The sequence below is a fragment of the Streptomyces desertarenae genome (assembly GCF_042681365.1).
Lineage (GTDB): Bacteria > Actinomycetota > Actinomycetes > Streptomycetales > Streptomycetaceae > Streptomyces > Streptomyces desertarenae.
Map to the genome: position 1 here is coordinate 169,183 of NZ_JBHUFU010000005.1, position 113,649 is coordinate 282,831.

The window sequence follows — 113,649 nt, forward strand, 5'->3', positions numbered from 1 at the left end:
GTTTCCCGACAGGCCGCCCTACCGGTGCGTAACCGGGCCGCCGTACGGTCCGCCCCAGCGGAGGCCGCGAGGCCGCCAGCACCCGCCTGCCGCACTCCTCGGCGCCGGCGGACCCGGCCGGCGAGGCCCGGACGGCGGAAGCGGCCCCGCACGCCGGGCAGGAGCGGTCCCGCCCCCGCCGGCCGAATCCTCCGCAAAGCCGGCGGAGGCCCCCCGCCCTCCGCCGGCTTTGCCCGGGGCGCCGCCCCCGCGGGCGGCGCCGCGCTCACCGCACGCGGCGGTGCCGGGCGGTCGTCCGGCCCCGGGTGCGGCCGCCGTCGCGGAGCCGCATGGCCACCCACACCGCTACGGCCACCACGGCCAGCGCCAGCACGACCTTCGACAGCACCCCGACGTACGCCTCGACCAGCTCCCACCGGTCCCCGAGCCAGTAACCGGCCAGTACCAGGACCGAGTTCCAGATCAGGCTGCCCAGCGTGGTCAGGGCGACGAAGACCGGCAGCCGCATGCGCTCCACACCCGCCGGGACGGAGATCAGGCTGCGGAAGACCGGCACCATGCGCCCCAGCAGGACCGCCTTGGTGCCGTGCCGGGCGAACCACTCCTCGGTGCGCACCAGGTCGGACGGCTTCACCAGCGGGAGTCTGGCCCAGATCGCGTGCATGCGCTCGCGGCCGAACAGGGCGCCGATCCAGTACAGCGCCACGGCGCCCACCACCGAACCGAGCGTCGTCCAGAACAGGGCCGAGGGCAGGGAGAGGACGCCCTGCCCGGCGGCGAAACCGGTGAGCGGCAGGATCAACTCGCTGGGCAGCGGCGGGAAGATGTTCTCCAGCGCGATGGCCAGCCCGGCGCCGGGGCCGCCCAGCGTCTCCACGAGACCGGTGGCCCAGCCCACCACACCGCCGGTGGACTCGTGGGGCAGGGCTGGGGCGTCGGTGAGCATGGGTGGCCTCCGGGAACGGCAGTCGGTCGGGATCCGGTCGGCCGGGGTGGGACGCCCCGGCTCCGGAACACCCTAGAAACAGCGCGCCGGCGGGGGCACGGGGGGGCACCGCACACCGCGGTGCGGTTTCCCCCAGGACGGCCCCTGCGGAGAGCCTCCGCTCCGCGCGGTCAGGGAGCGGGATCGGCGCCCCGCCGTGCGAGGTAGGCCCGCATGACCTCGGTGTGGGTGGGGAAGGCCAGTTCGACGGCCTCCTCCAGCACCAGCCACTCCGTCACCTCGGCCCTGGGCGCCGACGGCGGCAGGCCCGCCGCGTCCCGCTCGGGCAGCAGCCCGAAGACCAGGAGGCTGGTGCCGCCGCTGTGCACGTCGAGGAGCCGGACGTCCCCCGCGTCCGCCTCCAGCCCGGTCTCCTCCCACAACTCCCGTACGGCCGCCTGCCGCCAGTCCTCGCCCAGCTCCATGTAGCCGCCGGGCAGCGCCAGTTCGCCGCGGGCCGGCTCGATGTCCCGCCGCACCACCACCAGACCGCGCCCGCCGCCGGCGGTGACCACGGGCTGGAGCGCCACCGCGACGGGCAGGGGGTTCGCCCACAGCGTCTCGCCGCAGCCCGCGCAGTCCCGGGGCCAGCCGGCGCCCGCCGGATAGGCGGTGCCGCAGTACGGGCAGTGGGTGATGCGGCGGCCGTGGGTGTATCCCATGCGGGCGGTCCCTCCTTCGCGCTCCGGCCCGCGCGGGCCGGCTGTACCGGGCTTCCGGCGTGCTGCTTCCCGCGATCCTGTCACCGGCCACCGCCGCACGGGAGGGCGGGGCGGGGGACGCGGGAGGGCGGCGCGGCGGGCGTCCCCGTCCCGCCCGGAGCCGGGACCGCCGCGGCGTCGTGCCACCGGTCCACCGCCGCCGGCCCGCGACGGCCGCCGGGACGCCGCCGACGGCCGTCCTGGCCGGGCCGCCCGGCGAGGACGGCCGGGAGGAAGCGGAGGACCGGGGGCAACACCCGAAGGCCGCGTCCCGGCCCACCCGCTCGATGAAGCGGGTGGGTTTCCGGGGCCGCGGGGCCTACCCTCCCCAGGAGCGAGATGTGTCCCGCGTTCCCCGGAGGAAGCATGCACCTGCTCGCGGCGCTCGATGAGGCCGTGGCCGCCCTCAAAGCCCCTCTGAACCGGACGGACATCGAACAGGGCTGGTCCGACGACCTCCGCCGGGAGATCCAGGAGGAGATCTCGGTCAGCCGCTCGGTACTGCGGCGGCACGGATCGGGCATGGCCCGGCATCTGCGCCTCCGCCTGGACGAGTGGATGGCGCGCGAAGGCGTACGACCGGGACGCCTCCGCGATGTGGTGCTGGAAGTGCAGCGGTTGACCGCGGAGGCCCGGGAGACGGCCTGAGGGCTCCTCCGGTCGATCGGCGAAGGCGAGCAGTGGCGTACAACGTTCCCGAATGCGCCGTGGAACGGGAGGTGCTGCCCCCCAACCCGATGGGAAGGTGCGTCGCAAGCGGGGGCGGCAACCTGTTCAGCAGGTCGGCCGGCGGACCGTGGTCAACCCCCGGTAGGCGCGTGAACTGCTGAACGCGGTGACGTACGTGGGCGGCTGGGACCGGGCCGGTGGCCGGCGGCTGCGGGCCTTCTACGGCTGCCTGTACTACGCGGCCCTGCGGCCTGGTGGGGCGCTGGGGCTGCGGCGGTCGGACTGCACCCTTCCGGGAGAGGGCTGGAGCCGGATCGACTTGGAGGAGACGCGTCCGGTGGCGGGCAAGACGTGGACCGACTCGGGGGAGACCCACGACCGGCGCGGCCTGGAGCAGCGCGCGGAGGGAGAGGCCCGGCTGGTGCCGATCCCGCCGCCGCTGGTCCGGATGCTCCGGGAGCACCTGAAGGAGTTCGGCACGGCGGAGGACGGGCGGTTGTTCGCCAGCGAGCGGGGGAACGCCGTGGCGGCCCCCTCGTGCTCGTGCGTGTGGAAGCGGGCGCGGGAGCTGGCCCCTGTGCCCGCACGGGTCTCCTCGGTCCTGGCGGCCCGGCCGTACGGCCTGCGGCACGCGGGCGTCTCCCAGTGGCTCGACTCCGGCGTGCCCGCTCCGGAGGTCGCCGCGCGTGCGGGGCACTCGGTGGAGGTGCTGCTCAAGATCTACGCCGCGTGCATCGACGGCCAGGAACAGGAGATGAACCAGCGGATCATGCGCGGCCTGGGGGAGGAGGCGTGGAGTGAAGCCCGTTCTACGGGCGCCCCTGCCTGTACGGGCCTGCCGCCGTCGTCGAAGATGTACGCGTGGCCAACCTCATCAGCACGCTGATCTCAGCCTTCGGCGTCCTCGTCGGCGCGATGTTCCTCTTCATCGGTATAGGTGAGTACCAGGCAGGGGCGTCCGTGCTGTGGGCGGTAGGCGGGGTCTTCATCTTCCTGATCGCCGTCTACGCGCTCGTTCGTGACCTCCGCACTGTCAGGAAGCCGGCAGCGGGGCGAGACGGCGAGGGCCGTGCCCGCTGAGCCTGTGAGCCCGGAGAGATCCGGGGCTCTCGGCATGTCCGGGGGAGTGCTCCGCGAGCGGCCCGAAACCGGGGCCTGACCTGGGCGGAGGCCGCTCCCGGCCACTACAGCATTACTACGTGATCACTGACATCCGGCTGCCTTCGGCGGCATCCGCCTGCCTCCGGCTGCACACAGCGAAAAACCCCGCTCGCAGCGTTCTCGCTGGTGGCGGGGTCTTCTGGCACCTCATAAAGGGTGCCCCCGGCAGGATTCGAACCTGCGCACACGGCTCCGGAGGCCGTTGCTCTATCCCCTGAGCTACGGGGGCGCTTCGTCGGTGATCCGCTGATCGCGGCGACGGGGAAAACACTACCAGCTCCCGAGGGGTGGGTCGGACAGGGTGTGCGGACACGGGGAGGGGCGGAAACGGGGGAAAGCCGGACGCGGGGGGCGGGCCGGCCCTACTCTCGGTGTGTGCCTGGCGTGTCCGGCCGGGTCCTTGTGGTGGACGACAGCAAGGTCATCCGGCAGCTGATCAGGGTCAACCTCGAGCTGGAGGGCTTCGAGGTGGTGACCGCGGCCGACGGTGCCGAATGCCTGGAGGTCGTGGAGACGGTGCGTCCCGACGCGATCACCCTCGACGTCGCCATGCCCCGGCTCGACGGGCTGCGGACCGCCGAGCGGCTGCGTGCCGGCGAGCGGACGCGCCGCATCCCGCTGGCCATCGTCAGTGCCTGCTCGCGGACGGACCTGGGGGCCGGACCGGTGGCGGGGGTCGACGCGTTCCTGGCCAAGCCGTTCGAGCCGGCGGACCTGGTGCGGATGGTGCGGGAACTGGTCCGGGGGACGCAGGGGGCCGGAGAGGCGGCGGACGGCGGAGCCGGCCCGGCCGCGGACCGGCGGCACCGGCGCCGCCGTCCGGTGCCGCCGGTGTGAGGTGCGTGTCATCCTTCGAAACGCATTCGCCTCCCCCCACCCCTCCTCCCATACCCTTGTCGCGTGACTCCCGCCCAGCTCTTGCGCACCGTGCTGCGCGCCGTGCGCCGTGTCGCGGACGCCGGTGCGCCGGGCGGAGCGGCGTCGGGCGCCCCGGCGGCGCTGCCGGAGCGGATCACCGTGGGACGGCCGCCGCGTCCGGGGTGCGGGGACTACGCCACCAATGCCGCGCTGCGGCTCGCCGCCGCCACCGGGCGTCCCGCCCGGAGCGTCGCGGAGGAGTTGCGGGAGGCGCTGGTGCGCGAGGAGGGCATCGCGGGAGTGACGGTCGCCGGCCCGGGCTTCCTCAACATCACCGTGGCCGGCGCGGCACGCGCCTCCCTGGTGGCGGAGCTGGCCGGGCGGGACGACGAGGGCCTGGTGGCGGCGTCCACCGACCCCGCGTCCGACGCGCGGCGCTGGTTCGGCGCCACCGGCGGACGGGTCTCGTACGAGCAGCGGGAGAGCAACCCCCTCTTCCTCGTCCAGTACGCGCACGCCCGCGCCCGCGCACTGCTGCGCGGCGCCCGCGACCTGGGCTTCGGGCCCGAGGCCGGGGCGGGCGGGCACGCGTACGGCGATCCGCGGGAGCTGGCGCTGGTCGGTGCGCTCGCCGAGTGCGAGCGGATCGCGGGCCTGGACGACCCCGGGCGGCTCGCCCGGGCCCTGGAGGAGGCCGCCGACGCCCTCCTCTCCATACACGGGTGCGTCCTGCCCGTCGGTGAGCGGAAACCCGAGGCCGCCCACCGCGCCCGGCTCGCCCTCGCCCAGGCGGCCGGAGCGGTGCTGGCCGGCGGCCTGTCCCGGCTGGGCGTCACCGCACCCGCACACGTCTGATGGAGATCACGAAGCGACCATGAGCCGTTCCGCGCACCCCGCAGGTCCCCGCCACGCCGACGTCCTGCCCGAGGGGCACTACAGCCCGCCGCCCGCCGACCTCAACGCCCTGGACCCGAAGGTCTGGTCCCGTACCGTCGCCCGGGACGAGCGGGGCGTCACCACCGTCGGCGGGCTGGACGTCGTCACCCTGGCCGAGGAGTTCGGCACGCCCGCCTACGTGCTGGACGAGGACGACTTCCGGGCCCGCTGCCGGGCCTGGCGCGACGCCTTCGGCGAGACCGCCGACGTCTTCTACGCCGGCAAGGCGTTCCTGTGCCGGGCCGTCGTGCGATGGCTGGCCGAGGAGGGCCTCAACCTCGACGTCTGCTCCGGCGGCGAGCTGGCCACCGCCCTGGCGGGCGGGATGCCCGCCGAGCGCATCGCACTGCACGGCAACAACAAGTCCGCCGCCGAGATCGAGCGGGCCGTGGAGGCCGGGGTGGGGCGGATCGTCCTGGACTCCTTCCAGGAGATCGTCCGCGTCGCGCACATCGCCGAGCGGCTCGGCAGGCGCCAGCGGGTGCAGATCCGGGTGACGGTCGGTGTCGAGGCCCACACCCACGAGTTCATCGCCACCGCCCACGAGGACCAGAAGTTCGGTCTGGCACTCGCCGACGGGCAGGCGGCCGAGGCGGTGCGGCGGGTGCTGAAGCTGGACAGCCTGGAGCTGGTCGGCGTCCACTCCCACATCGGCTCGCAGATCTTCGACATGGCCGGTTTCGAGGTCGCGGCGCGGCGCGTGGTGCAGCTGCTGACGCAGGTCCGCGACGAGCACGGCGTCGAGCTGCCCGAGATCGACCTCGGCGGCGGCCTCGGGATCGCCTACACCCCCGACGACGACCCGCGCGAGCCCCACGAGATCGCCAGGGCGCTCCACGACATCGTCGTCCACGAGTGCGAGGCGGCCGGGCTGGCCGTACCGCGGCTGTCGGTCGAGCCGGGGCGGGCCATCGCCGGCCCGACGACCTTCACGCTCTACGAGGTGGGCACCGTCAAGGAGCTGCCGGGCCTGCGCACCTACGTCAGCGTGGACGGCGGGATGTCCGACAACATCCGCACCGCGCTGTACGACGCCGAGTACTCCGTCGCGCTCGCCTCCCGCACCTCCGGCGCCGAGCCGATGCTCTCGCGCGTGGTCGGCAAGCACTGCGAGAGCGGCGACATCGTCGTGCGGGACGCCTTCCTCCCCGCCGACCTGGCCCCCGGCGACCTGCTGGCCGTCCCGGCCACCGGCGCGTACTGCCGGTCCATGGCGAGCAACTACAACCACGCCCTGCGGCCGCCGGTGGTGGCGGTCTCGGACGGCAGGGCCCGGGTGATCGTGCGGCGCGAGACGGAGGAGGACCTGCTCGGCTTGGACGTCGGGTGACGTCGGACGCCGCCGGACGGCCCCCGCGCGGGGGCCGTGGGGAGAGGGGGCGGCCCGGGGACGGGCCGTCTCAAAAAGAGAGGATCACGTCTCGCATACTGGATGGAGCGGGGTGCCCGCCGACCGGTGCGTGAGACTTGGATCCACAGGACTGTGGAGAAGCGAGGTCTGATGATGCGTACGCGTCCGCTGAAGGTGGCGCTGCTGGGCTGTGGGGTCGTCGGCTCAGAGGTGGCACGCATCATGACGACGCACTCGGCGGACCTCGCCGCCCGGATCGGCGCACCGGTCGAGCTGGCCGGGGTGGCCGTCCGGCGCCCGGGGAGGGTCCGCGAGGGCATCGACCCCGAGCTGGTCACCACCGACGCGGCCGCCCTGGCCGCCCGGGGCGACATCGACGTGGCGATCGAGGTCATCGGCGGCATCGAGCCCGCCCGCACCCTGATCAACGCCGCCTTCGAGAACGGCGCCAGCGTCGTCACGGCCAACAAGGCGCTGCTTGCCGAGGACGGCCCCGCCCTCCACGAGGCCGCCGAGAAGCACGGCGTGGACCTCTACTACGAGGCCGCCGCCGCGGCCGCGATCCCGCTGGTGCGCCCGCTGCGCGAGTCCCTGGCCGGCGACAAGGTCAACCGCGTCCTGGGCATCGTCAACGGCACCACCAACTTCATTCTGGACCGGATGGAGTCCACCGGCGCCGGGTACGCCGAGGCCCTGGCGGAGGCCACCGCCCTGGGGTACGCCGAGGCCGACCCGACCGCCGACGTCGAGGGCTTCGACGCCGCCGCCAAGGCCGCGATCCTGGCCGGCATCGCCTTCCACACCCGCGTCCGCCTCGACGACGTGCACCGCGAGGGCCTCACCGATATCACGGCCGCGGACATCGCCTCCGCCCGCCGCATGGGCTGCACGGTCAAGCTGCTGGCCATCTGCGAGCGCGCCGCCGACGGGCGCTCGGTCACCGCCCGCGTCCACCCGGCGATGATCCCGCTGACCCACCCGCTCGCCTCCGTCCGCGAGGCGTACAACGCGGTCTTCGTCGAGGCCGAGGCCGCCGGCCGGCTGATGTTCTACGGCCCCGGCGCCGGCGGGGCGCCCACCGCCTCGGCGGTCCTGGGCGACCTGGTCGCCGCCTGCCGCAACAAGCTCACCGGCGCCCGTGGACCGGGGGAGTCCGCCTACGCCCAGCTCCCGGTGAGCCCGATGGGCGAGGTGGTCACCCGGTACCACATCAGCCTGGACGTCGCGGACAAACCGGGTGTCCTCGCCCAGTGCGCCACCGTCTTCGCCGAGCACGGGGTCTCCATCGACACCGTGCGCCAGCAGGGCAAGGAAGGCTCCGGCAACGGCGCGTCGCTGGTCGTCGTCACCCACCGGGCATCGGACGCCGCCCTGACGGCGACCGTCGAAGCGCTGCGCGGACTGGACACCGTGCGCGGCGTCGCGAGCATCATGCGGGTCGAAGGGGAATGAGAGAGATGACCGCCACCACCGCCAGCCCTGGCACCACCGCTCCTCGAATGTCCGGCGCCCCCCAGTGGCGGGGCATCATCGAGGAGTACCGCGACCGGCTCCCGGTCACCGGCGACACCCCCGTGGTCACCCTCCGGGAGGGGGGCACGCCGCTGGTGCCCGCCCAGGTGCTCTCCGAGCGCACCGGCTGCGAGGTCCACCTCAAGGTCGAGGGCGCCAACCCCACCGGCTCCTTCAAGGACCGCGGCATGACGATGGCCATCAGCCGCGCCAAGGAGGAGGGCGCGCGGGCCGTCATCTGCGCCTCCACCGGCAACACCTCCGCCTCCGCCGCCGCCTACGCGGTGCGCGCGGGCATGGTCTGCGCCGTCCTGGTGCCGCAGGGCAAGATCGCGCTGGGCAAGATGGGGCAGGCGCTGGTGCACGGCGCCCGCATCCTCCAGGTCGACGGCAACTTCGACGACTGCCTCACCCTGGCGCGCGGCCTGGCGGACAACTATCCGGTGGCGCTGGTCAACTCGGTGAACCCGGTGCGCATCGAGGGCCAGAAGACCGCGGCGTTCGAGATCGTGGACATGCTCGGCGACGCACCCGACATCCACGTCCTGCCGGTCGGCAACGCGGGCAACATCACCGCCTACTGGAAGGGCTACCGGGAGTACGCCGACGCCTCCGCCGGCGACGGCGCCCACGCCACCCGCACGCCGCGCATGTGGGGCTTCCAGGCCTCCGGGTCGGCGCCCATCGTCCGGGGCGAGCCCGTCAAGGACCCGCGCACCATCGCCACCGCCATCCGCATCGGCAACCCGGCCTCCTGGGAGTACGCCGAGGCGGCGCGCGACGAGTCCGGCGGCTTCATCGACGAGGTGACCGACCGGCAGATCCTGGCCGCCTACCGGCTGCTGGCCGCGCAGGAGGGCGTCTTCGTCGAGCCGGCCTCGGCCGCCTCCGTCGCCGGTCTGCTGAAGGCCGCGGAGGAGGGGAAGGTCGACCCGGGCCAGCGGATCGTCTGCACCGTCACCGGCAACGGCCTGAAGGACCCCGACTGGGCGGTGCAGGGCGCGCCGCAGCCGGTCGTCGTCCCGGTCGACGCCGCCGCGGCGGCCCAGCGCCTGGGCCTGGTCTGACGGGAGGTCGCCGGGAGGCCCGCCGGACCTCCCGGCGACCGGCGTCACCTCGGGAGGGGCGCACAGCGGCGCGCGACACGCACCGTGCGCCTCCTGTACGCCCTGTACCGCCACCCAACCGTCCTTCGATAGGGTTGGGTCTACACGTCCTGACCTGGCGTACGGCATGTGCCAGAGGCCAGTGGACCGGTCCGGCCCCCCGGCCGCGGTCCCCGGAGACGTCGCGTGGTGTGTCCCCGGCCCCGCGTCAGACCGGCGTCCGACAAGCCCCCGACCAGCGTCCCAGCAGCACAGTCAGACCAAGGAGAGTCATCGAGCGATGGCCGGTCCCGCGTTCCGCGCCGCCGCCGTCCGGGTGCGCACCCCCGCCACCAGCGCCAACCTCGGCCCCGGCTTCGACGCCCTCGGCCTGGCCCTGGGCCTGTACGACGACGTCGTGGTCCGCGTCGCCGACTCCGGACTGCACATCGACATCGCCGGCGAGGGCGCCGAGACCCTGCCCCGCGACGAGAGCCACCTGCTCGTCCGCTCCCTGCGGACGACCTTCGACCTGCTCGGCGGGCAGCCCCGCGGCCTGGAGGTCGTCTGCGCCAACCGCATCCCGCACGGCCGCGGCCTGGGCTCCTCCTCGGCCGCCATCTGCGCCGGCATCATCGCCGCCCGCGCGGTGACCACCGGGGGCGCCGAGAAGCTCGACGAGACGGCCATGCTGGAACTGGCCACCGAGATCGAGGGCCACCCCGACAACGTGGCGGCCTGCCTGCTCGGCGGCTTCACCCTCGCCTGGACGGAGGGCGGCGCGGCCCGTGCCGTCAGGATGGAGCCGGCCCCCACCGTCGTCCCGGTCGTCTTCGTGCCCGACCGGCCCGTCCTGACCGAGACGGCCCGCGGCCTGCTGCCCCGCACCGTCCCCCACGTGGACGCCGCCGCCAACGCCGGCCGGGCCGCCCTCCTGGTCGAGGCGCTGACCCGCCGCCCCGAGCTGCTGCTCCCCGCCACCGAGGACAGGCTCCACCAGGAGTACCGCGCCCCCGCGATGCGCGAGAGCACGGAGCTGGTGCACCGGCTGCGGGCCGACGGGGTGTCCGCGGTCATCTCCGGCGCCGGCCCCACGGTCCTGGCGCTGGTCGAGGACGGCGCGGCCGACAAGGTCGCGCGGCTCGCGGGCGACGGATGGGCGGCCAACCGGCTGGCCCTCGACACCGCGGGGGCCGGTGTCCTGCCCCTGGCCGACACCGGCCGGGGACACGAATGAGAGCCTTCGAGAGGGGGAATGTTTGTTGAGGCCGGTAGTGTTAACCTCAAGTCTGCACCCGCAACCTCATGGGAATGCCCAAGACGGTGCGGTGCTCTCCGTGATCCCGTGGGTACAGTCCCACATGGGGCCACTCCTTCTTCCGGGAGCCTCCTGAACTGCCTGAGCAGCCTGCCGAGCAGTGCCCAGCTCGCTCCGGAACGGCGTGATCGACGCACGTCACCCCCTCACGCCACACCTTGTATCGAATTCCTCCGCCGTACACAGAGGCGGAAACCACCGCCCCGGCCCGGTCGAGACAGATGACCGCAGCCGGACAGCACAACCGGTCGCCGAGCCAGACAGGCCGACGCCCGCTCCAGGGAAGGACCCTTCGTGAGCGATACCACCGATCTGATGGGCGTGGACACCGCCGATGCCGCCGCGCCCGCCACGGACGCTCCTGCCGCGCCCGCATCCGGTACCGCCCCCAGGCGTCGCCGCTCCGGCACGGGCCTTGAGGGCATGGTGCTCGCCGAGCTGCAGCAAATCGCCTCCGGCCTCGGCATCCGGGGCACGGCGCGCATGCGCAAGAGCCAGCTGATCGAGACCATCCGGGCCAAGCAGGCCGAGAACGCCGGGGGTTCCGGGACCACGGGCGCCGCCGAGGCGCAGTCCGCCCCCGCCGCGGCCGAGAGCAAGCCGCGCCGCCGCGCGACCTCCAAGGCCCGGACGGGTGAGGGCGCCGAGGGCCCCGGTGAGGCCGCTCAGCAGCAGATCGACATCCCCGGCCAGCCCGGCGGCGACGAGCAGCCGGCCGGCGAGCGCCGCCGCCGCAGCAAGGGAGCCGAGGCCCCCGCCGCAGCGGAGGGCGCGGACGAGCGGTCCGCCGCCGAGGCCAGGCCCGCCGAGGGCGGCCGGAGCGCCGACACCCGGCAGGACGCCAAGCAGGACAAGGGCGGCGACCGCCAGGACAAGCAGGACAAGGGCGGCGACCGCCAGGCCAAGGGCCGCCAGCGCGACCGCCGCGGCAAGAACGACGGCGGTCAGCAGCAGGGCCCCGACGGCGGCAACCGCCAGGGCCGCGGTGACAGCCGTGGCGACAGCCGCGGCGACAACCGTGGTGACAGCCGCGGTGACGGCCGCGGCGACAACCGTGGCGACAACCGCGACGACGACTTCGAGGGTGGCCGCCGGGGCCGCCGCGGCCGCTACCGCGACCGCCGGGGCCGCCGCGGCCGCGACGACTACGCCGCCGAGCCGCAGATCTCCGAGGACGACGTCCTGATCCCGGTCGCGGGCATCCTCGACATCCTCGACAACTACGCCTTCGTCCGCACCTCCGGCTACCTGCCGGGTCCGAACGACGTGTACGTCTCCCTCGCCCAGGTCCGCAAGAACGGCCTGCGCAAGGGCGACCACATCACCGGAGCGGTGCGCCAGCCGCGCGAGGGCGAGCGGCGCGAGAAGTTCAACGCGCTGGTCCGCCTCGACTCGGTCAACGGCATGTCGCCCGAGAGCGGCAGGGGCCGGCCCGAGTTCGGCAAGCTCACCCCGCTGTACCCGCAGGAGCGGCTGCGGCTGGAGAGCGAGCCGGGCCACCTCACCTCGCGGATCATCGACCTGGTCTCGCCCATCGGCAAGGGCCAGCGCGGTCTGATCGTGGCCCCGCCGAAGACCGGCAAGACCATGGTCCTGCAGTCGATCGCCAACTCCATCACCCGCAACAACCCCGAGTGCCACCTGATGGTCGTGCTCGTGGACGAGCGGCCGGAGGAGGTCACCGACATGCAGCGGTCGGTCAAGGGCGAGGTCATCTCCTCGACCTTCGACCGCCCCGCCGAGGACCACACCACCGTCGCCGAGCTGGCCATCGAGCGCGCCAAGCGGCTGGTGGAGCTCGGCCACGACGTGGTGGTCCTGCTGGACTCGATCACCCGTCTGGGCCGCGCCTACAACCTGGCCGCCCCGGCCTCGGGCCGCATCCTGTCCGGTGGTGTGGACTCCACCGCGCTCTACCCGCCGAAGAAGTTCTTCGGCGCCGCGCGGAACATCGAGGACGGCGGCTCCCTGACGATCCTGGCCACCGCGCTGGTCGAGACCGGCTCGCGGATGGACGAGGTGATCTTCGAGGAGTTCAAGGGCACCGGCAACATGGAGCTCAAGCTCGACCGGAAGCTCGCCGACAAGCGGATCTTCCCCGCGGTGGACGTGGACGCCTCCGGCACCCGCAAGGAGGAGATCCTGATGGGCGCCGAGGAGCTGGGCATCGTCTGGAAGCTGCGGCGCGTCCTGCACGCGCTGGACCAGCAGCAGGCCATCGAGCTCCTGCTGGACAAGATGAAGAAGACGAAGTCCAACGCCGAGTTCCTGCTCCAGATCCAGAAGACGACGCCGGCTCCCGGCAACGGCGACTGAGCCGGAGCCGGCGGACGCCGGCACGGTGCCGCAGCGAGGGCCGTCCCACCGCACCGGGTGGGACGGCCCTCGCCGTCTTCCCGCCCGCCCCGGCAGGCCCCACCGGGGGCGACGGGGGGAAACGCGGAGTGATCCGGCCCGATCCGGGTACGCCGAGGCAAATGGCGAGGGGAGGCCCTCCCCGGCTGTTGCCCGTCCGGCCGATCCGGTCCGGCGGCTCCCGCAGGGCGTCGGGCGGCCCTCCCGGGCCCCGCGCACGGCGGGGCGGCACAGGGCAGACGAGGAAGGCATGACGGACGACGAGACCACCAGGGGCGGCGGGGCCACCGGTACGGGCGAGCGGGACGGGCGGAGGCCCCGACCGGAGCGCCGCAGGGCGCTGCGCGCCGCGATCTGGGGGACGGTCGGCACCCTCGTGCTGGCCGCCGCCGGATTCGGGGTCCTCTACCTCAGGTTCGACGGCAACATCGCCGGCATCGACATCGACGCCGCCCTGGGCGGCGACCGGCCCGCCGACCTGCCCGGCGGCTCGCTGGACATCCTCGTCCTCGGCTCCGACACCCGGTCCGGCGACAACGCCCGCTACGGCCGCGACGACGGCACCGCGCGCGCCGACACCGCGATGATCGTGCACGTCGGCGCGGGGCGCGACCGGGTGAGCGTCGTCTCCGTGCCCCGCGACACCCTCGTGGAGCGGCCCGAGTGCGCCAGGACCGACGGCGGCACGGCGCCCCCCGCACGGCGGGCGATGTTCAACACCGCCTACGAGATCGGCGGGCCGGTGTGCACCGTGAAGACCGTCGAGGCGATGACCGGCATCCGCATGGACCACTACGTCGAGATCGACTTCGCCGGCTTCGAGAAGGTGATCGACGCCCTGGGCGGCGTGCCGGTCACGCTCACCGAACCGATCGACGACAAGGGCAGCCACCTCCGCCTGGACGCCGGGCGCCACGTCCTGGACGGGGAACAGGCCCTGGCCCTGGTGCGCACCCGCAAGAGCGTCGGCAACGGCAGCGACCTGGCGCGGATAAAGCTCCAGCACGCCTTCGTACGCTCCTTCGCCGACCGGGTCAGGGAGCTGGGGGTCTTCTCCGACACCGGACGGCTCTACCGGCTCGCCGAGACCGCCACCGACGCCCTGACCACCGACGCCTCCCTGGCCTCCACCGCCGACCTGGCCGGGCTGGCCCGGATCCTCCAGGACGTCGACTCCCGGGACATGCAACTGGTCACCCTGCCGGTGCGCTACTCGGCCGCCGACCCCAACCGCGTGGTGCCGATCGGGGCGCAGACCGAGCGGATCTGGGCGGCCCTGAGGGCCGACCGCCCCATCCCCGAGTCCGCGACCGAGGGATCGGCCGCCGAGGAGGCCCGGAAGGAGCGGGGACGCGGCGGGGACGCCCGGCGGGCGGAATAACGGCCGCCGCCCCCTGGTTTTGGGAGGTGCGCCCAGTAGTGGCAGACTGGTGCGTCGGTCCCGGTTCACGCGCAGGCAGTGACGTCCAGCGGACCCCCGCGCCCGCCATCGGGCACGGAGGAGCCGGCGCGACCCGGAACCCTCCCGCAACCTAGGAGACACCTTGAAGCGCGACATCCACCCGGAGTACGTGGAGACCCAGGTCAGCTGCACCTGCGGCAACTCCTTCACCACCCGCAGCACCGTCGCCAACGGCACCATCCGTGCCGACGTGTGCTCCGCGTGCCACCCGTTCTACACGGGCAAGCAGAAGATCCTCGACACCGGTGGCCGCGTGGCCCGCTTCGAGGCCCGCTTCGGCAAGAACGCCGGGTCGAGGAAGAAGTAGCGACCCCGAACGCCGGTCCTCGGCCGCCCACCCGCGGGCGGCCGGACCGGCGTTTTGCCGTCCCGGCAGGGACCTCCCGCCGCACCCCGTCCGCACGCCCCGTCCCACACGAAGGACCCCCACGATGTTCGAGGCGGTCGAGGAACTGATCGGTGAGCACGCCGACCTCGAGAAGCAGCTCGCTGATCCCGCCGTCCACGCCGACCAGGCCAACGCGCGCCGCCTGAGCAAGCGTTACGCGGAGCTGACCCCCATCGTCGGCACCTACCACGCCTGGAAGAGCACCGGCGAGGACATCGCGGCGGCCCGTGAGCTGGCCGTCGACGACCCGGACTTCGCCGCCGAGGTCAGGGAGCTGGAGGCGCGGCGCGAGGAGCTGACCGAGAGGCTGCGGCTGCTGCTCGTCCCGCGCGACCCCAGCGACGACAAGGACGTCATCCTGGAGATCAAGGCGGGCGAGGGCGGCGAGGAGTCCGCGCTGTTCGCCGGCGACCTGCTGCGCATGTACCTGCGCTACGCCGAGCGGCGGAACTGGAAGACCGAGATCATCGAGGCCAACGCCTCCGACCTCGGCGGCTACAAGGACGTCCAGGTGGCGGTGAAGACCAAGGGCGGCGCCCCGGCCGAGCCCGGCCAGGGCGTGTGGGCCCGGCTGAAGTACGAGGGCGGCGTCCACCGCGTCCAGCGGGTGCCCGCCACCGAGTCCCAGGGCCGCATCCACACCTCCGCCGCCGGCGTCCTCGTCCTGCCCGAGGCCGAGGAGGTCGACGTGGAGATCAACCCGAACGACCTGCGGGTCGACGTCTACCGCTCCTCCGGGCCCGGCGGCCAGTCCGTGAACACCACCGACTCCGCCGTCCGCATCACCCACCTGCCCACCGGGATCGTCGTCTCCTGCCAGAACGAGAAGAGCCAGCTGCAGAACAAGGAGCAGGCGCTGCGCATCCTGCGCGCCCGGCTGCTGGCGGCGGCCCAGGAGGAGGCGGAGAGGGAGGCGTCGGACGCGCGCCGCAGCCAGGTGCGTACGGTGGACCGGTCGGAGCGCATCCGCACCTACAACTTTCCGGAGAACCGGATCTCCGACCACCGGGTCGGCTTCAAGGCGTACAACTTGGACCAGGTGCTGGACGGCGACCTGGACGCGGTGATCCAGGCGTGCGTGGACGCCGACTCCGCGGCCAAGCTCGCCGCCGCACAGTGACCGCGGCGGCCGCCGCGCGGAACCAGCGGGCGGCCGCGGACACGGATGGACGGCCGGGCCGCCGACGAGGCCCGTACGGGACGGGTGGAGGACGAGGGACGTGAACGTACTGCTCGCCGAGGTGGCCCAGGCCACCCAGCGGCTCGCCGACGCCGGAGTGCCCTCCCCGCGCTTCGACGCGGAGGAGCTGGCGGCGTACGTGCACGGTGTCAAGCGGGGGGAGCTGCACCGGGTGGCGGACTCCGACTTCGACGCCCGCTACTGGGAGGTCGTGGCCCGCCGCGAGGCCCGCGAGCCGCTCCAGCACATCACCGGCCGGGCCTTCTTCCGCTACCTGGAGCTCCAGGTGGGCCCCGGGGTGTTCGTGCCCCGCCCCGAGACGGAGTCCGTGGTGGGCTGGGCGATAGACGCCGTACGCGCCATGGACGTCGCCGAGCCGCTCATCGTCGACCTGTGCACCGGCTCCGGGGCCATCGCCCTGGCCATGGCCCAGGAGGTGCCGCGCTCGCGCGTGCACGCCGTCGAACTGGACGAGGGCGCCCTGGCGTGGGCCCGCAGGAACACCGAGGGATCCCGTGTCACGCTGCACCACGGCGACGCGCTGACCGCCCTGCCCGAGCTGGACGGCCAGGTCGACCTCGTCATCTCCAACCCGCCCTACATCCCGCTCACCGAGTGGGAGTACGTCGCCCCCGAGGCCCGCGACCACGACCCGCAGATGGCGCTCTTCTCCGGCGAGGACGGACTGGACGTCATCCGCGGCCTGGAGCGCACCGCGCACCGGCTGCTGCGCCCCGGCGGCCTCGTGGTGATCGAGCACGCCGACACCCAGGGCGGCCAGGTGCCCTGGATCTTCACCGAGGACCGCGGCTGGGCGGACGCCGCGGACCACCCCGACCTCAACAACCGACCCCGTTTTGCCACAGCCCGCAGGGAGGTGCCGTAAATGGCACGGCGTTACGACTGCTCCGACGCGACCGACCGCGCCACCGGTCTGCGCGAGGCCGCTTCCGCGGTCCGCCGCGGCGAACTCGTCGTCCTGCCCACGGACACGGTCTACGGGATCGGCGCCGACGCCTTCTCGCCGGAGGCCGTGGGCGACCTGCTGGAGGCCAAGGGACGCGGACGCAGCATGCCCTCGCCCGTCCTGATCGGCTCCCCCAACACCCTCCACGGCCTGGTCACGGACTTCTCCGAGCAGGCGTGGGAGCTGGTGGACGCCTTCTGGCCCGGCGCCCTCACCCTGGTCGCCCGGCACCAGCCCTCGCTCACCTGGGACCTGGGGGAGACCCACGGCACGGTCGCCGTCCGCATGCCGCTGCACCCGGTGGCCATCGAGCTGCTGACCGAGGTCGGTCCGATGGCGGTGTCGTCGGCGAACCTCACCGGCCACCCGGCCCCGCAGGACTGCGACGCCGCCCAGGGGATGCTGGGCGACTCCGTCGCCGTCTACCTCGACGGCGGCCCCACCCCCGACTCGGTGCCCTCCTCGATCGTCGACGTCACCCGGCCGGTGCCCCGGCTGCTGCGGGCGGGCGCGATCAGCGCCGAGGAGCTGCGCAAGGTGGTACCCGACCTCGAGGCCGCCAGTTGACTCCGTCCGACGGGGCGCCCGCGGAACATGGCATACCGGTCTTCCGCATCCTCCACGTCTCCACCGGCAACGTCTGCCGCTCGCCCATCACCGAGCGGCTGACCCGGCACGCCCTGGTGGACCGGCTCGGCGACGAGCGGGCCGGGGGGCTGGTGGTGGAGAGCGCGGGGACGTGGGGGCACGAGGGCGCCCCGATGGAGGAGCACGCCGCGGAGGTCCTGCTGGAGCACGGCGCGGACCCGTCCGGCTTCCTCGGCCGCGAACTGCTGGACGAGCACGTCGTCCGCGCCGACCTGGTGCTGACCGCGACCCGCGACCACCGGGCGCAGGTGATCTCCATGGGGCACTCCGCGGGGCTGCGCACGTTCACCCTCAAGGAGTTCACCCGGCTGGTGCGGGCCATCGACCCGGCCACCCTGCCCGAGCCCGACGGCGACGGCTGCGTGGTCGAGCGGGCCCGTGCGCTGGTGCGGGCCGCCGCGGCGCTGCGCGGCTGGCTCCTGGCGCCCAGCGCGGAGGCCGACGAGGTGTACGACCCCTACGGCGCGCCCATCACGTACTTCCGCAGCGTCGGCGAGGAGATCAGCGCGGCGCTCGACCCGGTGGTCACGGCCCTCACGGGGGTGCCCGCGCGCACATGAACGGCCCCGGGAGAGGACGGGGAGGCGGTCGGCGCGGGCGGCGCGCAACCGTCCGCGGCGGTCCGGTTGTCTAAGGTGTGGTGTCCCGGGTGTGTGTCCGGGGAGCCTGCGAGAGTTCTGGGGAATCCGTGCGTGAATACCTGCTGACGCTGTGCGTCACGGCCGCGGTCACCTACCTCCTCACCGGGCCGGTGCGGAAGTTCGCCATCGCGGCGGGCGCGATGCCCGAGATCCGGGCGCGCGACGTGCACCGCGAGCCGACGCCGCGGCTCGGGGGCATCGCCATGTTCGGCGGGCTGTGCGCGGGCCTGCTGGTGGCCTCCCAGCTCACCAACACCAGCAGCGTCTTCACGCTCTCCGACGAGCCCCGCGCGCTGCTGGCCGGGGCCGGCCTCATCTGGCTGCTGGGCGTCCTGGACGACAAGTGGGGCGTGGACGCGCTGATCAAGCTCGGCGGGCAGATGATCGCCGCCGGCGTGATGGTCTGGCAGGGCCTGACGGTGCTGTGGCTCCCGGTGCCCGGCGTCGGCAGCGTCGCCCTGACCCCGCTGCAGGGCACCCTGCTGACGGTCGCGCTGGTGGTCGTCACCATCAACGCGGTCAACTTCGTCGACGGCCTGGACGGGCTGGCCTCCGGCATGGTCTGCATCGCCGCCGTGGCGTTCTTCATGTACGCCTACCGGATCTGGTACGGCCACGGCATCGAGGCCGCGGCGCCCGCGACGCTCTTCGCGGCCGTCCTGATGGGCATGTGCCTGGGCTTCCTGCCGCACAACATGCACCCCGCGCGGATCTTCATGGGCGACTCGGGGTCGATGCTGATCGGCCTGGTGCTGGCCGCCGGGGCGGTCTCCATCACCGGCCAGGTCGACCCGGACGTCCTGACCGGCGCCACCGGTTCGGTCCGGAGCACGGTCCAGGAGATGGTGCCCGTCTACGTGCCGGTGGTGCTGCTGCCGCTGTCGGTCATCGCGGTCCCCATCGCCGACCTGGTGCTGGCCGTGGTGCGGCGCACCTGGCGCGGCCAGTCGCCGTTCGCGGCCGACCGGGGCCACCTCCACCACCGGCTGCTGGAGATCGGGCACTCGCACAGCCGGGCCGTGCTGATCATGTACTTCTGGTCGGCGCTGATCGCCTTCGGCACCGTCGCCTTCTCGGTGCGGTCCTCCAGCCTGGTGATCGTGCTCGCCATCGTGCTGCTGAGCGCGGTGGGGCTGGTCATCCTGCTGATGCCGCGCTTCACCCCGCGGGTGCCGCGGTGGGCGCAGCGGTTGGTGCCGCCGCGCTACCGCATCCGGCGGACGGCCGCGGGGCAGGACCCGGAAGGGGCCGCCGAGCCGGGGGAGGACGGCGCCGCGGACGGAGCCGGGCAGCGGGCCCGCGGAGCCGCCGGAGAGCCCGCAGGGGCGACCGCGCTCAGCGAGCGCGAGCGGCTGGCGCGCGAGGGGCGCCGCACGGTCGACAGCCGTTCATAGCAGCTTCCCCGGCCGCCGTCAGCACGAAGTACCGTGGGCTACCCCGTACGTGTGACAGTCCGCACACGATGTAGGTAAAGACCTCATCAAATAGTTTGTGATACCGTTCACGAGAACCCGGTGCCCAGCCCGGAAGACCGTAGTGCGGCGGTCCTCCGGGGCGAGGCCATGGCCCTCATCCGCCGGGGATACGCTCGTCTGTGACGACAATGACGCCCCCCGAACTCGGAGCCTTCTCCATGCAGTCGAATGACGCTCGCATGCTGCTGCGCTGCGCCGTGCCGACCGCCGCCGCCGGCGCGGTCGCCTCGGGCGTCGGCGCCGTGCTCGCAGGCGGCGAGGGCGCGCTCGGCGCGGTGCTCGGAGCAGCCACCGTGATCCTCTTCATGGGGAGCGGCCTCGCCGTGCTCCAGTGGATCGCCAAGTCCTACCCGGCCCTGTTCCAGGCCATGGGGCTGATGCTCTACCTGGTGCAGATCCTGCTGCTCGCGGTCGTGCTCGCGGTCTTCCAGGACACCACGCTGTTCGACACCCGGGCCTTCGGGCTCTCCCTGCTCGCGGCCACCCTGGTGTGGATCGCCTCCCAGGCGCGCGCCCACATGAAGGCCAAGATCCTCTACGTGGAGCCCGAGTCGTCCTCGGAGGGGAAGCCCGCGGCGCAGGGATCCACGTCGTGACGGGTAGGGCCGGGATAAAGGCGCGTTCGAACTCCTGCTATCGTCCGGTGCCAACTGCGGTACCGCAGGCATGGGCGGTTGAGTTCGCCTGCTCGTCCACAGGTTCCCAGGGACGGAAGCGGCAGCCGGCGCCGTCCACCAGCCGCCCCCACATTCGCAAGTCCAGTCCAGTGCCGTTCCGTGGCCGCGTGCCGCGCCGACACATCGAGGTTGCCGTACCCATGCGCCATGTTGAAGGAGCTCGCGGTGAGTGCTGACCAGATGCTCGCCTTCGAGACCGACTGCCACATCTTCGACGGGTGCGGCTTTCCCGCTCCGGGCCTGCACTCGTTCTTGTTCAAGCCGATGTTCACCGTCGGCGGGTTCGAGTTCAACAAGCCGATCCTGCTGGCCCTCGTCGGAACCGTGCTGATCGTCGGGTTCTTCTGGGCGGCCTTCAACAAGGCCAAGGTGGTACCGGGCAAGCTGCAGATGGTCGGCGAGGCCGGTTACGACTTCGTGCGCCGCGGCGTCGTCTACGAGACGCTCGGCAAGCGGGACGGCGAGAAGTACGTCCCCTTCGTCGTCGCCCTGTTCTTCTTCGTCTGGGTGATGAACCTGTGGTCGGTGATCCCGCTGGCCCAGTTCCCGGTGACCTCGATCTTCGCCTTCCCCCTCGGCCTGGCACTGGTCGTCTACGTCACCTGGGTCGGCCTCACCTTCAAGAAGCACGGCTTCGTCGGCGCCTTCAAGAACTTCACCGGCTACGACAAGTCGCTCGGTGCGGTGCTGCCGCTGGTGATGGTGATCGAGCTCTTCTCGAACCTCCTGGTGCGCCCCTTCACCCACGCGGTCCGGCTCTTCGCCAACATGTTCGCGGGCCACATGCTGCTGGTGATGTTCAGCATCGCCAGCTGGTACCTGCTGAACGGCATCGGCATCGCCTACGCCGCGGTCTCCTTCACCATGACCGTGGTGATGATCGCGTTCGAGCTTTTCATCCAGGCGGTTCAGGCGTACGTGTTCGTCCTCCTGACCTGCACATACCTCCAGGGCGCGCTCGCCGAGCACCACTGAGCAAGCCCGCCTCCACCACCTGAGTCGTCAGGCGGCCAACCCCCGCCTGTCCTGTGTAAAGAGAAGGAAGAAGCATCATGTCCGACCTTGTGACCCTCGCCGCCGTCACCGGCAACCTCGGCTCCATCGGCTACGGTCTCGCCGCGATCGGCCCCGGCATCGGCGTCGGCATCGTCTTCGGTAACGGCACCCAGGCCCTGGCCCGCCAGCCCGAGGCCGCCGGCCTGATCCGGCAGAACCAGATCCTCGGCTTCGCCTTCTGTGAGGCGCTGGCCCTCATCGGCATCGTCATGGGCTTCGTCTTCCGCAGCTGAGCCCTGACGCAGCAATCATTTTCCGACGGAAGGCACTGATGTGATCGCCCTGGTACAGGTGGCGGCCGAGGAGGAGCAGAACCCCCTCGTCCCGCCCATCCCGGAGCTCGTCGTCGGCCTGCTCGCCTTCGCCATCGTCTTCTTCTTCCTGTGGAAGAAGCTCCTCCCGAACATCAACAGGGTCCTGGAGGAACGGCGCGAGGCGATCGAGGGCGGCATCGAGAAGGCCGAGGCGGCCCAGCTCGAGGCGCAGCAGACCCTCGAGCAGTACAAGGCCCAGCTCGCCGAGGCCCGTCACGAGGCCGCGCGCCTGCGCCAGGAGGCACAGGAGCAGGGCGCCGCGCTCATCGCCGAGATGCGCGCGGAAGGCCAGCGGCAGCGTGAGGAGATCATCGCCGCCGGTCACGCCCAGATCGAGGCCGACCGCCGGCAGGCCGCGCAGGCGCTGCGCCAGGACGTGGGCAAGCTCGCCACCGACCTGGCCGGCAAGCTGGTCGGCGAGTCCCTGGAGGACGTCGCCCGGCAGAGCCGCACGATCGACCGCTTCCTCGACGAACTCGAGGCGAAGGCGGAGTCCTCGGGCACGTCCCTCGGAGCCGCCCGATGAACGGAGCGAGCCGCGAGGCGCTGGCCGCCGCTCGGGAGCGACTGGACGCGCTGACGGACTCCACCTCCGTCGACGCGGCCAGGCTCGCCGACGAGCTGGCCGCGGTCACCGCGCTGCTCGACCGAGAGGTGTCGCTGCGTCGGGTCCTGACCGACCCGGCGCAGCCCGGCGAGGCCAAGGCCGAGCTGGTCGGACGCCTGCTGGGCGGCCAGGTGGGCGGCGAGGCCGTCGACCTGGTCTCCGGAATGGTCCGCTCCCGCTGGTCGCGCTCGCGCGACCTGGTGGACGCGGTCGAGCAGCTGGCGGACGTGGCCGACCTCACGGCGGCCGAGCGCGACGGCACCCTGGACGACGTCGAGGACGAGCTGTTCCGGTTCGCCCGGACGGTCTCCTCCTCGCCCGACCTCAGGGCGGTCCTCGGCGGCAAGGTCTCCGACGACACCCTCAAGGCGGCCAAGACCGAGCTGCTGCACCGGCTGCTGGGCGGGCGGGCCAGGCCCGCCACCGAGCGGCTGGTCGTCCGCCTGGTCCGCCAGCCGCGAGGCCGTACTCTTGAAGGAGGGCTCGAAGCCCTCTCCAGGCTGGCCGCTGAACGCAGGAACCGTTCGGTCGCGGTGGTCACCACCGCGGTACCGCTCAGTGACGGCCAGAAGCAGCGCCTGGGTGCCGCTCTGGCGAAGCTGTACGGCCGCGAGGTGCACCTCAACCTGGACGTGGACCCCGGGGTCCTCGGCGGGGTCCGGGTGCGGATCGGCGACGAGGTCATCGACGGCACCGTCTCGGAGCGCCTCGAAGCGGCGACCCGGAGGATGGCGGGCTGACCTGCGGCCGACGGGGACGTCGCGCCGCAGGCACACACCAACTCAAGAAGCAGTACTGGCGGCCCGAGTTGGGCCGTAGCAGACACATACGGGCCCAACAAGGAGAGCAGGGAACCCAGATGGCGGAGCTCACGATCCGGCCGGATGAGATCCGGGACGCGCTGGAGAACTTCGTCCAGTCGTACCAGCCGGACGCGGCCTCGCGCGAAGAGGTCGGGACGGTCAGCGTTGCCGGCGACGGCATCGCGAAGGTCGAGGGCCTTCCCTCGACCATGGCGAACGAGCTGCTGAAGTTCGAGGACGGCACCCTCGGCCTCGCCCTCAACCTCGAGGAGCGCGAGATCGGTGCGGTCGTCCTCGGCGAGTTCAGCGGCATCGAGGAGGGCCAGACGGTGCGCCGCACCGGCGAGGTCCTCTCCGTCGCGGTCGGCGACGGTTACCTCGGCCGCGTCGTCGACCCGCTGGGCAACCCGGTCGACGGCCTCGGCGAGATCGAGACCGAGGGCCGCCGCGCCCTCGAGCTGCAGGCCCCCACGGTCATGCAGCGCAAGTCGGTGCACGAGCCGATGGAGACGGGCTACAAGGCCGTCGACGCGATGACCCCGATCGGCCGCGGCCAGCGCCAGCTGATCATCGGCGACCGCCAGACCGGCAAGACCGCCCTGGCGATCGACACGATCATCAACCAGCGCGACAACTGGCGTTCCGGCGACCCGAACAAGCAGGTCCGCTGCATCTACGTCGCCATCGGCCAGAAGGGCTCCACCATCGCCTCCGTGCGCGCGGCGCTGGAGGAGAACGGTGCGCTGGAGTACACCACCATCGTCGCCGCCCCGGCGTCCGACCCGGCGGGCTTCAAGTACCTGGCCCCCTACACCGGTTCGGCCATCGGCCAGCACTGGATGTACCAGGGCAAGCACGTCCTGATCATCTTCGACGACCTCTCCAAGCAGGCCGACGCCTACCGCGCCGTGTCCCTGCTGCTGCGCCGTCCGCCGGGCCGTGAGGCCTACCCGGGCGACGTCTTCTACCTGCACTCCCGGCTGCTGGAGCGCTGCGCCAAGCTGTCGGACGACATGGGTGCCGGCTCGATGACCGGTCTGCCGATCATCGAGACCAAGGCGAACGACGTCTCGGCGTTCATCCCGACCAACGTCATCTCCATCACCGACGGCCAGTGCTTCCTGGAGTCCGACCTGTTCAACGCGGGCCAGCGCCCGGCGCTGAACGTCGGCATCTCGGTCTCCCGCGTCGGTGGCTCGGCCCAGCACAAGGCCATGAAGCAGGTCTCCGGCCGGCTTCGCGTGGACCTCGCCCAGTTCCGCGAGCTGGAGGCGTTCGCCGCCTTCGGCTCCGACCTGGACGAGGCGTCCAAGGCGTCGCTGGAGCGGGGCAAGCGCATGGTCGAGCTGCTGAAGCAGCCGCAGTACGCGCCGTACCCGACCGAGGACCAGGTCGTCTCCATCTGGGCCGGCACCACCGGCCGCATGGACGACGTGCCCGTGGAGGACATCCGCCGCTTCGAGCGCGAGCTGCTGGACCACCTGCACCGCGAGCGCAAGGACCTGATGACCGGCATCCGCGAGGGGGGCAAGATGTCCGACGACACCCTCGAGTCCCTCTCGGACGCCGTCGCCGCCTTCAAGAAGCAGTTCGAGACCTCGGACGGCAAGCTGCTGGGCGAGGGCTGATCATGGGCGCGCAGGTCAGGATCTACAAGCGGCGGATTCGCTCCGTCAGCGCGACCAAGAAGATCACCAAGGCGATGGAGATGATCTCCGCCTCGCGCATCGTCAAGGCACAGCGCCAGGTGGCCGCGTCGACTCCGTACGCCGACGAGCTGACCCGGGCCGTCACCGCCGTCGCCACCGGCTCCAACACCCAGCACCCGCTGACCACCGAGGCCGAGAAGCCGGCCCGGGCCGCGGTCCTGCTCATCACGAGCGACCGCGGCCTGGCCGGCGGCTACTCCTCCAACGCCATCAAGGCCGCGGACCGGCTGACCGCGCGGCTGCGGGAGCAGGGCAAGGAGGTCGACTCCTACATCGTCGGCCGCAAGGGCGTGTCCTACTACAGCTTCCGCGACCGGAAGATCGCCCAGTCGTGGACGGGCTTCACCGACCGGCCGACCTACGCCGACGCCAAGGCCGTCGCCGGACCGCTGATCGAGGCGGTCCAGAAGGAGACGGCCGAGGGCGGCGTGGACGAGCTGCACATCGTCTTCACGGAGTTCGTGTCGATGATGACGCAGAATCCGGTCGGAAAGCGGCTGCTGCCCCTCTCCCTCGACGAGGAGGGGAACAACCAGGCCGCCGAAGGGGCTGAGAAGAAGGAGCGGATCCTGCCGCTGTTCGACTTCGAGCCGTCGGCCGAGGACGTCCTGGACGCCCTGCTGCCGCGGTACGTCGAGAGCCGGATCTACAACGCCCTCCTCCAGTCCGCCGCCTCCGAGCACGCCGCCCGCCGGCGCGCGATGAAGTCGGCGACGGACAACGCCGAGGACCTCATCAAGTCGCTCACGCGGCTTGCCAACCAGGCCCGCCAGGCCGACATCACCCAGGAAATCAGCGAGATCGTCGGTGGTGCCAGCGCGCTGGCCGACGCTTCTGCGGGGAGTGACTGACAACTATGACCACCACTGTTGAGCCGACCGCCCCTGCCGGCGTGGCCACTGGCCGCGTCGCGCGGGTCATCGGCCCGGTCGTCGACGTGGAGTTCCCCGTCGACGCGATGCCGGAGATCTACAACGCGCTGACCGTCGAGGTCGCCGACCCGGCCGAGGAGGGTGCGACGAAGACCCTCACGCTCGAGGTCGCGCAGCACCTGGGCGAGGGCCTGGTCCGCGCCATCTCCATGCAGCCCACCGACGGCCTGGTCCGCCAGGCCCCGGTGACCGACACCGGCCGCGGCATCTCCGTCCCGGTCGGCGACGTCACCAAGGGCAAGGTCTTCAACACCCTGGGCCAGGTCCTGAACGACGACCCGGCCTCGGTGGCGGGCGCGGAGCGCTGGGACATCCACCGCCAGGCCCCGGCGTTCGACCAGCTCGAGTCCAAGACCGAGATGTTCGAGACCGGTCTGAAGGTCATCGACCTGCTGACCCCGTACGTCAAGGGCGGCAAGATCGGTCTGTTCGGCGGCGCGGGCGTCGGCAAGACCGTCCTCATCCAGGAAATGATCATGCGTGTGGCCAAGCTGCACGAGGGCGTTTCCGTGTTCGCCGGCGTCGGCGAGCGCACCCGTGAGGGCAACGACCTCATGGTGGAGATGGAGGAGGCCGGCGTTCTGGACAAGACCGCGCTGGTCTTCGGCCAGATGGACGAGCCCCCGGGCACCCGTCTGCGCGTGGCGCTGGCCGGTCTGACGATGGCGGAGTACTTCCGCGACGTCCAGAAGCAGGACGTGCTGTTCTTCATCGACAACATCTTCCGCTTCACCCAGGCCGGCTCCGAGGTCTCCACCCTGCTGGGCCGCATGCCCTCCGCGGTGGGCTACCAGCCGAACCTGGCGGACGAGATGGGCCTCCTCCAGGAGCGCATCACCTCGACCCGCGGTCACTCCATCACCTCGATGCAGGCGATCTACGTGCCCGCGGACGACCTGACGGACCCGGCCCCGGCGACGACCTTCGCCCACCTGGACGCGACCACCGTTCTGTCGCGTCCGATCTCGGAGAAGGGCATCTACCCGGCGGTGGACCCGCTGGACTCCACCTCCCGGATCCTGGACCCGCGCTACATCTCGCAGGACCACTACGAGTGCGCCACCCGCGTCAAGGGGATCCTGCAGAAGTACAAGGACCTCCAGGACATCATCGCCATCCTCGGCATCGACGAGCTCGGCGAGGAGGACAAGCTGGTCGTCCACCGCGCCCGCCGCATCGAGCGCTTCCTGTCGCAGAACACCCACGCGGCGAAGCAGTTCACCGGCCTGGACGGATCGGACGTCCCGCTGGACGAGTCGATCGCCGCGTTCAACGCGATCGCGGACGGCGAGTTCGACCACTTCCCGGAGCAGGCGTTCTTCATGTGCGGTGGCCTGGACGACCTCAAGGCCAAGGCCAAGGAGCTGGGCGTCTCCTGACGTCCGGCCCGGTGGCAGGGGGCGGGTCCTTCCGCCTCCTGCCACCGCACCCCGTTATCCTGTGAAAACCCCAGTTTCGAGGAGCCACTGTGGCTGAGCTGCACGTCGAGTTGGTCGCCGCGGACCGCAAGGTTTGGTCGGGCAAGGCCAGCCTGGTCGTCGCGCGGACCTCGTCGGGTGATATCGGCGTCATGCCCGGCCACCAGCCGCTGCTCGGTGTGCTGGAGTCGGGTCCGGTGACGATCCGTACGACCGGCGAGAGCGGGAACGGCACCGTCGTCGCCGCGGTGCACGGCGGCTTCATCTCCTTCGCGGACGACAAGCTGTCGCTGCTCGCGGAGATCGCCGAGCTCTCCGAGGAGATCGACGTCCAGCGTGCCGAGCGCGCGCTGGAGCGGGCGAAGGCGGAAGCGGACGCCGCCGCCGAGCGGCGTGCCGAGATCCGGCTTCGGGCTGTGGCGGGCGCACGCTGAGGCCCGCACACGTGTACGTACCTCAGCCGCGGATCGCGTCGGAGCATCGCTCCGGGTGCGGTCCGCGGCTGAGGTGATACTGGCTGCCGTACGGGCGTACGGACGGACGAGGCGAGGAGGTCGGTGAAGATGGTCCTCGCTCTCGTGCTGGTCGGAGCGGTGCTGGCGCTGGTGGTCCTGGGGCTGCTGGCGCTGGGGACACGGCGGCGCCTGATCCAGCGGTCGGGGGGCACCTTCGACTGCAGCATGCGGTGGGACGCCCCCGAGCCCGGCGAGGGCGCCGATTCCGGAGGCAAGGGCTGGGTCTACGGCATCTCCCGCTACAGCGGGGACCGCATCGAGTGGTTCCGGGTCTTCTCCTACGCGCCCAGGCCGCGCCGGCTGCTGGAGCGCGAGGCGATCGAGGTGCTGGAGCGCCGCAGGCCCGAGGGCGACGAGGAGCTGGCGCTCCTGTCCGACTCGGTGGTCCTGGCCTGCTCGCACCGGGGGACCCGGGTCGAGCTGGCGATGAGCGAGGACGCGCTGACCGGGTTCCTCGCCTGGCTGGAGGCGGCGCCCCCCGGGCAGCGGGTGAACGTCGCCTGAACGGCGCCCCCGGACAGGAGGTGTCCGGGGAGGGCGCACGCGGTGCGGTGCCACCCGGGGCGGGCCGGGGGACAAAGGACGGGGAAGGACGGAACCGGGGAGACGGCGCGTGCGCCGTCTCCCCGGTCCTTTTTCCGTGGGGGGTGGTCCGATGGCCCGTGGGCTCATGGCCCGCGGGCCGCTTTGTCAGCCCTTCAGGCCGTTGTGCATGGCGGTGACCAGCTCACCGTTGGCGGTGTCGCCGCTGATCTCCCAGGAGAAGGCGCCGCCCAGGCCCTGCTGCTTGGCGTAGGCCATCTTCCCGGCGATGGTGGCGGGGGTGTCGTAGCTCCACCACTCGTTGCCGCAGTGGGCGTAGGCGGTGCCGGCCACGGTGCCGTTGGCGGGGCAGCGGGTCTTGAGGATCTTGTAGTCCTCGATGCCCGCCTCGTAGGCCCCGGGCGCGGCGCCGGTGGCGGTGCCGCCCGGCTCCTTCTGGGTCACGCCGGTCCAGCCGCGGCCGTAGAAGCCGATGCCCAGCAGCAGCTTCTCGGCGGGGACGCCCTTGGCCTTGAGCTTCTGGATGGCCGCGTCGGAGGTGAAGCCCTGGTTGGGGATGCCGGGGTAGGCCGTCAGCGGCGAGTGGGGGGCGGTCGGGCCGGTCTTGTCCCAGGCGCCGAAGTAGTCGTAGGTCATCACGTTGTACCAGTCGAGGTACTGGGACGCGCCCCCGTAGTCGGCGGAGTCGATCTTGCCGCCGTTGGAGCCGTCAGCGGTGATGGCCGCGGTGACGAGCTGGTCGCCGAACCGGTTGCGGAAGGCCTGCGCCATGGTCTTCATCACGGCCGGGCCGCTGGTGTCACAGGTCAGGCCGCAGGCGTTGGGGTACTCCCAGTCCAGGTCGATGCCGTCGAACAGGCCCTTCCACCGCGGGTCGTTCACCAGCTGGTAGCAGGAGTCGGCGAACGCGGCCGGGTTCTTCATGGCGTCGGGGAAGCCGCCGGACCAGGTCCAGCCGCCGAAGGACCACAGGACCTTGATGTGCGGGTACATCTTCTTCAGCTTCAGCAGCTGGTTGAAGTTGCCGCGCAGCGGCTGGTCCCAGGTGTCGGCCTTGCCGTCCACGCTCTGGTCGGCGGTGTAGGCCTTGTCGGTCGCGGCGAAGGCGTCACCGATGGTGCACTTGCCGCCCTGGACGTTGCCGAAGGAGTAGTTGATGTGGGTCAGCTTCTCGGCCGAGCCGGAGGTGACCATGTTCTTCACGTGGTAGTTGCGGCCGTAGACGCCCCACTCGGTGAAGTAGGTCAGGTTGATGTGCTTCCCGCCGGGGTTGCCGCCGCCGTCGCCGCCGGTGGTCTTCACGGTGACGGCGGCGCTGGCCGGGCCGGTCTGGCCGGCGGTGTCGCGCGCCACGACCGAGTAGGTGTAGCTGGTGCCCGCGGTCAGGCCGGTGTCGGTGTGGGAGGTGCCGGTGACGGTGGCGACCGTGGAGCCGTTGCGCAGGACGTCGTAGTTCTTGACGCCCTTGTCGTCGGTCGCCGCACCCCAGCTCAGCTTGACCGAGGTGTCGGTGACGCTGCCGGCGGTGGGGGCACCGGGGGCCGAGGGCGGGGCGTCGCCGGGGACCTCGCCGCCGGAGCCGTCGCAGGGGCGCCCGTTGAGGGTGCAGTTCGCGGGGGAGCCGCTGCCGGTGCCGTTGAAGCCGAAGCTGACGCTGGAGCCGGGGGCCAGGGTGCCGTTCCAGCTCAGGTTCTTGGCGGTGTAGGTGTTGCCGGAGCTGCTGAGGGAGGCGTCCCAGGCGGATCCGGCCTTGGTGCCGGTGGGGAAGTCCCACTTCAGCGTCCAGCCGCTGATGGTGGTGTCACCGGTGTTCCTGATCGTCCACTTGCCTTCGAAGCCGGAGCCCCAGTCCGATGCCCTGACGAAGGTGGCGGTCGCCTCTTCGGCCGCCTGGGCCGGGGAGGCGAGGGCGACCATGGCGCCGAGGGGCATCAGCAGGGCGGCCGTGGCCGCGAGTGCTTTGCGTCTGATCCGTTGTGCGGTGGTGTTCGACCTCAAGAGCGCTCCTCGCACGGGGCCCGGCACCGGCCGGACCGTCGGGGGGTGACCTGCGTCGCCCGTGGGAACTGCCATGGGCATGGCATGGGCGTGCAGTTGACGGGAGCGTAGAGAGGTCTGGACCACCGGTCAATAGGTCTGTACCAAAGTCGGGTCAGCCCCCGCAGACGCCCAACTCCTGGGCCAGCACCGCCGCCTGGACCCTGCTGCGCAGCTCCAGCTTCGCCAGCACCCGGCTGACGTGCGTCTTCACCGTGGCCTCCGCCATCGCCAGCCGTCCGGCGATCTCGGCGTTGGACAGTCCCGCGCCCAGGCACGCCAGCACCTCGCGTTCGCGCCGGGTGAGGGCGTCCAGCACCGAGGGGTCGGCGCCCCCCGGACCTCCCCGGCCGCCGCGGGAGGAGCGGCCGAACTCCCGGATCAGCCGCCGCGTCACCGCCGGGGCGATCACCCCCTCCCCGCGTGCCACCGTCCGCACCGCCTCCACCAGCTGCGCCGCCTCGCTGTCCTTGAGCAGGAAGCCGGCCGCGCCCGCGCGCAGCGCCCCGAAGACGTACGAGTCGAGGTCGAAGGTGGTCAGCACCAGGACGTCCGCCAGGCCCTCGGCCACCACCCGCTCGGTGGCCGACACCCCGTCCAGCCGCGGCATGCGCACGTCCATCAGCACCAGGTCCGGACGCAGCTCGCGGGCGAGCCGCACCGCCTCCTCGCCGTCGGCCGCCTCCGCGACGACCTCGATGTCCGCCGCGCCGCGGAGGATGAGGACGAGCCCCGCGCGTACGGCCGACTGGTCCTCGGCGACGAGCACCCGGATGGTCATCCCCTGGTCCTTCCCCTCGCTCCGCTCCGGTCCGCCCCGGTCCCCTCCGCCACGGGCAGCACCGCCCGCACCTCCCACACCGTCCGGCCGGCGCGCCCGGCGACCGGGCCCGCCGAGAAGGATCCTCCCAGCAGCTCCACCCGCTCCCGCATCCCGACCAGCCCGGCCCCCGAGCCCGGCGCGCGCGAGCCGGACCGCTCCTGGTGCGGGCTGGTGACGGTGACGGCCAGGGAGCCCTCCCCGGAGCCGTCCAGACGCACGGTCACCTCACCGGGAGCGGCGTGCTTGAGCGCGTTGGTCAGGGACTCCTGGACGATGCGGTAGGCCGCCAGCTCCACGGGCGCGGGCGGCGGCGGTCCGCCGGAGCGCTCGTCGCGCAGCGAGAAGGACAGGCCCCCGGCCGCGCCGTGCGCCCGGGCGTGCGCCAGCAGCGCGTCCAGGCCGTCCAGCGTCGGTGCGGCGGACGGCGGCTCCTCCTCGCCGCCGGTCTCCCGCAGCAACCCGATGAGGCGGCGCATTTCGGCCAGTCCCTGCACGCTGTTCTCGCGGATCACCGCCAGTGCCTCCCGGGACGCCTCCCGGTCGTCCAGCGACTGCGCCGCGGTGGCGTGGATGGCGATGGCGGAGAGGTGGTTGGCCACCACGTCGTGCAGCTCGCGCGCCATCCGGGCGCGCTCGGCCGTGACCGCCTGGACCCGGTCCATCTCCGCCAGCAGCGCGGTCTGCTCGGCCCGCAGCCGCTCGGCGAGGGCCTGGTCGCGGTGGTTGCGGACGACTGACCCGGTGAAGGCCGGCCCCACCGAGACCAGCGCGCCGACGACGCCGACGGTGAGCGCACCGGGCAGGCGCCAGGCGAAGAAGGCGGCGAGGGCGAGGGCCGTGGTGGCCAGGACGCTGGCCGGGGGCACCCGGCGGGCCACCCGCGGCGGGCCGTACAGCACCGCCGCGTAGACGACGTCGGTGAACATCAGCACCGTGGCCAGCAGGGAGCCCGTCACGGTGTCGGCGACGAGAGCCGCCGCCGCGGCCGGCAGCACCCAGGGCTGCGCGGTCCGCCGCAGCAGTTCGGCGCCGCACATCACCGCCAGCGGCACCAGGGAGGGGGCCTGCGGCACGCCACCGACCGGGAAGGAGGTGAACATGCCCAGACGCCACTGCACCAGTCCGCCGACGGCCCCGGCGACGGCGATCAGCACGTCGTCGCGGTGCGGGCGGGGCAGGGGGAGGAGGCTCACCCCGCCATCCAACACGGTCCGGCCCGCCGTCCGCCTCGCCGCCGCGGGCGGGCGGGGCCGCCGGGAGTACATCGAAGGATGCAGTCCGGGATCGTCGTGGCGGGCGACGACACCGGGCCGTGCGGCGGCGACGCTGGCGGGGAGAGTCGGGGAAGGGAGCCGTCCACCGTGGTCGTCACACTGATCATCGCCTGCGAGGTGGGCTTCTGGGTGCTGCTGGCCGCCGGGCTGGCCCTGCGCTACCTGGCGCGCCGGCCGCGGCTGGGCGCCGCCGTGCTGCTGTGCGAGCCGGTGCTGGAACTGGTGCTGCTGTGCGCCACCGCCGTCGACCTGCGGAACGGCGCCGAGGGCGACTGGACGCACGGCGTGGCGGCCGTCTACATCGGCTTCACCGTGGCCTACGGCCGCTCCATGGTCAAGTGGGCCGACGGGCACTTCGCCCACCGCTTCGCGGGCGGCCCGCCACCGGCGCGGCCTCCCCGCTACGGCAGGGCGCGGGCCGTCCACGAGTGGAAGACGTGCGGCCGCTCGGTGCTCGGCGCGGTGATCGCCGCGGCCCTGCTCCAGGGCGCGGTGTGGTACGTCGGGGACGCCGGGCGGAGCGAGTCGCTGGAGCAGTGGCAGGCGAAGATGGCCCTCGTCGCCGGCGTCAGTGTGGTCATCGCGCTCAGCTACACGATCTGGCCGAAGAAGGACCCCGGAGCACCCTCCCCGGAGGCCCGGGAGTCCTCCGGGGAGGAGAGCCGGGCGGCGGCCGGGACGAAGCCGGCGCCGTGAGGGGCCGCCGCCCCGCCCGGGGGAGGGGCGGCGGTACGGACCCCGCCGGCGCCGCGCGGCGTCAGCGGTTCTCGCCGGGGACCCACAGGACGTCCCCGACCTCCTTGTTGGCCGTCCTCGCCAGGATGAACAGCAGGTCCGACAGGCGGTTGAGGTAGGTGGCCGTCAGCCGGTTCATGGTCGCGCCGTGCTCCCCGAGGGCCGCCCACGTCGAGCGCTCGGCGCGGCGGACGACCGTGCACGCCTGGTGGAGCAGGGCCGCGCCGGGGGTGCCGCCGGGGAGGATGAAGCTGCGCAGCTTCTCCAGGCCGGCCAGGAAGCGGTCGCAGTCCGCCTCCAGCCTGTCGACGTAGCCCTGCTCCACCCGCAGCGGCGGGTGCTCGGGATCCTCGGCCACCGGGGTGGCCAGGTCCGCGCCGACGTCGAACAGGTCGTTCTGCACGCGGACCAGGACCGTGACGACCTCCTCGGGCAGGTCGCCCAGCGCGATGGCGACCCCGATCGCGGCGTTGGCCTCGTTGACGTCGGCGTAGGCAGAGATGCGGGAGTCGGTCTTGGCGGTCCGGCTCATGTCGCCCAGGGCGGTGGTGCCGTCGTCACCGGTGCGCGTGTAGATGCGTGTCAGGTTGACCATGGGCCGAGCCTAGCCACGCCGCGGCCCCGCGGAGGAGAGGTGTGCCCACCGTCACGGGGGCGGCCGCCCCGCCGGGGAGGGGCTGCGCGGGCGGGCGCGGCCGGGCCCCCGCCGGGCGGGCCGGCGCCCAACTGCGCGCGCCGGCCGACCGGATGACCCGCGCGGGTGTGATGTCCGCCATGTGAGACGTGACGCGCATCTCTTCCCGTCCCGCCGGGCCCCCGCGGGCGCTAGGGTCCGCCTGAGAGCCGTATCGTCAAGCCGCAGAGGGGATCTCACGTGGCCAGGAAGCTTGCCGTCATCGGAGCCGGACTCATGGGATCGGGCATCGCCCAGGTCTCCGCCCAGGCGGGGTGGGACGTGGTGCTGCGCGACCTCACCGACCAGGCCCTGACGCGCGGCACGGACGGCATCAAGGCCTCGTACGACAAGTTCGTCTCCAAGGGGAGGATGACGGCCGAGGAGGCCGAGGCCGCCCTGGGCCGCATCACCACGACCACCGACCTGGAGGCCGCCGCCGACGCGGACATCGTGGTCGAGGCCGTCTTCGAGCGGATCGACGTCAAGCAGGAGATCTTCCGCACGCTCGACGGCCTGGTGAAGGACGGGGCCGTCCTGGCCTCCAACACCTCCGCGATCCCGATCACCAAGATCGCGGCCGCGACGCAGCGCCCCGAGCGGGTCGTCGGCACGCACTTCTTCTCGCCCGTGCCGATGATGCGGCTGTGCGAGCTGGTGCGCGGCCACAAGACCAGCGACGAGACCCTCGCCGCGGCGCGGGAGTTCGCCGAGGGCGTGGGGAAGACCTGTATCGTCGTCAACCGTGACGTCGCCGGCTTCGTCACCACCCGGCTGATCTCGGCGCTGGTCGTCGAGGCGGCCAAGCTGTACGAGTCCGGCGTCGCGACCGCCGAGGACATCGACGTCGCCTGCAAGCTGGGCTTCGGGCACGCCATGGGCCCGCTGGCCACCGCGGACCTCACCGGTGTGGACATCCTGCTGCACGCCGCCGAGAACATCTACACCGAGTCGCAGGACGAGAAGTTCGCCCCGCCGGAGCTGATGCGGCGCATGGTGGACGCCGGCGACATCGGGCGCAAGAGCGGCCAGGGCTTCTACCGGTACTGAACCCGTACGGCATACAACAGGTCGCTCCTGCGGGTGAATTCGGTACCGGTTCGGGTACGTACGGCAACTTCGCTGCCCGAGCGGCAGTCAGTTGTGGTGAGACATAGAGACAAGAACAGTCACACACGGACCTCTCCCGGGGGGAGCGGATATGCACATCAGGGGCGACCACGCTGAACTGGTCGTCGGAGGTCGCCTCGACGTCCGCAGCGCGGCCGACGCCCGTTCTGCCCTGCACTCGGCGGTCGACTCCGGGGAGGGCGACCTCGTCCTGGTCCTGGCCGAGCTGGACTCGTGGGACGCGACCGGACTCGGTGTGATCATGGGGGCGCACCGGCGGGCCGGCCGGTGCGGCCGCCGTCTCGTCCTGCGGGACGTGCCGCCCCAGATGCAGCGGCTGCTGGTGGCGACCCGGCTGCACCGCATCCTCGCCATCGAGGGCGGGCTCACCGAGGGCGGATCCCTCAGCAAGCAGTGATCTTCGCTGCAGGGCCGCGCCCGGGCTTGCCGGGAGGCCAGGTGCAGGGTCTAGGGTTCGGATTCCCGCCGCCTACACTGCGCTGCGGACGGCCACCGGGGCACGAGCGACGGCGAGCGTACGGTCGGTCCGGGAGAGCCGAGCCACGAGTACGCCGCATCTGGGAGCACCCACCATGGACCCGAAGCACCGGGGATCCGAGGAACAGGACAGCGGGGGCATCACCCGCGCGATCCCGCTCATAGCGGGCGACCACCTGCTGACGGTCAACCCCGTCGACGGCAGCGAGGTCGAGCCCTGCCCGCCCGGGCGGCACCCCGGAGCCCCCCGGCGGCGTGCCCCGGAGTCCCGCGTCGAGCGCGAACGCGCCGCCGCGGCACCGATCCCCACGGGCGTGACCGCCCCCGACCTGCCGCTGCTGGAGCGCACGGCGGAGCGCGAGCGCCTGGTGAAGCTGCTCAGGCGCGGCCGTTCGGTCCGGCTCACCGGTCCGCGCGGCTCCGGGCGCAGCGCGCTGCTCGACGCCGTCGCCGCCGAGTGCGCCGGTCTCGCCCCCGACGGCGTCGTACGGCTCAGCGGCTGCCAGCGCACCCCCTCCGACCTGATGCAGGAGCTGTTCGCGGCCGTCTACGACGCACCCGGCCACCGCCCCGGCCAGACGGAGCTGGAGGAGGCACTGCGCGGCATCGGCGCGGTCGTCCTGCTGGACGACCTCGAGTTCGGCGGCCGGGGCCTGGACTCCCTGCTGGACGCCACGCCCGAGTGCGCCTTCCTGATCACGGCCGCGCCCGGCACCCCCGCACCGTCCGCCGACGCCCCCCTGGAGGAGGTCGAGCTCACCGGCATCGGCCGGTCCGCCTGCCGGGAGCTGATGGAGCACGTCGTGCGGCGCCCGCTGACCGAGGACGAGGCGCAGTGGGCGGCGGACCTGTGGTTCGAGTCCGAGGGCCTGCCGCTGCGCTTCGTCCAGGCCGGCGCCCTGCTGCGGCAGCGCACCGGCCCGGACGGGGGCGCGGAGGGCGCGGCCGCCGGGGCCGGGGAGCCGCCGACCCTCGCCGAGGGTGCGGCCCCCGCCGCCCTGCTGGCCGCCGGACTCTCCGCCACCGGCCGGGAGGTGCTGCGCTTCGCCGTCGCGCTCGGCGGCGTGCTGCCGCACCCGGCGCACCTGCCCGCCCTGTTGGACGACGCCCGCGCCGACACCTGCCTGGGTGAACTCCTGGGCTGCGGACTGGTCACCGCCGCCGGGACGCACCACCGGCTCGCCCCCGGAGTGACCGAGCAACTGGCCGAGGCCGGGTACGACGAGGGCGCCGGCGACCGTGCCCGCACCGCCGCCCGGCACTACGCCTGGTGGACCGGCCACCCCTCGGTCACCCCCGAGCGGGTGGCGCAGGAGGCCGAGGCGGTGATCGCGGCGGTCCAGGGCGCCCGGCGCGGCGGCCACGCCAGCGCCGCGGTGCTGCTGGCCCGCACGGCCGCGCCCATGCTCGCCGCGTCGCTGTACTGGAGCGCCTGGGAGCGGGTGCTGCGCGGCGGCCAGGAGGCGGCCCGCACAGCCGGGGAGGTCGCCGAGGAGGCCTACTTCCACCACGACCTGGGCGTGCTGGCCCTGTGCACCGGCAACCTCGACCGGGCCCGCGCCGAACTGGAGGCCTCCATCGGGCTGCGCGGCGTGCTCGCCGACCGCCGGGGCACGGTCGCCGGACGGCGCGCCCTGGCCCTGGTCGAGGACCGCGCGACCGCGTCGCCGGGTGGCGCCGCCCCCGCCGGGCGGGCCGAGGCGGACGGCGGCGCCCCGGGCGGGCCGTCCCCGTTCCCCGCCGTGCCGCCGGCCTCCCCCTCGGCGCCCACCGAGCCCCTGCCGCCGGTCCCGCCCGGACCGCGCACCGCCGGCACCGGCGACACGCAGGTGCTCGACAAGCTGTCGCCCGCGCCGGCCGTGCCGCCGCCGACCGTGGGCAGCGCGTACGAGGAGGAGCCGCCCGGCGGCGAGGCGCCGACCCGGCCCACGCCCTTCGTCCGGTCCCCGGGCGGCTGGGACGGCACGGGCGGACCGGACGGCGCGGACAGTGCGGGCGGCGGCGGACGCGTCCGCCGCCTCGCCCTCCCGGTCCTGCGGCGCAACGTCCTCGCGGCCGGCGGAGGAGCGCTGCTGGCGGCCCTGGTCGGCACGGTGGTCGCGCTCGGCATGGCCTCGGGCGGCGAGGACCCCGCGGGCGGCGTCAACCCCTCGGTCACCTCCCGCGAGGACGACGGCATCACCGTCGACCGGCCCGCGCCGAGCGACGGTGCGGAGGAGGAGCGGCAAAGGCCCGGACGGAGCGGCGCCCCGGCGCAGCAGGGGCCGGGAACGCCGTCGGCCGGCGGGACGCGGTCGGCGGCCCCGGGGGCGTCCGGCACTCCCGGCGGAACGCAGGACGCGCCCGTGGGCCGGACACCGGACGGCGGCCCGCAGGAGACCGAGGGCGAGGCACCGTCCCGGCCGGACAGCCCGGCTGACACGGAGAGGCCGCCGCAGGACCCGACGGGCCCCGCCGATGAACCGGAGAGCCCGCCGGTCACCGAGCCGACGGACCCTCCGCAGGAGCCGACGCAGCCCACGGACCCGGAGCCGTCGGGCGGCGGGGAGTCGCCGACCGGCGGCGACGAGGGCACCGTGACCGGCAGCGCCACGCCCGGCGGCAGCCGTTCGCTGGCGGGGAGCGGCGCGGCCGCCGAGCCGCCGCGGGAGTCCGCGGGGAGCACGTCCGCCGTCTGACGGCCCGTCCGCCGACCGCGGCCGGGGCCCCGCGCCGATTCGCGCGGGGCCCCGGCCGCGTCGTCGTGCCGGGAGCGGCCCGGGGCTTCCGGGCGGGGGTCAGAACAGCCGCAGCTTGTCGTCCTCGATGCCGCGCAGCGCGTCGTAGTCCAGGACGACGCAGTCGATGCCGCGGTCCGCCGCCAGCACGCGCGCCTGCGGCTTGATCTCCTGGGCCGCGAACACGCCCCTGACCGGCGCCAGACGGGGATCGCGGTTGAGGAGCTCCAGGTAGCGGGTGAGCTGCTCCACGCCGTCGATCTCGCCGCGCCGCTTGATCTCGACCGCGACCGTGGTGCCCTCCGCGTCCCGGCCGAGGATGTCCACCGGCCCGATGGCCGTGGGGTACTCACGCCGTATCAGCGTCCACCCCTCGCCCAGGGTCTCCATTCGGTCAGCAAGCAGCTCCTGGAGGTGGGCCTCCACGCCGTCCTTGATCAGCCCGGGGTCGACGCCGAGTTCGTGCGAGGAGTCGTGCAGGATCTCCTCCATCGTGATGATGAGCTTCTCGCCCGATTTGTTGACCACCGTCCACACGGTGATCCCGTCCTCTTCGCCCTCTTTGAGGGTGCACGGCGGAGACATCCAGTTGAGGGGCTTGTATGCCCGGTCGTCCGCGTGGACCGAGACCGAACCGTCGGCCTTCACCAGGATCAGGCGGGGGGCCGACGGGAGATGGGCGGTGAGCCTGCCGGCGTAGTCCACGGAGCAGCGGGCGATGACGAGACGCATGGTCGGTCACGCTACTGGACACCGGACCGCCGACGCGATTCGCCCCTGCTTCTCCCTGTTCGAGGGCCGTTCGAGCGTGGCTGGTTGTGTGCCCACAAACCTGGTGCAGGCGTACGCACGGGCATAACGTTGCAGCCCGGGCGTCGCCGTACGGGATCACCCGGTTACACGGCGGTGCCCTGCCCCCGTTCACGAGACCCCGGTGCCCCGGGGTCGCGAGAGGAGAACCCATGTCGCTCGACGTCCCACCGGCCCTCCTGGAGCAGGCCGAGCGAGGCGAGGTCGACGAGGCCGCCTTCGTCGACTGCGTGCGCACCTCCCTGCCCTACGCCTGGGACATGATCAGCTCGCTGGCGGTCAGGCTCAAGGTGGACGGCGGGGACTTCGCCGACAACCAGACGCCGCCGCCGGACGAGCAGGCCCGCGGCCAGCTGCTGCGCGCGCTGGCCAGCGACGCGATACGCGGCGCGCTGGAGCGGCACTTCGGCGTGAGACTGGCGTTCCAGAACTGCCACCGCGTGGCGGTGTTCCAGCCGGACCCCTCGGCGGACGACAGACTCGCCAGATTCACCTCCGTCCGCGGCCAGCTCCTCAACCAGTCGCCGGAGCTGCGCGACTGCTGAACCCGGACCCGGCACGGCCGGCAGGCCGGGTCACAGCGCCGTGCCCGCCGCCGTCCCCGTGCCGGCCGGCGCCGGTCGGTGCGCTGCCGCTGCTCGGGGGAGGAGCGGCAGTACCTCGCCGCCCAGCCGGTGGACGTTCAGCTCGGTGCCGGTCAGGTCGCCCGAGCCCTCCACCAGGAGGGCGAAGCGGTCGATCCCGGTCCGCTCCGTGGTGGCCGCGAGCCGGTCCGCGCACAGCCGGGGCGGACCCACCGGGTGCAGCCCGCACAGCAGCTCGGTGTAGGCGAGCGGGTCGCGCATCCTGCGCGCCCTGCCGTCGACGGTGGTGTGGGCCTCCAGCCCGTGCCGCAGCCACCCCGGCATCGCCTTGGCGAGGGTCTCCACGGCCTCGGCGCGCGTGTCGGCCACCTGCACCACCCCGGCGGAGACGTGGCCGGCCGACGCGACCGCCTCCGGGGCCAGACCGGCGGCCTGTGCCTCGCGCCGCCACAGGGCGACCATCTCCGCCTTCTCCTCGTCCCCGCAGTGCATGCCCAGCAGCATCGGAAGCCCCCGCGCCGCGGCCAGCCGCACGGAGGCGGCGGAGGTGCAGGCGACCAGCACCGGCGGCACGGGACGGCCGGCGATCGCCTGGTCCGGGCGCGGCACGACGGGGACCTCGCGGAACCGGTAGCGGGTGCCGTCCGCGCCGACCTCCGGCTCCCGCAGCCAGCGCAGCAGCAGGTCCAGCGACTCGGGGAAGTCCCGCTCGTACGCCTCGATCCCCGCGCCGAAGACCTCCAGGTCGACCCAGGGCCCCCCGCGCCCGACGCCGAGGGTGAAGCGGCCTCCGGAGACCAGGTGCAGCAGCGCCGTCTGCTCCCCGAGGGCGACCGGGTGCGCGGTCGGCAGCACGCTCACGGCCGTGCCCACCGCGATGCGCCGGGTGCGCCCCAGCACCACCGCGGCCAGGGTGACGGCCGACGGGCAGACGCCGTAGGGCACGAAGTGGTGCTCGGCCAGCCACACGGAGTCCAGCCCGGCCCGCTCGGCGGCCTCGGCCGAGCGCAGCGCGCGGTGCAGCACCTCCCCGTGCCCCTGCCCGGGGAACTGGGCCGCCAGAACGAAAGCCCCTACTCGCATCGCCACTGCCTCCTCGCCGGAACCGGACCGAACCGCCCTCGACACCGCCTCCCGCGACGGGCTCCCCCGGGTGGTCCCCTCGGTGGCAACAACGCCCCACCCGTGCCGAAGGCACGGGTGGGGGGAAACTTTCGCGGAATCTGTCAAGGAGGCACGGCGGCCCGAACGGGGGACGCCGGTCCCTGGGCCGCCTTGCGCGTGCGTAGGCTGGACGGAGCAGTCCGCCGGCCGGGGGCCACCGCCCCGAGCCCCGAAAGACCCGCGAGGTGCCCCTTTGTCCCCGCGTCGAAACCGCCCGCGCGGCGGCGGCAGGCCCACCCGTCGCGACGGCGGCCCGGCGGAGGCCCGCCACGGCCTGGAGCACACCGAGGACTGGCGCGGGGAGGAGTGGGTCGTCCGGCAGATCACCGGGCAGGCCGCGGCCAAGCACTACCGCTGCCCGGGCTGCGACCAGGAGATCCCGCCCGGCACGCCCCATGTGGTGGCCTGGCCGCGCGACGGCCGGGTGGAGGACCGCAGGCACTGGCACCGGGCGTGCTGGAACGCCAGGGACCGCCGGAGCGCACGGCTCCAGCGGTCCCGCAACGCGCCGAGGTACTGATCGGGGCCGTCAGACGTCCCGGGTGGTGAAGCGGGCGTACGCGCCGATCAGCGCGGCCAGGGTGACGGCCGCCAGCAGGCCGAGCAGCGACCAGCCGTCGCTGCCGCCGTCCCAGGAACTGCGGAACAGCGACAGCAGCCCGTTGAGCACCGAGTACTCGCGCAGCTTCTCACCGATCGCCTCCGCTCCGCTGCCGAAGCCGAGCAGGAACAGCGAGACGATGAAGGGCAGCAGCACCACCCCGAGCATGGTGGTGATCGCGCCCGGCGTGCTCCGCAGGAGCGTGCCGACGGCCATCGACAGCAGCCCCAGCAGCGCCACGAACAGCGCGGCACCGACCGTGGCGCCCAGCCACTCCCCGGCGGAGGCGACGGTCTCGCCGGCGGCGAGGGTCTCCTCGTTGAGCATCTCGGGGTCGATGTGGACCGGGATCGGCTTGCCGCCGACGAACACCGCGTTGAACAGGGCGGTCAGCGTGCAGGCCGCCAGCGTGGTGGTGAAGGAGAGCAGGAAGAAGACGAGGGCCTTGGCGGTGAGCACCCGGGCCCGCTGCGGACAGGCGGTGAGGGTGGTGCGGATCATGCCCGTGCTGTACTCGGAGGTGATCACCAGCACGCCCAGGGCGATCACGCACAACTGCCCGAAGAGCAGCCCGATGGTGCCGCCCCCGAGGACGGGCACCATCGCCTCGTCCACACTGCCCAGGGCGAGCGCGACCGCGAAGCCGATGCCGACGACCAGGACGAACATGACGGCCAGCGTCCACACCGTCGACCGCACGGTGCGGATCTTGGTCCACTCCGAGGCGATGGCGTGCCCGAGGTGGGTGTTCCGCACGGGGACGGGGGAGACGTAGCCGGGGCCCCCGGCCGGCTGCGCGGCCGGTGCCGGAGCCTGCGCGAAGGCGCCCTGGGGCGGCGCCGGCGGTACGGGGGGCGCGGCCGGGTGCTGCTGCGGGGTGGTCATCGGGCGTCCTCGCTGTCGCGCTGGGTCGGGTCGGCGGGGGAGGGGGCTGCGGCGTCCCCCGGCGCGGCGGGGGGTGCGGAGGGCTGCTGCGGCGGCACCGCGTACGGGTTCGCCTGCCCGGGGACCACCGGCCGCCCCGGCCCCGGGGCGTACCCCGGCTGCGGCGCGCCCTGCGGCGGCGCCCAGGTGCCGGGGGCGCCGGGGACTCCGGGGGCGCCGGGAAGCGCGCCCTGCGGCGGCACCGCGTACCCGGCGGGCGCTCCGGCCGGGAACCCGGAGCGCGGGTCCTCGGTGGAGCGGTAGTCCACCGCGCCCTGCGTCAGGCGCATGTACGCCTCCTCCAGGGAGGCCGAGTGGGGCGAGAGCTCCCACAGCCGCACGCCCGCCTCGTGCGCCAGGTCGCTGATGCGCGGCAGCGGCAGCCCGGCCACCCGCAGCGCGCCGTCCGGCTCCGGCCGGACGGCGCCGCCCGCCCCGGTGAGGACGGCGGTCAGCTTCTCGCGCTGTCCGGGCTCGGTGTCGGGCGTGCGGACCAGGGCGAAGTCCGCGGAGTTGTGCGCGATGAAGTCCTTCACGGACATGTCCGCCATCAACTGGCCGCGTCCGATGACGATCAGGTGGTCGGCCGTCAGGGCCATCTCGCTCATCAGGTGGCTGGAGACGAAGACGGTGCGCCCCTCGGAGGCCAGCCTCCGCATCAGGTTGCGGATCCAGAGGATGCCCTCCGGGTCCAGGCCGTTGACCGGTTCGTCGAACAGCAGCACCTGGGGATCGCCCAGCAGCGCCGCGGCGATGCCCAGCCGCTGGCCCATGCCGAGCGAGAAGCCCTGGGAGCGCTTCCTCGCCACGTCCTGCAGCCCGACGACCCCCAGCACCTCGTGCACGCGCCGGGCGGGGATACCGGAGAGCTGGGCCAGGCAGAGCAGGTGGTGGTACGCGCTGCGCCCGCCGTGGATCGCCTTGGCGTCCAGCAGGGCCCCCACCTGGCGCGGGGCGTTGTCCAGCCGGCGGTAGGGGAGGCCGTTGACGGTGACGATCCCCTCGGTGGGGGAGTCGAGGCCCAGGATCATCCGCATGGTGGTGGACTTGCCCGAACCGTTCGGCCCGAGGAAACCGGTGACCATGCCCGGTTTCACCTGGAAGGTGAGGTTGTACACGGCCGTCTTGGCGCCGTAGCGCTTCGTCAGGCCGAACGCTTCGATCATGGCTTCCGCCCCTGCTCGCCTCGTGCGGTCGGGGCGTGCCGCCCCCGATGGAACCAGGAGCGTACCGAGGGGGACGAGGCGCCCCGCAACCGCGGAGGGCGGCGGGAGGGCGCGGAGCGGTCGGGAGACGACGGGGCCCCGCCCCACCTCGCAGGTGGCACGGGGCTCCGTCGTTTCCCGCGTCCCGCCGGTGCCGTGGCCCGGCGCCGCGGTGTGCGCGTCAGCGCGACTGCTGGGCGGGGACGCCGCGGCCCAGCGACTCGTCACCGCTCTCCGAGGCGGTCTGCCCGCTCGCCGCGACGGCCGCGCCGGTGAGGGTGGCCAGCATCTCGCGGACGTTGGTGAGCTGGGCGTTGATGCTGTCGCGGCGGTTGGTGAGCGCCGCCAGCTCGCGCTCGGACTCGCTGCGGATGCGGTCGGCCTTGGCGTTGGCGTCGGCCACGATGTCCTCGGCCTGGCGCTGGGCGGTCTCCACCGTCTGGCGGGCGCGGCGCTCGGCGTCGGTACGCAGCTTCTCGGCCTCCAGGCGGAGCTGCTCGGCGCGGTGCTCGATCTCCGCCAGCCGCTTCTCGGCCTTGGCCTGGCGGGAGGCCAGGTCGCGCTCGGACTGCTCGCGGCGCTTGGCCAGGTTGGTCTCGAAGTCGGCGGCGGCCTGCGCGGCCTTGGCCCGGGTGTCCTCGAAGAGGGCGTCGGCCTCCTCGCGCTTGGCCTGGGCGTCCTTCTGCGCCTCGGCGCGCAGCGTGGCGGCCTCGCCCTTGGCCTTCTCGACGATCCGGACGCCTTCCTCCTCCGCCTTGGTCTTGCGGTCGGCGGCGTACGCCTCGGCGTCGTTGCGCACCTGCTGGGCGGCAGACTCGGCCAGTTCCCGGTGCTGCTCGGCGGCCCGGCGGGCCTCCTCGCGCAGGTCCTTGGCCTCCTCCTCGGCGAGCCGGAGGATCTTCTCGACCCGGGCGCCCAGACCGGCGTACGACGGCTCGGAGTCGTTGATCTGCGCCTGGGCGTTCTGCGTCTCGAGGTGCAGCTCCTCGATCCGCTTCTCCAGCGATGCGATCCGGGCCAGCGCGTTGTCACGGTCGGCGACGAGCTTCGCGATGCGGTCGTCCACCTGCCCGCGGTCGTAACCACGCCGCACGAGCTCGAAGCCGAAGGGAGAGGTGTTGTCGCTCATGGGGTTCCTGTCGGTCAGACGGGGTCGGACGGGAGAGTGATAGAGGGAATCCTAGGGGGGAAAACGGCGTGTCTTCGAGAAGATGCCGGTTCGATATGCAGAATGTACGCCCGTTCGAGTGGCTTAACTCTTGCTCTGCTTGCTATTCGCATGTGCGGTTCCTGCCCCGACTCCGGTTTTCACGGCCTCACTTGATCCCCCGTCAGCTCCCTTTCCCCCCTTGCCGTCCCTGTCGCCGCGGCCGCCCCGGCCACCGGCGGCGGGCGCCTCGAACGACTCCAGGGCCTCCAACACGTCCTGGACGCGCGAGATCTCGGCGTTGATGTCCTCACGACGGCGCGTCAGCACCTCGAGTTCGCGGCGGCCCTTCTCCAGAATCCGCTCGGCCTCCGCCTCGGCCTCGGCGCGTACCCGTTCGGCGTCGCGGATAATCGCGTTCTTCTTCTGCTCGGCCTCCTTCAGGAGGCCCTCGGCCTTCTTCACCGCCGCGATGCGGACCCTGCTCGCCTCGGAATCCGCGTCCGACATCGTCTGACGGGCCTTCTCCTCGGCCTCGGCGAGCTGGTCGCTCGCCGCCTTGACCAGCTTGTCCACCCGCTCGCCCGCCGTCCGCATCGCCTCGGCCGACTCCCGGCGGGCCCGCTCGTGCAGCTCCTCGACCTCGGTCTCGGTGCGGGTCCGCAGCTCCTCGGCGCGCTCCCGGATGGCGTTGGCGTCCCGGCGGGCCTCCTCCAGCATGGTGTCGGAGTCCTTGCGGGACTTCTCCACCAGCCGGGTGCTCTCCGCCCGCGCCTCGGCGACCAGCCGCTCGGCCTCCTTGCGGGCGGCGCCGACCATGGTGTCCGCCTGCTCCTCGGCCGCCGCCGCGGTGCGCAGCGCCTCCTCGCGCGCCTCGGCGACCAGCCGGTCGGCCTGCTCGGCCGCGTCGCCCAGCTTCCGCGCCGCCGCCTCGCGGGCCTCGTCCCGGACGCGGTCGGCCTCGGCGCGCGTCCGCTCGGCCTCCTCGCCGGCCGTGGTGCGGACCCGCTCGGCCTCGGCGATCGCCTCCGAAACCGTGCGCTCGGCCAGCGACCTGGCGGCGTCCGTCTCCTCCTGGGCCTCCCGGCGCAGGGTCGCCGCCGCGTGCTCGGCGGCGGACCGCAGGCCCGCGATCTCCTCCTCGGCCTGCTCGTGCATCCCGGCCACCGAGTCGCGCACCTGCTGCGCCTGCTGCTCGGCGGCCGCGACCAGCTCGGCCGCCCGCTGCTCGGCCTCGGCGACCAGCCGCTCGGCCTCGGCCTGGGCCTCCTCGACCCGCTTGCGGGCCGAGGCGAGCAACTCCTCGCTCTGCTCGTGCGCCTGGGCGCGTTCCCGGCCGGCCTCCGCACGGGCGTCGGCCAGCAGCTCCTCGGCCTCCCGCCGCCGCCGCGACGCCTCCTCCTGGGCGGCGGCCAGCGCCTCGGCCGCCTCCGCCCCCGTGCGCTCGGCGGCCGCGTTCGCCTCCGCCCGCACCCGGTCGGCCGTCTCCTGCGCCTCGGTGCGCAGCCGCTCGGCCTCGGCGGCCGCCTCCGAGCGCAGCCGCACCGCGATGGCCTCGCCCTCGGCGCGCGCCCGGGAGGCGTCCGAGACCGCCTCGGTGCGCAGCCGCTCGGCCTCCTCCTCGGCCTGCTCCCGCAGGGCCCGCAGCCGCTCGGCCGACTCCGCGCGCAGCCGCTCGGTCTCGGAGCGGGTCTCCTCGCGCAGCCGCTCGGCCTCCTCGCGGGCGCCGCGCAGCTCCTCCTCGGCCGCCGCCAGCCGCTGCTCGGCCTCGGCGCGCAGCCGCCCCAGCTCCTCCTCGGCCTCGGCCCGGCGGACCCGGACGGCCTCCTCGGCCTCCTCGCGCAGCCGCCGGCCGGTCCGCTCGGCCTCCTCGCGGACCTCCTCGGCCTGCCGCTCGGTCGCCCCCCGCAACTCCTCGGCCTCGGCGCGGGCCTTCTCCAGCGCCTCCTCGGCCTGCCGGCGCAGGGCTGCGGCCCGCTCGATGGCCTCGGTACGCACCCGCTCGCTCTCGGCGGTCGCGGCGCTGCGGGTCTCCTCCGCGTCCGCCGCGGCCTGGCTCAGCAGCTCCTCGGCGCGGCCGGCCGCCTCCTCGATCTGCTGGACGGCCTCGCGGCGCGCCTCGGCGCGGATCCGCTCACCCTCCTCGACGGCCTCGGCGCGCAGCTGCTCGGCCTCACCGCGCAGCCGCCGGGCCTCCTCCTGGAGCTCGACGGTCTTGGCGCGGTACTCCTTGGTGTCGTCCTTGGCCGCACCCTTGAGCTGCTCGGCGACGTCGTGCGCCTCCGCCCGCAGCCGGTCGGCCTCCGCCTCGGCCTCGGCGCGCAGCCGCTCGGCCTCCTCGGTGGCGGCCCGGGTGGTGGCCTTGGCCTCCTCCGACGCCTTGCCCAGGACCTCCTCGGCCGTCCGGGCGGCCTCGGCGATCTGGGCGGCCGACTCCTCGGCCGCCTTCGCCCGGGCCGTCTCCCTCGCCTCGGCGACCAGCCGCTCGGCCTCGGCCCGGGCGTCGGCGCGCAGCTGCTCGGCCTCGGCCTTGGCCGCCTCCGCCTCCTTGGTGGCCTCGGCGACCATGCGGGCGATCTCGGCCTTGGCCACCCGGGTGCGCTGCTCGTTCTCCGTCTCGGTGTCCGCCAGCCGGCGGGCGGCGCCCTCCCGGGCGTCGGTCAGCACCTTCTCGGCCTCGGCGCGCGCCTCGCGCAGCGCCGCCTCGGCCTCCTGCATCCGCTCCTCGGCCTGGCGGGCCAGGGCGGTGGCCTCGCGGCGGGCGGCCTCGGTCTCGGCAGCGGTGGAGCTGCGCAGCCGCTCGGCGTGGTCGGTGGCCTCCTGCGCCTGGGTGGAGGCGGCGCTCAGCAGCCGCTCGGCGTCCGTGCGGGCCCGGCGCAGCAGGGCCTCGGCCTCGGCCTTGGCGGCCTCCGCCTCGGAGTTCAGCCGCTGCCGGGCCTGCTCGGCCAGCCGCTGCGCCTCGGCGCGGGCGGCGGCCAGGGTCTGCTCGGCCTCCGCGCGGGCCTCGTCCATCAGCCGGCGGGCCTGCGACTCGCTGCGGGCGCGCAACTGCTCGGCCCAGGCGACGTTCTCGTTGACGTGGGACTCGACGGTCGCGCGGCGCTCGTTGAGCTCCTGGTCGAGCTGCTGGCGGCGGGCGACGGCCTCGGCGTGCAGCTCGGACTCCATCCGGGCCTGCCGCTCGGCGTGCTCCTGGAGGAGTCTCTGCGTCTTGGCCCGGGCCTCGCGCAGCTCGCGCTCGGCGTCGGCGCGCAGTTGCTCGGCCTGGAGCTGGGCGTTGCGCAGCAACTGCTCGGCCTGGTGCGACAGGTTGTCGTAACCCGCCGGACGCGCGGCGAGGGCGCGGCGCGCCTCGTGCAGCTTGGCACGCAGCACTTCGACCTGGTAGCCGAGGTCGCCGGCGTGGTCGACCGCCTTGTCCCGCTCGTCCTTCAGCCGCTTCATCTCGGCTTCGAGCTGAGAGAGGTGGTCGAGGTGGTCGTCAGCCTCGTAGCGGTCGTAGCCCCGCACTGCGCGGTCCCATCCGTCCCCTGGTCGTGGTGAAGGTGAACTGACCCTTCGAGGAAATGGTGTCAGATCATCGGCGGAACATGGGACGGGACCCTGCCGGCCCGTAGCCCCGGCCGAACGGCCACTCTACCGGCCGGGGGAGCCGGCGTCAGTGTCGCGAGGGGGCGGAGGTGACCAGTTCGGTGAGGACTCCGTGACAGTCCTTGGGGTGGAGGAAGGTGATCCGCGATCCCATCGAACCGGTGCGCGGTTCGTCGTACAGCACCCGCACGCCCTTGCCCCGGATCGCCTCGGCCTCGCCGTCCACGTCGGCGGTGCCGAAGGCGATGTGGTGCACGCCCTCGCCGTTCTTCGCCAGCCACTTGGCGACGGTGGAGTCCTCCCGGACCGGCTCCAGGAGCTGGAGGTAGGAGGCGCCGCCGTCGTCCGTGCCGTTGATCCGGAGCATGGCCTCGCGCACCCCCTGCTCCTCGTTCACCTCGGTGTGGAACACCTCGAAGCCGTACGTGGCACGGTAGAACTCCACCGTCTTGTCCAGGTCGAAGCAGGCGATCCCGATGTGGTCGATGCGCGTCAGCATGGAAGACAGTGCACCGCCTGGCGCGTGGTTACGCAACGTGCGCACGGTCACACCGACCGACCGGTGACCCGGGCTGGTACCGCTCAGTACATTGACGATAAACCCTCGTTAACTCCCTGCTCCGAAGGGGCCGCACCGTGACCGACAAGACGAACGCAGCGTCCGCCACCACCTCCGTGATCGTCGCGGGCGCCCGCACCCCCATGGGCCGTCTGCTGGGCTCGCTGAAGACCTTCTCCGGTGCCGACCTCGGCGGCATCGCGATCAAGGCGGCCCTGGACCGCGCGGGCATCGGCGGCGACCAGGTCCAGTACGTGATCATGGGGCAGGTGCTCCAGGCGGGGGCCGGGCAGATCCCGGCGCGCCAGGCCGCCGTCAAGGCGGGCATCCCCATGAACGTCCCCGCGCTGACGATCAACAAGGTCTGCCTCTCCGGCCTCGACGCCATCGCCCTGGCCGACCAGCTCATCCGCGCCGGCGAGTTCGACGTGGTCGTCGCCGGCGGCCAGGAGTCCATGACCAACGCGCCGCACCTGCTGCCCAAGTCCCGCGAGGGCTTCAAGTACGGCGCCGTGCAGATGCTGGACGCCATGGCCCACGACGGCCTCACCGACTCCTTCGAGGGCGTCGCCATGGGCGAGTCCACCGAGAAGCACAACACCCGCCTGGGCATCGGCCGCGCCGAGCAGGACGAGGTCGCGGCCCTCTCCCACCAGCGTGCCGCCGCCGCCCAGAAGAACGGCGTGTTCGACGCCGAGATCACCCCCGTGGAGATCCCGCAGCGCAAGGGCGACCCGGTGCTGTTCACCCAGGACGAGGGGATCCGCCCCGAGACCACCGTCGAGTCCCTGGGCAGGCTGCGCCCGGCCTTCGCGGGGGACGGCACCATCACCGCCGGCTCCTCCTCGCAGATCTCCGACGGCGCCGCCGCGGTGGTCGTGATGAGCCGGGCCAAGGCCGAGGAGCTGGGCCTGGAGTGGATCGCCGAGATCGGCGCCCACGGCAACGTGGCGGGCCCGGACAACTCCCTGCAGTCGCAGCCCTCCAACGCCATCCGGCACGCGCTGGAGAAGGAGGGCCTGGGCGTCGACGACCTCGACCTGATCGAGATCAACGAGGCGTTCGCGGCCGTCGCGGTGCAGTCGGTGAAGGAACTCGGCGTTGACCACGAAAAGGTGAACGTCAACGGCGGCGCCATCGCGCTGGGTCACCCGATCGGGATGTCCGGCGCGCGGATCGTGCTCCACCTCGCCCTGGAGCTCAAGCGCCGGGGCGGCGGCGTGGGCGCGGCGGCGCTGTGCGGCGGCGGCGGCCAGGGCGACGCCCTGATCGTCCGGGTACCGAAGAAGTGACGGGGCGGGCACGGGCCCCCGAGCCGCCGGGCGCGGGGGCCCGTGCCCGGCACCACGGCCGGCACGGCGACGGGGCACGGCCGGCACGACGAGGACCGGCCGACGGACGGCCGGAGGATGGCGAGGAGCGCAGCACGCATGGCGGTGGACGTCCCCGGACTGGTGGAGCAGGCACGGCAGGGCAAACCCCGGGCCGTGGCCCGGCTGATCTCCCTGGTGGAGGGAGCGTCGCCGCAGCTCAGAGAGGTGATGGCGGCGCTGGCGCCGCTGACCGGAAACGCCTACGTGGTCGGACTGACCGGCTCGCCCGGGGTGGGCAAGTCCACCTCCACCTCGGCGCTGGTCACCGCCTACCGCAGGGCCGGGCGGCGGGTCGGCGTGCTGGCCGTGGACCCGTCCTCGCCGTTCTCCGGCGGCGCGCTCCTGGGTGACCGGGTGCGGATGTCCGAACACGCCTCCGACCCCGGCGTCTACATCCGCTCCATGGCCACCCGCGGCCACCTGGGCGGACTGGCGTGGGCCGCCCCGCAGGCCATCCGCGTGCTGGACGCGGCCGGCTGCGACGTGGTCCTGGTGGAGACGGTCGGCGTCGGCCAGTCCGAGGTCGAGATCGCCTCCCAGGCCGACACCTCCGTCGTCCTGCTGGCTCCCGGCATGGGCGACGGCATCCAGGCGGCCAAGGCCGGGATCCTGGAGATCGGCGACGTCTACGTGGTCAACAAGGCCGACCGGGACGGCGCCGACGCCACCGCCCGGGAGCTCAACCACATGCTGGGCCTGGGCGAGGCGCGCAGGCCCGGCGACTGGCGCCCGCCGATCGTCAAGACCGTCGCCGCGCGCGGCGAGGGCGTGGACGAGGTGGTCGAGGCGCTGGAGAAGCACCGCGCCTGGATGGAGGAGCGCGGGGTGCTCGGCGAGCGCCGCCGGGCGCGCGCGGCCCGCGAGGTGGAGACCATCGCGGTGACCGCGCTGCGCGAGCGGATCGGCGACCTGCGCGGCGACCGGCGGCTGGACGCCCTGGCCGAACGGATCGCCGAGGGGGCCCTCGACCCGTACGCGGCGGCCGACGAGCTGGTCGCGGGGCTGACCGGGGAGTGACGCCCGGCGGGGCGGCCGGGCGCCGGCGTCAGCGGTCGTCGCGGTCGTCGTCCCGGTCGTCCCGGGCGTCGTCGTCGCGGTCGTCGCGGGTGTCGCGGGTGTCGGCCTCGCGGTCGTCCCGGTCATCCCGGGTGTCGTCGTCCCGGTCATCCCGGGTGTCGGCCTCGCGGTCGTCCTGGTCATCCCGGGTGTCGTCGTCGCGGTCGTCGCGGTCGTCGTCCCGGTCGGTGTGCCGGTCGACGACCTCGCCGCCGGCCGCGTCCACCGAGACCTCGTACCACTTCCCGTCCTCGCCCAGGACGTCGACGTCCCACACGGCGCGGCCGCCGTCGCGGTCGTCGTCCAGCTCGGCGGACCCGGCCGTGCCCGGCACGGTCTTCAGGGCGGCCCCCACGGCCTCCCGGAGCGTCACCTCCGCGCCGCGCAGCTCCCGCGCGTCGTCGTCCCCGCCGCGGTCCTCCGCACCGTTCCCGCCGCGGTCGTCGTCCCCGCCGTCCGTCCGCAGGTCGGCGGCCCGGGAGCCGGGGGAGGAGGTGTCGTCGTCCGCGAAGGCCAGTGTCCCGCCCCCGGCGGCGAGGGCGACGGTGGCGACTGCGGCGACGACGAGCCTGTGCTTCATGGTCGGTGTCCTTCCGGAAGGGGTTGCCGTGTGCTGACGGGAAACACCGTCGCAGGACGTTCCTGAAGCGGTCCTGAAGCCACCTGAAGATCCCTTCAGGTCGTCTTTGGCAGGCTGTCCCCATGCGCCTGCTGATCGTGGAGGACGAGAGACGGCTGGCCCTGTCGCTGGCGAAGGGGCTCACCGCCGAGGGCTTCGCCGTCGACGTGGTCCACGACGGCGCGGAGGGCCTCCACAGGGCCCAGGAGGGGCCGTACGACCTGATCGTCCTGGACATCATGCTGCCGGGCATGAACGGCTACCGGGTCTGCTCCGCGCTGCGCGCCGCCGGCGACGAGACGCCGATCCTCATGCTGACCGCCAAGGACGGCGAGTACGACGAGGCCGAGGGCCTGGACACCGGCGCCGACGACTACCTGACCAAACCGTTCTCCTACGTGGTCCTCCTCGCCCGGATCCGCGCGCTGCTGCGCCGCCGCACCCGGGGCGGGGCGGCCGTGGTGCGCGTCGGAGAACTGGCCGTGGACCCCGGCGCGCGGCGGGTGACGCTGGGCGGCCGGGAGGTCGCGCTGACCGCCAAGGAGTTCTCCGTGCTGGAGCACCTGGCGGTACGGGCCGGGGAGGTGGTCTCCAAGGCGGAGATCCTGGAGCACGTCTGGGACTTCGCCTACGAGGGGGACGTCAACATCGTGGAGGTCTACGTCAGCGCGCTGCGCCGCAAACTGGGCGCCGGCGTGATCGCCACGGTGCGCGGCGCCGGATACCGGCTGGCGGGGCCCGGTGCCTAGCTCGCCCCTCGCCCGGCTCACGGTCCGCGCCCGCGCCGCGCTCGGCGCCACGCTGGTGGTGGCGGCCGCCCTGGTGGGCGTCGGAGTGGTGGTGGTGGAGATGCTGCGCGGCGGGCTCGCCGAGAACGCCCGGCTGCACGCCGAGACCACCGCCCGGGAGGTCGCCGCCGACGTCACCGACGTGACGGCCGGCGAGGTGGGCGGTATGGCCGTCCTGGAGGACGACGACCCGGTGCAGGTGGTGGACGGCTCGGGGACGGTCCTCGGCGCGAGCCGCCCGCTGCGCGGACGCGGCCCCGTGGCCGACTTCAACCTGCCCGAGGCGTCCGGACCCCGGCCGACCGCCACGCCCGCACCCGTGCCGCGCCCCACCGGGGGCGCCGATGACGACGACACCGCCGATGACGCCGATGACGCCGACGATGCCGACGACGACGCCGACGACGGGCCCGGGGACGCGGACGGCGACACCGACGGCGGCGGTACGCCCTCCCCGGCGGAGACCCCCGTCGAGGTGGACCGCAACAGCGCCGCCGAGATCGTCCCCCTCCCCGTCGACGACGACGGCGAGGTGACCCGTGTCCGCGGCCGGGGGGACCGGACGCAGGACTTCAGCCTGGTCGCCGTGCAGAGCGTCACCCGCGACCGGGTCCCCGTCACCGTCTACGCCGGCGCCTCGCTCGCCGAACAGGAGGAGGCGGTCTCCTCCGTCACCCGCGCCATGCTCGTCGGGCTGCCGGTGCTGCTGCTGGTGGTCGGCGGCGTGACCTGGCTGGTCACCCGCGGCGCGCTGCGGCCGGTCGAGGGCATCCGGCGGGAGATGGCGGCCATCACCGCCAGCGCGGACCTGTCCCGGCGGGTGCCCGAGCCGCCCTCGCACGACGAGGTCGCCCGGCTGGCGCGGACCACCAACGAGACACTGGCGGCCCTGGAGGACTCCGTCGAGCGGCAGCGCCGCTTCGTCGCCGACGCCTCCCACGAGCTGCGCAGCCCCATCGCCTCGCTCCGCACCCAGCTGGAGGTGGCCGCCGCCCACCCCGAACTGCTCGACCTCGACGGCGCGGTCCACGACACCGTGCGGCTCCAGGCACTCGCGGCCGACCTGCTCCTGCTGGCCCGCCTGGACGCCGGGGAGCGTCCGGGAGAGGCACGGGTGGACCTGGACGCCCTGGTGCGCGAGGAGCTGGCGCAGCGTGTCGGCGACCGGATCGCCGTCACGCTGGAGGCGGGCGGCCGGGAGGAGAGCCCGGTGGAGGTGACCGGCTCGCGCGGCCAACTCGCCCGGGTGCTGGGCAACCTCCTGGACAACGCCGAGCGCCACGCGGCCTCCCGGGTCCGGGTGAGCGTGGCGCGCACCGGTGGACGGGCCGTGCTGGAGGTCGCCGACGACGGGTCGGGAGTGCCGGAGGAGGAGCGGGAGCGGATCTTCGAGCGGTTCGTGCGGCTGGACGACGCGCGCAGCCGGGACGACGGCGGGGCCGGGCTGGGACTGGCCATCGCCCGCGACGTGGCCGCCCGGCACGGCGGCACCCTCACCGCGGGGCGGGCCCCCGAGGGCGGCGCCCTGTTCACGCTGCGGCTGCCGGCCGCGTAACCGCGGGGGGCGGGCGTACGGGGCGGGGGCGCCCGCCTGCCCTGGTGCGCCCGCGCCCCCGCCCGGTGCCCGCCGCCTCAGCCGTTCCAGTCCAGGACGTCCGTGCCGCCCTCGTCCCAGGCGATGCTGACGCTCTCGCCGCCCGAGGTCTTCGTGCCGGTGGCTCCGAGGTACTTCTCGTCCCCGCTGCTGCCGCACTTCACGGCCAGCCGGAAGCCGCGGCTCTGGTTCTCGCCGAAGCCGATGCACAGGCCGTCGCCCTCGGGGTCGATCCAGATGACCGTGTTCTTCCCCTTCATCTCGCCGCTCCCGGCCGCCGCGCCGACGGTCAGCGTCTGCTCGGTGTCGGACTTCCACTGCCCCCGGAAGTCGTCCTCGTCGGCCGGCGGCGGACCGGCGGGCCCCCCGGCCTCCCCGGGTTCCCCGGCCTCCTCGGTCCCCGGGGTGTTCCCGGGCTCGCCGGACGGCTCGTCCGAGGGGGCCGGTTCCGCCGAGGGGCCGCCGGTCTCCGAGGCGCCCGGCCCGGGGCTCGCGCCGGCTCCGGCGGCCGGCTCCTTCTCCCCGCCGCCGGAGACCGCGAGGTGGATCCCGCCGCCGATGAGCGCCAGCAGGACCACGGCGCCGCCGACGACGGCCGCCACCTTGGCCCGGGAGCCCGTGCCGCCCGGGGGCGGGGGCGGGGGGTAGGCGCCGTACGCCTGCTGCCCGTACGGCTGCTGCCCGTACGCCTGCTGCTGGTACGGGTTCGGCTGCCCGTACGGCTGCTGTCCCCGGGGCGCCTGCGGCGGAGCGGGAGGCGCGTAGGGGGGAGGTGTCCGGGGCGGCTCGGGCGGCTGCGGAGGAGGGCCGCCGGGACGGCCCGGGGCGGAGCCGTCGTGGGGCGGTGGGCCGGGGGGCTGGGTCATCGGGTCGCCCTTCGTACGGGCCCGGAGCGGACGGCCCCCCCGCTCGTCCGGTTCCGCGTTCCCCGGAAAAGGGCCGTGCCGGCCGCGGACCCGCCGTGTCTGGTCCGTCACGGCAGTCGAGCGGGTGTCCCCATCATCCCCCACGGGCCCCCGCCCGTGTGCGGGGGCCCGTGTCTCAACCGCGCCCGCGCAGCTCCCGCAGGTGCCGGGCGACCGGGGCCAGCGAGTCGTGCAGGCCGTCGAGCGCCTCCGGCGAGAGCAGGTCGATGAAGTGGCGCCGCACCGAGGCGACGTGGTGCGGCGCCACCTCGCGCATCGTCTTCCAGCCGTGCTCGGTCAGGACGGCGAACAGCCCGCGCTTGTCGGACTCGCAGTGCTCCCGGCGCACCAGTTCGGCCTTCTCCAGGCGGGTGATCTGGTGGGAGAGGCGGCTCTTGGACTGGAGCGTGGCGGCGGCCAGATCGCTCATCCGCATCCGGTGCTCGTCCGACTCGGAGAGGTTGACCAGGATCTCGTAGTCGTTGATGGTCAGCCCGAACGGCTGCAGGTCCCGCTCCAGCTGGTGCATCAGGAGCCGGTTGACGTCGAGGTGCACGCGCCAGGCGCGCTGTTCCTCCTCGCCCAGCCAGCGGGTGTCCTTGTCGGTGTCCATGCCTGTGGACTCTACCCGGCGGCCGGGCGGCCTCCCGCCCGGGATCCTCACCATCGGTGGCACCGCCGTCACAGGCCGAACCGGCGCTGGATGCTCCCCAGTTGCCCCGGCATCCGGGGGAGCTGGCCCCCGCCGGGGCCGCCGTGCCCGCCGTGCCCGCCGGGGCCCGGGACGCCCGGCTGCGGCGGCGGGCCGGTCCCGGTGTCCCGCTCGTCCATCAGCACCTCGGTCGACTGGATCAGCACCGTGCCCGCCCCGACGAACTCGAACTGGTGCTCCTCGCCGGAGGTCCCGCCGATCCCGGTCAGCGACCGCAGCCCGCCGAGGAACCCCTTCAGGTACCCGTGGTCGTAGTGGTGGCAGGGGGACGGGCAGTCCGCCCAGCCGACCAGCGCCTGCGGGTCCACCCGCACCGGCGGCTCCACGAAGTGCACCGGTCCGTTGGAGGCCGCCACGAACTTCCCCGTGCCGATCAGGGTGAGGAAGCCCGGGATGATCGACTGCTTGAGCGACAGACCCGGCTCGAAGGCCAGCAGGTTGCCCGAACGGATGGTGAGGTTGCCGTCCTCCAGGTCGTAGGAGTTGACGTCGAAGGCCCGGTCGGCGAGGAGCATCTTCCCCCGGCCCTGGGCGACGACCCAGTCCGAGGCGTGCAGCGGCGAGTGGAAGTTCGCGGCCACCAGCCGGTCCAGGGGGCCGTGGCCGATGCCGTCGAAGTCGATCCGCCCGTAGTAGGCGATCATCTTCCCCTTCTGCAGGAACCACTGGCCCTGCAGGTCCACGCAGAAGGTGTAGGCGTCGACGTTGTCGTTCGACGGCAGCGTGTGGGGATCGTGGACGACCGGACCGCTCACAGCTTCTCCTCACTGGCCTGGACGAACACCTCGCCCTGCCCGGACAGCTCCAACTGGAACGCCTCGCCCGAACCGCGCCCGACCATGTCCCGCCAGCCGAGCGCCGCGGAGAGCCTGTTCGTCACGTTCCCGTGGTGGGCGACGTACGCCTGCGGGTCGACGTGGACGGGGCTGCCGGGTGTGATCGGCAGCCGGATCACCCCGCCGTGCGCCATCACGGCCACCGAGCCGTGTCCGGCCAGCGTCGTGGTGAACAGGCCCTGCCCGGTCACCTGGCCGCGGACCATGCCCATGACCCCGCCCTGGGAGCCCAGGAACATCGTCCCCTGCTCCAGCGTCCCGTCGAAGGCGAGGAGCCGGTCGGCCTCCACGCAGAGGGTGTCGCCGGCCAGCTCGACCACCTCGACGTGGTGCCCGCCGTGGCCGAACAGCACCGTGCCGCTGCCCTCGACCGTCATCAGCGGGGCGGCCTCGCCGGCCAGCCGCCGCCCGATCATCGAGCCCAGGCCGCCCTGCCCGCCCTGGATGCTGGGGGTGAAGGAGACCTCGCCGGTGTAGGCGATCATGGCGCCGCGCTGGCTGAACAGCCGCTGCCCCGGCACCACCCGGGCCTCGACGATCTTGGAGTTGATCTCGCGGAAGGGCACTTACAGGTCACCGCCGATCGTGTTCCGCTCGCTGGGCTGCACGTAGACCAGTCCGTCGCCCTCGAAGCGGATCTGGAACGCCTCGCCCGACCCCTCGCCGACGACGGTCCGGAAGGTCACGCCCGTCTGGAACTCCTGCCGCAGGTTCCCGGTGTGCGCCACGTACGCCCCCGGGTCCACCTGGAGCGGGTACTGCGGGGTGACGCGCAGCACCACCGCCGGGCCGTCCGACATCAGCGCGGCCGTGCCGGTGCCCTCGACGGTGGTGGTGAACAGCCCGCTGCCCTGCGCGGCACCGCGCAGGCCGGTGAAGACGGTGCCGGTGCGCAGGGAGGCGTCCGCGCACAGCAGGTTCTCGGACTCCACGTGGAGCTTCTCGCCGCCGAGCGCCACCAGGCTGATGTCGCTCGCACGGTCGGCGAAGTAGCAGGTGCCCTGGCCCTTCACCTCCATCAGCTCCATCTGCTCGCCGGTGAGGCGGCGCGTGACCATGCCGCGCAGGCCCTCCCCGCCGCCGGTGAGCTTCCGGAAGTCCATCCGCCCCTCGTAGGCGACCATCGCGCCGTTCTTCGCCCTGACCGCGTCTCCTGCGAGATCGACGGCGAGGACCTTGCTGCCCTGGAGTCGGAACCGAGCCACGGGCCGAATCTACCCGGAGGCGGGCCTCTCCGGGGGAGGCTGCCACAATGGACAGCGCTTGTGCATCCCTTCACAAAGGATCTGCCCGTGGACCTCAAGACCGCTTCGGCACTGCGCCGACTCCGGCTCGTCTCCGCACCGGAGGCCGTCTCCTTCCTCCTGCTGCTGGTCTGCTCCGTGCTCAAGCGGACCACCGAGTTCAACGCCGTGCCGGTGATGGGCGCCGTCCACGGACTCCTCTTCGTCCTCTACGGCCTCTTCTGGCTGGACGCCTGGAACCGCGCCAGGTGGCCGCTGGGCCGCGCCGCCCTGTACCTCCTGTGCGCGGTGCTCCCGGCGGGCGGCTTCTACGCCGACAGGCGCCTGCGCCGCGAGGCCGAGGAGAGCGTGATCGCCGCCCGGGCCCGCGCCGAGCAGGCGCGGCTGGCGGCCGAGCGGCCGCGTACGGGGACGGTGGACGCGTGATCGTCGCCTTCTCCGTCACCCCGCTCGGCGTCGGCGAGGACGTGGGGGAGTACGTGGCCGACGCCGTGCGGGTGGTCCGCGAGTCCGGGCTGCCCAACCGCACGGACGCGATGTTCACCTCCGTCGAGGGCGAGTGGGAGGAGTGCATGGACGTGGTGCGGCGGGCGGTGGCCGCCGTCGAGGCCCGTGCCCCGCGCGTCTCGCTGGTGCTGAAGGCCGACATCCGCCCCGGCGTCACCGACGGGCTGACCTCGAAGGTCGCCTCCGTCGAGCGGCACCTGGGCTGACGCGGGTCCGCGGCCCCGCGCGGCGGCCGGCTCCGCCCGCTCCCGGCGGGCGCGCCTTTCGGGCCGTGCGCCGTCGGCTGCTTCAGCGCCCCCCGGCCGCTCCGGCGTCCGCCAGGGAGGCGCCCAGCGGGGTGCGCTCATAGAGGACCCGGTGGCGCACGCGGTGCGAGGAGAGCAGCCCGGCCTCGCGCAGCGTCCGCAGATGGGCCGAGACCGAGGAGGGCGCCAGCCCGAGCCGGACGGCCAGGTCGGTGGTGGAGGCCGGCTCGTCCAGCGCCGCCAGCACGGCGGCGCGGTGCGCGCCGAGCAGCCGCGCCAGTGCGCGGGGCGGCCCGTCGGCGGTCCCCGCCCACAGCCCGCCGACCCCGCGCGCCGGGTACACGACCATCGCGCGCCCCGCGCCCGCGGGGCGCGTGGTGCTCCCGGGCCGCTCCCCGCCGGGCGGCCGCGCCGGGCCGGGCGGGAGGACGGCGCCGCCCACCGCGCCGGGCCACACGAAGGCGCTCGGCAGCAGCGTCACCCCCTCGCCGCCCGGATCGTGCGCGTGGTCGTGGGGCAGGTCCACCGAGAGCGTGCCGCCGTCCCAGCTCACCCGTGGGCGCAGGGCGGTGAAGAGCCGGTCGAGTCCGCCCTCGGCCAGCAGGCGCGCGTGGAAGGAGACGTCCGCCTCCAGCAGGGCCCGCAGCCGCGGCCAGTGGGGCGCCACCAGGGCCTCCCAGACCCGTTCCAGGAGCCCGGCCAGCGTCCGCACGGCCCGCTCGGGGTCGGCCAGCATCCCCCGGACGACCGCGCCGCCGGCGGCGCCCGGCGCGCAGGCCGGCGAGCGGACGATCTCCTCGCGGGCGACGGCGGGATCGGCGGCCCTGACCCGGGCGATCTCCTCCTCGAAGGAGGGTGCCGGCCCGCCGGTGGGCGGCGGGCAGAGGAAGTCGGGGGTGTAGCCCCGCGGCGGCATCAGCGCCCACAGCGGCTCCAGACCCAGCTCCGCCGCCGTCCGCGCGCTCCGCCGCTGCCAGGGCAGCAGGTGGTACGGGCCCGGGCGGGACAGGGCCCGTGCGGCGCCCTGCACCTCCCACAGGGGGGAGACGGCGAAGCGGCAGCGGAGCAGGTCGGCGCCGCCGAGGTGCAGGCGGATCGGCACACGGGCCTCCCGTACCGGAGCGATTCGGCTGGGGACGAAAGACTACGGCCCGGCGGCCTCCCCGGCGCAGGCTGCCGGCCATGTCCTCCGACGCCTCCGATGCCCCCGGCCCCCGCGGTGCCGCCGGCCCGGCCGCGCGCACCGGCACCGGCTACCGCGCCGTGTTCGCCGTGCGCGAGTTCCGGGCCGTGTTCGCCGCCCACGTGCTGTCGCTGCTCGGCAACGTCGTCGCGCAGCTCGCGCTGGCCGTGCTCGTCCTGCGGGAGACGGGCTCCCCCCTCCTGACGGCGCTCGCCTTCGCGATCGGACTGCTGCCGTACGCGCTCGGCGGCACCCTGCTCGCCCCGCTGGCCGACCGCTTCCCCGCCCGCCGGACGCTGGTCGGCTGCGACCTGCTGTGCGCCGTGTGCGTGGCCGCCATGGCGGTGCCCGGTGTGCCGACCGCGGCGCTGCTGGCGCTGCGGGCGCTCACGGCGCTGGTGGCGCCGCTGTTCACGGGGGTGCGCGCGGCGTCCCTCGGCGAGGTCCTGCACGGCGACTCCTTCGTGCTCGGCCGCTCCCTGCTCCGCCTCGTCGCCCAGAGCGGCCAGATCGCCGGGTTCGCCGCGGGCGGCCTGCTGCTGGCGGCGGTGGGGCCGAGGACCGCGCTGGCGGCCACGGCCGCCGGGTTCGCGGCCTCCGCCGCGGTCCTGCGGTTCGGCACCCGGGAGCGCCGCCCGCCGGCCCGGGAGCGGACGGCGGGCGGCGCCGGCGCCCTGCCGGCCGACCGGCGGGTGCGGGCGCTGCTCGGGCTGTGCTGGGTGCCGCCGGTGTTCATGGTGGTCCCGGAGGCGCTGGCCGCCCCGTACGCGCGGCAGATCGGTACCGGGCCGGCCGGGACGGGCCTGCTGCTGGCCGCGATGCCGCTGGGCGCCGTCGCGGGGGAGGCGGCGGCCGGCGCCCTGCTGGGCCCGGCGGCCCGCGAGCGCCTGGTGCTGCCGGCGGCCGTCCTGCTGCCGCTGCCGCTGGTGGCCTTCGCCTGGCGGCCCGCGCTCGTCCCGGCACTGGCGGCCCTGGTGCTGACCGGGCTGTGCGCGGTCTACGCCCTGGGCCTGGACCGCTGGTACCTCGACGCCGTGCCCCGGGAACTGCGCGGGAGGGCGATGACCGTGATGTCGGCGGGGCTGATGACGACCCAGGGCCTGGGCATGGCCGCCGGCGGGGCGGCCGCCGAGTGGGCGCCACCGCACGCGGTGGTGGCCGGCGCGGGGCTGCTGGGGACGGTGTGCGCGGCCGCGGCGGCCTGGTTCGTGCGGATGTGTCCCGTCTCCCGGATCGAGTGATGAGACCGTGCCGACCACGATGTGAACCGCCGGTAAGGTCGTGGGCGTGCCGAAGCCGCTCAGCCTCTCGTTCGACCCGATCGCCCGCGCCGACGAACTGTGGAAGCAGCGCTGGGGGTCCGCGCCCGCGATGGCCGCGATCACCTCGATCATGCGCGCGCACCAGATCCTCCTCGCCGAGGTGGACGCGGTCGTCAGGCCCTACGGCCTGACCTTCGCCCGCTACGAGGCGCTGGTGCTGCTGACCTTCTCCCGGGCCGGCGAGCTGCCGATGTCCAAGATCGGTGAGCGGCTGATGGTCCACCCGACCTCGGTGACCAACACCGTCGACCGCCTGGTGAGGGCGGGACTGGTCGCCAAGCGGCCCAACCCCAACGACGGCCGCGGCACGCTCGCCTCCATCACCGACAAGGGGCGCGAGGTGTGCGAGGCGGCGACCCGGGACCTGATGGCGATGGACTTCGGGCTCGGTGCGTACGACGCCGAGGAGTGCGCCGAGATCTTCGCGCTGCTGCGCCCGCTGCGGGTGGCGGCCGGGGACTTCAAGGAAGGCTGAGCCCCGGGCTGCCCGAGGGGGCCTCCGGGCGGCCGGTTACGCTCGTGTGCATGAAGAAGAGCGTGCTCACCCGCTACCGGGTGATGGCCTACGTGACCGGTGTGCTGCTGATCCTGCTGTGCCTCGGCATGGTCGGCAAGTACGTCCTGGAGCTGGACGGGGCCGAGGCCTTCACCTACGTCGTCAGCCTCGCCCACGGCTGGCTGTACGTGCTGTACCTGGTCTTCGCCTTCGACCTGGGGTACAAGGCGAAGCTGCCGGTCCCCAGGCTGCTGTGGGTGCTGCTGGCGGGGACGATCCCGACGGCCGCGTTCTTCGTCGAGCGGCGCCTCTCCCGCCAGGTCGAGCCGCTGGTCGCCGACGCCGCGGCCGCCCCCGCCCGGGCCTGACGCCGCCCCGCGCCCGCGCCGCCCCGCGCCCCCGCGGGGGCCGGACCGCCCGTGCGCGTCCCGCCGCGCCGGGCGGTCTTCCATCGACAATTAGTTGGACGTCCTAGTAAATTTGACGGCATGGACGCTGACGCCATCGAAGAGGGCCGCCGACGCTGGCAGGCCCGCTATGACGCCGCCCGCAAGCGGGACGCCGACTTCACCACGCTCTCCGGCGATCCCGTGGAGCCCGTCTACGGTCCCGCCCCCGGCGACACCGTCGAGGGCTTCGAGCGGATCGGTTGGCCCGGTGAGTACCCCTTCACCCGCGGTCTGTACCCCACCGGCTACCGCGGCCGGACGTGGACCATCCGCCAGTTCGCCGGCTTCGGCAACGCCGAGCAGACCAACGAGCGGTACAAGATGATCCTCCAGGCCGGCGGCGGCGGGCTCTCGGTCGCCTTCGACATGCCGACCCTGATGGGCCGCGACTCCGACGACCCGCGCTCGCTGGGCGAGGTCGGCCACTGCGGTGTCGCGATCGACTCGGCCGCCGACATGGAGGTCCTCTTCCGGGACATCCCCCTGGGAGACGTCACCACCTCGATGACGATCAGCGGCCCGGCCGTCCCGGTGTTCTGCATGTACCTGGTGGCCGCCGAGCGCCAGGGCGTGGACACCTCCGTCCTCAACGGCACGCTCCAGACGGACATCTTCAAGGAGTACATCGCGCAGAAGGAGTGGCTCTTCGAGCCGGAGCCGCACCTGCGGCTGATCGGCGACCTGATGGAGCACTGTGCGCGCCGCATCCCGGCCTACAAGCCGCTGTCGGTCTCCGGCTACCACATCCGCGAGGCCGGCGCCACGGCCGCGCAGGAGCTGGCGTACACCCTCGCCGACGGCTTCGGCTACGTGGAGCTGGGCCTCTCGCGCGGTCTGGACGTGGACGTCTTCGCGCCGGGCCTGTCGTTCTTCTTCGACGCGCACGTCGACTTCTTCGAGGAGATCGCCAAGTTCCGCGCGGCCCGGCGGATCTGGGCGCGCTGGATGCGGGACGTCTACGGCGCCAGGAGCGAGAAGGCGCAGTGGCTGCGCTTCCACACCCAGACGGCCGGCGTCTCGCTCACGGCCCAGCAGCCGTACAACAACGTGGTGCGCACCGCCGTGGAGGCGCTGGCGGCGGTGCTGGGCGGCACCAACTCCCTGCACACCAACGCCCTGGACGAGACCCTCGCCCTGCCCAGCGAGCAGGCGGCCGAGATCGCGCTGCGCACCCAGCAGGTGCTGATGGAGGAGACGGGTGTCACGTCCGTCGCCGACCCGCTGGGCGGCTCCTGGTACGTCGAGGCGCTGACCGACCGGATCGAGGCCGACGCCGAGAAGATCTTCGAGCAGATCAGGGAGCGCGGCCGCCGCGCGGTGCCGGACGGCAACCACCCCATCGGCCCGATGACCTCCGGCATCCTGCGCGGCATCGAGGACGGCTGGTTCACCGGTGAGATCGCCGAGGCCGCGTTCCGCTACCAGCAGGCGCTGGAGAAGGGCGAGAAGAGGGTCGTCGGCGTCAACTGCCACACCGGCTCGGTCACCGGGGACCTGGAGATCCTGCGGGTGAGCCACGAGGTCGAGCGCGAGCAGGTGCGCGTGCTGGCCGAGCGCAAGGCGAAGCGCGACGACGCGCGGGTGCGCTCCGCACTGGAGGGGATGCTGGAGGCCGCCCGGAGCGGCTCCAACATGATCGAGCCGATGCTGGAGGCGGTGCGCGCCGAGGCCACGCTGGGTGAGATCTGCGGCGTCCTGCGCGAGGAGTGGGGCGTCTACACCGAGCCCGCCGGCTTCTGACCCGGCGGCCCGCCGCCGTTCCCCGCCGCCCCCGCGCCGCCCGGCGCGGGGGCGGCGGCGCTCCGCGCGTCCCTCAGGGGAGGGGGCCGGTCCCTCCGGTCCCTCCGGTCCCTCCGGTCCCTCCGGTCCCTCCGGTCCCTCCGGTCCCTCCGGTCCCTCCGGTCCCTCCGGCCAGCCCGTGCAGCAGCAGCGAGGTCAGGGCGCGGGCCCAGGCGGGGGTGACGCTCCGGGCGCTGACCAGGGACCGGTGGACGACCGCGCCCGCGATCACGTCGAAGATCAGGTCCTCGGCGCGGGCCGACTCGGCGGCACCCCGCGGCCCGGAGGGGTCGGGCGGCAGCTCGCCGCGGGCCTGGGCGCGGCGGCGCCCCAGGACGACCAGGCGTTTCTGGCGGTCCACGATGGCGCTGCGGATGCGGGTGCGCAGCGCCTCGTCGCGGGTGGCCTCGGCGACCACGGCCATCAGCGCCGTCCTCGCCTCCGGCCGCTCCAGCAGCGCGGCGAAGGAGAGCACGACGCCCTCCACGTCCGCCCGCAGGCTGCCGCGGTCGGGCAGCTCCAGCTCGTCGAAGAGGACGGCCACCGCGTCCACGACCAGCTCGTTCTTGTTGGCCCAGCGGCGGTAGAGGGTGGTCTTGGCCACTCCCGCGCGCAGGGCCACGTCCCCCATCGTCAGCCTGCTCCAGCCCAGTTCGACCAGGGCGGAGCGCGTCGCGTCGAGGATCGCGCGGTCGGCCGCGGCGCTGCGCGGCCTGCCCGTGCGCCGGGCGGAACCAGCCATGGGGGTGACTCTAGCGGCGCCGTGAGTTACGCTACGGATCGTATCGAAAAGTCGCGCCCGCCGGAGACGGCCCGCGCGACCGGCCGAGCGACGACCACGCGACGCCCCGCGACGACCGCGCGGGGCCCGGTGCCGGTGGGGACCCGGCGCCGACTTGCGACGTGCTGCACGGAAGAGTCCTGGGACGGGGGAGACTGGGGGCATGCAGCCACGCAACATGTCCATGAGCGGAGTGGTCGACCTCGCCGCCGTGAAGGCGGCCGGAGAGGCCAGGCAGAAGGCGGAGGAGGCCCGCGCCAGGGCCGCAGGGCAGCAGGGCGGGACCGGCGGTCCGGCCCCGTCCGCCCTGGTGATCGACGTCGGTGAGGCGGAGTTCGAGCAGGAGGTGCTCCAGCGCTCCGCCGAGGTGCCGGTCGTCATCGACTTCTGGGCCGAGTGGTGCGAACCGTGCAAGCAGCTCGGTCCGCTGCTGGAGCGGCTGGCCCAGGAGTACGCCGGGCGCTTCCTGCTCGCCAAGATCGACGTCGACCGCAACCAGTTGCTCTTCCAGCAGTTCGGGGTGCAGGGCATCCCGGCCGTCTTCGCGGTGGTGGCCGGCCAGGCCCTGCCGCTGTTCCAGGGCGCCGCGCCCGAGCAGCAGGTCCGCCAGGTGCTGGACCAGCTGATCCAGGTCGCCGAGGAGCGCTTCGGGATCGTCGGCGCGCCCGTCGAGGGCGACGGCCGGCCGCAGGCCGAGCCCGCGGTCCCCGAGGACCCCGCGCTGGCCGCCGCGCACGCGGCGCTGGACGCGGGCGACCTGGACGGTGCCGTCCAGGCGTACCGGAACGTCCTCGCCGACCAACCGGCCAACACCGAGGCCAAGCTCGGCCTGGCCCAGGCCGAGCTGCTGCAGCGCGTCCAGGGCCTGGACGCCGCGCGGGTGCGCAAGGAGGCGGCGGACGATCCCGCCGACGTCCCGGCGCAGCTGCGCGCCGCCGACCTGGACCTGGTGGGCGGACACGTCGAGGACGCCTTCGGGCGCCTGGTGGAGACGGTCAGGCGCACGGCCGGGGAGGACCGGGAGGCCGCGCGGGTCCGCCTCCTGGAGCTGTTCGAGGTGGTCGGTCCCGAGGACCCGAGGGTCGTGGCGGCACGCGGCGCCCTCGCCCGGGTGCTGTTCTGACCTGCGGATCCCGGCCCTCTGTCACTTATTGACATAGCGATCAACAGCGGCCGCGGTTTTACCAAAACTTGGCAATCGCGGCCGCTGTTACTCGCAGTAAGAGGTGCGGGAGGGTTGCTCCCGCCGTGCCCGGATTCGTCCTATTGCCCGCCGTTCGGTGCGGGCACTCTGCGTGGTCGTCCGATCGCTGTGCGCGCAGGTTCGGCCATCCTCTCGTTACCCGTAAGTAACGAACCCCTTGTGCCTCGACGCCACATGCACCACGATCGGCCACGCTCGGTCCATTGTCCGCAGTCCGGCCCTCCACATCCGGGCACCGGCGGACGGTGGGTCCCCACCGGGCGGGCCGGCGTCCAGACGCCGGCCGCGGGCAGGGGGGTCTCCGCCACCGGGCGGGGCCTGTCCGGCAGGTTGCGCGAGAGCGTGGCCACGTGGTTGTCGCTCGGGGGTGATCGCCGGCGCTTCGGAATCCCGTGGTTTTCGAGCAGCGGCGCTCTCCTTCCCGAGGACGTAGCACTTCTCCCATCCCGTCCGGACCCACGGTCCGGGCCGGAGATGTACGTCCGAGAAGGAGGAAAGTCATGGAGTCTGTGGCTCGTGGCGGGACCAGATGGAAGCGGTTCGCCGTCGTCATGGTCCCGAGCGTTGCCGCCACGGCAGCGGTCGGCGTCGCCCTGGCACAGGGTGCGCTCGCCGCGTCGTTCAGCATCTCCGGCCAGCAGGCGAAGGTCTCCGTCGACCGGCTGGACGGCGAGGGGTTCGTCCAGTACGGCACGGTCAACGTCAAGCACAACGGCGAGAAGGTCCCGGTCGCGGTCTCGGCGTTCAAGGACGCCGACCTCCGCGGTCTGTGCCAGTCCGTCGTCGTGCCCGTGCCGCTCTTCGGCGACGTCTCGCTGAAGCTCACGGCGGGCAACGACGGCAAGGTCGTCGAGGCGAAGAACCTCTACATCGACCTCGACCAGCTCGACGCCGACGCCACGTTCACCAACATCAACATCGGTGTCGCGGCCGGCGCCACCACCAAGGGCCCCGGCATCAAGAAGGGCGACGCGGCCGAGCAGCTTCCGGGTTCCTTCGCCCAGGAGGCCGACAAGGCCGTGCTCACGGACGTCAAGCAGACGTCCTGGGCCACCAGCGCCGGCACGTTCAAGCTCTCCGGCCTCTCGATGAAGGTCGCCAAGGGCAAGAACGAGTGCTTCTGACGCGCTGAAGGAAGGGAGGCGGGGAGCCGCTCCCGCGGTTCCCCGTCCCCCCGCAGTGCCATTGACCTCCATGACAGTTCGGCCCTAGGGAGCTGTTTTCGATGAGTGCCGAGTCGCCGGGAGCGCGTGAACGCATCAGCCACTGGCGGCAGTCGTTCCGCCTGTGGCGCTGGCAGCGCCCCTTCTGGGCGGGACTGCTGACGCTGCTGGGCGGCGTGCCGATCATCTACATCCCCCACGCCAACCCCAGCCTGGACCAGCTGTACTTCCGGCTGGCCACCACCTCGGGCTCCGGATCGCTGATCATCGGCGTGCTGCTGTTCGTGCTGGGCCTCACGATGTGGTTCCAGCCGCACTCGCGGGTCTTCGCCGGAGTCGCCGCCATCCTGCTCGGCCTGGTGTCGATCGTGGTGGCCAACGTCGGGGGCCTCGTCGTCGGCTTCCTGCTGGCGCTGGTCGGCGGCGGCATGGGCGTCTCCTGGGTGCCCGCCAAGGACCGGCCGTCCCCCGGGCCGAAGCACGCCGCCGGTCCGGGCGGCGAGCCGGACCCGGCTGCCCCCGAGCCCGCTCCGGCCGGCGCCGACGACGGGCGGAACGGAGGCCGCCGTGACACCTGAGGAGGCGCACCGGGAGAGCGGGAGCGGCACCGGGGAGCCCCGGCGCGCCGGGACCGGACCGCGCCACGCGGCTCCGAGGAAGCCGCTGCTGACCCGTCTGCACGTCCCCGCGGGGAAGGCGATCGCCCTGGCGGCCATGCCGTCCGCGGTGCTCATGGGGATGGGCCTGACGCCCCGGCTGGCCACCGCCGAACCGCTGCCGAAGAACCCCTTCAGGGACGGGCCCTGCGTCACCGCCCCCGACCGGGGGGCGGAGGAGGACACCGGCGCGGCGGCGGGCGGGGCGGAGGAGCCCGCCGGCACCGCGAAGCCGGAGGTGCCCGCCGTGCCCGCGCCCGCGTCCACCGCGCCCACCGCGCCCACCGCGCCCGCCCCGGCTCCCGAGCCGGGCGCCGGCGCCCCGGAGGAGCCCCCGGAGGGCGCCGGGGCCGGCGGCACCGGGACGGGGCGGACCGCCCCGGGGCCCGGCTCCGGGCAGGAGCCTCCCGGCGGCGTCACCGGTGGCGCCGGCGGCGCCGCGGAGTCCGGGCCGGCCCCGTCCGGGACCGGGGACCGGCTGGACCGGCTGGACCCGTTGGGCATCGGCGGCGCCGTCAGGGACCTGTTCACCCCGGGCGGCGGGCAGGAGGAGCGGACGGACGGGCAGGAGCCCGCGGACGCCTCCGCCGCCCCCGGCCCGGCGCCCTCCGCCACCGGCAGACCGCAGGAGCCGGAGGCGGAGAAGCCGGCCGAGGCCGCGGGGAGGACCGTCGAGGAGGCCCGCAAGGGCCTGGAGAAGGCCGGCGAGGACCTGGAGAGGGCCGGGGAGAGCCTCGGGGGGACCGGCGCGGCCGACCGGACGCCGCGGGACACCGCGGGCGGGGCGGAGAGGACCGCCGGCGGTCCCGGCGCGGGGGACGCCGCGGAGGAGTCCGGGGAGCCGGAGACCGGGGCCACCGCGCCCGGCGCCGGCGGCAAGGAGCCCTACCCCTGCCCCACCCACGACGCCGAGGCGCTGGAGAACGCCGAGGAGGAGCGGACCGAGGCGCTGCTGCCCGACGAGCCCTGGCGGCTGGAGACGAGCCTGCTCGTCCTGCGCGGCCTCGACTACCACGGCATCGTCAAGGTCCGCACCCACGGCGGCAAGGTCAAGGACGTCCTGAAGTTCACCGCCGAGACGGTCGACATCCGGGACCTCCACCAGATCGTGGAGGGCCCCGGCGGCTCCACCGCGCACGTCGAGGCCGCCAGGGGCAGCACCTCCACGATCCGCAAGGGCACGGTGACCATGTACACCGAGGAGCTGAAGGGCCATCTGTTCGGGCTGATCCCCGTCACCTTCAGCCCCCAGTCGCCGCCCCCGCTGAACACCCCCGAGGTGTTCTTCACCCAGGTGTCGGTGGTGCAGGCGGGCCAGTTCGGCGGCGAACTGCACATCCCCGGCATGCATCTGTACAACGAGGGCTGAGGGCCGGCCGGACCCGCACGGGTCCGGACCGTCCGCCGCCCCGCCCTCCCCGTCCCGGCGCGCGGACGGGGAGGACGGGGCGGTTCCCGTCCGGGTGAGCCCGTCCGGGTCAGCGCTCCTCGTTGCCCAGGTGGTGCACCAGCACCATGTTCGTGGTGCCGGGGACGCCGGGGGGCGAACCGGCCGTCATGATCATGGTGTCGCCGTGGTTGTACCGCTGGAGCTTGAGCAGTTCGGCGTCGACCAGGTCCACCATCGCGTCGGTGTTGTCCACGTGCGGCACCACGAAGGACTCCACGCCCCAGCTCAGCGTGAGCTGGTTGGCGGTGGCCGGCTCGGTGGTGAAGGCCAGGATCGGCTGGGTGGCGCGGTAGCGGGACAGCCGCCGGGCGGTGTCGCCGGACTTGGTGAAGGCGATCAGCGCCTTGCCGTTGAGGAAGTCCGCCATCTCGCACGCGGCGCGGGCCACCGAACCACCCTGCGTGCGCGGCTTCTTGCCGGGCACCAGCGGCTGGAGGCCGCGCGAGAGCAGCTCCTCCTCGGCGGCCTGGACGATCTTCGACATCGTCTTGACCGTCTCGATCGGGTACTGGCCGACCGAGGACTCCGCCGAGAGCATCACCGCGTCCGCGCCGTCCAGGATGGCGTTGGCCACGTCGGAGGCCTCCGCGCGGGTCGGCCGGGAGTTGGTGATCATCGACTCCATCATCTGGGTCGCCACGATCACCGGCTTGGCGTTGCGGCGGCACATCTCGATGAGCCGCTTCTGCACCATCGGCACCTTCTCCAGCGGGTACTCCACCGCCAGGTCGCCGCGGGCCACCATCACACCGTCGAAGGCGAGGACGACGTCCTCCATGTTCTCGACGGCCTGCGGCTTCTCCACCTTGGCGATCACCGGCACCCGCCGGCCCACCTCGTCCATCACCCGGTGGACGTCGCGGACGTCGGCGGCGTCGCGGACGAAGGAGAGCGCCACCATGTCGCAGCCCATCTCCAGTGCGAACTTCAGGTCCTCGACGTCCTTCTCCGACAGCGCGGGGACGTTGACCGCCACACCGGGCAGGTTGATGCCCTTGTGGTCGGAGATCACGCCGCCCTCGATGACGATGCAGCGCACCCGCGGGCCGTCGACCTCGATCACCTGGAGGGAGACGTTGCCGTCGTTGATCAGGATCGTCTCGCCCTTGGAGACGTCGCCCGGCAGCCCCTTGTAGGTGGTGCCGCAGACGGTGCGGTCGCCGGGGACGTCCTCGGTGGTGATGGTGAACTCGTCGCCGCGGACGAGTTCCACCGGCCCGTCCGCGAAGGTCTCCAGGCGGATCTTGGGGCCCTGGAGGTCGGCGAGGACGCCGATGGCGCGCCCGACCTCCTGGGAGGCCTTGCGGAGGCGGTGGTACCGCTCCTCGTGCTCCGAGTGGCTCCCGTGGCTCATGTTGAAGCGGGCCACGTTCATGCCGGCCTCGATCAGCGTCTTGAGCTGATCGTAGGAATCCACGGCGGGGCCCAGGGTGCAGACGATTTTGGAACGGCGCATGGGGGCGATCCTATCTTTTGTTCAACGGCGGAACGTTCCAGGGGGTGAGCTGGCTCACTTCCGTTCCATGGTGCCGCCGGAGAGCAGCTCGTACGTCTGGGTCGCGATCTCCAGTTCCTCGTCGGTGGGCACCACGGCCACCGCGACCCGCGACCCGGGCGGTGAGACCACCCGGGGCCCGCTCGCGGGAGCCCTGTTCAGCTCCGGGTCCACCGCCATGCCCAGCCCCTCCATCCCCGCCATCGCGGCCTCGCGCACGGGGGCCGCGTTCTCCCCGACCCCGGCGGTGAAGGCCACCGCGTCCACCCGGCCCAGCACCGCGCAGTAGGCGCCCACGTACTTGCGCAGCCGGTGGACGTAGACGTCGAAGGCCAGCCGTGCCGACGCCGCGTCCGCCCCGCCGCGGTCCATCCGGCGCAGCACCTCCCGCATGTCGTTGTCGCCGCACAGCCCCAGCAGCCCGCCGCGCCGGTTGAGCAGTTCGTCGATCTCGTCCACCGACATCCCGGCGACCCGCGACAGGTGGAAGACGACCGCCGGGTCGATGTCACCCGAACGGGTGCCCATCACCAGCCCCTCCAGCGGGGTGAGCCCCATGGAGGTGTCCACGCAGCGTCCGCCGGCCACCGCCGAGGCCGAGGCCCCGTTGCCCAGGTGCAGCACGATCACGTTCGTCTCGGAGGGCTCCCGCCCCAGCAGGTGCGCCGTGCGGCGCGAGACGTACGCGTGGGAGGTGCCGTGGAAGCCGTAGCGCCGCACCCGGTGGGCGTCGGCGACGGCGGTGTCGATGGCGTACCGGGCGGCGTACTCGGGCAGCGTGGTGTGGAACGCCGTGTCGAAGACGGCCACCTGCGGCACGCCGGGGGCGAGGGCCAGGGCCGTGCGGATGCCCGCCAGGTTGGCCGGGTTGTGCAGCGGCGCGACGGGCACCAGGCGCTCGATCTCGGCCGTCACCGCCTCGTCGATCAGGGTCGGCTCGGTGAACCGGCGCCCGCCGTGCACCACGCGGTGGCCGATGGCGGCCAGGCCGGGGGAGTCCAGGCCCAGGCCGTCGCACTCCAGCTCGTCCGCCACCGCCTCCAGGGCCGCGGCGTGGTCGGCGACCGGCTCCTCGCGCTCGCGCCGCGGGCCGTCGGCCGGATCGTGCCGCAGGTACGAGGTGCGTTCGCCGATCCGCTCGATCAGCCCGCCGGCCGGGCACGATCCGTCGGCCACGTCCAGCAGCCGGTACTTCACCGACGACGAGCCGGTGTTCAAAACCAGGACACGGGTGCCTCTCATGCGCGGGTGCCCCCTTGCTCGTCCGCCGTCCCGCCGCCCGGGAGGGCGCCGCGGTCCCCGGGTCCCCCCGCCGGCCCTGCCGGGCCCCGGAGCTCCCCGTCCGTGCCGTCCCGCACCCGCCGGCCCTGCTGGGCCTGGATCGCGGTGATCGCCACGGTGGTGACGATGTCCGGCACCAGGGCGCCGCGCGAGAGGTCGTTGACCGGTTTGCGCAGCCCCTGGAGGACCGGGCCGACGGCCACGGCGCCCGCCGAGCGCTGGACAGCCTTGTAGGTGTTGTTGCCGGTGTTCAGGTCGGGGAAGACCAGTACGGTGGCCCGGCCCGCCACCTGCGACCCGGGCAGCTTGGTCGCCGCCACCGTCGGCTCCACCGCCGCGTCGTACTGGATCGGGCCCTCCACCGGCAGGTCCGGGCGGCGCTCGCGCACCAGCTCCGTGGCCCGCCGCACCTTGTCCACGTCCGCGCCGCTGCCGGAGGTCCCGGTGGAGTACGACAGCATCGCCACCCGCGGCTCCACCCCGAAGCGGGCGGCGGTGGCGGCCGACTGGACGGCGATGTCGGCGAGCTGCCCGGCGTCCGGGTCGGGGTTGACCGCGCAGTCGCCGTAGACCAGCACCTTCTCGGCCAGGCACATGAAGAACACCGAGGAGACGATCTCCGCGTCCGGCCGGGTGCGGATGATCTCGAAGGCGGGCCGCAGGGTTGCCGCGGTGGAGTGCGCCGCGCCCGAGACCATCCCGTCGGCCAGCCCCTCCTGGACCATCAGGGTGCCGAAGTACGACACGTCGGCCACCTGGTCGTAGGCCGACTCGTAGGTGACGCCCCGGTGGGCGCGCAGCTTCGCGTACAGCTCGGCGAAGCGCTCGCGCAGCGGCGAGTCGTAGGGGTCCACGACGCGGGCCCAGGCCCCCGTGCCGCCGGGGACGTCCTCGGGGCCCAGCAGCCCCAGGTCGATGCCCAGCTCCGCGGTGCGCCGGCGGATCGCCGCCTCCTCGCCCAGCAGCGTCAGGTCGCACACCCCCCGGCGCAGCAGTACCTCCGCCGCCCGCAGCACCCGCTCCTCGGTGCCCTCCGGCAGGACGATGTGGCGGCGGTCGGTGCGGGAGCGCTCGATCAGCTGGTGCTCGAACATCATCGGGGTGATCCGGTCGCCGCGGCTCACCACGAGCCGCTCGGCGAGCAGCGGGGCGTCCACGTGCTCCTCGAAGAGGCCGAGGGCGATCTCGGCCTTGCGCGGGTTGGCCGTGGTCAGCCTGCCCTCCAGCGACATCAGCTCCCCGGCGGTGGCGAACGACCCGCCGGGCACCGACAGCACCGGGGTGCCGGGGGAGAGGCGGGCGGCCAGCGCCATGGTCTCCTCGCCGGGCAGCCGGTCGACGGTCAGCAGCAGCCCGGCGATGGGCGGGGAGCCGGCGGAGTGGGCGGCCAGCGAGCCGACGACCAGGTCGGCGCGGTCGCCCGGAGTGATCACCAGGCACCCCTCGGTGAGGGCGGGCAGGAAGGTTGGCAGCGTGGCGCCGCCGAAGACGAACCCGCGCACGTCGCGGGAGAGGCCGGCCGGATCCCCCAGCAGCACCTTCGCCCCCAGCGACTCGGCGACCTGGGCGACGGTCGGGGCGGCCAGGGCGGGCTCCTCGGGCAGCGCGTACACCGGCACCGGAAGCTGCCCGCCCAGGGTGCCCGCGACGGCTCCGGCCAGGCCCTCGGGCACCCGGTTGGCGATCATCGCCACGACGTCGCAGCCCAGCGAGGCGTAGGCGTGGTGGGCGTTGCGGACGTCGGCCGAGAGGGAGTCCGGATCCTGGCCGGTGCCCGCCACCACCGGCAGCGCCGGGGCGCCGAACTCGTTGGCCAGCCGGGCGTTGAGGGCCAGCTCCGCGGGGAGGCCCGTGTCGGCGAAGTCGGTGCCCAGGACGAGGACGGCCTCGTAGTCGCGGGCGACGGCGCGGAAGCGGTCCACCAGGCGGGAGACCAGTTCGTCGGTGCCCTCCTCGGCCAGGTGGGCGGCGGCCTCGTCGTAGCCGAGCCCGAAGACCGTTCCGGCCGGCTGGGACAGCCGGTAGCGGCTGCGCAGCAGGTCGTAGATGGGGTCGGGGCCGTCGTGGGCGAGGGGGCGGAAGACGCCGACCCGGCCGGTCCGCCGGGACAGCAGTTCCATGACCCCCAGCTCCACGACCTGGCGGCCGTCCCCGCGGCCGATGCCGGTCACGTACACGCTGCGCGCCACGTGTCCTCTCCCTGCTCGCTGCTCTGGCTCCGTCCCGTCCCGCCGCCGTGTGCCCGGGGCGTCCGCCCGGCCGCGTCCCGGCCGCGCCTTCCTCCGGGTACCCGGGTGCGCCGTTGTGAAAAGAGGAGGAACGCACCACTGCGTCCGTCTATGCGGCCAAGCGCGGCCTTTGGCTACGCTTGGCCCTGCCGCCGCCTCCGGCGGAGCCGTGTGCCGATTGCACCTCGAACGGTATGTGAGACGGGAGGCGGCCGTGTGTTCAGGACGTGAAACAATCGCGGCGGCGCACCCCCGAACCAGCAGCGAGCAGGAGAAGCGATCCCCATGCGCATCGGAGTCCTCACCGCAGGCGGCGACTGCCCGGGTCTGAACGCCGTGATCCGTTCGGTCGTGCACCGCGCCGTGGTCGACCGGAACGACGAAGTCATCGGCTTCGAGGACGGGTTCAAGGGCCTGCTCGACGGCCGCTACCGCAGGCTCGACATCGAATCCGTCTCCGGCATCCTGGCCCGCGGCGGCACCATCTTGGGCTCGGCCCGCCTGGAGCGCGGCCGGCTGCGCGAGGCGTGCGAGAACTCCGAGGAGCTGCTGGAGCGGCTCGGCCTCGACGCGCTGATCCCGATCGGCGGCGAGGGCACGCTGACCGCCTCCCGGATGCTCGCCGACGCCGGGCTCCCGGTGGTCGGCGTGCCGAAGACGATCGACAACGACATCTCCGCCACCGACCGCACCTTCGGCTTCGACACGGCCGTCACCGTGGCCACCGAGGCCATCGACCGGCTGAAGACCACCGCCGAGTCCCACCAGCGCGTGATGGTCGTGGAGGTCATGGGCCGGCACGCGGGCTGGATCGCGCTGGAGGCCGGCATGGCCGGCGGCGCCCACGGCATCTGCGTCCCGGAGCGGCCGTTCCAGGTGGACGCCCTGTGCAAGATGATCGAGGAGCGCTTCGCGCGCGGCAAGAAGTTCGCGGTCGTCTGCGTCGCCGAGGGAGCCCGCCCCGCCGAGGGCTCCATGCCCTACGAGAAGGGCGAGATCGACCAGTACGGCCACGAGCGGTTCACCGGCATCGGCAACCGGCTCGCCATCGAGCTGGAGCACCGTCTGGGCAAGGAGGCCCGCCCGGTCATCCTCGGCCACGTGCAGCGCGGCGGCACCCCCACCGCGTACGACCGCGTGCTGGCCACCCGCTTCGGCTGGCACGCGGTGGAGGCCGTCCACCGCGGCGACTTCGGCATGATGACGGCCCTGCGCGGCACCGAGATCGTGATGGCGCCGCTGGCGGACGCGGTGACGGAGCTGAAGACCGTGCCGCAGGACCGGATGGACGAGACCGAGGCGGTCTTCTGACGGTCCCGGCCGCCGCCCCGGCCGCCCCGGTGGGGGCTGCCGGGGCGCGTCAGCCCAGCCAGCGGTAGTACAGCTCGGGCCGCCCCACGTGCCCGTACTGCGGGGTGCGCTCGGCCTGCCCGGCGCCGACCAGGTACTCCAGGTAGCGGCGCGCGGTGATCCGGTTGACGCCGACCTGCTCGCCCGCCGTGCTCGCCGTCAGACCCTTCCCGGCGGCGGCCCGCAGCGCCGAGACGACCGACTCCAGCGTGGCGGCGCTCAGCCCCTTGGGCAGCGTGACGCGCCCCGGGGCCCGCAGCGCGGCCAGCGCCCGGTCCACCTCCGCCTGGCTGCCGGCCTCGGCGCCGGCGGAGGTGGTGGTCCTGCGGAACCGGGCGTAGCGCTGGAGCCGGTCGCGCAGCGTGGGGAAGGTGAAGGGCTTCAGCACGTGCTGGACGACCCCGAGCGAGACCCCCTCCCGCACGACGGCCAGGTCGCGGGCGGAGGTGACGGCGAAGACGTCCGTGGTGTGGCCCGCCGCGCGCAGCGCCCGCACCAGGGACAGGCCGTGCCCGTCGGGCAGGTAGAGGTCGAGCAGGATCAGGTCGACCTCCAGCCGCTCCAGGGCCCGCCCGGCCTCCGCCCGCGAGTGCGCCACGCCCGCGACGGCGAAGCCGGGAACCCGGGAGACGTACAGGGCGTGGGCGTCGGCGGCCACCTGGTCGTCCTCGACGACCAGCACCCTGATGGGCTCCTCGCAGCCGCCTCCCGGGCCGCTCCCCGGCCCGGTCACGCCTCCACCCCTTCCCCGGCGCCGCACCGGGCGCGCAGGGGAAGCCGCACGGTGAACCGCGCGCCGCCCTCCGGGCCCCTGGACAGCACGACGGTGCCGCCGTGCCGCCGCACCGTCTGCCGCACCAGCGCCAGGCCCAGGCCGCGCCCCCGGCCGGGAGCGCCGGCCTCCTTGGTCGTCCAGCCGCGGCGGAAGACCTCCCCGGCCTCGTCCGGGGCGATGCCCGGACCGCTGTCGGCGACGCGCAGCAGCAGCTCCTCCCGCGAGGCCCGCACCGTCACGGTGACCCGGGCGGTGCCCGGGGCGGCGGCGGCCGGGCCGGCGGACTCGGGGGAGGCTGCCTCCAGGGCGTTGTCGATCAGGTTGCCCAGCACCGTCACCAGGTCCCGGGGCGGGAGGTCCTCGGGCAGCACGCCGTCGTCGACCCTGCTGTCCCCGGCGAGCACCAGCTCCACGCCGCGCTCGTTGGCCTGCGCCGCCTTGCCCAGCAGCAGGGCCGCCAGCACCGGCTCGGCGACCGCCGCCACCACCTGGTCCGTCAGCGCCTGGGCGAGTTCCAGCTCGGCCGTGGCGAACTCCGCCGCCTCCCGCTCCCGGCCCAGCTCGATCAGCGACACCACGGTGTGCAGCCGGTTGGCCGCCTCGTGGGCCTGGGAGCGCAGCGCCTCGGCGAAGCCGCGCACCGAGTCCAGCTCGCCGGTGAGCGCCTGGAGCTCGGTGTGGTCGCGCAGGGTGACCACCGTGCCGCGCCGCTCGCCGCCCGAGACCGGTGAGGTGTTCACCACCACCACCCGCTCGTCGGTCAGGTGCACCTCGTCCACCCGGGGCTCGGAGGCCAGCAGCGCGCCGGTCAGCGGGGCGGGCAGCCCCAGCTCGGCCACGCCCAGGCCCACGACGTCCCGGCCGGCCAGCCCCAGCAGCTCGCGGGCGCCGTCGTTGATCAGGGCGACGCGCCGCTGCCCGTCGAGCATCACCAGCCCTTCGCGCACGGCGTGCAGCGCGGCCTGGTGGTAGGCGTGCATCCGGCTCAGCTCGGCGGCGTTCATGCCGTGCGTGTGGCGGCGCAGCCGGGCGTTGACGACGTAGGTGCCCAGCCCGCCGAGCACCACCGCGCCCCCGGCCACCGCCAGCAGCACGGCCATCTGCCGCTCCACCTCGGCACTGATCCGCTCCACCGCTATCCCGGCGCTCACCAGGCCCACGATCCGCCCGGCGCCGTCGCGGACCGGGGTGACCACCCGCACCGACGGCCCGAGGGTGCCGGTGTAGGTCTCGTGGAAGGTCTCGCCGCGCTGGGCGGGGCCGATGTGGCCGACGAAGGGGCGGCCGATGCGGTCCGGCTCCGGGTGGGTCCAGCGGATGCCGTCCGGGTCCATGATCGTCACGAAGGTGACGCCGGTGTCGCGCCGGACCCGTTCGGCGTACGGCTGGAGCAGCTCACTGGGGTCGCCGGAGCCGATCGCCTCCGGCACCGCGGGCGAACCGGCGACCGCCGCGGCCACGGCGGTGACCCGGTGGCGGGCGGAGCTCTCCGCCTGCTCGCGGTCGTTCAGGTAGGTGAACAGGGCGCACCCGGCCACCACGACGGCCACCAGCACGACCTGCATCGCGAAGAGCTGGCCGGCCAGACTGCGGGGACGGGGCAGACACATGGCTCCCAGTCTGCCCGCTTCCGGCCCGGCCCGGACCTCCCGGGCCGGGAAAACCCCTGATCAGGGCGGGCGGCGCTCTGGGGAAGCCGCGCCGCGGGGCCCGTGCGGACCGCCAACCGGCGCCCCGGGGCGGTTTTTCCGTGCACGTAATGCACGCAACGGTGAACGGCGTCACACCGGGATGCATAGTCGCCGGGACTCCCCGCGAGTCGGAGCCGCAATCCTGAGGAGCCCGACGTGTCCACGCAGACAGCGCAGACCAAGAGACGAGACCGCACCCACTACCTGTACATCGCCGTGATCGGCGCCGTACTGGCGGGCATCGTGCTCGGCTTCGCCGCACCCGGTGTGGCCAAGGAGCTCAAGCCGCTCGGCACCGGGTTCGTCGACCTCATCAAGATGATGATCTCGCCGGTGATCTTCTGCACCATCGTGCTGGGCATCGGCTCGGTGCGGAAGGCCGCCAAGGTCGGCGCGGTGGGCGGTCTGGCGCTCGGCTACTTCATGGTGATGTCCACCGTGGCCCTCGCCATCGGCCTGGTCGTCGGCAACGTGCTGGACCCCGGCGCCGGGCTCCAGCTCACCGAGGAGACCCGCAGCGCCGGAGCGGCGCAGGCCGAGGGCGCCAGCGAGAGCACGGTCGACTTCCTGCTGGGCATCATCCCCACCACCCTGGTCTCCGCCTTCACCGAGGGCGAGGTGCTCCAGACCCTGCTGGTGGCCCTGCTGGTGGGCTTCGCCCTCCAGGCGATGGGACCGGTGGGCGAGCCGGTGCTGCGCGGCATCGGCCACATCCAGCGGCTCGTCTTCCGCGTACTGGCGATGATCATGTGGGCCGCGCCGGTCGGCGCCTTCGGCGCGATCGCGGCGGTGGTCGGCGAGACCGGCGTGGACGCGCTGACCTCCCTGGCCGTCATCATGATCGGCTTCTACGTCACCTGCCTGCTGTTCGTCTTCGTGGTGCTGGGCGCACTGCTGAAGCTGGTGGCGGGGCTGAACATCCTCACCCTGCTGAAGTACCTGGGCCGGGAGTTCCTGCTGATCCTGTCCACCTCCTCCTCCGAGTCGGCGCTGCCGCGCCTGATCGCGAAGATGGAGCACCTGGGCGTCAGCAAGCCGGTCGTCGGCATCACCGTCCCCACCGGCTACTCCTTCAACCTCGACGGCACCGCGATCTACCTGACGATGGCCTCCCTGTTCGTGGCCGAGGCGATGGGCGACCCGCTCTCGGTGGGCCAGCAGGTCTCCCTGCTCGTCTTCATGATCATCGCCTCCAAGGGCGCGGCGGGCGTCACCGGTGCCGGACTGGCCACCCTCGCCGGCGGCCTCCAGTCCCACCGCCCGGAGCTGGTGGACGGCGTCGGCCTGATCGTCGGCATCGACCGCTTCATGAGCGAGGCCCGCGCGCTGACGAACTTCGCCGGCAACGCGGTCGCCACCGTGCTGGTCGGCACCTGGACCAAGGAGATCGACAAGGAGCGGGTGCACGAGGTGCTGGCCGGCCGCGTCCCGTTCGACGAGCGGACGCTCCTCGACGAGGGGGGCGACGGGGCGCACGGCCCCGGCGCCTCCGCCCAGGACACCACAGCCACGCGGGAATCCGGCGCCGCCGGAGGATCCGCCGCCAAGGAGCCCGCGGGCGTCTGACCCCCGCTGCCGCCCCGGGCGCCCCGTACGGCCCTGTCCGGTCCCCCCACCGGACAGGGCCGTACGGCTTCCGCGCTCCCGCTCCCCCGCGGCGCCCGTCCGTCAGGCCGGCACGAGCCAGATCGTCGCCAGCGGCGGCAGCACCGGGGTGATGCTGGCCGGACGGCCGTGGGCGGGCACCGAACCGCTCTTGAGCGGCTCGGGGTTGCCCACCCCGCTCCCGCCGTACCGCTCCGCGTCGGTGTTGAGGACCTCGCGCCAGGCCGGCACCTCGCCGGGGACGCCGATCCGGTAGTCGCCGCGGACGACGGGGGAGAAGTTGGAGACGGCGACCAGCGGGGTGCCGTCGGCGGCGTACCGCAGGAACGCCAGGACGTTGTCGTCGGCCGCACCCCCCTCGATCCAGGAGAAGCCCGCCGGCTCGGTGTCCCGCTCCCACAGCGCGGGTGTGGCGGCGTAGACGCGGTTGAGGTCGCGGACCAGGTCGCGCACCCCCCGGTGGTCGCCCGCCGCGGAGTAGGCCGGGTCCAGCAGCCACCAGTCCGGACCGTGCGCCTCCGACCACTCCGCGCCCTGCGCGAACTCCTGCCCCATGAACAGCAGCTGCTTGCCCGGGTGGGACCACATGAAGCCCAGGTAGGCCCGGTGGTTGGCGCGCTGCTGCCACCAGTCGCCCGGCATCTTCGACACCAGCGACCGCTTGCCGTGCACCACCTCGTCGTGGGAGATCGGCAGCACGTAGTTCTCCGAGTAGGCGTACACCATGGAGAACGTCATCTCGTTGTGGTGGTACCTGCGGTGGACGGGCTCCTTGGTCATGTACTCCAGGGAGTCGTGCATCCAGCCCATGTTCCACTTGAAGCCGAAGCCCAGCCCGCCGAAGCCGCCCGGCCCGGTGTGGTGGGTGGCGCGGGTGACGCCGTCCCAGGCGGTGGACTCCTCGGCGACGGTGACCACGCCGGGGCAGCGGCGGTAGACGGTGGCGTTCATCTCCTGCAGGAAGGCCACCGCGTCCAGGTTCTCCCGGCCGCCGTAGGGGTTGGGGGTCCACTGGCCGGACTCGCGCGAGTAGTCCAGGTAGAGCATGGAGGCGACGGCGTCCACGCGCAGGCCGTCGATGTGGAACTCCTCGCACCAGTAGACCGCGTTGGCGACCAGGAAGTTGCGGACCTCGGTGCGGCCGAAGTTGAACTCCAGGGTCCCCCAGTCCGGGTGCTCGGCGCGGGCCGGGTCGGAGTGCTCGTACAGCGCGGTGCCGTCGAAGCGGGCCAGCGCCCAGTCGTCCTTGGGGAAGTGCGCGGGCACCCAGTCCATCAGCACCCCGATGCCCTCCTGGTGGAGGCGGTCCACCAGGAGGCGGAAGTCGTCGGGCGTGCCCATCCGGGCGGTGGGCGCGTAGAAGCCGGTGACCTGGTACCCCCAGGAGCCCCCGAAGGGGTGCTCGGCGACCGGCATCAGCTCCACGTGCGTGAAGCCCAGGTCCTTCACGTACGCCGGGAGCTGCTCGGCCAGCTCGCGGTAGGTCAGTCCGGGCCGCCAGGACGGCAGGTGCACCTCGTAGACCGACAGGGGCTCGCGGTGCGGGGCGTACCCGGCGCGGCGCGCCATCCACTCCCCGTCGTGCCACTCGTAGGACGACTCCTCCACGATCGAGGCGGTCGCGGGCGGCACCTCGGTGCGGCGGGCCATCGGGTCGGCGCGCAGGGTGTGGGAGCCGTCGGGCCGGGTGATGTCGAACTTGTACAGCGCGCCCGCCCCGACGCCGGGCAGGAACAGCTCCCACACGCCGCTGCCGCCCAGCGAGCGCATGGGGAACGCCGTCCCGTCCCAGCAGGAGAAGTCCCCGGTGACCCGCACGCCCAGCGCGTTGGGCGCCCAGACGGTGAAGCGGGTGCCCGCCACCCCGTCGACGGTCATGGGGCGGGCGCCGAGCGCACGCCACAGCTCCTCGTGCCGGCCCTCGCCGATCAGGTGCAGGTCCAGCTCGCCCAGGGCGGGCAGGAAGCGGTAGGGGTCCTCGGTCTCGACCTCGTCGGTCCCCGGTTCCCCGCCGTAGCGCACCAGCAGCCGGTAGGGGGGAGGGGCGGGCTCCCCGGCCAGGGGCAGCACACCGGAGAACAACCCGTCGCCGTCGTCGTGCAGCTCCGCCCGCATCCCGGCGACCAGGACGGTGACGGACCGGGCGTACGGGCGCAGCACCCGGAACAGCACCCCGCCGGCGGTGCGGTGGGCGCCGAGCACCGTGTGGGGGTCGTGGTGGGAGCCGTGGAGGAGGCGCTGCCGCTCGCCGGGGTCCAGCGGGGCGGCGGGCCGCACCCCGTGCCCGTCCGGGGCGTCCTCGCCGCGGCGCGGCGCGGGCGGACGGGCGTCGGGCCAGTTGGGGGCGTGGTCCTTGACCGGTTCGCTCTGCGGGACGGCGGAGGCCTTGGCCACGGTCTTCCGCGTGGGGGCCTGCGCCGCCACCGCCGCCTTCTTCACGGTCCGCTTCGCGGCGGCCGTCTTCTTCGCGGCGGTCTTCTTCGCCGTCTTCTTCACAGCGGTCTTCTTCGCGGCGGCCTTCCGGGCGGCGCCCGGCTCGGCGGCGGCCTTCTTCGCGGCCGCCTTCCCCGCGGCGGCCGCCTTCTTCGCGGCGGTCTTCTTCGCCGTCTTCTTCGCGGCGGCCTTCGCGGTCCCGGCGGCCGCGGTCTGCCCCGCGCTCTCGGCCGTCCCCGCGGCGCCCTCCTCCGCCCCGGCCGGGCGGGCGGCACTCTCGTCCTGGGCGGTGGCGCGGCCGGGCCGCGGCGGGGTGTCGGGGAGCGGGCGGCTGTCGGGAGTGTCGGGACGGGGGGTCACGGAAAGGGCCTCCTGATGGGCGGGTCGTTCAGACGTCCGCGAGCCGCTGGATGGCGGACATGGGAATGGCGAGCCAGGCGGGACGGTGCCTGGCCTCGTACAGGACCTCGTAGACGGCCTTGTCCGTCTCGTACGCGCGCAGCAGTACGTCCTCGTCGCGCGGGTCGGAGCCGGAGGCGTCGGCGTAGCCGGAGCAGTAGGCGTCACGATTCTTCTCGGCCCACTCGCGGGCCCACCCGGCCTCCGCGGCGGAGCCCCGGGCGTGCTGGCACGCCGCGTAGTCGAACGAGCGCAGTATGCCCGCGATGTCCCGCACCACCGGCTGGGGGCGGCGCCGCTCGGCGATGGGCCGGGCCGGCTCGCCCTCGAAGTCGATGATCGACCACCGGTCGGTGTCGCCCGCGCACAGCGCCTGGCCCAGGTGGAGGTCGCCGTGGATGCGCTGGGCGGACCAGGAGCGACCGCTGCGGCCCAGCTCGGCCACGGCGTTGAAGACGGTGTGCAGCTGCCCCCGGTACGGGCGCAGCGCGGGCACGGCGGCGGCCGCGGCCTCCAGGCGCTCGTTCATCCCCGAGGCGATGAACTCCAGCTGGCGGCGGCGCAGCGCCGTCTCCGGCAGCGCCTGCGCCAGCGTGGTGTGCACCTCGGCGATCGCCTGGCCCAGCGCCCGCGCCGGGCCGGTGAAGTCGCCGCGGGACCCCAGTGAGCGCAGCGCGAGCTGCCAGCCGTCGACGGTGCCCGGCAGGAAGGGCTGCAGCACTCCCAGCGTCATCGGCTCGTCGCCCTCGCCGCCGCCCTCGGCCCTCCGTCCGGGCCGCGCCTCGAACCAGGCGGCGGGCGCGGGCACCCGGTCCGAGCCCGCCCGGGCCAGCGCCAGCGGCAGCTCCAGATCCGGGTTGACGCCGGGGCTCACGCGGCGGAACAGCTTGAGGATGAAGCGGTCCCCGTAGACCACCGAGGAGTTGGACTGCTCCACGCTCAGCGGCCTGGGCGGCAGCCCCGGCGGGATGATGGTGCCCCGCTCGCGCTGGAAGAGCAGCGGGCCCAGCCGTCCCGGGGAGCGCAGCCGCTCCAGGAGCACGGCGGCCAACCGCGGGTCGTGGAGGGCCTCGTAGACCGTGCGGCCGCGCAGCGGGCCGTCGGCGGGGTGGCCGATGAGGGACCCGGCCAGCGGGGGCGGCAGGGCCGGGCGGACGCCGAGCAGCAACTGGTAGCAGTCGGCGGGCACCGGGTGGGTCTGCCCGGGCCCCCCGGGCTGCCGGGCGCGGACGAGCAGGTGCAGCAGGCCCGGCGCGGCGCTCCCGGTGCACGGCAGCAGCTCGGTCGCGGAGACCAGGGCGAAGCCGCTGACGGGCCGCCCCTTCCCGGCGAACCAGCGTTGTCGCGGGAGCCATTCGGTGAGCAGTGGCGTGAGCGAACGCAGCAGCGCCGCGCCCTCCGACTCGCGCGTGGCGACGGCGGCGCGCGGCGAGGAGCTGTCCGACATGGCGTCCTTTCCCCGGGCACACGAAAGGTACGGCAGAGTGTCCCGGATTGCGGCTGTGGCTGTCCGGCGGTGCGGGACGTGTCGGGGAGTACCCACCAAGCGGGCTAGTGAACTCGTTCGAGTGAGGTGATTGGTGGTGATGACAATGCTGCCCGCGGCGGCCCGGAACCAATCCTTGCGCGATCCGTCCCGGGCCGCCGTGCCCGTCGGCCCTCCTGTCAGAGCTGCTGTCGCAGCCGGAACCAGTAGAAGCCGTGCCCCGCGAGCGTCAGCAGATACGGCAGTTCACCGATGGAGGGGAACCGCACACCGCCGATCAGCTCCACCGGGTGGCGTCCGCTGAAGGCCTTCAGGTCCAGCTCGGTGGGCTGGGGGAAGCGCGAGAAGTTGTGCACGCACAGCACGAGGTCGTCCCCGTACTCCCGCAGGAAGGCCAGCACCGCCGGGTTGGACGACGGCAGCTCGGTGTAGGAGCCCAGCCCGAAGGCGGGGTTCTGCTTGCGGATCTCGATCATGCGGCGCGTCCAGTGCAGCAGCGACGAGGGGCTGCTCATCGCCGCCTCGACGTTGGTGACCTGGTAGCCGTGGACCGGGTCCATGATCGTGGGCAGGAAGAGCCGGCCCGGGTCGCAGGAGGAGAAGCCCGCGTTGCGGTCCGGCGTCCACTGCATGGGGGTGCGCACCGCGTCCCGGTCGCCCAGCCAGATGTTGTCGCCCATGCCGATCTCGTCGCCGTAGTACAGGATCGGCGAGCCCGGCAGGGACAGCAGCAGGGCGGTGAACAGCTCGATCTGGTTGCGGTCGTTGTCCAGCAGCGGGGCGAGCCGGCGCCGGATGCCGATGTTGGCGCGCATGCGCGGGTCCTTGGCGTACTCCGCGTACATGTAGTCGCGCTCCTCGTCGGTGACCATCTCCAGGGTCAGCTCGTCGTGGTTGCGCAGGAAGATCCCCCACTGGCAGCCCGAGGGGATGGGCGGGGTCTTGGCCAGCACCTCGGAGACCGGGTAGCGGGACTCGCGGCGCACCGCCATGAAGATCCGCGGCATGACGGGGAAGTGGAACGCCATGTGGCACTCGTCGCCGCCCTTGGAGTAGTCGCCGAAGTAGTCGACGACGTCCTCGGGCCACTGGTTGGCCTCGGCCAGCAGCACCGTGTCGGGGTAGTGGGCGTCGATCTCGGCGCGGACCCGCTTGAGGAACTCGTGGGTCTGCGGCAGGTTCTCGCAGTTGGTGCCCTCCTGCGCGTACAGGTAGGGGACCGCGTCCAGCCGGAACCCGTCGATGCCCAGGTCCAGCCAGAACTTCAGGGCCGAGATCATCTCCTCCTGCACCCGCGGGTTCTCGTAGTTGAGGTCCGGCTGGTGGGAGAAGAAGCGGTGCCAGTAGTACTGCTTGCGCACCGGGTCGAACGTCCAGTTGGACACCTCGGTGTCGACGAAGATGATGCGGGCGTCCGCGTACTGCTTGTCGTCGTCGGCCCAGACGTAGTAGTCGCCGTAGGGGCCGTCGGGGTCGCGGCGGGACTCCTGGAACCAGGGGTGCTGGTCGCTGGTGTGGTTCATGACCATGTCGATGATGACCCGCATGCCGCGCTGGTGGGCGGCGTCCACGAACTCCACGAAGTCGGCGAGGTCGCCGAACTCCGGCAGGACGGAGGTGTAGTCGGCCACGTCGTACCCGCCGTCCCGCAGGGGGGACTTGAAGAACGGCGGGAGCCAGAGGCAGTCCACCCCGAGCCACTGGAGGTAGTCGAGCCGGGCGGTGAGGCCCTTCAGATCGCCGATGCCGTCGCCGTTGCTGTCCTGGAAGGACCGGACCAGCACCTCATAGAAGACGGCCCTCTTGAACCAATCGGGATCGCGGTCCTTGGCGGGCGTGTCCTCGAACGTGTCGATGACGGGTTCATTGACGGTCATGGTTGGGTGACCCTCCGGTCTGTGAGGACGGTCGCAGGGTGAGGATGTGCGCGGGCGCCGCGGCACGGCCCGGCTCCAGGCGCACATAGTTGTCCCTGCCCCAGTGATAGGTCTCGCCGGTGAGCTCGTCGCGCACCGGGAAAAGCTCGGCGCCACTCGCCTGTGCGGGGGTGAGGCCGAGTTCCGCCAGGTTCAACGAGACCGTGGCCTCGTGGGTGTGGTGGGGGTCGAGGTTGACCACCGTGAGAACCGTGTCGGCGTACGGGTGTGCGCAGTGCTTGGAGTAGACGATGATCGACGGGTTGTCGCTGTGGTGGAAGCGCAGGTTGCGCAGCTCCTGGAGGGCCGGGTGCCGGCGGCGCAGCCGGTTCAGCTCGGTGATCAGCGGGGCGATGGTGGTGCCGTCCCGCTCGGCGGCGGCCCAGTCGCGCGGGCGCAGCTGGTACTTCTCCGAGTCCAGGTACTCCTCGCTGCCGGGTCGCACGGGTGTGTTCTCGCACAGCTCGTAGCCGGAGTAGACGCCCCAGGTGGGGGAGAGGGTGGCGGCGAGCACGGCCCGGATCTCGAACGCGTGGCGCCCCCCGTGCTGGAGGTAGGCGTGGAGGATGTCGGGCGTGTTGACGAAGAAGTTCGGCCGCATGTACGAGGCGGCGTCCCCGGACAGCTCGGTCAGGTACTCGGTCAGCTCCTCCTTGCCGTTGCGCCAGGTGAAGTAGGTGTAGGACTGCTGGAAGCCGACCTTGGCGAGGGTGTGCATCATCGCGGGCCGGGTGAAGGCCTCGGCCAGGAACAGGACGTCGGGGTCGGTCCGGTTGATCTCGCCGATCACCTTCTCCCAGAAGACCACCGGCTTGGTGTGCGGGTTGTCCACCCGGAAGACCCGCACCCCGTGCCCCATCCACAGCCGCAGGACGCGGACGGTCTCCTCGACGATGCCGCCCATGTCGGCGTCGAACGCGATGGGGTAGATGTCCTGGTACTTCTTGGGCGGGTTCTCGGCGTAGGCGATCGAGCCGTCGGCGCGGTGGTGGAACCACTCTGGGTGCTCCTTGACCCACGGGTGGTCCGGGGAGCACTGGAGGGCGAAGTCGAGGGCGACCTCCAGCCGCAGCTCGCGGGCGCGGGCCACGAAGTGGTCGAAGTCCTCGAAGGTGCCCAGGTCCGGGTGGACCGCGTCGTGGCCGCCGGCGGACGAGCCGATCGCCCAGGGGCTGCCGACGTCGTGGGGCCCGGCGGTGAGGGAGTTGTTGGGACCCTTGCGGAACGATTCGCCGATGGGGTGGATCGGCGGCAGGTAGACCACGTCGAAGCCCATCGCGGCGATCGCGGGCAGCCGCTGCGCGGCCGTGCGCAGGGTGCCGGGGACGGGCGGCCGGCCCTCCTCGACCACCGCGCCCTCCGACCGCGGGAAGAACTCGTACCAGGAGCCGAACAGCGCCCTCTTCCGCTCCACCAGCAGCGGCAGCGGGCGCGTGGCGGTGACGGGCTCGCGCAGCGGGTGGCGCTCCAGCACGGCCGTCACCTCGGGCGTCAGGGCGGCGGCCAGGCGCGCCGCAACCGGCCGGGAGGTGTCGCGCAGGGCGTCCACCGCCTCCAGGACGGCCGCGCGCCCCTCGTTCTTGGGCACGCCGGCGGCGGCCCGCTCGTGGAGGTCCGCCCCCTCGATGAGGGTCAGCTCGGCGTCGATCCCCGCGGGGACCTTGATCCCCGCGTGGTGCCTCCAGGTGGTGACCGGATCGCCCCACGCCTCGACGGTGTAGGTCCAGCGGCCCTCGGCGTCCGGGGTGACGTCGGCGCCCCAGCGGTCGGTGCCGGGAGCCAGTTCCCGCATCGGCGTCCACGGCCCCGACCGTCCGCTGGGGTCGCGCAGCACCACGTTCGCGCCGACGGCGTCGTGTCCTTCGCGGAAGACGGTGGCCGACACCCGGAAGGTCTCGCCGACCACGGCCTTGGCCGGTCGGCGCCCGCAGTCGACGAGCGGGTGGACGTCCAGGACGGGAATACGACCGATCATGGAATCACCTGGGTGCGTTACGGATGGTTTCGTTCTTTCTATCTGTTCCGCAGACGGTTGACGGGCGGGGCGCATGGCGGCTCCTGTCCGCTTCACTCGGGTGGCGTGACGGTTGTCTTCCGGGGTGCCCCGAAAGGGCCGTGGGAAAAGAAAATGCCCACACGGATGTGACAGGCAATCCGGTGCAACGTGAACTACCCGTAAGCAAATGTGCCCAACGGGACCGTTCCCATCACAGAGAGCCGCGGAACGGCTGTTTCCGTGCGGTCGGCCAGGGTGAAATGGCACGGAGTGCCGGAAATGTGTTCACGCGGTGCCGGGAATTTCGGGGCGCCCGGCGGGTGCGACGGTGCTCCGGGTGAGCGGAGGCGCGTGCTCTGCGCGCCGTTGTGCGAACGGTCCGGCGGTGTGCGCGGGTGCGTATCGCGCGCGGCGCGCGGCGCGCGGGCGAATGGGGCCGGTCGCGGCGAGGATCGTGGAATTGGGGCGAAAAGGGCGGGCCGCCCGTTACCGTCGAAGGGTGAAGGCCATTCGTCGATTCTCCGTACGTCCCGTCCTTCCCGAACCCCTACGACCGCTCAGCGACCTGGCGCACAACCTGCGCTGGTCCTGGCACCCCGAGACCAGAGAGCTCTTCCGGGCCGTCGACCCCGACGGCTGGCGGGCCTCCGGCGGCGACCCGGTGCGGGTGCTGGGCGCCGTCTCCGCCCGGCGGCTGGCAGAGCTGTCCGGAGACGGCGGCTTCCGGCGGCGGCTCGCCGCCGCCGCCGACGACCTGCGCGCCTACCTGACCGAGCCCCGCTGGTACCAGCGGGCCGAGGGCGAACTGCCCGCCGCCGTCGCCTACTTCTCGCCGGAGTTCGGCATCACCGCCGCCCTGCCGCAGTACTCCGGCGGCCTGGGCATCCTCGCCGGCGACCACCTCAAGGCCGCCAGCGACCTCGGCGCCCCGCTGATCGGCGTGGGCCTGCTGTACCGGCACGGCTACTTCCGGCAGGGCCTGTCCCGGGACGGCTGGCAGCAGGAGCACTACCCCGTCCTGGACCCCAACGAGATGCCGCTGGAGCTGCTGCGCGCGGACGGCGGCACCCCCGTCCGCGTGGAGCTGCGGCTGCCCGGCGGACGGCTGCTGCGCGCCCACGTCTGGCAGGCGCGGGTCGGCCGCGTGCCGCTGCTGCTGCTGGACTCCCACGTGGAGGAGAACGCCCCGCGCGAACGCGACGTCACCGACCGGCTCTACGGCGGAGGCAGCGAGCACCGGCTGCTCCAGGAGATGCTGCTGGGCATCGGCGGGGTGCGGGCGGTGCGCGCGTACTGCCGCCTCACCGGGCACCCCGAGCCGGAGGTGTTCCACACCAACGAGGGGCACGCCGGCTTCCTCGGCCTGGAGCGCATCCGGGAGCTGGGCGAGCGGGGCGCCTCCTTCGGCACCGCCCTGGAGGCCGTCCGCGCCGGGACGGTGTTCACCACCCACACCCCCGTGCCCGCCGGGATCGACCGCTTCGACCGCGCCCTGGTGGCGCGGCACTTCGGCGACGACGGGGAACTCCCCGGCGTCGACGTGGAGCGGGTGCTGGAGCTGGGCACCGAGACCTACCCCGGCGGCGACGGCGGGGTCTTCAACATGGCCGTGATGGGCCTGCGCCTGGCCCAGCGCGCCAACGGCGTCTCCACGCTCCACGGCTCGGTCAGCCGGGAGATGTTCGCCGGGCTGTGGCCCGGCTTCGACGCCGCCGAGGTGCCCATCACCTCCGTCACCAACGGCGTCCACGCCCCCACCTGGACCGCCGGCGAGGTGTCGGCGCTGCGGCCCGGCACCGGTGACGCCGGACTGTGGGAGCTGCGCCGCACCCTGCGCGGACAGCTGGTGGAGGAGGTGCGGCGGCGGCTGTACGACTCCTGGCGGCAGCGCGGCGCCTCCCCGGCCGAACTCGGCTGGATCGACGGCGTCCTGGACCCGGAGGTGCTCACCGTCGGCTTCGCCCGGCGCGTCCCCTCCTACAAGCGGCTGACGCTGATGCTGCGCGACCGCGAGCGGCTGACGGAACTGCTGCTGCACCCCACCCGGCCGGTCCAGCTCGTCGTCGCGGGCAAGGCGCACCCGGCCGACGACGGCGGCAAGCGGCTCATCCAGGAGCTGGTGCGGTTCGCCGACGACCCGCGGGTGCGCCACCGGATCGTCTTCCTGCCCGACTACGGCATGGCCATGGCGCAGAGGCTCTACACCGGCTGCGACGTCTGGCTCAACAACCCCCTGCGGCCGCTGGAGGCGTGCGGCACCTCCGGGATGAAGGCCGCGCTCAACGGCTGCCTGAACCTCTCGGTCCGGGACGGCTGGTGGGACGAGTGGTACGAGCCGGACTTCGGCTGGGCCATCCCCACCGCCGACGGGGGCGGGCCCGCCGGGGAGAGCCCCGAGGACCGGGAGCGGCGCGACGACATGGAGGCCGCAGCCCTCTACGAGCTGCTCCGCGAGCACGTCGCGCCGTGCTTCTACGACCGCGGGCCGGCCGGGACGGGGCTTCCGGAGCGGTGGATCGCGATGGTCCGCCAGACCCTGGAGCGGCTCGGCCCCAGGGTGCCGGCCGACCGGATGGTGCGCGAGTACGTCGAACGGCTCTACGTCCCGGCCGCCCACGCCCACCGGGCCCTGGACACGCGGACGGCGGAGCGGCTGGCCGGGTGGAAGGCGCGGGTGCGCGCGGCCTGGCCCCGCGTGGCGGTCGACCACGTGGAGACGGTTTGCGAGTCGGTCGAGCTGGGCGGCGCGCTGGCGCTGCGGGTGCGGGTGGCCCTCGGCGACCTGGAGCCGGGCGACGTGGAGGTGCAGGCGGTCGCCGGGCGGGTGGACGAGTCGGACTCCATCGCGGACGCGGACGCCGTCCGGGTGCCGCTCAAGCCCTCCGGCGGCCCGGAGGAGGACGGGAGCTGGCTCTACGAGGGGCCGCTGACGCTGGACCGCACCGGTCCGTTCGGCTACACCGTCCGCGTGCTGCCCGCGCACCCGCTGCTGGCGGGCCCGGCCGAGATGGGGCTGGTGACCCTGCCGCCGGAGACCCCGGAGGCCGGGGAGGCGGCGGGGGTGCTGATGCGCTGACCTGGCGGGGGGGGGACTTCCCGCGGGGCCCCGGCCCGCCCGCGCCCCCGCGCCCGCCCCTCCACGGCCGTGCCCTCCGGCGCCGTGCGGCACCGGAGGGCACGGGGGCGGTGGAGCGGAGCCGGCGGCCCGGTGTCAGAACGTCAGCCTCCAGCTGTCGATGTGGCCGGAGTCGTAGCGGTGGACGTCCTGGACGCGGAGCTTCCAGGTGCCGCGCGCCGGCTCGGAGGAGGCGTCGACGGTGTAGCTCTCGCGCACGTCGTCGCCCGAGTCCCAGTCGGAGTCCTTCAGCCGGTAGGCGCTGCCGTCCGGAGCCACCAGGTCGATGCGCAGGTCGCCGCGGTAGGTGTGGACGACCTCCACGTCCACCGCCAGGTCGCGGGGCGCGTTGCCGGAGCGGTCCACGGTGATGGCGGACTCCACCGTGCCGGGGTCCGGGATCCGGTGGTCGTCGGTGTTCTCGTGGACGCCCTCGCCGGGGCCGCCCGGGGCGCCGTCGTCGGGCCGGGAGCCGACGTTGACCGCGGCCCAGGCGTGGGCGACCGCCTTGTACTGGGCGCTGTCGCCGCCGAACAGGTCGGCCGCGGCCGCGAGGGTGGCGGTGCGGGCGCCCGCGTAGCCGGTGGTCGACGTCATCTTCTCGGTGAGCGCCTTGAACCAGATCCTCTCGGCGGCGGTGATCCCGATGCCGGTGACGGGCCTGCCGTCGTAGGTCGGCGAGTCGTAGTCGACGCCGTTGACCGTCTTGGCGCCGCTGCCCTCGCTGAGCAGGTAGAAGAAGTGGTTGGCCGGACCCGAGGAGTGGTGGACGTCCACACCGCCGATGCCGGAGTACCAGTAGTCCTTGGAGCTGCCGTCGCGGCTGGGCTTGTCCATGTAGCGCAGCGGGGTGCCGTTGCCGCGGATGTCGATCTTCTCACCGACGAGGTAGTCGCCCGGGTCCGCGCTGTTGCCCGCCCTGAACTCCACGGCGGCGGCGAAGATGTCGGAGGTGGCCTCGTTCAGGCCGCCGGACTCGCCGCTGTAGCGCAGGCCGGCGGTGTGGGAGGTCAGACCGTGGGTCATCTCGTGGGCGGCGACGTCGATCGAGGTGAGGGGCCTGGCGTTGCCCGCGCCGTCGCCGTAGGTCATGCAGAAGCAGGAGTCGGTCCAGAAGGCGTTGACGTAGGCGTTGCCGTAGTGGACCCGGCTGTGGGGGGCGACGCCGTCGCCCCGGATGCCGTTGCGGCCGTGCACGTTCTTGTAGTAGTCCCAGGTCAGGGCCGCGCCGTAGTGGGCGTCCACGCCCGCGGTCTGGTCGTTGCCCGGGGTGCCGTCGCCCCAGAGGTCGTCGGCGTCGGTGAAGAGGGTGCCGGTGCCGGAGGTGCGGCCGTCCAGGTCGTGGGTGCGGTGGTTGCCCCGGCCGGCGTCGGTCATCGTGTACTGGCCGCCGAAGGAGCCGGTGCCCAGGGTGACGCGTCCGGCGTACATGCTCTCGCCGGTGCCGGTGTGCACGCCCTCCCACTCGGCGAGCTTCTCGCCGGTGGCGGCGTCGGTGACGACGTGCAGCTCGCTGGGGGTGCCGTCCTCCCGGACGCCGGCGACGACCCGCTCCCAGGCGAGGGTGGGCTCGCCGGCGGCGGCCCAGACCACCTTGCGGGGCGCGGTGCTGCCCTCGGCGGGGGCTTTCCGGGGCGCCTTCGAGGCCGGTGCCTGCGTGGTGGGGACGGTGATCCTCCGCTGGGTGGCCTTGGTGACCTCCCGGATCCCGCCGCCCGGCGACTCCTCGACCACCAGGTCGCCGCCGAGGACGGGCAGGCCGTCGTAGGTGCGCTCGTAGCGGGTGTGCACGGTGCCGTCGGCGTTCTTGACGACGTCGCGGACCTTCAGCTTCTCCTTGGCGCCCAGCCCCAGTGCCCTGGCGGTGGCGGCGCTGCCGGCCTCGGCGTCCCTCAGCAGCCCGGCGCGCTGGGAGGGGGTGAGGCCGACCGAGAGCGCGCCGGGGTCGGGCTTGGCCTGGGGAGCGGCCGCGGAGGTCTGCGCCGGGAGGCCGACGGCCAGGAGCGCCGAGGCGGCGGCGAGGGCGCCGACGGCGGCGGTGCGTCCGAGGGGGGTGGTTCTGCGGATCACGCTGGACTCCTCACTGGAGAGCGGTGCAGAAGGGGGCGCCCGGGGCGGGGGCCGAGGGCGGGGGAGGTCGTGCCGGGCGTGGAGAGAGTGGCACCGAAACGGGGAGTCTGTCAGGGGCAGGTCAAGATAATGGCCGGATTGTGTCCGCTGTCGGAAAAGCGATGTCCGGTGAGCGGACACCGGGGAAACGGGCGGCATGCGCGGGCGGCGCGGGGCGTGCCGGAGGCCGCGCGGGGGAGCGGACCGGAGCCCGTCCGCCGTGCGGCCCCCCGGCGGACGGCCCGCTCACACCAGGCTGTCGCGCCAGGTGCGGTGCAGGTCGGCGAAGCGGCCGGTGCCCGCCGTCAGCTCGGCGGGCGAACCGTCCTCGACGATGCGTCCGGCGTTCATGACCAGCACCCGGTCGGCGATCTCCACGGTCGACAGCCGGTGCGCGACCACCACCGCGGTGCGGCCCCGCAGCACCGTCTCCATCGCCCGCTGGACCGCACGCTCACCGGGCACGTCCAGCGAGCTGGTCGCCTCGTCCAGGATCAGCACGGCGGGGTCGGCGAGCAGCGCGCGGGCGAAGGAGACCAGCTGGCGCTGCCCGGCGGAGATCCGCCCGCCGCGCTTGCGCACGTCGGTGTCGTACCCCTCGGGGAGGGCGGTGATGAAGTCGTGGGCGCCGATCGCCCGCGCCGCGCGCTCGATCTCCTCCCGCGGTGCCTCCGGACGCCCGATGGCGATGTTCTCGGCGATCGTGCCGGAGAACAGGAAGGCCTCCTGGGTCACCATCACCACCCCGCGGCGCAGTTCGGGCGCCGCCAGCTCCCGCAGGTCGACGCCGTCCAGCAGCACCCGCCCGGCGGTGGGGTCGTAGAACCGGGCGAGCAGCTTGGCGAGCGTGGACTTGCCCGCGCCCGTCGAACCCACCACCGCGACCGTCTGGCCGGCCGGGATCTCCAGGTCGAAGCGGGGCAGCACCTCGCCGCCGGTGCGGTAGGCGAAGCCCACCCCCTCGAAGACCACCGAGCGGCCCGGCATCCCCCCGGCCCGCTCCGGCAGCCGCCGGGGGTGCTCGGGCTCCGGCATGCCGGGGGCCTGGGCGAGCAGCCCGGCGATCTTCTCCAGGGACGCGGCCGCGGACTGGTAGGAGTTGAGGAACATCCCCAGCCGGTCGATCGGGTCGTACAGACGCCGCACGTACAGCGCCGCGGCGGCCAGCACGCCCAGCTCCAGGGAGCCGGCCGCCACCCGGTGGGCGCCCCACAGCACGATCGCGGCGACGGCGGCGTTGGCCACCAGGCGGGAGGAGACCACGTAGCGGGCCATCTCCAAGATGGCGTCGCCGTTGAACCGCAGGTGCCGCTCGTTGAGGCGGGCGAACTCCCGCTCGCCGGCCTCCTCGCGGCGGAACGCCTGCACCGGCCGGATGCCGTTCATCGTCTCGGCGAACTTCACGATCACCGCCGCGGTGGCGGTGGACTTCCTGCGGTGGACCCGCAGCGAGCGGCGCCGGAAGCTCCGCACGATCAGGTACAGCGGGACGAAGGAGAGCACGGCCGCGCCGCCCAGACCCGGGTCCAGCCAGAGCAGCAGCGCGCAGATGTAGACCACCGACAGCACCACGCCCAGCAGCTCCTGGAGGCCCTCTTCCAGCAGCTCGCGCAGCGCCTCGACGTCCGTGGTGGCGCGGGAGATCAGCCGGCCGGAGGTGTAGCGGTCGTGGAAGTCCACGCTGAGGGCCTGCGCGTGGCGGTGGATCCGGCCGCGCAGCTCCAGCAGGACGCTCTGGCTGATCCGGGCGGCGGCCCGGACGAAGGAGAACTGGAGGGCGCCGCCGGCCAGCGCGCACAGGGCGTACCCCACCGCGACGGCGAGCAGCGGACCGTCGTCCCCGCCGCGCAGGGCGGGCACGGCGCGGTCGATGGCGTAGGCCACCAGCAGCGGACCGGCCTGCACGGCGGCCTGCTGGGCCAGCAGCAGGACGGCCGCGACCGCCACCCGCCCCCGGTGGGGGCGCAGCAGCGAGCCGAGCAGCCGGCGCGAGGCGCCCTCGGGAACGGGCAGCACGTCGCGGTCGAAGGGGTCGGCCGGCCCGGCGGCCGTTCCCGCCCCGCCGCCCCCGCCGGACGCGGCCGGCTCCCCCGGGCGGCGCCCCCCGGTCTCCCCGTCCCCCGGGGGCGGCTCGGTGACGGTGGCGGTCATCGTTCCTCCTCGGACTGGTCGCCGGAGATCAGGCGGCGGTACTCGGCGCTGGAGCGCAGCAGCTCGTGGTGGGTGCCCACGGCGGCGATCCGGCCGCCGGACAGCAGCGCCACCCGGTCGGCCAGCAGCACGGTGGAGGGCCGGTGCGCGACCACCAGGGCGGTGGTGCCGGCCAGCACCTCGCGCAGGGCCGCCTCCACCAGGGCCTCGGTGCGGACGTCGAGCGCGGAGAGCGGGTCGTCCAGGACGAGGAAGCGGGGGCGCCCGACCACGGCACGGGCCAGGGCCAGGCGCTGGCGCTGGCCGCCGGACAGGCTCAGCCCCTGCTCGCCGACCTGGGTCCCGGCCCCCTGGGGCAGCGCGTCCACGAACTCCCGCGCCTGGGCCACCCGCAGGGCGCGCGCCAGCTCCTCCTCCCCGGCCCCCTCCGCGCCCATCAGCACGTTCTCCCGCACCGTGGCGGAGAAGAGCGTGGGTTCCTCGAAGGCGACGGCGACCAGCGAGCGCAGCTCCGCCCGCGGCATCGCGGCGGTGTCGCGCCCGTCGAGGGTGATCCGGCCGGAGGTCACCTCGTGGAGCCGGGGGATCAGCGAGGTGAGCGTGGTCTTGCCGCTGCCGGTGGCCCCGACCAGCGCCATCGTCTCGCCGGAGCGGATGTGCAGGTCGACGCCGTCCAGGACGGGCGGGGCGTGGGGCGGTGCGTCGGGGAAGCGGAAGACGACCCGCTCCAGGCGCAACCCGTCGCCCGCGCCCGCGGCCGCGCCCCGGGCCCGGCGGACGGGGGCGGGGCGCGGCGCGTCCGCGGCGGGGGAGCCGCCCGCGGGGGCATCCGGCGGAACCGGCTCGTCCATCACCTCGAAGTAGCGGTCGGCCGCCGTCGCCGCCTCGTTGCTCATCGCGAGCAGGAAGCCGAAGGACTCCACCGGCCAGCGCAGGGCCAGGGCCGTGGTGAGGAAGGCGACCAGGGTGCCGGCCGAGAGCTCCCCGTCGGCCACCTGGACCGTCCCCAGCACCAGCGCGGCGCCGATGGCCAGTTCCGGCAGGGCCGTCACCACGGCCCAGATGCCCGCCAGCAGCCGGGCCTTGTGCAGCTCGGTCTCCAGCAGCCGCCCGGCCAGCTCGCGGAAGGCGCGGGCCTGGCTGCGGTGGCGGCCGAACCCCTTGACGATCCGGATCCCCAGCACGGCCTCCTCGACGACCGTGGTCAGGTCGCCGGTCTGGTCCTGCGCCCGGCGCGCGGCCAGCGAGTACCGCGCCTCGAAGACCGAGCAGAGCAGCACCAGCGGCGCCACCGGGACCAGCAGCACCAGGCCCAGCGTCCACTCCTGGGAGAACAGGACGGCGAAGCCGACCGCGACGGTCGTGCCGTTGACCAGGAGGAAGGTGAGGGGGAAGACGAGGAACATGCGCAGCAGGTTGAGGTCGGCCGTGGCACGCGACAGCAGCTGACCGCCGGCCCAGCGGTCGTGGAAGGCGACCGGCAGCCGCGTCAGGTGCGCGAACAGGGCGGCGCGCATCGCCGCCTCCACCCCGGCCAGCGGACGGGCCACCAGCCACCGCCGCAGTCCGAACAGGGCGGCCTCCAGCACGCCGACGGCCAGCAGCAGCCCGCCGCCCAGCCACACCCCGCCGGTGTCTCCGTCGGCGATCGGCCCGTCCACGATCCACTTCAGGATCAGGGGGATGACCAGCCCCAGGCAGGAGGCGACCACCGCGACGAGCGCCGCGGTGAACAGCCGCACCCGCACCGGCCGCACGTAGGGCCACAGCCGCAGCAGCGAGCGGACGGGGGAGTGGCGGGGGGCGGGTGCGGCCGGTGGATCCGGCTGCCTCGGGGGGGACCGGTCGGGGAGCGGGGGGCCGGCGGCGGTGGCAGACATCAGGAGTGAGACTACGGTTCACCGCTGACGGGTCACACCCGGTTTTCCGCCGCGGGACCGGAGGCGGAGCGGCTCCCGGACGGGTCCCGGGAGCCCGCCCGGCGCAGGTTCCGGATCGCCGGCACCGACAGCAGCGAGAGGCTGACCGCCAGCGCCGCCGCGCCGCCGGCCACCAGGACGGTGCGGGCGCCGAGGAGTTCGGCGGCCGGGCCCGCCAGCGCCTGGCCGACCGGCATCATCGCCAGGGAGCCGGCCACCTCGTAGGCGTGCACCCGGCCCCGGACGGGCCCGGGGACCTGGGTCTGCACGCTGGTCGCCCACATCACCCCCCAGAAGCCGATCGCCGCCCCCGAGGCGGCGGTGCACACCGCGATGGCCGCCGGCGTGAGCTGGGCGCCCACCGAGGCGGGGTAGAGGCCGTAGCCGAGCAGCGCCAGGGCCCCGGCGCGCAGCGGGTGGAGGGGGCGGATGCGCAGGGCGAGCAGTCCGCCGACCGCGGTGCCCGCGCCCAGCGCGGAGCTGACCAGGCCGTAGGTCCGCGCGTCGTGCCCGGAGATGATCTCCGTGGCGGTGAGCGGCACCAGGGGGCCGGTGACCGTGATCATCAGCACCATCCACAGCACGATCACGCCCCACATCCAGGTGCGGGACCGGAACTCCCGCCAGCCCTCGGCCAGGTCGGCCCGGTAGGCGGCCGCCCATCCGCCGGCCGCGGCCGGCGGCGGGCCCTGGGGGGTCCGGGGGAGCCGCAGCAGCACCAGGCACAGCGCGCTCAGGGCGTACGTCCCCGCGTGGGCGAGGAACACCCCGCCCGGCGAGGCCACCGCGACCAGCACGCCGGCGAGCGCGGGTCCGGCGAGCATCGCCAGCGACTCGGCGGTGCGGATCATCCCGTTGGCCCCCTGCACGTCCCGCGCCACCTTCGGGACGGTGCTGGCCACCCCCGGCTGGAACAGCCCGGCCGCCACCCCGTTGACCGCGCCGATCGCGCAGAGCTGCCAGAGCACCACGTGCCCGGTGAGGAAGAGCACGGCGACCAGCGCCTGGGTGCACATCCGCACCAGGTCGGAGCCGACCATCAGCCGCCGGGCGTCGAAGCGGTCCGACAGCACCCCGCCGAAGACGACGAAGCCCGCGAGGCAGACCGTGAACGAGGCCATGGCCAGACCGATGTCGCCCGCCCCCATGCCGTGCCGCAGGAGGCCGGCGGAGAGCGCGACGGGCAGCATCGCGTCCCCCAGCACGGCGACGGCCCGGGCGGTGAAGAACAGCAGGAAGCCGCGGGACCACAGCCGGTGCGGGGGACCGGACTCGGGCGCGGGGGCGGGCCGGGGGCGGCCGGCGCCGCGGGAGGAGGCGGAGGAGGGGGACACTGTCACGAGTCGGAAGTGTGGACTGGACCACTGCGCCGCGTCCACGGAAAAGCGCCGGCCGCGGCCCTGGGACGTGCCGCGGCGCCTGTCGGTGGCGGCGCCTACGCTGCGCGGTATGAGTCAGGCAGAGGTACGAGAGCTGCAGACCGCGCTGCACACCGCGTCCGACATCGCCTTCGCCCTGGACGGGGAGCCGTCGGCGGAGCAGGTCGCCGGGCTGGTGGACGCGCTGCGCCGGGCGCTGGACGCGGCCCGCGCGCTGGGCGAGGACCGCGGGGGCACGGGCTGCCGGGAGCATCCGAGGGGAGCGGTCGACCCGCTCTACGGGGACAAGGAGGACCCGCTGCCGCCGGGCTGGGGGCGGTGCCTGCTGTGCAACGACCGGCGGCGCCGGGCGGGCGCCCAGCGGTCGGCGGCCGGCCGCTGACCGGCCCGCGGCGCCGGGTGCGGGGGCGGCCGCCGGGGCCGCGGGTCAGCGCTCCTCGGCCCGCACCTCGAACCAGGTGGTCTTGCCGTGCGGCAGCAGGTCCGCGCCCCAGCGGTCGGAGAGGTGGTCCACCAGGAACAGCCCCCGGCCGCTGACGTCGAGCCCGTGGACGGGCAGCAGGCACGGCAGCTCGCGGGAGGGGTCGCGCACCTCCACGCGGATCCGGCCGGCCGGCCGCCGCACCCGCAGCCCCAGGGTCTGGGCCCCGGTGTGCCGCACGGCGTTGCCGACCAGTTCGGAGACGAGCAGCACGACGTCCTCGGCGAGCGCCTCGGGCAGCCCCCACCGGTCCAGCAGGGCCGAGCGGACGAGCGCGCGCGCGGCGGACGCCGACTCGGGCCGGTTGGGCAGCCGGATCTCCCCGGCGGTCGGATCGCCGCCCGCCCCGGGAACCGCCGGGGCGGGGTCACCCTCCGGGTCCGATGCCGCACGCGCCGTGTCCGCTCCCGTCATGGCCCCATCATGACGGCAGAAGGACGGCCGCGGGGCCGGTACCGCGGCAATCCGCGGTCCGCCGGGAGGTGGACCGGCCCGTCGGGGTCCGCGCGCGCGGCCGTGGTGCGCCGGAGCGCCCCGCGCAGCGAGCCGGGCGCCGCTCCGCGCTCCCCGCGCTCCCGCCGCCGGCGGCCCCCGGCCCCGGAGGCCGCCGACGGCCCGGGATCAGCGGAACCTCGCCTTGCCCGGCCCCTCCTCGACGAAGCTGCGCATGCCGGTCTCCCGGTCCTCGGTCGCGAACAGCCCGGCGAACCAGGTGCGTTCGATGGCCAGGCCGGTGTCGATGTCCGTCTCCAGGCCCGCGTCGACGCACTCCTTGGCGGCGCGCAGCGCGATGGCCGGGCCGGCGGCCAGCCTCGCCGCCCAGGCGTGCGCCTCCTCGTAGACCTCGGCGGCGGGCACCACCTTGTCCACCAGGCCGATGGCCAGCGCCTCGTCCGCCCGCACCTGGCGGCCGGTGAAGATCAGGTCCTTGGCCTTCGCCGGGCCGACGAGCCGCGCCAGCCGCTGGGTGCCGCCCGCGCCCGGGATCAGGCCGAGCAGGATCTCCGGCTGGCCGAGCTTGGCGTTCTCGGCGGCGATCCGGATGTCGGCGCACAGCGCCAGCTCGCAGCCGCCGCCGAGCGCGTAGCCGGTCACCGCGGCCACCACGGGCTTGGGGATGCGGGCCACGGCGGTGAAGGCGTCCTGGAGGCCGCGGGACCGGGCGACCATCGCCGCGTGGTCCATCTCGCGCATCTCCTTGATGTCCGCGCCCGCCGCGAACACCTTCTCGCCGCCGTAGACCACCACGGCCCGCACGTCGTCGCGCCGCGTGCACTCCTCGGCCAGCTCGCGCAGCCGGTCCTGGGTGGCGATGTCCAGTGCGTTCATGGGGGGACGGTCCAGCCGGACGGTGCCGACGCCTTCGGAGACCTCAAGAGTCACAGTCATGGGGGCAGGTTAGCCCCCGTTAACGGGGAGCGGTCCGGCGCCCTCCGGGGCCGCGGACCCGCGCCGGAGCCACCCGGCCGGAGCGGCCGCGGCGATCACGCGGGTGAGGGGGGCGGCCGGAGCGGGAACACTCCCCGGCAGACCCGGACGCGGGCCGGCGGCCGGGACGGCTCCGGCGGCCCGCGTCCGCTCCAGCCGCGAGCCGCCGGAGGCAGACCGTGTCCGACGTGTACAGCGCACCCGACCAGCAGTCGCGCGGGGCGGCGGCCTCCGGCGCGCCGCGCGAGCACGCCCCGCGCCCGCCGGCCGGCCCCGGGAGTTCGGGGGCGGCCGTGTGGCCCGGCAGCCCCCAGCCGCTGGGGGCCCGCCACCACATCGGCCCCGGCGGGGTGGAGGGCACCAACTTCGCCCTCTGGTCGGCCGGCGCCGAGGCCGTCGAGGTCTGCCTCTTCGACGACGACGGCAACGAGACGCGCTGCGCGCTGACCGAGCACACCCACGAGATCTGGCACGGCTTCGTCCCCGGCGTCCGCCCCGGCACGCGGTACGGCTACCGGGTCCACGGACGCTGGGACCCCTGGACGGGCGCCCGCTGGAACCCCGCCAAGCTGCTGCTGGACCCCTACGCCCGCGCGGTGGACGGGGAGTACGCGCTGCCGCCGGAGGTCTACGGCCACGTCCGCGACTGGCCGCAGCCCCATCTGGCCGACACCGTCCGCGACGAGCGCGACTCGGCGCCGTACGTGCCCAAGGGCGTCGTCGTCGACTCGGCCCTCGCCGCGGGCGCCGGCGACGAGTGGGCCGACGACCGACGCCCCAAGGTCCCCTGGCCCGACTCGGTCATCTACGAGCTGCACGTGCGCGGCTTCACCATGCGCCACCCCGGCGTCCCGCCCGAACTGCGCGGCACCTACGCCGGGCTCGCGCACCCGGCCGCGATCGAGCACCTGACGCGGCTGGGGGTGACGGCGGTGGAGCTGCTGCCGGTGCACCAGTTCGCGCACGAGGACCACCTGCTCCGCCGCGGGCTGCGCAACCACTGGGGCTACAACTCCGTCGGCTACTTCGCGCCGCACGCCGCGTACTCCGCCTCCGGCACGCGCGGGCAGCAGGTGGGGGAGTTCCGGCGGATGGTGCGCGCGCTGCACGCCGCCGGGATCGAGGTCATCCTCGACGTGGTCTACAACCACACCGCCGAGGGCAGCGAGTTCGGTCCGACGCTCTCCCTGCGCGGCATCGACAACCGCGGCTACTACCGGCTGGCCGACGATCCGCGCCGCTACGCCGACTACACCGGCTGCGGCAACACCCTGCACGTGGTGCAGCCGCAGGTGCTGCGGCTGATCACCGACTCGCTGCGCTACTGGGTGCAGGAGATGGGCGTGGACGGCTTCCGCTTCGACCTGGCCGCCGCGCTGGCCCGCTCCATGCACGACGTGGACATGCTCTCGCCGTTCCTGGCCGTCATCGCGCAGGACCCGGTACTGCGCCGGGTGAAGCTGATCGCCGAGCCCTGGGACGTCGGCGCGGGCGGCTACCAGGTCGGGGCCTTCCCGCCGCTGTGGACGGAATGGAACGACCGCTACCGCAACACCGTCCGCGACTTCTGGCGGGGAGCCCTGCCGGACGTGCGCGACCTGGGGTACCGGCTGTCGGGCTCCAGCGACCTGTACGCCTGGGGAGGGCGGCGGCCGTACGCGTCGGTCAACTTCGTCACCGCGCACGACGGCTTCACCCTGCGGGACCTGGTGAGCTACGAGCGCAAGCACAACGAGGCCAACGGCGAGGACAACCGCGACGGCACCGACGACAACCGGTCCTGGAACTGCGGTGCGGAGGGCGAGACCGGCGACGAGGGGATCCGTGCCCTGCGGCGGCGGCAGCTGCGCAACCTGCTCGCCACGCTGCTGCTGTCGACCGGGGTGCCGATGCTGGTGGCCGGCGACGAGATGGGGCGCACCCAGGGCGGCAACAACAACGCCTACTGCCAGGACAACGAGACCGGCTGGGTGGACTGGTCGCTGCTGGCCGACCCCGGATGGCGGGCGCTGTGCGACCTGGTCTCGCGGCTGATCGCGCTGCGCCGGAACCATCCGGTGCTGCGGCGGCGCGCCTTCTTCTCCGGCCGGGCGCACGGCCCCGAGGGACTGCGCGACCTGGCCTGGTTCACCGGGGACGGCCGGGAGATGGCCGAGCCCGACTGGTACGCCCCCGGCGCCACATTGGGCATGTACCTGTCCGGCCGGGACATCCCGCAGCGCGACGCCCGCGGCGTCCCGGTGGTCGACGACAGCTTCCTGGTGGTCCTCCACGCCGGCCACGAGCCCCGGGACTTCCGGCTGCCCGGACCGCCGTGGGGGCGGGAGTACGAGCTGGTGGCGGACACCTCGCTGGAGGAGCAGGAGCGGGAGCCGGGCACGGTCCATCCGGCGGGCGGGGAGGTGGCGGTGCCCGCCCGCTCGGTGCTGGTGTGGCGCGTGGTGACCTGAGGGGGCCAAGTGGCCTCCGTTACTGATGTGGGGCGCGTGACGGGCGGTTAGGGTGTGCGCGTCACGACCGCACAACGGGAGGAGCAGGTGTCGATGGCCGACATCGAAGCCGCGCGCGAGGTTTTCGACCGGTTCGACCTGAACGGGGACGGGCTGATCACGGCCGCGGAGTTCCAGCAGGCGATGGGCGAGCTGGGAGACCACAACGTCACGGTGGGCCTGGCCCAGACCCTGATAGACCAGCACGACGGCAACGGCGACGGCCTGCTCTCCTTCGAGGAGTTCTGGGTGGCGCGCCAGAAGGCCGCCACGCTGGCGTAGGGCGGGGCAGGTTCCGCGGGGGCGGGGCGTTCGCCATTGGTCGCCACCAATGGCGGGTGCTCCGCCTTCTTGTTCGTGACATGTCATTCGCTCTACCGTGGGCCCGCCGCGGCCGAACGGTATGGCGGCTCCCAGGTCCGCCGCGCGCCGGACCCCCGGGCGGGCGATCCGTGCGGGGGCGAGGCGCCGGCCCGAACCGGAGGATCGCGATGCGCGCTGCGCGCACCACCCCCCACCGTCCACCGAAGAACCGTTTCCCCCGACTGTTCGCGCCCGCCGCGGCGCTGCTGTGCCTGACGCTGGCACCCGCCTCCCTCTCGTACGCCGCGTCCGCCGACGCGCGCCCGTCCACGCGCGTAGCGCCCGAACCGGAGGGCGGCCCCGTCCAGACCTGGCGGGCCGACCTGAGCCGCGTCGACGCCGACGACGCAGGAGTCCGCCACAGCGGCGGCGCCCTGCGGACGGCCGCGGAGGCGGCCGGTGCTCCGGCCGAGGCGTCGGCCCGGATGCCCGGCCGGCACGGCACCCAGGTCCTCGCGCCCCACCCGCTCGACCGGCCCGCCGACCGCTTCCGCGCCGAACCCGACGCCCACGTGCCCGAGGGCGCGCGCATCGCCGTCGACGTCCGCGGCCGCTCCGACGGCGGACGGTGGACCGAGTGGCGCGAGGCGGGCCCGGACGAGGCCGGCGCCGCCGTCCTCCCGCGTGCCGTCACCACCGTCCAGGTGCGGCTGGTGCTGTGGGACGCCACCGGCGAGCTGGCCGTGCGCGGCCTGCGGCTGACCGCCGACACCGCCGTGCGGGCGCAGGGCGAGGAGGCGGGGGCGGACGCCGCCGCCTTCACCGCCCGCGTCTTCGCCACCCGCGAGGGCCTCGTCGGCCACACCACCGCCAACGGCCACGTCATCCGGCCCGACGACCACTTCGTCGCCCTGCCCTCGCGGCGCGGGCTGTCGCCCCGGGGCAGCTCGGACTACTCGGTGCGGGTCTGCGGCCCGGCCCGCTGCGAGACCGCGCCGGTGTGGGACGTCGGTCCGTGGAACACCCGCGACGACTACTGGAATCCCTCCTCCGTCCGCGAGAGCTACCGGGACCTGCCCCGGGGGCTCCCCCAGGCCCAGGCGGCCTACCAGAACGGCCACAACGGCGGTCTGGACGGCTTCGGTCGCCGGGTGCTCAACCCGGCCGGCATCGACCTGGCCGACGGCACCTTCCACAACGTCGGCCTGGACGACAACGGCTGGGTGACCGTCACCTACCTGTGGACCGGCAGCCAGACCGGCTCCACCTTCTCCACCCGGGGCAGCGACGTCCGCGTCCGGCAGCAGCCCACCACCGCCTCCGCGGTGGTGGACAGCCTGGCCGGACCGACACAGGTCCGGGTGGAGTGCCAGGTCCGCGGCGGGACCGCCACCCACGGCGGCCGCACCGACGACGCCTGGGCCTACCTGCCCGACCACGGCGGCTACGTCCCCACCGTCTTCATCGACGTCCCCGAGGGCCGGCTGCCCGGCGTCCCCACCTGCTAGGCGCCACCCCGGCCCGCGGCGTCCCGGGCCCGGCACCCCGCCGGCCCCGGGACGCCGCCCCACCGGGGACACCCGTCCCGCACACCCGTCCAGGGAGGAACGACGCCCGTGACCGCGACATCCCCGATACCCTCCGGACTCCCCAGACCCTCCGCCGCCCCGCGGCCCGCGGTGGGACGGCTCCTGGCCGTGCTGCTGGGCACGCTCGCCGTCCTGGCGGGCCTGACCGCCGCCCCGGCCCGGGCCGAGACGGCCGGAACCCTGGCCGCGCCCACCTTCAAGGCCCCCTACCCCTGCGGCCAGAGGTGGACCTACAGCCACCACTCCGCCGAGGTCCGCCGCGCACTGGACTTCGTGCGCGCCGACGGCGGCACCACCGCCGGCACCCCGGTCCTGGCCTCCGCCGCGGGCACCGCCACCCGGCACTACCAGGCCGGCGGCGCGGGCAACTACGTCGTCGTCGACCACGGCGGGGGCTGGAAGACGTACTACTTCCACCTGGCCGCGTTCTCCGTGGCCAACGGCGCCTGGGTCGGCCAGGGGCAGCAGATCGGAACCACCGGCAGCACCGGCAACTCCTCCGGCGCCCACATCCACTACGAGCAGCTCTACAACGGCGTGGGCCAGAACATCAGGATCAACGGCTCCGCCCTGTCCTACCCGGGCAGCTACCACCAGGCCTACCTGACCAGCGACAACGGGTGCGGCGGTGGCGGCGGTTCGTTCACGACCTGGGGCTCGGGCGTGCGCGTCCGCGCCGACGCCTACCTCTCCTCGCCGGTCGTCACCACCCTGGCCGGGCCCACCGCGGTGACGGTCGTCTGCCAGAAGCAGGGCGACACCGTCAGCGCCGAGGGCTACACCAACAACTGGTGGAGCAAGCTGCGCGACCAGGGCGGTTTCATCTCCAACATCTACATCGACCACCCCGCCGCCCAGCTGCCCGGCGTACCGGTCTGCTGAGGCATCCGCGACCGGCGCGGACCTCGCGGACCGCCCGGGCCGGCGCACCGCGCCGACCCGGGCGGACCGCCGCGGGAATCCCGTATGTCCCTGTTGTCTGTTTCCTTCCGCGGGTGCCGGGCACCCGCCCGGTATGGCCCACACGGACGCACAGGAGATCCTCGGCTCCCTGGGGGACGTCGGCTTCCCGGCGGACAAGGACGAGCTGCTGCGGGCCGCGACGGCCGGCGGCGCGTCCGACGAGGCGCTCAAGGCGCTGGGCGGCATCCCGCCGGACCGGTACGGCAACCGGGAGGAGGTCGCGCGCTCGGTCCGGGTCGATCCCGACTCCGACCTCGGGCGCAGCGCCTCACAGCGGGCCGCGCAGGCCCGCAGGGGCGGCGAACCCGGCCTCTCCCAGCACCTCAGGGACGCCCCCGGGACCCCGGTGGAGGACGAGCCGGACCGCTGAGAGGCGGCCCCGCACCACGGGACGGGCCGGCGGCGGACCGGGGACGGACCGGAAAGGAGGACCCATGGCGGGCAGGAAGATGGAAGGCGACGAGGACCAGAAGCGCGCCGCGGCACGCGAGGCCGAGCGGGTCGGGCGGGCCCCCAGCGAGCGGAGCGCCACCACCGGTGCCTCCAAGCAGCGGACCCACCTCACGGGCCGGTCCTCGATCACGCACGAGGAGAAGCTGGACACCCGCCACCAGGGCAAGCAGGGGCAGCGCGCCGACGGCGGCACCGGGCCCCGCGCCCCGGAGGAGACAGGGCGCACGTTCACCGGACGCGGCGCCCCGCCCTACGGCGAGCAGCACGAGAAGGTCTTCCGCGCCCTGGCGGCCGAGGAGGGGCGGCATCCCGGCGAGCCCGTCCACCTCCAGGACGTCTCCCGCGCCGCGGGGCTGCCGCAGGAGGAGACCCGGGTGCTGCTGCACGACCTGGTGGCCGTCCACCGGCTGGCGACCGAGGTCCAGGACGACGGCTCCGGCCTCGGGCCCCGCTACGAGAGCAAGCCCCGCCGCTGAGGCGCCGCCGCGCGTCCGGCGGGCGGACCCGGGCGGGCCGGAGGGGCCCGGAGGGACGTCACTACCCTGGGAGCAGAGGCAGACCACGAAAGGCCCCCATGAGCGACTCCGCCCCCCGAAGAGCCGTCTCCCCCCACCAGCCCGTGCGCGAACAGGTCGCCGAGGCCCTGCGCGCCGCGCTGACGACGGGAGAGCTGCGGCCGGGGAGGATCTACTCCGCTCCCGCCCTCGCCGCCGCGTACGGCGTCTCGGCGACCCCGGTCCGCGAGGCCATGCTGGACCTGGCCCGCGAGGGGCTGGTGGAGACGGTACGGAACAAGGGGTTCCGGGTCACCGAGGCCACCGGGCGCGACCTGGACGACTTCACCGAGGTCCGCGCCCTCATCGAGGTCCCCACCGTCGGCAGGGTGGCCCGCGCCGCCGCTCCCCAGGAGCTGGAGGCCCTGCGCCCGCTCGCCGGGGAGACCATGGCCGCCGCCCGGGCCGGCGACCTGGCCGCCTTCCTCGACGCGGACCACCGCTTCCACCTCGGCCTGCTCGCCCTGTCGGGCAACCGGCGGCTGGTCGAGACGGCGGCCGAACTGCGCCGCCGCTCCCGCCTCCACGGCCTCGGGGGCGTCGGCGGGGTGCGCGCGCTGGTGGAGTCCGCCCGGGAGCACGGCGAACTGCTGGACCTGGTGCTGGCGGGCGACGCGCCCGCGGCCGAGGCCCTGACCCGCCGCCACCTCGACCGCGTCCGAACCCTGTGGGCGGCGCGCGGACGGTTCGCGGGACCCGGCGGGGGAGCGGCACCCGCGGACGGGGAGCCGGACGGCCCGGCCCCCGCCCCGGCGCCGTGACGCCCGGGTGACGCCCCGGACGCCACGGGAGCCCGCGCGGGGAGGCCGTCGGGGTCAGCCGCGCCGCAGGTGGTCGGGGAGCGGGACGTCCGGCGGCAGCACCGGATCGGGCACGGGTGTCCCCCACACGGTGCTCAGCGGCAACACACCTGCCCACAGGCCGAGTTCGGCGTCGGGGCTGTCGCCGTCGTCCGGCGGGCCGGTGCGGACCTTGACCGACGCCTCCTCAAGGCTCAGCGCGAGCAGGGCCGTGGCCGCCAACTCCTTGCGGTTCGGGCGCCGGGCGTAGTCCCACTGGCCGGGGACCACCTGCTCGGTGAGCACGCGCAGACCGGCCAGCTTCTCCTCGTCGTCGACGACCGGTCGCGGGACGCCGTAGATCATGGCACTGCGGTAGTTGGCGCTGTGCTCGAAGACCGAGCGGGCCAGGACCACGCCGTCCACATGGGTGACGGTCACACAGACGGTCCCCGCCGCCGCGCCGAGGAGGCTGCGCCCGGCCACCGACCCGTGCAGGTACAGCGTGTCGGCGGTGGCTCCGTACAGGGTCGGCACGACCATGGGCGTGCCGTCCACGACGACTCCGAGGTGGCAGACGAAGCCCGCCGCGAGCACCTGGTCCAGGTCGGCGCGCGCGGTGCGGGCCTTGTGCCGCATCCGGCGCAGTCGCGTCCGGTCCGTCACCGGCAGCCGGTCCCCGGACGGATGGGTCGGAAGATCGCTCACCTTTCGCCTCTCTGCTCCTCAGCCGTTCTTCAACAGGTAGTGGACCGCCTCCGCGGCCTCGGTCGCGGCGCCGGGCGCGGTCTTGAAGCCCGCCCCCGACCAGCACGCCGCCACCACGACCGGGGGTTCGCCCGGGAGGAGTCCGAGGAACGGACCGTCCGGATGGTACAGGTCGGTTCCGAACCGTCCGCCCAGGAAAGCGGCCCCGGTGACCCACGGCCAGCGGTGGGCGGTGCCCTCGCGGATGTGGGTGATCTCGTCGTCGGTGAGCGATTCGCCTCCTTCCGCGGGCACGTCCCACTCCTCCACGGGGCACCCGATGAGATGGCTTCCGGCCGCTCCGGCGTCCAGGTGCGGGCGGCCCCACACACCGGTCGTCAGGTCGTTGACCGCCGGAAGCCGCCGGTCGGAGCAGTCGAAGAAGGCGTACCGGATGCGTTTCGTGCGCGGTGCCGGGGCGTTGGGCCCCAGCCGCAGGCGGTCTCCCAGCAGGGGCGACGTGCCGCTGCCCGCAGCGACCACCGCACACCGGGCGGTGACCGTACCCGCCGCCGTGACGGCCTCGACGCCGCAGCGGTGCGGGGTGAGCGCGAGCACCGGGCCGCAGGCCGGCAGGGAGGCCCCGTACCGCACGGCCCTGGTGCGGTACATCGCCGCCGTGGCCGACGGGTCCGCATACCCCCCACCCGGCTCCCAGACCGCTCCCGCGACCTCCTCGCCGAGGCGCAGATCCGGCCAGCGTCCGCGGACCGCCGCCGGTGTGAGCAGTTCCGCCTCGATGCCCGCGTCGTGCAGGTTCCGCAGGCCGCGCTCGGCCTCCGGGAGGTCACCGGGGCCGAGGAGGACGAGCGAGCCGGTGCGGTGGAACCCGCAGGCGGACGCGCGTTCCGGGGAGGCCCCCCACAGGAGCAGATGGCTGCGGACGGCGAGCGCGCGGACCACCGGGTCCGGGTCGTACGCCCGGACCAGTCCGCCCGACCAGGCGGTGGCCGAGGGGACCTCCGGCCCGGGCGAGGCGATCACCACCGACAGGCCGGATCGGGTGAGTTCCGCGGCGACGGCGGAACCCACCACACCGGAACCGACCACGAGCACGTCCGTCGTCCGCGCGGCGCGGTCGGCCACGGCCGACCGCGCCGCGCGGAACACCGGCGTCACCTCCCACGCCTCCGCGTCGGCGGCGTCCACGGGGTCGCCGTGCCGGTCGAACGCGACCCCCGCGTGCCGGCGCAGGTGTGCCAGCAGTTGCTCCCCCCGGGCCGTGGGGTGCGTGCCGAGGGTGCGGACCAGGCAGTCGAAGGCCGCCTCGACGTGCGCGTACGCCCCGCCCCGTATCCGTACGACGCGGGCGTCGCGGGCGTCGGCGGGACCGAGTAGGCGCGCGAAGTCCTCCACCGCGCAGTCGTCGGTGAAGAACAGCCGCCCGCCGAAGCCCTCGGTGCGCAGCCGCCGGGCGGTGGCCGCGGCTCCGAAGTGGGTGCCGCACACCACCGCCGCGTCGGCCTCCTGCACGGACGCCGCCCCGCCGCCGGACAGCAGCCGGACGCGGTCGGCGATCTGACGGCCGTAGGCACTGCCGTCGTCGACGACCTCCGGGCGGCCGTGGCCGAGCTCGCTGATCGCGTGCACGATCGCCTCGGCCTGCCCCGTGTCGTGCGGACACCACCGCAGGGCCCAGGCCGTTCGGCCGGAGCCCGCCTCCCGCGCACCGCGCCCGTCCTCCGCACCGCCCGTGCGGTTCAGCAGCCCCGGCGCGGTGGCCAGGGGAAGCAGCAGCGGCAGACCGGCACGGCTGTAGTGGGGCAGCGCCCGGCCGGCACCCATGCTGTTGAAGTGGCCGATGACGGCGGTGTAGCCGCCGTCGGCCACGACGGCCTCGGCGACGTGCGCCGCGTGGTCGGCGTCGCCCCGGTCGTCGTGGAAGTCCCAGGAGATCTCCGGACGGCCGTGCGCCGTCGCCGCCCGCTTCAGCAACTCGCCCCACGGCGCGCGAGGACCGCTGAAGGGACCCACCACCGCTATCCGTGTCACGTCCCGGCCCCCGTCAGCCACTGAACAGGGGGCCGGTTGCGGGGGAGATCTCCCGTCCTGCCGGAGGCGGGACCAGAGCGGAAGCGTGCACCGGGCGGTCGGCCGGCACTCCCAGCAGGGCGGCCAGCCGCCCGGCGGCCGTCGGGAGGGCGGGGGCCGCCCAGGCGGACAGCCCTGCGGCCACGGCCAGCTGCCCTCGCAGGGCGGCCCGGTGGGCGGGCCCGCCGGTGGGGCGGTCGCGCTCGTGCGCGTGGACGTGACCGAAGTCGGCGGCGCAGGCCACCACCTCGTCGAGCAGGGCGATCGCCCGGCGCGGGTCGAAGCCGGGCACGCCGTACGCCTCGCGCAGCTCGTCGACGATCCGGGTGAGCCGCCCGTGCAACCGCTCCCAGGCCGGCCCGGAGGGCGTCTCCTGGGGGACGCGGCCGCCGCAGTCCTGTGCCACCGCCGTCAGCAGCCTGTCCAGCCAGCCGTCCCACAGGGTGGCCAGGTGCTGCCGGCTGCGCGCCAGGGCAGGGAGGCCGAAGCTGGTCTGGCGGCCGTTGGGGCGGTCGGAGAGGACGTGGTAGCGGAGCACGTCGGGGCCGGTCTCGGCCAGGGCCTCGTGAGCCCAGACCGCATGCCGCCGGCTCGTGGAGAACTTCAGCCCGTCGAGCTGGTAGAACTCGTTGACCACGAAGGCCCGTGGCAGCGGGATCCCCGCGTCGTACGCGAGGAAGAGCGCTGGGAACAGCACGGCGTGGAAGTAGCCGTTGTCGAACCCGAAGAACTGCACCGGCCCGCTGTCGGGCAGGGCGGCGCCCGAGGGGGCGTACTCCCACAGGTAGCCGGGTGCCATCTCGAACCACACGAAGATCCGCTGGGACTCGAAGCCGGCGACCGGCACGGGGACGCCCCAGTCGGCGGGATGGCTGACGGCGATGTCGGGCAGCCCGTCCGCGAGCATCCGTTCGCACAGCGCCCGCAGGTGCGGGGGCATGTCGACCTCTGCCCAGAAGGCGGCCAGCCGCTCGGCGAACGGTGCCAGCGGGAGGTAGAACCGCTCCACGTCGTGCAGCTCCGCCCGGGTACCGCAGACCACGCAGCGGGGGTTAAGGACGTCACCGCACTCGTTGGGACGGCCGCACGGTTCGCAGGCGTTGCCGTTGGTGGCGGAGCCGCACAGCGGGCACTCGCCGACGAGGTAGCCCTCGTACAGCCAGCGGTCGCAGGGAGCGCAGTGGGGCAGCGGGCGGGTGCGCGCGACGATGTGGCCGGCGTCGTACAGCTTCTGGAAGAAGTCCTGGACGAACTCCCGGTAACCGGGATCGGTGCGCGGCCGTGTGATGTGGTCGAAGCCGATGGCGGCCTCGCGCCACGCCCGGACGATGGAGTCGCCGTAGCCGTCGGCGATCTCTTCCGGCTTGCGGTCGCCGTCCCTGAGGCCGCGTACGGCGACGTAGCCCTGGTGGTCGTCGAGCCCGGTGGTCAGGCGCACCTCCTCGCCGTCGGCGCGCAGGAAGCGGCTCAGCACGTCGGCGGCGACGTACGGGCCGGCGAGGTGGCCGACGTGGAGGTCTCCGTTGGGGGTCGGGGGTGTGGCGGTGATCCAGGTGCGAGTGGTCACGCGGAGACCTCCGGCGCGGGCTCGTGCAGCGGCCAGTAGACGGAGACCCAGGAGAGGAGCGAACCGGTGGGATTGTGGACCACGTGCTCCTGGTTGCGGGGCAGGACCAGCAGGTCGCCCGCTTGGAAGTCGGTGGTCTCCTGCGCTAGGTCCAGGCGTCCGGTGCCCGACAGGACGATCATGACTTCGTCCTGGTTGTGGCAGTCCGGCTCCGAGCTCGATCCGGAGGGCAGGAAGCAGGCCATTGCGCCGACGGGCGGCTCGCCCCCCTCGGCGGCCCCCTGCCAGGGGATCAGCCGCTGACAGGCCATGCCGAATTCCTCGGACGCGTCCGAGAGGGAGATACGGATCTTGGTGATCAAGGGAACCTCACAACTGTCGCGGGATGCCCGGCGGTGACTGCTGGGAGACGGGCGTGGCACACGGGGTGCGGTGCTCGGGAACACGGCCGACCCGGTGCCGAGGGGATGGAGAAAGTGCAGAGGAAAACGCCCTGCGGACGCGGCGGAATGCAAAACTCCGGCTAGCGGGACTCTGTGGTGACGTCATCACGGGGCAACCGCAGAGGTGAAGCCCGAAAACAGCGAACCCTTCCCAAGGGGAATGGTGCCGCAAACCGCTTCGCTGCACCGAAGCGGAATCCTGGCAATGCCGGCTCTGGTGGAACTCTCGTCATTCCGACGCCCTGCAAAGCCGGATGGTAACACATGCTGAGGAACTATCAAGATCTTTCGTCGGCAGGGCAGTTGGCCGGATCCGGTCGCCGGTTCGCAGCTCTTCGCAGGGTGCCTCCCGGAACGCCCGGACGCGGTGATGCCGGTGGCGGCTTGCGGCCCGTGGCCGGTTCTCGCGCACGCGCAGAAAGATCCGACAGAGGGTTGATTCGCTCATCCTTGCTGCGTACAGTCTGTCGACGCCGGTGTGCGCTGCGTCGCACCCGGTGTCGAAACGCTTTGATTTGCAGGTGGTTCGTGGCCGTGGCTGCCACGTGGGCGGGGGGGCTCGCCCGGGGGGGAAGCCACAGGCAAGGCGCTGCTCGTCGAGCAGCTTCTACGGGGGTATATGCGTTGCTCGGAGTGTTCAGGCATCGATCGTCGTCTGTGCCCGCGTCGGCAACCTCTCTGACGGCATCCAATTTCCATCGCGCTCGCCCGGCCGGCCTGCACGCCGGACCGGTGACGGCGTGAAGTCCTTGCCGGGGACTGTTGATTCGATTCCCATTTCATGGGCTCTGTGACGTAAGTCAGAATTCGTCATCCAAGACTCCAGTGGAGTCGCGAATTTCGTCCTGCTCTGACCGCAGTGATCTCCAGTGCATTTTTCCGCACGGTAAGGACGAGAATGTCTGAATCGCAACTGAGAGCGGAAATCGACCCCGTCTACGATGTGGTGGGCGTCGGTTTCGGTCCATCCAACCTCGCGCTGGCGATCGCGATGGAGGAGCACAACGAGGCCGTCCGGGGGGAGCGGACGATCACCGGGGTCTTCCTGGAGCGCAAGCAGAGCTTCGGCTGGCACCGCGGCATGCTGATCGAGGGCGCCACCATGCAGGTCTCGTTCCTCAAGGACCTCGTCACCCTGCGCAGACCGGTCAGCAGGTTCGGCTTCGTACCGTACCTCCACGAGCGGGGACGACTGGTCGACTTCATCAACCAGAAGACGTTCTTCCCGACCCGTGAGGAGTTCCACGACTACCTCGAGTGGGCAGCCGGCGGCGTCAGCCACATGGTGCGCTACGACTCCGAGGTGACCGCCGTCCGCCCGGTCGTCACGGACGGCGAGGTCCGCCTGTTCGAAGTGGTCTCGCGTCGCCCCGGCGAGAGGGAGGAGACCGTCCACCGGGCCCGCAACGTGGTG

The 113,649-nt window shown here is 73.8% G+C and carries 100 protein-coding genes and 1 tRNA gene (1 of these 101 only partly in view); 60 read left to right on the top strand and 41 right to left on the bottom strand.

Annotation, left to right across the window (positions count from 1 at the left end; translation table 11 throughout):
- Window positions 1–265: 265 nt before the first annotated feature.
- On the bottom strand, window positions 266–946 hold the full coding sequence (locus ACFSJS_RS10640; protein WP_380899095.1) for a DedA family protein: 681 nt from the start codon (window positions 944–946) through the stop codon (window positions 266–268).
- Window positions 947–1,116: 170 nt separating this feature from the next.
- Window positions 1,117–1,647 (bottom strand): NUDIX domain-containing protein, encoded by a 531-nt coding sequence (locus tag ACFSJS_RS10645; RefSeq protein WP_380899096.1) that lies wholly within the window; start codon window positions 1,645–1,647, stop codon window positions 1,117–1,119.
- 405 nt (window positions 1,648–2,052) lie between these two features.
- Between ACFSJS_RS10645 and ACFSJS_RS10650 the strand changes: the two genes are divergently transcribed.
- From ACFSJS_RS10650 to ACFSJS_RS10660, 3 genes are all read left to right on the top strand, one after another.
- A complete protein-coding gene (locus tag ACFSJS_RS10650; RefSeq protein ID WP_380899097.1) occupies window positions 2,053–2,334 on the top strand; it encodes a hypothetical protein in 282 nt (93 codons plus the stop codon).
- Window positions 2,335–2,521: 187 nt separating this feature from the next.
- Window positions 2,522–3,241, top strand: coding sequence for a tyrosine-type recombinase/integrase (locus ACFSJS_RS10655; protein WP_380899098.1), 720 nt, complete (start codon window positions 2,522–2,524; stop codon window positions 3,239–3,241).
- Window positions 3,217–3,435, top strand: a complete 219-nt coding sequence (locus ACFSJS_RS10660) for a hypothetical protein (protein WP_380899099.1) — start codon at window positions 3,217–3,219, stop codon at window positions 3,433–3,435. Before ACFSJS_RS10655 ends, ACFSJS_RS10660 begins: the two co-directional genes overlap by 25 nt.
- Window positions 3,436–3,673: 238 nt before the next feature.
- Here the strand turns inward: ACFSJS_RS10660 and ACFSJS_RS10665 are convergent.
- Window positions 3,674–3,745: transfer RNA gene (locus tag ACFSJS_RS10665), tRNA-Arg, on the bottom strand.
- 74 nt (window positions 3,746–3,819) lie between these two features.
- Here ACFSJS_RS10665 and ACFSJS_RS10670 point away from each other — a divergent pair.
- From ACFSJS_RS10670 to ACFSJS_RS10785, 24 genes are all read left to right on the top strand, one after another.
- On the top strand, window positions 3,820–4,353 hold the full coding sequence (locus ACFSJS_RS10670) for a response regulator (protein WP_380899100.1): 534 nt from the start codon (window positions 3,820–3,822) through the stop codon (window positions 4,351–4,353).
- Between the two features lie 63 nt (window positions 4,354–4,416).
- Complete coding sequence (locus ACFSJS_RS10675) at window positions 4,417–5,229, top strand: DALR anticodon-binding domain-containing protein (protein ID WP_380899101.1); 813 nt, start codon at window positions 4,417–4,419, stop codon at window positions 5,227–5,229.
- 19 nt (window positions 5,230–5,248) lie between these two features.
- On the top strand, window positions 5,249–6,640 hold the full coding sequence (lysA, locus tag ACFSJS_RS10680) for a diaminopimelate decarboxylase (RefSeq protein ID WP_380899102.1): 1,392 nt from the start codon (window positions 5,249–5,251) through the stop codon (window positions 6,638–6,640).
- 171 nt (window positions 6,641–6,811) lie between these two features.
- Window positions 6,812–8,113: a homoserine dehydrogenase gene (locus ACFSJS_RS10685; RefSeq protein ID WP_380899103.1), complete on the top strand. Its 1,302-nt coding sequence runs from the start codon at window positions 6,812–6,814 to the stop codon at window positions 8,111–8,113.
- 47 nt (window positions 8,114–8,160) lie between these two features.
- Complete coding sequence (thrC, locus tag ACFSJS_RS10690) at window positions 8,161–9,240, top strand: threonine synthase (RefSeq protein ID WP_380899257.1); 1,080 nt, start codon at window positions 8,161–8,163, stop codon at window positions 9,238–9,240.
- 319 nt (window positions 9,241–9,559) lie between these two features.
- Window positions 9,560–10,495: a homoserine kinase gene (thrB, locus tag ACFSJS_RS10695; RefSeq protein ID WP_380899104.1), complete on the top strand. Its 936-nt coding sequence runs from the start codon at window positions 9,560–9,562 to the stop codon at window positions 10,493–10,495.
- Between the two features lie 375 nt (window positions 10,496–10,870).
- Window positions 10,871–12,892, top strand: coding sequence for a transcription termination factor Rho (rho, locus tag ACFSJS_RS10700; RefSeq protein WP_380899105.1), 2,022 nt, complete (start codon window positions 10,871–10,873; stop codon window positions 12,890–12,892).
- Window positions 12,893–13,181: 289 nt separating this feature from the next.
- Window positions 13,182–14,312 carry an LCP family protein gene (locus ACFSJS_RS10705; RefSeq protein ID WP_380899106.1) on the top strand — a complete coding sequence of 377 codons (1,131 nt, stop codon included), beginning with the start codon at window positions 13,182–13,184 and terminating at the stop codon, window positions 14,310–14,312.
- Window positions 14,313–14,475: 163 nt separating this feature from the next.
- On the top strand, window positions 14,476–14,700 hold the full coding sequence (rpmE, locus tag ACFSJS_RS10710) for a 50S ribosomal protein L31 (RefSeq protein WP_380899107.1): 225 nt from the start codon (window positions 14,476–14,478) through the stop codon (window positions 14,698–14,700).
- Window positions 14,701–14,824: 124 nt separating this feature from the next.
- The gene (prfA, locus tag ACFSJS_RS10715; RefSeq protein ID WP_380899108.1) at window positions 14,825–15,901 is read left to right on the top strand and encodes a peptide chain release factor 1; all 1,077 of its coding nucleotides are present in this window, start codon (window positions 14,825–14,827) and stop codon (window positions 15,899–15,901) included.
- Window positions 15,902–16,001: 100 nt separating this feature from the next.
- A complete protein-coding gene (gene prmC, locus ACFSJS_RS10720; RefSeq protein WP_380899109.1) occupies window positions 16,002–16,847 on the top strand; it encodes a peptide chain release factor N(5)-glutamine methyltransferase in 846 nt (281 codons plus the stop codon).
- On the top strand, window positions 16,848–17,495 hold the full coding sequence (locus ACFSJS_RS10725) for an L-threonylcarbamoyladenylate synthase (protein ID WP_380899110.1): 648 nt from the start codon (window positions 16,848–16,850) through the stop codon (window positions 17,493–17,495). It begins immediately after the preceding gene.
- A complete protein-coding gene (locus tag ACFSJS_RS10730; protein WP_380899111.1) occupies window positions 17,492–18,136 on the top strand; it encodes an arsenate reductase/protein-tyrosine-phosphatase family protein in 645 nt (214 codons plus the stop codon). The genes ACFSJS_RS10725 and ACFSJS_RS10730 overlap by 4 nt, the downstream gene beginning before the upstream one ends.
- A 128-nt stretch (window positions 18,137–18,264) precedes the next feature.
- On the top strand, window positions 18,265–19,611 hold the full coding sequence (locus ACFSJS_RS10735) for an MraY family glycosyltransferase (protein WP_380899112.1): 1,347 nt from the start codon (window positions 18,265–18,267) through the stop codon (window positions 19,609–19,611).
- Between the two features lie 239 nt (window positions 19,612–19,850).
- Window positions 19,851–20,288 carry a hypothetical protein gene (locus tag ACFSJS_RS10740; protein WP_380899258.1) on the top strand — a complete coding sequence of 146 codons (438 nt, stop codon included), beginning with the start codon at window positions 19,851–19,853 and terminating at the stop codon, window positions 20,286–20,288.
- A 228-nt stretch (window positions 20,289–20,516) separates the two neighbouring features.
- The gene (gene atpB / locus ACFSJS_RS10745; protein ID WP_380899113.1) at window positions 20,517–21,344 is read left to right on the top strand and encodes a F0F1 ATP synthase subunit A; all 828 of its coding nucleotides are present in this window, start codon (window positions 20,517–20,519) and stop codon (window positions 21,342–21,344) included.
- A 77-nt stretch (window positions 21,345–21,421) separates the two neighbouring features.
- Window positions 21,422–21,658, top strand: a complete 237-nt coding sequence (atpE, locus tag ACFSJS_RS10750) for an ATP synthase F0 subunit C (RefSeq protein ID WP_380899114.1) — start codon at window positions 21,422–21,424, stop codon at window positions 21,656–21,658.
- A 40-nt stretch (window positions 21,659–21,698) separates the two neighbouring features.
- Entirely contained in the window at window positions 21,699–22,265 is a 567-nt protein-coding gene (locus ACFSJS_RS10755; RefSeq protein WP_380899115.1) for a F0F1 ATP synthase subunit B, read from the top strand.
- A complete protein-coding gene (locus ACFSJS_RS10760; RefSeq protein ID WP_380899116.1) occupies window positions 22,262–23,086 on the top strand; it encodes a F0F1 ATP synthase subunit delta in 825 nt (274 codons plus the stop codon). The genes ACFSJS_RS10755 and ACFSJS_RS10760 overlap by 4 nt, the downstream gene beginning before the upstream one ends.
- Before the next feature lie 119 nt (window positions 23,087–23,205).
- Window positions 23,206–24,777 (top strand): F0F1 ATP synthase subunit alpha, encoded by a 1,572-nt coding sequence (gene atpA / locus ACFSJS_RS10765; protein ID WP_380899117.1) that lies wholly within the window; start codon window positions 23,206–23,208, stop codon window positions 24,775–24,777.
- Window positions 24,778–24,779: 2 nt separating this feature from the next.
- Window positions 24,780–25,709, top strand: a complete 930-nt coding sequence (locus ACFSJS_RS10770; RefSeq protein ID WP_380899118.1) for a F0F1 ATP synthase subunit gamma — start codon at window positions 24,780–24,782, stop codon at window positions 25,707–25,709.
- A 5-nt stretch (window positions 25,710–25,714) separates the two neighbouring features.
- Window positions 25,715–27,169, top strand: a complete 1,455-nt coding sequence (atpD, locus tag ACFSJS_RS10775) for a F0F1 ATP synthase subunit beta (RefSeq protein ID WP_380899119.1) — start codon at window positions 25,715–25,717, stop codon at window positions 27,167–27,169.
- Between the two features lie 89 nt (window positions 27,170–27,258).
- Window positions 27,259–27,642 (top strand): F0F1 ATP synthase subunit epsilon, encoded by a 384-nt coding sequence (locus ACFSJS_RS10780; protein ID WP_380899120.1) that lies wholly within the window; start codon window positions 27,259–27,261, stop codon window positions 27,640–27,642.
- Between the two features lie 129 nt (window positions 27,643–27,771).
- The gene (locus ACFSJS_RS10785) at window positions 27,772–28,227 is read left to right on the top strand and encodes a DUF2550 domain-containing protein (RefSeq protein ID WP_380899121.1); all 456 of its coding nucleotides are present in this window, start codon (window positions 27,772–27,774) and stop codon (window positions 28,225–28,227) included.
- A 186-nt stretch (window positions 28,228–28,413) separates the two neighbouring features.
- On the opposite strand, the gene ACFSJS_RS10790 is transcribed toward ACFSJS_RS10785, so the two are convergent.
- The 3 genes from ACFSJS_RS10790 to ACFSJS_RS10800 all read right to left on the bottom strand — a co-directional run bounded on the left by ACFSJS_RS10790 (window position 28,414) and on the right by ACFSJS_RS10800 (window position 32,319).
- On the bottom strand, window positions 28,414–30,198 hold the full coding sequence (locus ACFSJS_RS10790) for a glycosyl hydrolase family 18 protein (RefSeq protein ID WP_380899259.1): 1,785 nt from the start codon (window positions 30,196–30,198) through the stop codon (window positions 28,414–28,416).
- A 220-nt stretch (window positions 30,199–30,418) separates the two neighbouring features.
- Entirely contained in the window at window positions 30,419–31,084 is a 666-nt protein-coding gene (locus ACFSJS_RS10795; RefSeq protein WP_380899122.1) for a response regulator, read from the bottom strand.
- Window positions 31,081–32,319 carry a sensor histidine kinase gene (locus ACFSJS_RS10800; RefSeq protein WP_380899123.1) on the bottom strand — a complete coding sequence of 413 codons (1,239 nt, stop codon included), beginning with the start codon at window positions 32,317–32,319 and terminating at the stop codon, window positions 31,081–31,083. Before ACFSJS_RS10800 ends, ACFSJS_RS10795 begins: the two co-directional genes overlap by 4 nt.
- A gap of 168 nt (window positions 32,320–32,487) precedes the next feature.
- Between ACFSJS_RS10800 and ACFSJS_RS10805 the strand changes: the two genes are divergently transcribed.
- Window positions 32,488–33,096: a hypothetical protein gene (locus ACFSJS_RS10805; RefSeq protein WP_380899124.1), complete on the top strand. Its 609-nt coding sequence runs from the start codon at window positions 32,488–32,490 to the stop codon at window positions 33,094–33,096.
- Window positions 33,097–33,157: 61 nt separating this feature from the next.
- Here the strand turns inward: ACFSJS_RS10805 and ACFSJS_RS10810 are convergent, their stop codons facing one another.
- Complete coding sequence (locus ACFSJS_RS10810; protein WP_380899125.1) at window positions 33,158–33,730, bottom strand: cob(I)yrinic acid a,c-diamide adenosyltransferase; 573 nt, start codon at window positions 33,728–33,730, stop codon at window positions 33,158–33,160.
- A 41-nt stretch (window positions 33,731–33,771) separates the two neighbouring features.
- Between ACFSJS_RS10810 and ACFSJS_RS10815 the strand changes: the two genes are divergently transcribed.
- The 4 genes from ACFSJS_RS10815 to ACFSJS_RS10830 all read left to right on the top strand — a co-directional run bounded on the left by ACFSJS_RS10815 (window position 33,772) and on the right by ACFSJS_RS10830 (window position 38,094).
- Complete coding sequence (locus ACFSJS_RS10815; RefSeq protein WP_380899126.1) at window positions 33,772–33,915, top strand: hypothetical protein; 144 nt, start codon at window positions 33,772–33,774, stop codon at window positions 33,913–33,915.
- A gap of 94 nt (window positions 33,916–34,009) precedes the next feature.
- Entirely contained in the window at window positions 34,010–34,858 is an 849-nt protein-coding gene (locus ACFSJS_RS10820) for a 3-hydroxyacyl-CoA dehydrogenase family protein (protein WP_380899127.1), read from the top strand.
- Window positions 34,859–35,009: 151 nt separating this feature from the next.
- Entirely contained in the window at window positions 35,010–35,336 is a 327-nt protein-coding gene (locus ACFSJS_RS10825; protein WP_380899128.1) for an STAS domain-containing protein, read from the top strand.
- A gap of 175 nt (window positions 35,337–35,511) precedes the next feature.
- Window positions 35,512–38,094 (top strand): ATP-binding protein, encoded by a 2,583-nt coding sequence (locus ACFSJS_RS10830; protein WP_380899129.1) that lies wholly within the window; start codon window positions 35,512–35,514, stop codon window positions 38,092–38,094.
- 99 nt (window positions 38,095–38,193) lie between these two features.
- Here ACFSJS_RS10830 and nucS read toward each other — a convergent pair whose 3' ends face one another.
- Window positions 38,194–38,865 (bottom strand): endonuclease NucS, encoded by a 672-nt coding sequence (nucS, locus tag ACFSJS_RS10835; protein WP_380899130.1) that lies wholly within the window; start codon window positions 38,863–38,865, stop codon window positions 38,194–38,196.
- 230 nt (window positions 38,866–39,095) lie between these two features.
- Between nucS and ACFSJS_RS10840 the strand changes: the two genes are divergently transcribed.
- A complete protein-coding gene (locus ACFSJS_RS10840; RefSeq protein WP_380899131.1) occupies window positions 39,096–39,488 on the top strand; it encodes an SCO5389 family protein in 393 nt (130 codons plus the stop codon).
- 30 nt (window positions 39,489–39,518) lie between these two features.
- Here the strand turns inward: ACFSJS_RS10840 and ACFSJS_RS10845 are convergent, their stop codons facing one another.
- On the bottom strand, window positions 39,519–40,610 hold the full coding sequence (locus ACFSJS_RS10845; RefSeq protein ID WP_380899132.1) for an LLM class flavin-dependent oxidoreductase: 1,092 nt from the start codon (window positions 40,608–40,610) through the stop codon (window positions 39,519–39,521).
- A gap of 274 nt (window positions 40,611–40,884) precedes the next feature.
- Here ACFSJS_RS10845 and ACFSJS_RS10850 point away from each other — a divergent pair, with 274 nt between their 5' ends.
- A complete protein-coding gene (locus ACFSJS_RS10850) occupies window positions 40,885–41,211 on the top strand; it encodes an ATP/GTP-binding protein (RefSeq protein ID WP_380899133.1) in 327 nt (108 codons plus the stop codon).
- Between the two features lie 9 nt (window positions 41,212–41,220).
- Here ACFSJS_RS10850 and ACFSJS_RS10855 read toward each other — a convergent pair whose 3' ends face one another.
- The 5 genes from ACFSJS_RS10855 to mce all read right to left on the bottom strand — a co-directional run bounded on the left by ACFSJS_RS10855 (window position 41,221) and on the right by mce (window position 48,658).
- On the bottom strand, window positions 41,221–42,177 hold the full coding sequence (locus ACFSJS_RS10855; RefSeq protein WP_380899134.1) for an ABC transporter permease: 957 nt from the start codon (window positions 42,175–42,177) through the stop codon (window positions 41,221–41,223).
- A complete protein-coding gene (locus ACFSJS_RS10860; RefSeq protein ID WP_380899135.1) occupies window positions 42,174–43,382 on the bottom strand; it encodes an ABC transporter ATP-binding protein in 1,209 nt (402 codons plus the stop codon). Before ACFSJS_RS10860 ends, ACFSJS_RS10855 begins: the two co-directional genes overlap by 4 nt.
- A gap of 220 nt (window positions 43,383–43,602) precedes the next feature.
- Complete coding sequence (locus ACFSJS_RS10865) at window positions 43,603–44,550, bottom strand: coiled-coil domain-containing protein (protein ID WP_380899136.1); 948 nt, start codon at window positions 44,548–44,550, stop codon at window positions 43,603–43,605.
- A 123-nt stretch (window positions 44,551–44,673) separates the two neighbouring features.
- Window positions 44,674–48,078 (bottom strand): polarized growth protein Scy, encoded by a 3,405-nt coding sequence (scy, locus tag ACFSJS_RS10870; protein WP_380899137.1) that lies wholly within the window; start codon window positions 48,076–48,078, stop codon window positions 44,674–44,676.
- 148 nt (window positions 48,079–48,226) lie between these two features.
- A complete protein-coding gene (gene mce / locus ACFSJS_RS10875) occupies window positions 48,227–48,658 on the bottom strand; it encodes a methylmalonyl-CoA epimerase (RefSeq protein WP_380899138.1) in 432 nt (143 codons plus the stop codon).
- 137 nt (window positions 48,659–48,795) lie between these two features.
- Here mce and ACFSJS_RS10880 point away from each other — a divergent pair, with 137 nt between their 5' ends.
- Both ACFSJS_RS10880 and meaB read left to right on the top strand, forming a co-directional pair.
- Window positions 48,796–50,010 (top strand): acetyl-CoA C-acetyltransferase, encoded by a 1,215-nt coding sequence (locus ACFSJS_RS10880; RefSeq protein WP_380899139.1) that lies wholly within the window; start codon window positions 48,796–48,798, stop codon window positions 50,008–50,010.
- Window positions 50,011–50,148: 138 nt separating this feature from the next.
- Window positions 50,149–51,108, top strand: a complete 960-nt coding sequence (gene meaB / locus ACFSJS_RS10885; protein ID WP_380899140.1) for a methylmalonyl Co-A mutase-associated GTPase MeaB — start codon at window positions 50,149–50,151, stop codon at window positions 51,106–51,108.
- 28 nt (window positions 51,109–51,136) lie between these two features.
- On the opposite strand, the gene ACFSJS_RS10890 is transcribed toward meaB, so the two are convergent.
- The gene (locus tag ACFSJS_RS10890; RefSeq protein ID WP_380899141.1) at window positions 51,137–51,727 is read right to left on the bottom strand and encodes a PepSY domain-containing protein; all 591 of its coding nucleotides are present in this window, start codon (window positions 51,725–51,727) and stop codon (window positions 51,137–51,139) included.
- A 122-nt stretch (window positions 51,728–51,849) separates the two neighbouring features.
- Here ACFSJS_RS10890 and ACFSJS_RS10895 point away from each other — a divergent pair, with 122 nt between their 5' ends.
- Complete coding sequence (locus tag ACFSJS_RS10895) at window positions 51,850–52,515, top strand: response regulator transcription factor (RefSeq protein WP_380899142.1); 666 nt, start codon at window positions 51,850–51,852, stop codon at window positions 52,513–52,515.
- Window positions 52,516–52,567: 52 nt separating this feature from the next.
- Entirely contained in the window at window positions 52,568–54,109 is a 1,542-nt protein-coding gene (locus tag ACFSJS_RS10900) for a sensor histidine kinase (protein ID WP_380899260.1), read from the top strand.
- A 77-nt stretch (window positions 54,110–54,186) separates the two neighbouring features.
- Here ACFSJS_RS10900 and ACFSJS_RS10905 read toward each other — a convergent pair whose 3' ends face one another.
- The 5 genes from ACFSJS_RS10905 to ACFSJS_RS10925 form a co-directional block, all read right to left on the bottom strand.
- Window positions 54,187–55,014, bottom strand: a complete 828-nt coding sequence (locus ACFSJS_RS10905) for a hypothetical protein (protein ID WP_380899143.1) — start codon at window positions 55,012–55,014, stop codon at window positions 54,187–54,189.
- A 175-nt stretch (window positions 55,015–55,189) separates the two neighbouring features.
- Window positions 55,190–55,666: a MarR family winged helix-turn-helix transcriptional regulator gene (locus ACFSJS_RS10910; RefSeq protein WP_380899144.1), complete on the bottom strand. Its 477-nt coding sequence runs from the start codon at window positions 55,664–55,666 to the stop codon at window positions 55,190–55,192.
- A gap of 68 nt (window positions 55,667–55,734) precedes the next feature.
- Entirely contained in the window at window positions 55,735–56,520 is a 786-nt protein-coding gene (locus ACFSJS_RS10915) for an AIM24 family protein (RefSeq protein WP_380899145.1), read from the bottom strand.
- Window positions 56,517–57,167 carry an AIM24 family protein gene (locus ACFSJS_RS10920; protein ID WP_380899146.1) on the bottom strand — a complete coding sequence of 217 codons (651 nt, stop codon included), beginning with the start codon at window positions 57,165–57,167 and terminating at the stop codon, window positions 56,517–56,519. Before ACFSJS_RS10920 ends, ACFSJS_RS10915 begins: the two co-directional genes overlap by 4 nt.
- On the bottom strand, window positions 57,168–57,806 hold the full coding sequence (locus ACFSJS_RS10925) for an AIM24 family protein (protein ID WP_380899147.1): 639 nt from the start codon (window positions 57,804–57,806) through the stop codon (window positions 57,168–57,170).
- Window positions 57,807–57,893: 87 nt separating this feature from the next.
- Here ACFSJS_RS10925 and ACFSJS_RS10930 point away from each other — a divergent pair, with 87 nt between their 5' ends.
- Together ACFSJS_RS10930 and ACFSJS_RS10935 are read left to right on the top strand one after the other, a co-directional pair.
- A complete protein-coding gene (locus tag ACFSJS_RS10930) occupies window positions 57,894–58,271 on the top strand; it encodes a DUF3817 domain-containing protein (RefSeq protein ID WP_380899148.1) in 378 nt (125 codons plus the stop codon).
- Complete coding sequence (locus ACFSJS_RS10935; RefSeq protein ID WP_380899149.1) at window positions 58,268–58,558, top strand: MTH1187 family thiamine-binding protein; 291 nt, start codon at window positions 58,268–58,270, stop codon at window positions 58,556–58,558. The genes ACFSJS_RS10930 and ACFSJS_RS10935 overlap by 4 nt, the downstream gene beginning before the upstream one ends.
- Window positions 58,559–58,640: 82 nt before the next feature.
- Here ACFSJS_RS10935 and ACFSJS_RS10940 read toward each other — a convergent pair whose 3' ends face one another.
- Window positions 58,641–59,699 (bottom strand): ArsR/SmtB family transcription factor, encoded by a 1,059-nt coding sequence (locus ACFSJS_RS10940; protein ID WP_380899150.1) that lies wholly within the window; start codon window positions 59,697–59,699, stop codon window positions 58,641–58,643.
- An 80-nt stretch (window positions 59,700–59,779) separates the two neighbouring features.
- Between ACFSJS_RS10940 and ACFSJS_RS10945 the strand changes: the two genes are divergently transcribed.
- The 4 genes from ACFSJS_RS10945 to ACFSJS_RS10960 all read left to right on the top strand — a co-directional run bounded on the left by ACFSJS_RS10945 (window position 59,780) and on the right by ACFSJS_RS10960 (window position 63,787).
- A complete protein-coding gene (locus ACFSJS_RS10945; protein ID WP_380899151.1) occupies window positions 59,780–61,021 on the top strand; it encodes an MFS transporter in 1,242 nt (413 codons plus the stop codon).
- Between the two features lie 46 nt (window positions 61,022–61,067).
- On the top strand, window positions 61,068–61,577 hold the full coding sequence (locus tag ACFSJS_RS10950; RefSeq protein WP_380899152.1) for a MarR family winged helix-turn-helix transcriptional regulator: 510 nt from the start codon (window positions 61,068–61,070) through the stop codon (window positions 61,575–61,577).
- Window positions 61,578–61,627: 50 nt separating this feature from the next.
- Window positions 61,628–61,966 (top strand): DUF3817 domain-containing protein, encoded by a 339-nt coding sequence (locus ACFSJS_RS10955; protein ID WP_380899153.1) that lies wholly within the window; start codon window positions 61,628–61,630, stop codon window positions 61,964–61,966.
- 120 nt (window positions 61,967–62,086) lie between these two features.
- Window positions 62,087–63,787 carry an acyl-CoA mutase large subunit family protein gene (locus ACFSJS_RS10960; protein ID WP_380899154.1) on the top strand — a complete coding sequence of 567 codons (1,701 nt, stop codon included), beginning with the start codon at window positions 62,087–62,089 and terminating at the stop codon, window positions 63,785–63,787.
- A 73-nt stretch (window positions 63,788–63,860) separates the two neighbouring features.
- Here ACFSJS_RS10960 and ACFSJS_RS10965 read toward each other — a convergent pair whose 3' ends face one another.
- Window positions 63,861–64,568 (bottom strand): TetR/AcrR family transcriptional regulator, encoded by a 708-nt coding sequence (locus tag ACFSJS_RS10965; protein WP_380899155.1) that lies wholly within the window; start codon window positions 64,566–64,568, stop codon window positions 63,861–63,863.
- Between the two features lie 202 nt (window positions 64,569–64,770).
- On the opposite strand from ACFSJS_RS10965, the gene ACFSJS_RS10970 reads away from it, so the two are divergent.
- The 4 genes from ACFSJS_RS10970 (at window position 64,771) to ACFSJS_RS10985 (ending at window position 68,999) form a co-directional block, all read left to right on the top strand.
- Window positions 64,771–65,730 carry a tetratricopeptide repeat protein gene (locus ACFSJS_RS10970; protein ID WP_380899156.1) on the top strand — a complete coding sequence of 320 codons (960 nt, stop codon included), beginning with the start codon at window positions 64,771–64,773 and terminating at the stop codon, window positions 65,728–65,730.
- Window positions 65,731–66,311: 581 nt separating this feature from the next.
- Window positions 66,312–66,935: a DUF6230 family protein gene (locus tag ACFSJS_RS10975; RefSeq protein ID WP_380899157.1), complete on the top strand. Its 624-nt coding sequence runs from the start codon at window positions 66,312–66,314 to the stop codon at window positions 66,933–66,935.
- A 101-nt stretch (window positions 66,936–67,036) separates the two neighbouring features.
- On the top strand, window positions 67,037–67,552 hold the full coding sequence (locus tag ACFSJS_RS10980; RefSeq protein ID WP_380899158.1) for a DUF6114 domain-containing protein: 516 nt from the start codon (window positions 67,037–67,039) through the stop codon (window positions 67,550–67,552).
- Entirely contained in the window at window positions 67,542–68,999 is a 1,458-nt protein-coding gene (locus ACFSJS_RS10985; RefSeq protein WP_380899159.1) for a hydrogenase expression protein HypF, read from the top strand. The genes ACFSJS_RS10980 and ACFSJS_RS10985 overlap by 11 nt, the downstream gene beginning before the upstream one ends.
- A gap of 109 nt (window positions 69,000–69,108) precedes the next feature.
- On the opposite strand, the gene pyk is transcribed toward ACFSJS_RS10985, so the two are convergent.
- From pyk to pta, 3 genes are read right to left on the bottom strand one after another with little or no spacing between them, the layout of a single operon-like run.
- The gene (pyk, locus tag ACFSJS_RS10990; protein WP_380899160.1) at window positions 69,109–70,536 is read right to left on the bottom strand and encodes a pyruvate kinase; all 1,428 of its coding nucleotides are present in this window, start codon (window positions 70,534–70,536) and stop codon (window positions 69,109–69,111) included.
- Between the two features lie 54 nt (window positions 70,537–70,590).
- Window positions 70,591–71,817, bottom strand: coding sequence for an acetate kinase (locus ACFSJS_RS10995; RefSeq protein ID WP_380899161.1), 1,227 nt, complete (start codon window positions 71,815–71,817; stop codon window positions 70,591–70,593).
- Window positions 71,814–74,045 (bottom strand): phosphate acetyltransferase, encoded by a 2,232-nt coding sequence (pta, locus tag ACFSJS_RS11000; protein WP_380899162.1) that lies wholly within the window; start codon window positions 74,043–74,045, stop codon window positions 71,814–71,816. The genes ACFSJS_RS10995 and pta overlap by 4 nt, the downstream gene beginning before the upstream one ends.
- A gap of 324 nt (window positions 74,046–74,369) precedes the next feature.
- Here pta and ACFSJS_RS11005 point away from each other — a divergent pair, with 324 nt between their 5' ends.
- Window positions 74,370–75,395 (top strand): ATP-dependent 6-phosphofructokinase, encoded by a 1,026-nt coding sequence (locus tag ACFSJS_RS11005; RefSeq protein ID WP_380899163.1) that lies wholly within the window; start codon window positions 74,370–74,372, stop codon window positions 75,393–75,395.
- 49 nt (window positions 75,396–75,444) lie between these two features.
- Here the strand turns inward: ACFSJS_RS11005 and ACFSJS_RS11010 are convergent, their stop codons facing one another.
- Together ACFSJS_RS11010 and ACFSJS_RS11015 are read right to left on the bottom strand one after the other, a co-directional pair.
- Entirely contained in the window at window positions 75,445–76,167 is a 723-nt protein-coding gene (locus ACFSJS_RS11010; protein WP_380899164.1) for a response regulator, read from the bottom strand.
- Window positions 76,164–77,819, bottom strand: a complete 1,656-nt coding sequence (locus tag ACFSJS_RS11015; protein ID WP_380899165.1) for a sensor histidine kinase — start codon at window positions 77,817–77,819, stop codon at window positions 76,164–76,166. The genes ACFSJS_RS11010 and ACFSJS_RS11015 overlap by 4 nt, the downstream gene beginning before the upstream one ends.
- Before the next feature lie 237 nt (window positions 77,820–78,056).
- Between ACFSJS_RS11015 and ACFSJS_RS11020 the strand changes: the two genes are divergently transcribed.
- Window positions 78,057–79,466, top strand: a complete 1,410-nt coding sequence (locus ACFSJS_RS11020) for a cation:dicarboxylate symporter family transporter (RefSeq protein ID WP_380899166.1) — start codon at window positions 78,057–78,059, stop codon at window positions 79,464–79,466.
- Window positions 79,467–79,568: 102 nt separating this feature from the next.
- On the opposite strand, the gene glgB is transcribed toward ACFSJS_RS11020, so the two are convergent.
- From glgB to ACFSJS_RS11040, 4 genes are all read right to left on the bottom strand, one after another.
- Window positions 79,569–82,298 (bottom strand): 1,4-alpha-glucan branching enzyme, encoded by a 2,730-nt coding sequence (gene glgB, locus ACFSJS_RS11025; RefSeq protein ID WP_380899167.1) that lies wholly within the window; start codon window positions 82,296–82,298, stop codon window positions 79,569–79,571.
- Between the two features lie 28 nt (window positions 82,299–82,326).
- Entirely contained in the window at window positions 82,327–83,784 is a 1,458-nt protein-coding gene (locus tag ACFSJS_RS11030; protein ID WP_380899168.1) for a maltokinase N-terminal cap-like domain-containing protein, read from the bottom strand.
- Between the two features lie 218 nt (window positions 83,785–84,002).
- Window positions 84,003–85,700 carry a maltose alpha-D-glucosyltransferase gene (gene treS / locus ACFSJS_RS11035; protein ID WP_380899169.1) on the bottom strand — a complete coding sequence of 566 codons (1,698 nt, stop codon included), beginning with the start codon at window positions 85,698–85,700 and terminating at the stop codon, window positions 84,003–84,005.
- Window positions 85,687–87,714 (bottom strand): alpha-1,4-glucan--maltose-1-phosphate maltosyltransferase, encoded by a 2,028-nt coding sequence (locus tag ACFSJS_RS11040; RefSeq protein ID WP_380899170.1) that lies wholly within the window; start codon window positions 87,712–87,714, stop codon window positions 85,687–85,689. Before ACFSJS_RS11040 ends, treS begins: the two co-directional genes overlap by 14 nt.
- Window positions 87,715–88,234: 520 nt before the next feature.
- On the opposite strand from ACFSJS_RS11040, the gene glgP reads away from it, so the two are divergent.
- Window positions 88,235–90,811, top strand: coding sequence for an alpha-glucan family phosphorylase (glgP, locus tag ACFSJS_RS11045; protein ID WP_380899171.1), 2,577 nt, complete (start codon window positions 88,235–88,237; stop codon window positions 90,809–90,811).
- 135 nt (window positions 90,812–90,946) lie between these two features.
- Here glgP and ACFSJS_RS11050 read toward each other — a convergent pair whose 3' ends face one another.
- The 4 genes from ACFSJS_RS11050 to ACFSJS_RS11065 form a co-directional block, all read right to left on the bottom strand.
- Entirely contained in the window at window positions 90,947–92,920 is a 1,974-nt protein-coding gene (locus tag ACFSJS_RS11050) for a M4 family metallopeptidase (protein ID WP_380899172.1), read from the bottom strand.
- A 285-nt stretch (window positions 92,921–93,205) separates the two neighbouring features.
- Window positions 93,206–95,110, bottom strand: a complete 1,905-nt coding sequence (locus tag ACFSJS_RS11055) for an ABC transporter ATP-binding protein (protein WP_380899173.1) — start codon at window positions 95,108–95,110, stop codon at window positions 93,206–93,208.
- A complete protein-coding gene (locus tag ACFSJS_RS11060) occupies window positions 95,107–96,990 on the bottom strand; it encodes an ABC transporter ATP-binding protein (RefSeq protein WP_380899174.1) in 1,884 nt (627 codons plus the stop codon). Before ACFSJS_RS11060 ends, ACFSJS_RS11055 begins: the two co-directional genes overlap by 4 nt.
- A gap of 32 nt (window positions 96,991–97,022) precedes the next feature.
- Window positions 97,023–98,363, bottom strand: coding sequence for an MFS transporter (locus ACFSJS_RS11065; RefSeq protein ID WP_380899261.1), 1,341 nt, complete (start codon window positions 98,361–98,363; stop codon window positions 97,023–97,025).
- Between the two features lie 115 nt (window positions 98,364–98,478).
- Between ACFSJS_RS11065 and ACFSJS_RS11070 the strand changes: the two genes are divergently transcribed.
- Window positions 98,479–98,790, top strand: a complete 312-nt coding sequence (locus tag ACFSJS_RS11070; RefSeq protein ID WP_380899175.1) for a hypothetical protein — start codon at window positions 98,479–98,481, stop codon at window positions 98,788–98,790.
- 45 nt (window positions 98,791–98,835) lie between these two features.
- Here ACFSJS_RS11070 and ACFSJS_RS11075 read toward each other — a convergent pair whose 3' ends face one another.
- A complete protein-coding gene (locus ACFSJS_RS11075) occupies window positions 98,836–99,303 on the bottom strand; it encodes an ATP-binding protein (protein ID WP_380899176.1) in 468 nt (155 codons plus the stop codon).
- 207 nt (window positions 99,304–99,510) lie between these two features.
- Complete coding sequence (locus ACFSJS_RS11080; protein ID WP_380899177.1) at window positions 99,511–100,278, bottom strand: enoyl-CoA hydratase/isomerase family protein; 768 nt, start codon at window positions 100,276–100,278, stop codon at window positions 99,511–99,513.
- A gap of 227 nt (window positions 100,279–100,505) precedes the next feature.
- Here ACFSJS_RS11080 and glgX point away from each other — a divergent pair, with 227 nt between their 5' ends.
- The 7 genes from glgX to ACFSJS_RS11115 all read left to right on the top strand — a co-directional run bounded on the left by glgX (window position 100,506) and on the right by ACFSJS_RS11115 (window position 107,429).
- Complete coding sequence (glgX, locus tag ACFSJS_RS11085) at window positions 100,506–102,767, top strand: glycogen debranching protein GlgX (RefSeq protein WP_380899178.1); 2,262 nt, start codon at window positions 100,506–100,508, stop codon at window positions 102,765–102,767.
- 93 nt (window positions 102,768–102,860) lie between these two features.
- On the top strand, window positions 102,861–103,088 hold the full coding sequence (locus ACFSJS_RS11090; RefSeq protein WP_380899179.1) for an EF-hand domain-containing protein: 228 nt from the start codon (window positions 102,861–102,863) through the stop codon (window positions 103,086–103,088).
- 209 nt (window positions 103,089–103,297) lie between these two features.
- Window positions 103,298–104,617 (top strand): hypothetical protein, encoded by a 1,320-nt coding sequence (locus tag ACFSJS_RS11095; protein ID WP_380899180.1) that lies wholly within the window; start codon window positions 103,298–103,300, stop codon window positions 104,615–104,617.
- Window positions 104,618–104,788: 171 nt separating this feature from the next.
- Window positions 104,789–105,580 (top strand): M23 family metallopeptidase, encoded by a 792-nt coding sequence (locus ACFSJS_RS11100; RefSeq protein ID WP_380899262.1) that lies wholly within the window; start codon window positions 104,789–104,791, stop codon window positions 105,578–105,580.
- 133 nt (window positions 105,581–105,713) lie between these two features.
- A complete protein-coding gene (locus tag ACFSJS_RS11105; RefSeq protein WP_380899181.1) occupies window positions 105,714–106,031 on the top strand; it encodes a DUF2795 domain-containing protein in 318 nt (105 codons plus the stop codon).
- Window positions 106,032–106,095: 64 nt separating this feature from the next.
- Window positions 106,096–106,590 (top strand): hypothetical protein, encoded by a 495-nt coding sequence (locus ACFSJS_RS11110; RefSeq protein WP_380899182.1) that lies wholly within the window; start codon window positions 106,096–106,098, stop codon window positions 106,588–106,590.
- Window positions 106,591–106,688: 98 nt separating this feature from the next.
- Window positions 106,689–107,429: a GntR family transcriptional regulator gene (locus tag ACFSJS_RS11115; RefSeq protein WP_380899183.1), complete on the top strand. Its 741-nt coding sequence runs from the start codon at window positions 106,689–106,691 to the stop codon at window positions 107,427–107,429.
- Window positions 107,430–107,483: 54 nt separating this feature from the next.
- Here ACFSJS_RS11115 and ACFSJS_RS11120 read toward each other — a convergent pair whose 3' ends face one another.
- From ACFSJS_RS11120 to ACFSJS_RS11135, 4 genes are all read right to left on the bottom strand, one after another.
- A complete protein-coding gene (locus ACFSJS_RS11120) occupies window positions 107,484–108,086 on the bottom strand; it encodes a pyridoxamine 5'-phosphate oxidase family protein (protein ID WP_380899263.1) in 603 nt (200 codons plus the stop codon).
- Between the two features lie 87 nt (window positions 108,087–108,173).
- Window positions 108,174–110,186 carry an FAD-dependent oxidoreductase gene (locus tag ACFSJS_RS11125; RefSeq protein WP_380899184.1) on the bottom strand — a complete coding sequence of 671 codons (2,013 nt, stop codon included), beginning with the start codon at window positions 110,184–110,186 and terminating at the stop codon, window positions 108,174–108,176.
- Window positions 110,187–110,199: 13 nt separating this feature from the next.
- Window positions 110,200–111,792: a methionine--tRNA ligase gene (locus tag ACFSJS_RS11130; RefSeq protein WP_380899185.1), complete on the bottom strand. Its 1,593-nt coding sequence runs from the start codon at window positions 111,790–111,792 to the stop codon at window positions 110,200–110,202.
- Window positions 111,789–112,154 (bottom strand): cupin domain-containing protein, encoded by a 366-nt coding sequence (locus ACFSJS_RS11135; RefSeq protein ID WP_380899186.1) that lies wholly within the window; start codon window positions 112,152–112,154, stop codon window positions 111,789–111,791. The genes ACFSJS_RS11130 and ACFSJS_RS11135 overlap by 4 nt, the downstream gene beginning before the upstream one ends.
- Before the next feature lie 979 nt (window positions 112,155–113,133).
- On the opposite strand from ACFSJS_RS11135, the gene ACFSJS_RS11140 reads away from it, so the two are divergent.
- Window positions 113,134–113,649 carry the 5' portion of a lysine N(6)-hydroxylase/L-ornithine N(5)-oxygenase family protein gene (locus ACFSJS_RS11140; RefSeq protein ID WP_380899187.1) on the top strand. It continues 846 nt past the right edge of the window, so 516 of the gene's 1,362 nt are visible here — the first part of the coding sequence; its start codon is at window positions 113,134–113,136; the stop codon falls past the right edge of the window.

Bases quoted from the DNA above. Each gene is read 5' to 3' on its own strand.
- ACFSJS_RS10640 (WP_380899095.1), bottom strand. From the start codon at position 946: ATGCTCACCGACGCCCCAGCCCTGCCCCACGAGTCCACCGGCGGTGTG.
- ACFSJS_RS10645 (WP_380899096.1), bottom strand. From the start codon at position 1,647: ATGGGATACACCCACGGCCGCCGCATCACCCACTGCCCGTACTGCGGC.
- ACFSJS_RS10650 (WP_380899097.1), top strand. From the start codon at position 2,053: ATGCACCTGCTCGCGGCGCTCGATGAGGCCGTGGCCGCCCTCAAAGCC.
- lysA (WP_380899102.1), top strand. From the start codon at position 5,249: ATGAGCCGTTCCGCGCACCCCGCAGGTCCCCGCCACGCCGACGTCCTG.
- ACFSJS_RS10685 (WP_380899103.1), top strand. From the start codon at position 6,812: ATGATGCGTACGCGTCCGCTGAAGGTGGCGCTGCTGGGCTGTGGGGTC.
- thrC (WP_380899257.1), top strand. From the start codon at position 8,161: ATGTCCGGCGCCCCCCAGTGGCGGGGCATCATCGAGGAGTACCGCGAC.
- thrB (WP_380899104.1), top strand. From the start codon at position 9,560: ATGGCCGGTCCCGCGTTCCGCGCCGCCGCCGTCCGGGTGCGCACCCCC.
- ACFSJS_RS10705 (WP_380899106.1), top strand. From the start codon at position 13,182: ATGACGGACGACGAGACCACCAGGGGCGGCGGGGCCACCGGTACGGGC.
- prfA (WP_380899108.1), top strand. From the start codon at position 14,825: ATGTTCGAGGCGGTCGAGGAACTGATCGGTGAGCACGCCGACCTCGAG.
- ACFSJS_RS10725 (WP_380899110.1), top strand. From the start codon at position 16,848: ATGGCACGGCGTTACGACTGCTCCGACGCGACCGACCGCGCCACCGGT.
- ACFSJS_RS10740 (WP_380899258.1), top strand. From the start codon at position 19,851: ATGCAGTCGAATGACGCTCGCATGCTGCTGCGCTGCGCCGTGCCGACC.
- atpB (WP_380899113.1), top strand. From the start codon at position 20,517: ATGTTGAAGGAGCTCGCGGTGAGTGCTGACCAGATGCTCGCCTTCGAG.
- atpE (WP_380899114.1), top strand. From the start codon at position 21,422: ATGTCCGACCTTGTGACCCTCGCCGCCGTCACCGGCAACCTCGGCTCC.
- ACFSJS_RS10760 (WP_380899116.1), top strand. From the start codon at position 22,262: ATGAACGGAGCGAGCCGCGAGGCGCTGGCCGCCGCTCGGGAGCGACTG.
- atpA (WP_380899117.1), top strand. From the start codon at position 23,206: ATGGCGGAGCTCACGATCCGGCCGGATGAGATCCGGGACGCGCTGGAG.
- ACFSJS_RS10770 (WP_380899118.1), top strand. From the start codon at position 24,780: ATGGGCGCGCAGGTCAGGATCTACAAGCGGCGGATTCGCTCCGTCAGC.
- atpD (WP_380899119.1), top strand. From the start codon at position 25,715: ATGACCACCACTGTTGAGCCGACCGCCCCTGCCGGCGTGGCCACTGGC.
- ACFSJS_RS10785 (WP_380899121.1), top strand. From the start codon at position 27,772: ATGGTCCTCGCTCTCGTGCTGGTCGGAGCGGTGCTGGCGCTGGTGGTC.
- ACFSJS_RS10790 (WP_380899259.1), bottom strand. From the start codon at position 30,198: ATGCCCCTCGGCGCCATGGTCGCCCTCGCCTCCCCGGCCCAGGCGGCC.
- ACFSJS_RS10795 (WP_380899122.1), bottom strand. From the start codon at position 31,084: ATGACCATCCGGGTGCTCGTCGCCGAGGACCAGTCGGCCGTACGCGCG.
- ACFSJS_RS10810 (WP_380899125.1), bottom strand. From the start codon at position 33,730: ATGGTCAACCTGACACGCATCTACACGCGCACCGGTGACGACGGCACC.
- ACFSJS_RS10825 (WP_380899128.1), top strand. From the start codon at position 35,010: ATGCACATCAGGGGCGACCACGCTGAACTGGTCGTCGGAGGTCGCCTC.
- ACFSJS_RS10830 (WP_380899129.1), top strand. From the start codon at position 35,512: ATGGACCCGAAGCACCGGGGATCCGAGGAACAGGACAGCGGGGGCATC.
- nucS (WP_380899130.1), bottom strand. From the start codon at position 38,865: ATGCGTCTCGTCATCGCCCGCTGCTCCGTGGACTACGCCGGCAGGCTC.
- ACFSJS_RS10840 (WP_380899131.1), top strand. From the start codon at position 39,096: ATGTCGCTCGACGTCCCACCGGCCCTCCTGGAGCAGGCCGAGCGAGGC.
- ACFSJS_RS10845 (WP_380899132.1), bottom strand. From the start codon at position 40,610: ATGCGAGTAGGGGCTTTCGTTCTGGCGGCCCAGTTCCCCGGGCAGGGG.
- ACFSJS_RS10855 (WP_380899134.1), bottom strand. From the start codon at position 42,177: ATGACCACCCCGCAGCAGCACCCGGCCGCGCCCCCCGTACCGCCGGCG.
- ACFSJS_RS10860 (WP_380899135.1), bottom strand. From the start codon at position 43,382: ATGATCGAAGCGTTCGGCCTGACGAAGCGCTACGGCGCCAAGACGGCC.
- ACFSJS_RS10865 (WP_380899136.1), bottom strand. From the start codon at position 44,550: ATGAGCGACAACACCTCTCCCTTCGGCTTCGAGCTCGTGCGGCGTGGT.
- mce (WP_380899138.1), bottom strand. From the start codon at position 48,658: ATGCTGACGCGCATCGACCACATCGGGATCGCCTGCTTCGACCTGGAC.
- meaB (WP_380899140.1), top strand. From the start codon at position 50,149: ATGGCGGTGGACGTCCCCGGACTGGTGGAGCAGGCACGGCAGGGCAAA.
- ACFSJS_RS10890 (WP_380899141.1), bottom strand. From the start codon at position 51,727: ATGAAGCACAGGCTCGTCGTCGCCGCAGTCGCCACCGTCGCCCTCGCC.
- ACFSJS_RS10895 (WP_380899142.1), top strand. From the start codon at position 51,850: ATGCGCCTGCTGATCGTGGAGGACGAGAGACGGCTGGCCCTGTCGCTG.
- ACFSJS_RS10905 (WP_380899143.1), bottom strand. From the start codon at position 55,014: ATGACCCAGCCCCCCGGCCCACCGCCCCACGACGGCTCCGCCCCGGGC.
- ACFSJS_RS10910 (WP_380899144.1), bottom strand. From the start codon at position 55,666: ATGGACACCGACAAGGACACCCGCTGGCTGGGCGAGGAGGAACAGCGC.
- ACFSJS_RS10945 (WP_380899151.1), top strand. From the start codon at position 59,780: ATGTCCTCCGACGCCTCCGATGCCCCCGGCCCCCGCGGTGCCGCCGGC.
- ACFSJS_RS10955 (WP_380899153.1), top strand. From the start codon at position 61,628: ATGAAGAAGAGCGTGCTCACCCGCTACCGGGTGATGGCCTACGTGACC.
- ACFSJS_RS10960 (WP_380899154.1), top strand. From the start codon at position 62,087: ATGGACGCTGACGCCATCGAAGAGGGCCGCCGACGCTGGCAGGCCCGC.
- ACFSJS_RS10965 (WP_380899155.1), bottom strand. From the start codon at position 64,568: ATGGCTGGTTCCGCCCGGCGCACGGGCAGGCCGCGCAGCGCCGCGGCC.
- ACFSJS_RS10970 (WP_380899156.1), top strand. From the start codon at position 64,771: ATGCAGCCACGCAACATGTCCATGAGCGGAGTGGTCGACCTCGCCGCC.
- ACFSJS_RS10975 (WP_380899157.1), top strand. From the start codon at position 66,312: ATGGAGTCTGTGGCTCGTGGCGGGACCAGATGGAAGCGGTTCGCCGTC.
- ACFSJS_RS10980 (WP_380899158.1), top strand. From the start codon at position 67,037: ATGAGTGCCGAGTCGCCGGGAGCGCGTGAACGCATCAGCCACTGGCGG.
- pyk (WP_380899160.1), bottom strand. From the start codon at position 70,536: ATGCGCCGTTCCAAAATCGTCTGCACCCTGGGCCCCGCCGTGGATTCC.
- ACFSJS_RS10995 (WP_380899161.1), bottom strand. From the start codon at position 71,817: ATGAGAGGCACCCGTGTCCTGGTTTTGAACACCGGCTCGTCGTCGGTG.
- ACFSJS_RS11005 (WP_380899163.1), top strand. From the start codon at position 74,370: ATGCGCATCGGAGTCCTCACCGCAGGCGGCGACTGCCCGGGTCTGAAC.
- ACFSJS_RS11015 (WP_380899165.1), bottom strand. From the start codon at position 77,819: ATGTGTCTGCCCCGTCCCCGCAGTCTGGCCGGCCAGCTCTTCGCGATG.
- ACFSJS_RS11030 (WP_380899168.1), bottom strand. From the start codon at position 83,784: ATGTCGGACAGCTCCTCGCCGCGCGCCGCCGTCGCCACGCGCGAGTCG.
- treS (WP_380899169.1), bottom strand. From the start codon at position 85,700: ATGACCGTCAATGAACCCGTCATCGACACGTTCGAGGACACGCCCGCC.
- ACFSJS_RS11040 (WP_380899170.1), bottom strand. From the start codon at position 87,714: ATGATCGGTCGTATTCCCGTCCTGGACGTCCACCCGCTCGTCGACTGC.
- ACFSJS_RS11055 (WP_380899173.1), bottom strand. From the start codon at position 95,110: ATGACCGCCACCGTCACCGAGCCGCCCCCGGGGGACGGGGAGACCGGG.
- ACFSJS_RS11060 (WP_380899174.1), bottom strand. From the start codon at position 96,990: ATGTCTGCCACCGCCGCCGGCCCCCCGCTCCCCGACCGGTCCCCCCCG.
- ACFSJS_RS11070 (WP_380899175.1), top strand. From the start codon at position 98,479: ATGAGTCAGGCAGAGGTACGAGAGCTGCAGACCGCGCTGCACACCGCG.
- ACFSJS_RS11075 (WP_380899176.1), bottom strand. From the start codon at position 99,303: ATGACGGGAGCGGACACGGCGCGTGCGGCATCGGACCCGGAGGGTGAC.
- ACFSJS_RS11080 (WP_380899177.1), bottom strand. From the start codon at position 100,278: ATGACTGTGACTCTTGAGGTCTCCGAAGGCGTCGGCACCGTCCGGCTG.
- ACFSJS_RS11090 (WP_380899179.1), top strand. From the start codon at position 102,861: ATGGCCGACATCGAAGCCGCGCGCGAGGTTTTCGACCGGTTCGACCTG.
- ACFSJS_RS11095 (WP_380899180.1), top strand. From the start codon at position 103,298: ATGCGCGCTGCGCGCACCACCCCCCACCGTCCACCGAAGAACCGTTTC.
- ACFSJS_RS11105 (WP_380899181.1), top strand. From the start codon at position 105,714: ATGGCCCACACGGACGCACAGGAGATCCTCGGCTCCCTGGGGGACGTC.
- ACFSJS_RS11110 (WP_380899182.1), top strand. From the start codon at position 106,096: ATGGCGGGCAGGAAGATGGAAGGCGACGAGGACCAGAAGCGCGCCGCG.
- ACFSJS_RS11115 (WP_380899183.1), top strand. From the start codon at position 106,689: ATGAGCGACTCCGCCCCCCGAAGAGCCGTCTCCCCCCACCAGCCCGTG.
- ACFSJS_RS11120 (WP_380899263.1), bottom strand. From the start codon at position 108,086: ATGCGGCACAAGGCCCGCACCGCGCGCGCCGACCTGGACCAGGTGCTC.